The organism is bacterium, assembly GCA_016708025.1.
GTDB lineage: Bacteria > Zixibacteria > MSB-5A5 > GN15 > FEB-12 > FEB-12.
On the sequence record JADJGQ010000004.1, the window covers coordinates 115,343 to 230,685 of the forward strand.

Below are 115,343 nucleotides of genomic sequence, written 5' to 3' on the forward strand. Positions count from 1 at the left end.
GATCACGCCATCTTTGAGGGGGCGGATGGCATCGATGCCACCTGGAGTACGACCCATCATCTCTTTGGCGGCGGAGCCGATAGCGAGGACCTTGCCGGTACTCTTTTCGACAGCGACGACAGATGGTTCGTTGAGGACGATCCCCTGGTTACGGACATACACGAGGGTGTTGGCTGTCCCGAGATCGATCCCAATATCATTCGAGAGGGCGTCAAAAAATCCCACTGAGGAAATTCCTTTTTCTGCAACAGCCGTCATACAGGATGTATTCGGCCAAAAGTCTGGGTAGTTTAGTGGGAGTGAGGGGTTTAGGCAATGAAAAAAAGGTCGGGCAAGGGGATGATAGCGGGTGAATGGGGAGTAACGTGAAGCGGGGGAAGGGGTAAGGAGGGGGAGGAAGTTCAATCAGGCTTCGACTGCGCTCAGCCCGATTGAAGGAGAACGTGAGTGAACGGGCAGACGGGGACGTCTGCCGCGCAAGTGACGGGCTTCGATCCCTGAATCAAGTTTAGGAAATGCTTCGCTCGGGTCTCGTCCCCCGCCTTCGCGAGGGCATGCTTCGCTCGGGTCTCGTCTTCGCTCGGGTCTCGTCTTCGCTCGACCCGACGGGTAAGGGTGACCCGTGATCACTAGTCCTCTACACCTGTGGCGTCGCGACTTCATACCTCTCGCGATGCAACTCCACGTCAGTCACGTCGAACGCTTGCACCTGTCGCCTCGAGCGAAGACGAGAGGCGAATCCCAACCTCCATCTCCGTCATTTCAATAGCAGCATTTTTTTGGTGGCGGTGAATGACGCCGTGGTCAAACGATAATAGTAAATGCCGCTGGCGACCGGTTTACTGGCGGTGGTGGTCCCTTGCCAATGGATGCGATGAGTGCCGGCCGAGAAATCTCCTGAGTGACGGTAGACCACATTCCCCAAAACGTTGATGATCTCCAGTTTTACTTCGCTTGCGCGCGGCAGATCAAAGCTGATCACGGTCCCGGCATTAAAGGGGTTGGGGTAGTTCTGGTGGAGGGCGAAGGTAGCAGGGAGATTAGGGTCGTTGTCGTCGTCGGCATCGCTGACGATGTCAAGTAGCGAAACGACTTGGCCGCCAAGATAGTTTATAGTTTTGAGATTGGGGATACCAATGTTGCCCTGGAATCTCAGCAACGGGCCAGAAACGATACCTGGGAGTCCATCGCAATCTCCAGGTGGCATATGAATCAACAGGTATGTTACGCCACCAGTCTGATTGCTTTTCAAAACCAGGTTTGTGTCGAGCAGTGTGGCAGAAACGTTGCCATCGATAGTTAGAAGCAATGCCCCCAAAGTGTCTTCTGATACCAGGAAGAGCACCTTACTATCAAGACAGTAGAAACGAGCTGTGTCCACTCCCTGTGGGATCGGTTCGCATCGGTAGCCGCAGGCATTGCGGCGGAAGATAGCGAAGTCCTGAAGTGTACCGGGCTGGTTATCCGAGTTGATGTCGGCAGTAGCCAGTTGAGCATTCGGCATGATATCAAAGACCGAAATGCCTTCCACGAGGTAACGGGCGAAAAGTTCTTCATCGGCGATCTCGTATGAGTCTCCGTCAAGGTTGAGGTCGCCGCGGCCATCGACAGAGTCGTTACACATGAAGTCAAAGCCGCCGTTGTAGAAGTCTATGCCAGGGTAGCTTGAGATTACAGGGATGGCGCCAGGTATGCATAAACCCGATGGTACTCCGCCAAAACCAGGGAAGACCGCATACTCGGGCGGAATAGGGTTTTGGTAGTTCCAGGAATCGTACACTTGATCTTCATACAGGCGACGAACACCGGACAAATCGGAAATGATGTTATCGTCGCAGCTCTCCCAGTAGAAGCGGATGGGATGAAGAGTGCACTCAAATCTGCATTGGTCAGCTATATGGAAATTCAGAGTGAAAAGGGTGATCGGCAGGTTCTCCGGGCAAGTTGTGTCCGGGTAAAACGAACCATTGTTGATGTCAAACAACGCAATGACTCTGACTTTGTTGAAGCTGCAGGTGTCACAGATCAACGCAGTATCATTGCGATAGGTGAAGTACTCCCAGTCACAGTTCTCGAAAATCTCTCCTGCAACGACGTTGTCCAAACCAAGCGCCCGGGGATAGGCAATCAAGAAATCAAATGCACCAATGCGCAGCAATTGGCCGATCTCTGTCAAGTTGACATCGGCACTCAGGGGACCATATGGCATTACCGATTGATTCTTCTGAATCGCAACCTGGTACTTCGTTGACCCGGTCTCTAACAATAACGCGATGAGTTTGCCGCCGCGGTATTCAGCGGTTTGGATGGAGAGGATCTCGTGACCTTCGAGGCCGGTCAGGATCGTGCTGGGGAGGATATAGGCGCTGTCGGAAATTTCGCTGTAATCTAGTATAGGCGAAACAAAGATGCGGGTGACCTGGCCATCGAAATAATACTGCATTCCGACATGATCGACATGCAAGACAGGCGTAGCCTCGCCGGCGACGGTGAGGAGTAGCGCGCCCAGGGTATCGGTCGACGTCAATGTAAGAGCGCCCTGGGATAGCTCGAAGGTGGCGGTATCGAGCGGGGGGCGTACGCCCAATTCGGCTCCGGCTACGACCCGGTACATAAAGCAGAAATCTTCGACGGTGAGGGGGATGCCATCGCCATTGACATCTGTTGATAATGTCTGGCCGGCCAGGTTGATGGTGAAAACCAGATTTCCATAGATGAAGTAGCGTTGAAAGAGAACGATATCAGCAAGCTCGTTTGGGAAGCCATTAAGGTTCACGTCGCCGCGCGAATCGATTGAGTCAGCGCAGACAATTTCAAGGCCGCCGTGGTAGAAGTCGACAAAGCGTTGCGGCGAGGGGAAGAGGTTCTGAATGAACCAACAGGAATCACCAGGCAGGCCGTTGGTGCCGGGGAAGAAGGCGGTTGTTGGATCAATCGGCGAATGTGCTCCCAGAGAGTCGAAAACTCGTCCAGTCATGAAATAGTCGCAGTAGCCGCTTTCGCACTTCAATCGGTTGTCGTCGCAATCGCGCCAGAAGAAGCGGATCGGACTATAGGTACAATCAAGAGACCGATCGTTACTGACAAAGAATCTCAGAGTAAAGAGTGTTGCCGGCAGTGAGTCAGGAAAGCCGCAGGTCGGGTGGTCATCGCCATTGTTGGTTTCGGCAATACCGATGACACGAACGAGGCCGGGAGGGCAGTCGGGGCAGTTGCTATCGGCGCCATAGCGATAGGTGAAATATTCCCAGCCGCATTGTTCGTAGATGTCCCCCTCGGTGACGGATTGGAGCGCGAGGCCGGCGTTGTCAAAAGTGATCAGGAGATCGAATCCACCGAGGCCACGAGCAGGGAGGACGGAGTCGATGGTGACATCGACGTCAACATAGGCGCCCTGCAGGACCATGCGCTTTTGCGCGATGCGGACGTCGTAAGGGTGCGGTTCACCCGACCGACCTTCGCGAACAGTTTGCCGCCGCGGAGGGTGGCGATTTGAAGGGAGAGTATTTCCTGGCCTTCGAGGCCGGTCATTATCCCTCCTGGACGTATTCCGCGGAAATGCGGCTCTTCACCAGGATACGATGTTGAAGGATAGATCAAGATATTGGTGTTCTCCCCATCAAAATGAATCCCCCCAACCATCTGTGGTACAATCGGGGGGGGGGCCCCCCCCCCCCCTCTTCTTAAGCAGAGCACCTTAGTGTATCATATGACGCAAGGAAAGCCCCCCCTGTTCGCCCAGGGTCCCCCCCCCAGGATTTCTGGAAAGTGGTGTCCAATTGCATGACTGCTGAAAAGCAATCGAGGGGTAGAAGGAATGCCCATTGAGGTCAGTACAATTCCGGATATCCGGCAGAAGGGTCTGCCTCACTTGGGAGCAAGCGAAATCTGCCGTAATGAAGCTTCGAAAGGCACTCCGTTACCATTGAGATCGCCACGGCAGTCATCGATAATCGAGAAATTGACTTCGCAGGTGTCGGCACCGCAATTGTCAGTCAGGATGACGAGCGCGGTGTAGTTGCCTATAGTCTGGCCAGAGAGAAGCAGATTCCCCTGTTGGTCTATGACTGCTGAGACTCCGGAATCGGGTGGAGGGATCACTGACCAGACCGGTCGGCGGTAAATATCGGGTACGCCAAACTGCAAATTGGTCGAAAGGCCTCGACGGAATGGTTCCGCCACTCGAGGACATTCGCCGAGGATCTGCGGAGAAGTACATGGGCAAGATACCAGTATGAATTCACAATACGCGGTATCGCGGCGATTGGCAGTAGAGAAATAGGCTCCAACCTCGACTCGTCTACGGTAATTGTACAAGATCGGAATGGCGAAGCGTGTAAATTCACCAGTGATTGAATCGAGACCTCGCTTGATAACCAGCAGTCGGGAACGGGTTCGCGCTGATCCAGCAGTTGAAACTGATAGCGAATCGTGTCGCCGCAGTTCGCGGTCAGGGTGTCGGGACATTCGGCAAAGACCGGTGTCGGGCAGAGGAGGTTATCATCGGCGTTGGCGATCGAAGTGAAAGCCAGCAGCAGGCAAAGCAGGCTGAAAGTCATGCGCATATCTTCTCCCCAGAAGTTGCTTGGTGAATGGGCTAGTAATGAAATATAGCCGATTTCCTGGTCCATGCCAGCTTATTTCGATTGAGGGGCGAGGTTGAGTCGGGGGATTGTGCAGGCGGAGGGCAAAGAGGATAGGGTTGGTGGGGGATTGGGATGACTTGAAAGTGGGGGATTGCTTCGTCGCTTCGCTCCTCGCAATGACGATGTTGGGAGAGGCTCGCGGTGAAAGGACGACCGAGCGGGCAGACGGGGACGTCTGCCGCGCAAATAGAGCTCGCGGTGAAAGGACGACAGAGCGGGCAGACGGGGACGTCTGCCGCGCAAGGGAAGATGGATCCCAGCCTTCGCTGGGATGAGGCATTGCCACGCTCACAGTAAAAATGTCAGGAACGCGCTTCGCGCCTCGCCTGACGGCGAGCAAGGTTCCTGACCTACGTCGCTATCCCTGAGTTGCGGTTGAGTCCGGTTTGGGGCGCATTTTGTGGTGCGGCAAAGCGTACATCTCAGGCATCATCTCAAACATCGTGCGCGATGAATCCGACCAGAAATAATAGGCGCGGTTGTTGTGCATCAGATGCGGCGATGATGCGGCCGGGATGAAGCGCTGCAATGTCACTGGGTCGGTCAAAGGACCGCAATATGATACCGGGTCAGCCTCAAACGACTTCTTTTCATCGAAGGTCGAAAAGAGGAACGACTCATAGTTCACGACCACGCAGTGGGCGGAGTCGAGCATGGCGCTGCTGGTGCTGTCCATCAGGGATGCAACGGTCAATCCCAATTCAGTCAGATAACGCGAGGGGTCTTCAACGAAGACCTTCTGGCAGGGAGTTCAGCAAAAGCCGAGCGGTTTGCCGTTAACGAAGAGTGGCGAGAGACGTCGGTTGAGCGGGACTTTGCGAACGGGACAGCGGTCATTAATAGTGAGCTGGCCATTGGCATATTGCATGGGCGGGAAATCGAGAGTGGAGTCGGTGAACGCGGCGATGCCGATATCATCGAGGAGTTGCGGCTGTGCCTGTTGTTGCTGGCCGCATCCAAAGAGGAGTGCGACGATCGCGCTGAGCAAAAGAAGAGGGAGTGTGGTTTTTCGCCACATGCTGGGTTCCTTTGGTGTTGGTGTCGAATACGCCCGGTGATGGGGATTATACCGCGAGGGGGAGAGGGAGTTGCATAAAAAGTGGAGGGGGTATCGGTTTTGTGAAGCCCACCATAAATGGTGGGATACGGATCTCCGGGAGGATGGAGTGGCTACCTATCCAAGTGTTCGGTAAATGAGTTTTGAGTTGTGATGATTGGAGGAGGGGTTGCTTCGAAATCGCGGAGGGGGGCAGGGCGTTCTAACGAGTGTGGTGGCCGCGATTTCTCGCAATGACATTGAATGAGCACTCGGCTGGACGGTTCGCAATGACCATGAAGGGGGCGATGGAAGTCAAGCAGGTGAATGATTGAAAGGGTTGCTTCGAAATCGCGGAGGGGGGCAGGGCTCTCTAACGAGTGTGGTGGCCGCGATTTCTCGCAATGACATTGAATGAGCACTCGGCTGGACGGTTCGCAATGACCATGAAAGGGCGATCAGTTGTTGAGAGGACGGTTCGCAATGACGATGGATGCTAAGCCGGTATCTCAACCGGTCTCCTCAAAGGTCTGGCTTGACGGGCTCAACTCTTTGGGATATCTTCCGATGCAAGGAACGGTGGCTCCGGAATCCGCATATAACTTATCCGTGAGTCAGCAACCCTAACCCAGCGACACCAAGAGATACCAGCGTGGCAGATCAGCAGCGATATCCGTTTTCGGTCTCAGTCATCGTTCCGGCGATGAATGAAGAAGGGAATATCGATCAGTTCTGTGAGCAGTTTGAGGCGATGCGTCGCAAGGCGCCATTTGAGGTCGAGCTGGTTTATGTGGATGATGGCTCGAGCGACGGCACCCAACGCAAGATCATCGAAAATCAGAAGAAATATTCCTTCATCAAGCTGGGGATCCACCATCGGAATCGTGGCCTGACTGAGGCATTGCAGACCGGGTTTGCGATCGCCAAGGGAGAGGTCTTCGTATTCTATCCGGCGGACCTTCAGTATCTCCCCGAAGATATACCGGCGCTGGTAGCGCCGATCAGTAATGGCGCGGATATCTGCACCGGATGGAAACAGGGGAAATACAACAAGGCGTTTGTGTCGACAGTCTACAATTCGTTCTGCCGGTGGCTGTTTAATCTTAATGTACATGATCTTAATTCGGTGAAGGCGTTTCGCCGCGAGGTAGTCGAGTCGATCTTTCTGCGCAAAGACTGGCATCGGTATCTGGTGGTGCTGGCCGCGAATGAAGGGTATCGAGTGGTGGAGGAGAAGATCCCGCTTTACGAGCGGACCTGGGGGAAGAGTAAGTTTTCGATTTTCCGCATTCCGATCGGCGTTCTGGATATGCTGGCGGTGAAATTCCAGATCACCTTCGCGCGGAAGCCGCTTCTGTATTTCGGATTGACCGGGGCGATCCTGTTGATGGGGGCGTTTCTGGTCGGCGCATATGCGGTATATGAACGGTATGTGGTAGGGGTTGGGCAACGTCAGTGGCTATACTTGGTGATCTTACTCGCCTTTTTGGGGCTTAGCCTTTTTATGCTCGGGTTTATGTCGGAGGGGCAGGCAGCAATGAAGGAAGAACTGGGTGACCTTCGGAAAAAAACGCAGCAGATCCTCGATGAAGTGAAAGACCGCACCAAGTCTTAAACGATTCCAGCAGTCAGCTTGTATAATTCTCCAAAAGACAAATCAGTTGCCAGCGGTGGGGTGGTTGTGTATGTTTCCGCCGGACCGAGTATCCCTATGACCCATAGCATCATGCAGGAGCCGATCGATGGTTAAAAAAGCCAGGCCGGCGGGGGGGCCGCGAGCCGCCCGCGCACAGTCATTTGATTTTGAATCCTCGCGATGGTTTGTGCCGGTGATGTTTCTGGTGATGTTGATCGCGTTGGTAACGCTCTTTGGGGAGTTTATTTTCTCCGACAAAATGCTGGATAGCTCGGATACGATCCAGGCGGGGATGTTCTTCCGGTCGTTTATCGCCAATTACTTCAATGAGCACGGGTCGATCCCGGTCTGGAATCCATACATCTTTGGCGGGATGCCGTATATCGACGCGTTCCACGGCGACATTTTCTATCCGCTTTCGATCATCAAATTTTTCATGAGCACGCATCGATTCCTGGGGATAGTGCTGGTACTGCATATCTATCTGGCCGGGATATTCATGTTCCTGTGTGCGCGGCAATTTAAGCTGTCCAAGGTAGCCTCGATCTTCTCGGCGATCGGGTATATGTTTGCCATGTATTTGGTGTCGATGGTTTCGCCGGGGCATGACGGCAAGATGTATGTGACGGCGCTTTTCCCATTGGCGATGCTTTTCCTCGACCGGACGTTTGAGCGACGCCCATTTTTCAACAGCACAATACTCGGATTGATAATTGGGCTGATCATTCTGACGCCGCACGTCCAGTTGGCGTATTATTCGCTCTGGTCGATGGCGCTGTATACGGTTTTCAGGCTTGTCCTGATGTATTTCAAAGACAAAAATCTGAAGCCGATCGCGACGACCGGGTCGCTGGTGGTGTATGCGGTGGTGATCGGTGTGTTACTTTCGGCCATTCAGTTTTATCCCGGCTATCAGTATACGACAGAGTTTTCGCCGCGCGCCGATTCGAAGCGTGGGTGGGAGTGGGCGACCTCGTGGTCGATGCATGCAGAAGAGGCAGCATCGCTGGTGCTGCCGGAATTCTCCGGTACGGCAGACAAAGAGGGGAAAGCGTATTACTGGGGGAAAAACTATTTCAAGGATAATTCCGAATCGATCTGTGTATCGGTTTTCTTTCTCGGTTTGATGGGGATGTTGTTTGTCCGGCGGAAAGAGATCTACTTTTTTGCCGGGCTGGCGTTTTTCGCACTGTTGTATGCACTGGGAGGATCGACACCGGTCTTCCATCTCTTTTATTGGTTAGTGCCGCTGGTGAAGTCGTTACGCGCGCCCTCGACGATCATGTTTGTGTTCAGTTTCTCGATGGCATTGGTGGCGGGGATGACGATCCAGCATTTCATGGATACGCGTCAGGAATCGCCGGAGCGTGAGAAGAAGCTGAATTACTATCTGTGGGGTTTCCCGGCATTTTCGCTGTTGTTGGCGCTGGGATTTTCGGCGGCAGGGAAGGGGATGCTGTCTGCGTGGACCTCGATCTTCTATAGTGAGGCGGCGTCCGAGGTCGTACAAAAAGGGGTGACCAAGCTTGACTTGGCTTATGCAAACTTGCCTCAGATACAGGCGGGCGCCTGGTTTGTCTTCCTTTTCGTGACGGCGGCGGCAGTTTGTATCTGGATGTTCCGGTCCGGAAAAGCGGGAGTTGGCATTTTGGTCGCGCTGGCGTTTGTCCCGATGGTTGAAGGGATGCGTTTTAATGCGCGGTTTATTGATACGTTTGATCCGTCCACTATCTGGGCGCCTAATCCGGTGGTGCAGTATCTAAAGGATAATGCGGTCAACACGCGGGTACTTAATCTCGGGAATGCGCAGGATGATGTGCTCCCATATCACGGGATCGAGGTGGTCGCGGGGTACCACGGCAACCAACTTCGCTGGTACGATGATCTGCTGGGGGGACCGCAGTTGACGACCCTGCAAAATAACGAGCGACCGTTCAATCCACGGTTTCTGAATCTGGTCGGGATGGGGTACTATATCACTCCCGCGCAGCAGAAGATGCCGGATGGGTACTTTGGACCATTACCCGAAATCTCACGAGTGGCGACCGGCAATCAGCATGTCTGGGAGAATCCGAATGCATTCCCGCGGGCTTATCTGGTGGGGGAGTATAAAGTCCTCACCGACCGGAAAGAGATCTATCCGCAGGTGCTCACAGGAAATGAGGACCTTCGGAAGATGACCTACCTGGAGAAAGAGCCGGGGATGGCGATCTCACCGGACTTTGCGCCGGGGGATTCCGCGTGGGTGATCTATCATGGGGTAGATTCGGTGGCGGTCGGGGTCCAGACAAGCTCGAACAAGTTGTTGATCCTGACGGATGTCTGGTATGATTCGTGGCATCCGATGGTGGATGGGCAACCGGCAGAGCTACTTCGGTCATACGGGGCGTTCCGGGCGGTGGTGGTGCCCTCAGGGGCGCGGGTGGTGACGTTTAAGTATGAGTCCTCGCGGTATTCGACGGGGCGGCTGGTGACCTGGTTGACATCGCTTTACATAGTCTGTATCATAGGCTTCCACGAAACGAAACGCCGGATGAAAAAACGGGCATAGGACAGACAGGATGGCTCATACGCAACGCGCAGTGATCATATTCCCCACGTACAATGAGCGGGATAATATCGAAAAGATCGTCCATGCGGTATTGCCGATGGACCCGCGGATCCATGTGTTGATCGTGGATGACAACTCTCCCGACGGGACCGGCGAGCTGGCCGACAAGCTGGCGGCGCAGGAATCCAAGGTCAAGGTGCTTCATCGCGAGAAGAAAGAAGGGCTCGGGCGGGCCTATATTGCCGGGTTCAAGTGGGCGATCGAGCAGAAGTTCGATTTCATTTTTGAGATGGATGCCGATTTTTCGCATGGACCGGAATACATTCGCGATTTTCTGCGGGAGATCCAGAACCACGATCTGGTGATCGGGTCGCGGTATATCTCAGGAGTGAATGTGATCAACTGGCCGATGTCGCGGCTGTTGTTGTCCTACTATGCCAACGCGTATACGCGCGTGATCACGGGGTTACCGCTGCGCGACGCGACCGGCGGATTCAAATGTTTCCGTCGCGAAGTGCTGGAAGCGATCGATCTCGATGATGTCCGGTCATCGGGGTATTCGTTCCAGATAGAGATGTCGATGCGCGCCTGGAAGAAGAATTTCCGCATCAAGGAGATACCGATCATCTTTGTCGACCGGGTTGCCGGGACCTCGAAGATGTCGAAACGGATAGTGCGCGAGGCGATCTGGATGGTCTGGTTGCTTCGCATACGAGGTATGTTCGGCAAATTCAACTGAGCCGTGCAGTGTGGCAGAGTCCGACAGTCTTTCCATAATCATCGTATCCTATAATTCAGCGTTGCCGCTGATCGAGTGCCTTCGCTCGCTACCGGAGGCCGCGCCAGAGATAATTCAAGAGATCATCATAGTTGATAATGGATCAACTGACGAGATATCGACAGTCGTGGCGAAGATCTGTCCGGAAGCGAAGTTGATCAAGCTTGAGAAGAACCGTGGATTCGCGGCGGGCTGCAATGCAGGGGCTGCCAAGGCGCGGGGAACATGGCTTCTTTTTCTCAATCCGGATTGCATACTCGACCCCGGTTCTGTAAGGAGGCTCATCGCGGCAATGCGACAGTACCGGAATGTCGGGCTGGCGACTATGCGGCTGCGGAATCCGGACAGATCATTTCAGGCGAATTGCCGAAATTTTCCGACTGTGAACAATCTGCTTTTTTCGAGAGGGTCGGTGATGGGCCGGCTCGTGTGGGAGAAGTTGAGCAAAAAAGCGACAGTCTATACATTGCCGGATTATACGGATGTAACGATCGTGCCGGCCGTATCGGCAACGGCGATGGGGATCTCCAGACGGTTGTTTCAAGCACTGAAGGGGTTCGACGAGCGGTACTTCCTCTATATGGAAGATACCGATCTGTCGTACCGGGTGCATTTGCACAAGCATCAGAATATTTTCGTGCCGCAGGCAGGGGCGGTGCATGGATGGGGGAGAGGTTCGACCGGGGGGAAGATCTTTCGCGCGTGGCATCACCATCAATCAGTCTGGAAGTATTTCCTCAAGTTTCAGGCGACCGGATTTGCGCTGATCATACTGCCGGCGATCCTGATGCTCAATTTTCTGCTGGTCTGTTTGTTGCCGGATAAGCGGGGTCGTGCATGACCAGTGGGCTGGTGATCGCACTCATTGCAGTCGCGTTTGTGCTGGGGATGCTGCTGTTACCGCTGTTGATAAAGCTGGGGCACAGGTATCGCTTGCTCGATCATCCGGGAAAACATAAGCGGCATAAAACGCCGGTTCCGTTATTGGGAGGGACGGCGTTATTGGTGGCGGTTTGGGGGACTATCGGGATCGGATACCTGATCGCGCCGGACTCGCTTGCGGATCTCAATCCGCTACTTCCATATCTGTTTGGTGGGGCACTGATAGTTTATCTTACCGGCTTGATCGACGATCTCAGACCACTCTCGGCCTGGCTGAAACTTGCATCGCAGGCGGCGGCGGGGATGATCCTGTATGCGGGGGGACTGAAGATCGATCCGCTGTCTATTCCCTTTTATGGGCAGATAACGCTGGGTGAGTGGTCGATATTTCTTTCGGTCCTCTGGGTGATCGGGCTGTCCAACAGCATTAATCTTATCGATGGACTGGATGGTCTGGCGGCGGGAGTGTCATTAGTCGGTGTGATCACGGTGGCGATAGTCGGGTCGTTGTATCAGATCGGGGTGGCGCTGGTCTTTGCGTTTGCGTTGATCGGGTTTCTGCCGGCGTTCATAGTATACAACCGGTATCCGGCGAAGATATTCCTGGGAGATTCCGGGTCACTGCAGATAGGTTACTATTTTGCGGTCTTGTCATTGATGGTGCCGCTGAAATCATATACAGCGGCGGCGCTCTATTTGCCGTTGTTGGCGCTGGGGGTACCGTTGTTGGAGACGGGCATTTCGACAGTCCGGAGATTGGTGAGCGGGAAGAACGTGATGCGGGCGGACCGGAGGCATCTGTTTCACTATCTGTCGATGGCGGGAATGTCGCCGCGGACGGTGGTGTGGGTGTTCTGGCTGCTGTCGGTGGTGTTCGGCGGGTTCTCTCTGGCTATGTTCTTCTGGGACCGGCGGTTAGTCTTCACCGGACTGGTTCTTTTTATGGTTGTTATTTTCGGTGGGTTCTATATCTTTATGGCCAGCCAGTCCAGGTCCGGCCGAAATCGCCCGGGTCCGGGCCGGTGATTATTTTATGGCTACAAAACAGCAGGTAAAGATGGCAGACGGATCCTACCTAGAATTCGAACGCCCGATTCAGGAGCTCGAGAAGAAGATCTCGGATATGAAGGATTTCTCGGCAGGGGAGAATATCGAGTTGTCCGGCGAGATCGCATCGCTCGAGAAAAAACTGGAGCGTTTGCGGACAGATATCTATTCGGGGCTGACCCGCTGGCAGCGGGTGCAGATCTCCCGTCATCCAAAACGACCCTACACGCTTGACTATATCAACCTGATGTGTACCGATTTCATCGAGTTGCACGGGGACCGTCATTTCGCGGACGACAAGGCGATGGTTGGCGGCTTTGCGACGATCGATGGGATGCAGGTGGTGGTAGTCGGGCAACAGAAGGGGCGGGATACCAAGCAGAAGCTGGCGCGGAATTTTGGGATGGCTCATCCGGAAGGTTACCGGAAAGCGCGTCGTCTGTTTGCGTTAGCGACGAAATTCAATTTGCCGATCGTGATCCTGATCGATACGCCGGGAGCGTTTCCGGGGATCGGAGCCGAAGAGCGGGGGCAGGCTGAGGCGATCGCCAAGAATATCCAGAATATGTTTGAATTGAAGGTCCCGATCATCGTGGTGATCATCGGTGAGGGGGCCTCGGGTGGAGCGCTGGGGATCGGGATCGGGGACCAGGTGCTGATGTTGGAGCATTCCTGGTATTCGGTGATCTCGCCGGAGGGGTGCGCGGCGATCTTGTGGCGGGATGCCGCCAAGGCGCCGGAAGCGGCGGAAGCGTTAAAGCCGGTGGCGGAAGACCTGCTGGCGCTGGGGATCATTGACCGGATCATACCGGAACCGCCGGGTGGGGCGCATAATGACCCTGAGGAGGCGGCCAGGCTGGTCAAGGCGGAGTTAGTGACGACCCTGAAGGTCCTCAAGCAGAAGCCGGTGGCGACCCTGCTTAAAGAGCGCCTCGAAAAGTATCGCCGAATGGGCGTTTTCGAGGAGCGATAGAAAGGAATTCGATGGGATTGCCGAAGAACTTATTGGAGAAGCTGGCTTGCCCGCAGTGCAAGGGGAGACTGGGTTATCGCGAAAGCGAGAACCGTCTCGATTGTCCTGCGTGCCAGTTGAGTTATCCGGTGGTTGACGGGGTCCCTGTTCTGTTGGTAGACGAGGCGGCACGCCTCGGAAAAGGATAGAGTTGGGATGAAGCTGTCAAAGTTTTGCGATGAGAATCTGATCACGTTCAATCTCAAGTCGACCACCAAAGCGGGAGTGATCGAAGAGTTGGTTGAGCTGGCTGCCGGCTCGACTATGATCAAGAACCGTGATGAGCTGTTGAACGACGTACGAGAGCGTGAGAATCTGGTGACCACCGGAGTCGGGTATGGCGTGGCGTTTCCGCACGCGAAGACCCGGGCCGCCAAAGGGATCGTCATCGCGTTTGGTCGGAGTACCAAAGGGATCGATTTCGAGGCGATGGACCATCGGCCGGTCAACCTCTTTTTCCTGATAGCGGCTCCGGAGGATGCGGTGGGCGCGCACTTAAATGTGATGGCGCGTTTATCGTTTCTGATGAAGTCGGAAGAGAATCGTCAACGGCTGATGCAGGTAAGCTCGCCGGGAGATGTGTTGTCGCTGATCGATAATGTAGACTAAACATCCGACGGTAGGGCAGGGACGCCAAACTTTTATGACCTGGATACCCGGCCTCTTTTCGAAGGGCCGTTCTGCTCATTTTGTGGTTGTGGCGCTGGCCATTGCCCTTCTTCTCATTCCCGGTGCGGGGGTAAGCGGTTTCCTCAGTGAGGCCGCGTTAAATTCTATCTATTTCCCCTTTTTCCGTGTCAAAAGCGCAATCAATGATCTGACCAGCGTTCATGAAGAGAATCAAAAACTCCGTGAATCGCTGGTGGATGCTTCCATTCGAGTGACATTGTTGGAGGAGGCGGGTCGCGAGAATATCCGACTTCGCTCAATCCTTGGATTTGAGCCGCCGCTCGGCTACACGCTCCTTCCGGCCAAGGTGATGGCGGTGACAGGGAATCGGTTGCCGGTGGCTGCGGTGGTCAACCGTGGGGAGATGGACGGCGTGGCGCTGAATCTCCCGATCATCAACGAAGAAGGATTGCTCGGACGAGTCAGCGCGGTGACCGAAACGCACTGCACGATCCAGTTATTGACCGATCCGACCAATCGAGTGGCAGTACGCGTGGCGGAAAGCCGCGAAATGGGGATAGCCAAATTTGTACCATCGCAGGGATTGATAGTTGACAATATACCGTCGCAGGGGGATGTCAAGCAGGGGGACCTGATCCTTTCGTCAGGTTTGGGAGGGATCTATCCTCCCGGGCTGGTGGTGGGGACAGTGATCGCGGTGGAGCGTCCGAAACAGGAGCCATTCCTGATCGTGCGGCTCGCTCCGGCGGCTGATTTCAACTCGCTGGATGAACTCTTTGTCCTGAGGTCCAAAGGACGATGAAGTATATCCAGGCAGTCTTCCTGTTGGTGCTGGTGGCGTTCCACCAGACTATCCTGAGCGGCGCGACGGATATTTTGGGCGTGACGATCAATCTTCCGATCATGCTCGTTGTAGCAGTGGCGTTGCACCAATCCGAGCCCGATGCGATCTGGTTTGCGCTGGCGGTGGCGATAGTAGCCAGCGCGGTTATGCCGACCACGATGGGGTGGCAGGCGTTGGTGATGGTGGTGTTGGCGATCGGGGCATATCATGCCCGGGAGCGGCTCAATCTGGATTCACCGCTGGCGCGGCTGTCGTTGATCATTGCGGGGGTATTAGTCCACAACATTGTCTCGGTCTTTATCATCCAACCAGAAGATATCGTGTATCAAATATGGCGGTTTGCGCTGACGGGTACGTTGTACAGCGCAACGATCGCCTCGGCGTTTTACGTCTTCAGACAAAGCACTAGTTCGGGACGGCGCGGCCGTTCCAAGTAGGAAAGCAACCGGATGAATCGGCAACCTTTCTCCATGGCAGGTCGAGAGCGGATCGCGCTCGTGCTCATCTTTGGAGTATTTCTAATCATGGCCGGTCGGTTGTTCAAGTTGCAGGTGATCGACCACAACGAAATGTACGAACTGGCGGAGAGCAACCGGATCCGCGTGGTGCCGATCGAAGCGAAGCGCGGAGTAGTATATGACCGCGAAGGGCGCGTGATCATCGGCAACCGTCCATCGTATACCCTTTCAGTGGTCCCGGCCGAAGAGAAAAAGGGGAAGACGGTTCCGCATCTTTCCGAGTTGTTGGAAATGGACACGCTGAATCTGCGGAAGCGGATCCGCAAAAATCAGGCGAGCCCGTATCAGCCATCGCCGGTCTATAGAGATATCCCATTTGATATTGTCGCGGTTCTCGAAGAGCAGGGGCAGGAGTTCCCCGGTGTCAACTACACGCTCGATCGGGTACGCGAATATGGTGTTGATCTGCGGGCTGAAGCGTTTACCGGGCATGTCGGCGAGGTGTCGGAGAAGGAGCTGGAGCGTTATCCGGATGCAGGATTCCGCATGGGGAGTACGATCGGAAAAAAAGGGGTGGAGAAGCAATACGACCAGACACTTCGCGGCATAGAAGGGACTGACTTCATCGAAGTGACTGCGATGGGAGAGGTGCTTGGGCCATACAAGGGGAAGGCGCGAGTGAAGCCGGTCCCGGGCAGTGATCTGACACTGACGATCGACAACGATGTACAGTTGGCGGCGATCCGGGCGCTGGATTCATTTGCGACCAGAAAGTTCTTTGGCGCGGACGGGAAGACGGTCGATTCGTTCATCAATCGACCGGGGGCGGTGGTAGCCATAGATCCGCGCACAGGGGAGATCCTCGCCATGACGTCATCGCCGGGGTTCGACCCGAATGTTTTCTCCGGGGTGATCACCGACTCGGTTTGGAAGACGATCCAGGAGGATTCGAGCCGACCGCTCCTGAATCGGCCGCTGAACGGTTTGTATCCTCCGGGATCGACCGCCAAGCTGATCACACTTGGTGCTGGGCTTGAGACCGGGGTGATCGACGCCGGCACGACGATGGCGCGGTCCTGTATCGGTGGATATCAGTATGGAAATCGTTTTTTCAAGTGCTGGGAGAAGCGTGGGCACGGCACGACCTTCTCGGTGCATGCCGTAGAGATGTCGTGCGACGTTTATTTCTATCAGTTGGGGTTGAAAGTCGGGGTCGATCAGTTGAGTCGCTATTATGACCTGTGCGGTTTTGGGAAGCCGACGGGGATCGATCTGCCGAATGAATTTAAAGGGCTTAATCCGAACAGCAAATATTACGATAAGCGATACGGCAAAAACGGGTGGACCAAGGCACTGGTCTTGAATACCTCGATCGGCCAGGGGGAGATATTGGTGACGCCGCTACAGTTGGCGCAGTTCTATTGCGGATTGGCCAATGGCGGGAGAGTCTACCGACCGCATCTGGTGAAGAGGATCATCAAGCCAAACGGTGAAGAGGTTGTCGCGCAGCCGGAACTGTCGTTTACACTACCATTCAGCCCACAGAATCTGGCGACGCTTCGCGAGGGGTTGCGATTGGTGGTCGAGGGAGGGCGAGGGACAGCCCGCCGCCTGAAGAACCCACTGTATACGATCTGCGGCAAGACCGGCACGGCGCAAAACCCACACGGGAATGACCACGCTCTGTTTGTCGGATATGCGCCGATAGAGAATCCGGAGATCGTGGTTTGTGCGGTAGTGGAGAATGCGGGACATGGTTCCGAGATCGCCGCGCCGGTGGTAGGGCGGGTGATCGAAACTTATATGAAGAAAAAGTTAGGGTTGTTCGAGCCGCCGGTGGCCAAGGTGGATGATTCGACCAAGGTGGCGGTGCGATGATCAGCCGGATCCGCTATCGCGAGCTGGACTGGAAATTGATCGGTGCGTTTCTCGCGCTGACGTTGATCGGGATCGCGACGATCTATTCATCACAACACAATACCAACGACGTGTACCGGCAATCGTTCTATTTGCGCCAGATCGTCTGGCTGTTCATTGCGTTTGGGGCATTTCTGGCGGTGCTGCATCTGCCGCAGCGGCTGTTTGATGGTGGCGCGTACGCCATGTATATCATTGCGGTGGTCCTATTGGCGGCAGTGCTGGTGGTGGGGCATACACGGCTGGGCGCGACCAGGTGGTTTGATTTCGGACCGATAAGTTTTTCGCCATCGGATCTGGCCAAGCTGGCGATTTTGCTGACGCTGGCGCGGTTTTTCGCCTATACGCGACTACCGGTATCATCCAAGCGGCGATTGGCGATCTCGGCGATATTAGTGGCGATCCCGATGATGCTGATCCTGAAGCAGCCGGATCTGGGGAGCTCGCTGATCTTCCCGGTGATTTTGATCGCGCTCTGGTTCTGGTCGGGACTTTCTCCCTGGTATCTGCTGTTGATCATGTCGCCGTTTGTGTCGATGGTGGCGGCCTATTACTGGCTTTCATGGGCGATCTACCTGGTGGCATTGATGATCTTTCTGGCGGTGATACGTCCGGGGATCGTGCTGGCGATCTTCATCATGTTGGTAAATCTCGGATTTGGGATGGTGACCCCCTTTGTCTGGGAGAAGCTGGAAGATTACCAGAAAAATCGTATCCTGACATTCCTGAATCCGGGGCATGATCCGCGAGGGGCGGGGTATCAGATCATTCAATCAAAGATCGCGATCGGCTCGGGTGGAGTGATCGGCAAGGGGTATCTGGAGGGATCGCAGGCGCGACTGGAATTCCTGCCGGAACGTCACACAGATTTCATCTTCTCGGTATTGGGAGAGGAGTTCGGACTGCTCGGCTCGCTGGCTGTGGTGGGGCTGTTTACCTTTGCTTTTTATCGATGTTTGCGTATAGCGGTGCGATGTCGATCTCGATTTGCCTCGTTTGTAGTGGTCGGATGCACTGCGGTACTTTTCTTCCAGTTCGTGGTGAATGTCGGGATGGTACTGGGGATGATGCCGGTGACCGGCTTGCCACTGCCGTTTGTCAGCTATGGCGGAACGGCGTTGCTGGTGTCATGGGTATTTGTCGGAATGATCGTAGCATCGGAATATCATTGGTTCTAATGAAACTACTAACTGCAGTTATCATATTGTTGAGCTTGCTCGTTTCGAGCGGCTTCTGCTTTGATCTTGATTCATTGCTGGCACTGTCGGTTGGCGGTCCGGACGGACTGCGGACAGTGCAGACGATGAGTTCATTTAAGGCGACGGGGGAGATCATTCTGAATGGGCAGCGGGGGAGATTTATCGAGCTGGTCGCACCTCCCAACCGGATCTACTATTCGCTGATCTTTCCACAATTCGGGATCACCCAGGGATATGACGGGCAAGAGGCGTGGCAGTCCGATCTGAACGGGCGCGTTTCGAAAATCAGCGGGTTTGAGAAGAAGGAACTGCTCAAGACACTTTATCTTGAGAGCTATTCGCATCTGGTTCCGGGGCGGATGCCCGGGACAGCGACATACTTGAAAGACACCGTGGCGGATGGCGTGACCTATCATCTGGTTGAATATTATCCGTTCATGCAGGATACGCTGCGGGTGTTGTATGAACAGGGGAGCGGATATCGGTCGGTGCAGGTATCGTACATGGATAATATCTGTACGATGATGTCGCTCGGGTCATATGAGATAGTGCAGTCGGTACCGCTGGCCATGCGGCAGATCTCGGTGGCTATCGGCGTGCCGTTGACGATGGAGATGGTGGTTGATACGGCGCTGTTTAATGAGCCGATCGATCTGTCGGTTTTCTCACCGCCCGGACTGACTGAGTTGACGTTACCCGGTGGCGTGGATTCGATCCTGATCCCCTTTGTCCTGGAGAATGGACATATCTATGTGCAGGGGACGATCAACGGGAAAAAGCGAGTCAGGCTGATCCTTGACTCAGGAGCCTCGGCGACGATCTTCAACAGCCCGGTGGTGGCGGAGATGGAACTTCAGGTGGTGGGGAGTATGCCGGCCCGAGGAGTCGCCGGATATGTCGAGACCAAACTGGTGCGGAGTGATTCATTGACGGTGGGGGAGATCACGCTGTATGGTCAGATCGGCGGCATGGCTGACCTGTCGGTCCTTCGGGTGTCACAATCAGATACAATTCCGTTTGGCGGGATAATCGGATACGATTTTCTCTCGCGATTTCCGATCCAGATCGACTATCAGCGGAATCAGTTGGTGGTATACGATCCATCCAGATTTGTCGCGCCGAGCGGCGGGCATATCATTCCGTTCAACCTGACGATGCAGGTGCCGACGGTCGACATCGTTTTGGCGGGGGCGAAGGGGAGGTTTCTGATCGATCTGGGGAACGCGCTTGGACTTATCCTGCACAATGAGTTTGCTCAAAGAAACAAGCTGGATACGTTGCCGAGACTGGGGAGCCAGGATCGGGGGAAACTGGGCGGGATCGGTGGCGGAGTGGGGGGGGAATGGGTGGTGGTCCCGGAACTTCGTGTGGGGAGTCTGACGTTGAGTGAGATACCGGCTATTTTGTCGGCGAGTTCGGCGGGGATAACCGGATCGTACGAGATCGAGGGGAATATTGGAAACGAGCTATTGCGGAGTTACAAAGTCGTTTTTGATTACCAGCACCAGATGCTTTATCTGCTTCCGCCGGGCGAGTGAGCCGAGGCGATTTTCACCGAAAATACCATTCAGTTATCGCGACTTACGGTGTCCGACACCGGAAACCCATATTATCTTGACAGTCATGGCGTGTGGCGGTATATCAGTTATGTACTTAGCAAGGTAAGGAATCAATGAAGATAGGCGTCTTAACAGGTGGCGGAGATTGCCCCGGCTTAAACGCTGTCGTCCGGGCGATCGTACACAAAGGTGTGTACCGATATGGTTATCAATTCTGCGGCATTCGGGATGGTTGGAAAGGGCTTCTGGGAGACGGCGCGATCTCGCCGCTGACGACCCAGGATGTGGCCAATATTCTGGCGATGGGGGGGACGATCCTCAAGACCTCCCGGAGTAATCCATACCGACTTGCGGATGGACCCTCGCAGATCAAAAAAACAATGGAGAAACATCAGCTTGAAGCGCTGATCGTGATCGGCGGAGTCGACACGCTCGGGGTGGCGGCCAAATTGCACCAGGATGGTATAAAGTTGGTGGCTGTTCCAAAGACGATCGACAACAATGTCTGGGGGACCGATCGGACATTTGGATTCGATACCGCGGTCAATGTGGCGGCTGAGGCGATCGATCGTATCCGGACGACTGCCGAGGCACACAATCGTGTGTTTGTGGTTGAAGTAATGGGGCGCGACGCTGGCTGGATCGCGTTGGAATCCGGTATCGCAGGCGGTGCGACCATGATCCTGGTGCCGGAATTCCCGGTAGATCTGGAACGGGTCGTGCAGTCGATAGTGAGCCGGCATGAAAAGGGGGGAGTTTTTACCGTGATTGTCGTGGCGGAAGGGACGCGGTTGAAACGTGAAGGAGGGGAACCGTCACCGGTGGTGCTTGATTCACAAAGAGATGAGTTTGGGAATGTGCGGTTGGGCGGAATTGCCGATAAGATAACCGAGGCGATCTGCGCGCAGACCGGTTTTGATTGTCGGGCGGTCCGGCTGGGACATATCCAGCGCGGCGGATCGCCGAGCGCGTATGATCGGGTATTGGCGACACGGTATGGAATAGTAGCAGTTGAGATGATCCGGGCAGGCGAATTTGGCAAGATGGCGGCACTTCGAGGGACGAAGATAGAGACAGTCCCGCTCGCCGACGTTGCCAGGTCGACCAAAACAGTTGACCCGGATCTCTATGAAATTGCCGAGGTATTTTTTGGTTAGACTTGCATTGATCGGTTGTACGCTCCTGTTACTGATCGGAACGGCGCTTCAGGCGCAGCCCTCCGGCGCGGAAAAACCGCAGGGATTTTCGCAGAGCCACCAGGCTGGGATCCGGCTGGGGGTCTGGAGCAATTTGGGGGATATCCCTCCGAAAGGAGACAGTTCGGGCGGGGCGCGCTACGCGGCGGATATCAAGGATGCCAGTTTCTACTTTGAAGGGTATTTCGGATATCGTATCAGCAGTTCGTTTATGATCGAAGCATCGCTGGGGATAGTTAATCGCGGCGATGTGACGGTTGAGGATGAGTTCGGTGATACGTATATCGGGAGCCTGACGTTGTATCCAATACAACTTAAAGCGAAGTTTTACCCGTTTGGCGGGTCGAGCGGCAAGCTTTTTCCCTATCTGACGGCCGGTGGCGGGATCTATCATGGCCGACATGATATCCAGTATACATCCGATCCGTATGTCATCAACGGCAATTCCAAGACCTCGATCAGTTATGCGATAGGGTGCGGCGCCGATTACGTGGTCGCCGATCAGGTCGGGCTGGATTTCAATATCGGATACATGCCGATCAATTTCTCCAAAGAGTTGTTTGAAGTGAAAGATTACCAGGCGCTGACGTTTACGGTCGGCGTGAAATATCTCTTCCAATCTCCCAGGAAGTAAGCGATACGATTAAGGAGGATAGAATGAAAGTCGGTATCAATGGATTCGGGCGCATTGGACGGTTGGTCTACAAAGCCACCCGCGGAACAAATGTCGAGATCGTCGGAGTGAACGATATCACGGATGCCCCAACATTGGCGCATCTGCTGAAGTATGACTCTGTGCATGGGAGATATAACGGTGAAGTACGGGCCGAAAACGGCAATCTGGTGATCGATGGAAAAACGATCCCGGTGATGGCGGAGAAGGATCCCTCAGCGTTGCCGTGGGCAAAGCTCGGGGTGGACATTGTTCTGGAATGCACCGGCAAGTTTACGGATAAAGAAGGAGCCGCGAAGCATATTGCGGCGGGCGCCAAGAAGGTCTTGATCTCCGCACCGGCCAAGGGGCATGACGGGACATTCGTTCGCGGAGTTAACTGGGATTCGTACGACAAAAACAAACATCATGTAATCTCGATCGGCTCCTGCACGACAAACTGTCTGGCGCCGATGGTGAAGGTATTGCTGGATAATTTCGGGATCGTGCGCGGCTTGATGACGACGATCCATTCGTATACGGCGGATCAGCGGATAGTTGATTCACCGCACAAGGACCTTCGTCGCGCTCGTGCGGCGGCGGTTTCGATGGTGCCGACTACGACCGGCGCGGCCAAGGCGATCGCCGAAGTGATCCCGGCGATGAAGGGGAAGCTGGACGGTATCGCGATCCGTGTTCCCACTCCGGATTGTTCGGTGACCGATCTGGCGGTTGAGCTGGAGAAGGATACGACGAAAGAAGAGATCAACGCGGCGTTCAAGAAAGCGGCATCCGCGGGACCATTGGCCGGGTCGCTGGAGTATTGCGATGAGCCGATCGTGTCGGTCGATATCGTCGGCAACCCGCACGGCTGCGTGTTTGATTCCGGATTAACGATGTGCAACGGCCGATTGGCCAAAGTATTCGGCTGGTACGATAACGAGATGGGGTTCTCTGTCCGGATGGTCGATATGCTCGGCCGGATGATGTAAGGCAGAAGGAACGAAGCTATGAATAAAGTGTCAGTACGCGATGTCAATTTCCGGGGGCAGAAAGTGCTGCTTCGGGTTGACTTTAATGTGCCGTTCGACGAGAAACTTCGGATCACCGATGACCGTCGGATCCGCGAAGCATTGCCGACGATCAACAAGATCCTCGGCGATGGCGGACGGGTGGTCGCCTGTTCGCATCTGGGTCGTCCGGGCGGCAAGCCGGTGCCGGAGTTTTCACTTCGCCCGGTAGCGAACCATCTGGCGGAATTGCTCGGCAAACCGGTGATGTTCGCGGAAGATTGTGTTGGACCGGAAGCGGCCAACATGGTCGGCAAAATGAAAAACGGCGACCTGATGGTTCTGGAGAATCTTCGCTTCCACAAGGAAGAAGAGAAGAATGAGCCGGAGTTTGCGAAGAAGCTCGCCTCGCTTGCGGATATCTATGTCAACGACGCATTCGGGTCGGCGCACCGTGCGCATGCCTCGACTGAAGGCGTGACAAAGTACTTCAAGCAGTCGGTGGCCGGTTTCCTGATGGAGAAAGAGCTGCAGTATCTCGGCGCGGCGGTGACCAATCCGAAACGTCCGTTTGCGGCAATACTCGGCGGCGCGAAGATCTCCGGGAAGATTGATGTCATACAGCATCTGCTGGATAAGGTAGATATCCTGGTGATCGGCGGCGGGATGGTCTTTACGTTCGCCAAAGCGATGAATTACCAGGTGGGTGATTCATTGGTGGAGAAAGACAAAATCGATCTGGCGCGGGAGACGATCGCCAAGGCGCAGGCCGCCAAGGTGAAATTGCTTTTCCCGGTGGATATCGTGATCGCACAGGAGATCAGCGATACGGCAGAAACGAAAATTGTGCCGGTCGAAAGTATCCCGGATGGCTGGAAGGGGCTGGACATTGGTCCGAAGTCGATCCTGTTCTTCCAGGATGAACTGGCGAATGCCAAAACGATCGTCTGGAATGGTCCGATGGGTGTGTTTGAGCATACGCCGTTTGCGAAAGGGACGATCGCTATCGGGAAATTGCTGGCGGATCTGACGCAGTCCAAGGGGGCAGTGACGATCGTTGGCGGCGGAGACTCCGCGGCGGCGGTCGCCGAAGCCGGTCTGGATGGTTCGCTGACGCACGTTTCCACGGGCGGTGGGGCCTCGCTGGAGTTCCTGGAAGGGAAAGAGCTACCGGGAGTGGCAGCTTTGACCGACCTGGCGCAGGTGGGCGCGTACTGAGATGCGCCAAAAGATCATCTGCGGAAATTGGAAGATGAACGGCACGGTTGCGGAGACCGAGTCGTTAATTGGCGGGTTGCTATCGGGAGAATCGCGTAATCCGAAGGCGACAGCGGTAGTCTGCCCTCCATATACTTCTTTAGGTTTAGCTAGTAAACTATTGCAGGGTAGCCATATAGCGCTTGGGGCGCAAGATATGTCGGAGCATGAGAAGGGGGCGTATACGGGGGAGATCTCGGCGCAGATGCTCTTGACACTTGGGGTTACCTTTGTTATACTGGGCCACTCGGAACGGCGGCAGTACCATGCCGAGTCCGATGATTTGATCAACCGCAAAGCCAAAGCTGCGCTGGTTTCAGGACTTATCCCGATAATTTGTGTCGGAGAAACACTGGCCGAGCGTGAATCCGGTCGCACGGAACAGATCGTTGGGACGCAGGTAGATGGTGTGCTGGCCGGATTCGGTGACGCCGAGTTAGGTCGCATTGTACTGGCATATGAGCCGGTCTGGGCGATCGGGACTGGACGGACCGCGACACCTGCGATGGCGCAGGAGGTTCATCGGTTCATTCGTCAGCGGATCAGTCAGAAAAATCGAGCGGCGGCAGAGAGACTGCCGATCCTGTATGGCGGTTCGGTCAAAGGTGACAACGCCCTGGGATTGCTCGCAGAAGCGGATATAGATGGAGCCCTGGTAGGTGGCGCCTGTTTGAAGGCGGATGAATTTATCAGGATCATAAACGCAGTGTAGTTGGAGGTTCTCCGTTGTTTCCAGTATTGATCGTCATTCACGTTTTGATCTGCCTGGCCCTGATCCTGGTTGTACTGATGCAGTCCAGCAAGGGTGAAGGATTATCCGGTTCCGCTTTCGGCGGCGGGCTGTCATCGGCAGTATTTGGCGGCCGCGGTGCGGCGACCTTCCTCTCCAAGGCGACCACCGGTCTGGCAATCGCTTTTATGGTGATGTGTATTATGCTTGCCTGGATGTCCGCGCAAGATCGCGCGGCGGTGACGGGCATTCCGGCCGACGGCGGCGAATCAGCCGTGACTCGTCAGGCACAGGAAGAGATGCAGCGTCAGCAGCAGCAACAGCAGCAGCAGGGGACGACACCGAATCCGGCGGGATTACCGGCGGGTGATGGTGGCGGCACGCAGACGACTCCTCCGGCAGGTGGCGGTCAGTAGATCTTTGGATCTGACAGTTTCGCGGAAGTGGTGAAATTGGTAGACACGCTATCTTGAGGGGGTAGTGGAGAAATCCGTAGGGGTTCGAGTCCCCTCTTCCGCAGATTGATTATACAAGGCTTCGCGCAAGCGAGGCCTTTTTTTGTTGGGGGGGAGAGCTATCTGTAAGAGTTTCTGCGTACCCGTCGGAAAACAGAGCCAATTATCACATTTGGATAAAGGTCATGCAAGCTCACTTGACAGCACTGGACCCGAACCTTATCTCGCAGTAAACAATGAACCGAAACTTTAAACAAAGGGATTCCACTATGTCAAATGTTCATTTTGATTTGGCCGAAGCAAAAGAGGGTTACACCCCGACACTACAGTTCATCGCCATGGAAGGTGCTGCGGCCGCCCTAGTAGCCCAAATAGAGAAGGGCAACCTCTCTCCCCACCAGCCAGAGGACACTAAGAAGTACATCAAACTGGTAAAAGAGGCCTTGTTGGACGGAACGGGTATAGAGTAGCACTATCTTGTGGGTACACGTGATTCGAGTAGTTGAAGCGCAATCTGCCGTTTACCGCGAACGAGTCAACCATTTGTACAGCGCGTTGAAGAGCATAGAGTATCGAGGGGTTCGAGTCCCCTCTTCCGCAGATTGACAATATAAGGCTTCGCGCAAGCGAGGCCTTTTTTGTTGGGGGGAAGACCGTCGGGTCACACTTCGAATCGAGGCGGCGATATCGGTGGAAGAATGGGAGCGGGTGGCAATGGGATTCGAAGCAGGACCCGACGGAACGGCGGGAAGGATCGTTAATCGTAGTGGTCGGGAAATGAGTCTGGAATTGGGAAATGAGGGGCAGGGGTTGCTTCGAAATCGCGGAGGGGAGATCTGCGTTGTAAGAAAAGTTCGGGCCGCGATTTCTCGCAATGACAGCCAATTGGGGATTTGTGACATAAGAGCGGGTGGGTGAGTATGTGTCGGGTTTCGCGCGGGGAGAGCTCGGTTGAGAAGTACAGGCATTCAGCGCTTAACCCGACCTGCGAAGGCGTCGGAAGGAAGGATCGTCAATCCATGTGGTCGGGAAATGAGTCTGGAATTGGGAAGTGAGGGGCAGGGGTTGCTTCGAAATCGCGGAGGGGAGATCTGCGTTGTAAGAAAAGTTCGGGCCGCGATTTCTCGCAATGACAGCCAATTGGGGATTGTGACATAAGAGCGGGTGGGTGAGTATGTGTCGGGTTTCGCGCGGGAGAGCTCGGTTGAGAAGTACAGGCATTCAGCGCTTAACCCGACCTGCGAAGGCTTCGGAAGGCAGGACCGTCAATCCATGTGGTCGGGAAATGAGTCTGGAATTGGGAAGTGAAGGGCAGGGGTTGCTTCGAAATCGCGGAGGGGAGATGTGCGTTGTAACAAAAGTTCGGGCCGCGATTTCTCGCAATGACAGCCAAAAGGGCATCTGTGACAAAGTAGCGGGCGGGTGAATATGTGTCGGGTTTCGTGTGGGGAAGGTTCGGTTGAGGTGAGCGGGCATTCAGCGCTCAACCCGACCTACGAAGGCGATGGTGGGCGGGGAATTGAGGTGTTAAAGTTGACTCACAAGTTGCCCCTCAAAAGTGTTGCTTCGATTGAATCTTCCGCATATGCTATCCCTGTTCATATAGCTGAACTCTAATCAGGGGACCTCAAAATGAAATCAAGAATTCTGGTCGCGATGATGGCACTGGCGATATTCTGCTGCAGTGCCGCAGCTCAGGAAACAACCGCGGTGCCGGTGCTTTCGGCGGAGGTGCAGGTTTGTACCTCGATCGTCGAGCGGATGCCGGACGGGGCGGATTCGACATTCGCCGTGACGACAGCGCAGCTCTATTGCTGGAGCAAGATCACCGGGGCCGGCGCTGACGGTGCGACGGTGACGCATATCTGGTTGCATGACGGCAAGGAGATGTGTCAGGTTGATCTGCAGGTGAAGGCGTCGCCGTGGCGGACCTGGTCGGTGAAGAATCTCTATGGGATGGCCGGGAACTGGGAAGTACGGGTGGTGGATGCGGAGGGGAAGCCGATAGGGGCGGCAAAGTTTAAGATAGAATAAGACGGGCAGACGGGACGTCTGCCGCGCAAGTCAAACGGGGACGTCTGCCGCGCAAATGGCGGGACACAAATCAGAAGAAAGCGGCCGCTCGGGTGAGCGGCCGTTTTCTATCTATGAGAATCAGATCAATGTGCAGACTATCTCTGTACAGTCAATCACTGCACAGGCTTGATCGTCCTCATGGGCAAGCCGGCAAAGTTGGCTTTGGCGTTGCCGTCAAATAAGAGATGAGGAGCGACAGGTCGGACAAGTCCGGCGTCACTACGACCGATCCGTTTACATTGGCCTCAGGGAGGCAAAGCAGTGACGGTTTCGGCGTGATGGTCAGGTAGGAAATCAGCAAGGAGAGATCGGAGAGGTCCGGAATCTCGGCTACCGATTTGTTGACGTTGCCGGTTGTCCCGATACAGCATGATTGCGGCGTGATCTGTGAGAGGATCGGAACCAGGCCACTACTTCCGCCTGGAGCATAAAGGAGCGCGATACGGTACTTGACCGTGTCACCCTGACTGAGCGTGTCGAGACCGAATGTCATCAAGAGTGACCAGTCGGTGTTGCTGGGACCATTGGCACTGGTTGGCTGGAACATCTGCTGGTACATATCGCCCGGAATGACACCATCCCAAACATAGGTCGGGTTGTCCAGCGCGCGCATATTTCTCGGATTGCCAGCCGAGAGGAAGGCGACGCCCGCGGCGATGGTATTCGAAGGATCCTGAATCCAGATCAGTTTGTTGGTCGCGTCATAGTAGCATTGGTTTGATCCGGAGGAGGCGACATCAAAATCACCAAACACGCCGGAGCGAATAGCCAGCGGTGCGGCACAATTATTGGTGATCGCGTAGTCGGCCGTGACGTAGCCGCATCCGGCAACATCGGAAGGCTCCCATTGGTAGGTCACTTTCCCCTGTACTTTGCCGCCGTTAGAGGCGAAGCGGAGGGTGCGTGTTTGATCGGAGCCAATCGTGCCATTCATCAAGCTGTCGATAGTCGACCAAGTGGGGGTCTCATAAAAGTCCAGATACATTGAGGTATCCGCACCATTCTCATGCATGACGAGGAGAGAGAATCTGGAGATGGCATCGCTGGCGCGAACAAAATCATGTACCGATGGGCGATTATTGAGCGTGACATTCAGGCAGTTGGTGGTGATCGGTCGCTCCATGAGCGCTACTGGGAGGTAGCCGATCTGAATTGAGACCGGAACCTTGATGGTCGGAACCGATGGATTGGTGGTGGCCATCACGATGGTATCCTCGACCTGTCCGAGATTGCAGGTAGACAACGAGGTGGCATCCATTGTCGCAGTGACGACAACGGAGTCACCACTGGCCATGGTGGAGGGTCCGGAGGTCGACAGAGTCAGGAATCCCTGGGCAGAAGTGACCGAGGTCCAGTTGACATTCTCAGGGCGATAGTTGGTGATGGTGACGGTGGTGTCGACTGAGGCACCAAGCGTGACAACCATCGGGCTGACCGCGGCCGGATTGGCGGCAACCAGTCCGAAACCGACAGAGTCAAGCGCCAGCACTATGCCATCCACTTCGGCGGACGGGAACCCGTAGAGATCCTTGGCCGACTGAACGGTCATCGACGACCAGAAGTTGAGCGATGATCCTGGAGTCAGATACGTGGTGAGCGTGCGATACCAGATCTGCGCCGTCTTATCGCGACCGATGGCTGTGGAGGCAATGAAGGCTGCACGGTTCGGAATGCCGGAGTTGATATGGACGCCGCCATTGTCGGTGTCAATCGTCAGCACGACATACTCAGAGAGATGTGCCGGTTGATAGCCGAAGGGGAACCGAGCCGGGTTGGGGCCCTGGTGCGGGTCCTCGAGATTACGGAGGAATCCGGGTGAAGTGATGCGAATTTCTTCGCCCATCAGCCAGTTGGCTGTGTCAACCATGGCACCGAAAACATCGGAGAATGATTCATTCAGCGTGCCTGATTCAAAAGAATAAATCAAGTTGGCGGTATGCTCGGTGACGCCATGAGCCAGTTCGTGCGCGACAACATCGAGCGAGCCGGAGAACGGCTTGTAGGTGGTACCATCGCCATCGGCGAAGTTGACCGAGATGCCGTTCCAGAAGGCATTATTGGTATATGTGGGGTCATGGACCGAGCAGATGATCGACATACCGTTGTCATCGAGGCTGTTTCGGCCAAAGTTTGACTGGAAATAGTCGTAGGTAAGCCCGGAATAGTAATGGCCGGAGACCGCCGCACGGAGCGACGTGTTGTCATTGAAATTATTATTGTCGTTCGGGTCGGTCGTGATCGGACCAGAGCCGAGGTAGTTGTCATAGGTGATGACGACACCATCGTAATTGGTGATCGGCGCCTGGTACATCGGGCGGGAAGCATCGACCAGTTTATAGTCCGGGCCGAACTGATATGTCTGGAGCGTGCGCGTGTTGATGTTAACGTCAACGCCGGTACCGACGGCAGGGCCATCGAAATGAATGTCGTTGTATTTGAAGAGTTCGCGACCGGAGCGGGCATCGACAAAAACGCGCCAGCGAATGGCGGAGCGTTCGCCACCGGTGATGGTCACCAGCCAGGCGAGATGTGAGGTGCCGCTGCGATCGGGGTAGATCAGCAGTTCGCTGTTGGCGTTGATCGATTCTCCGACCAGGCTGTCGGCGAGGATCGCGCGCGCGGTTGCTTCCGCAGTGGCCATATCAACCGCGGGAGACGTTGCGAGCGACGGAGTGGGGATCAGTTGTCCGCCGACCAGATAGATCGACTGGTCTTCGCGGAAGTGGACGATCGTCTCTTTTCCCCAGACGCGCAGACCCTGGAAGCGCTGCTGAAAGCGAAGATGTTCCTGACCGAGCTGGTCAGTCGCCTGTCGGGTGAGCAGCAGTTCCTGCGAAGCGGAATTAAGTTTAAAGAGATCGGGGCGTGAGGAAATGAATGCAACCGCTTTTTCTTCCACGGTGGAACCGGGAACAACAAAGCGTCCCTGAGCAATTTCGGCGGTTTGCCAGGTAGGCTCGAGTGACAACATGTCAAGCCGGGTGGCGGGGATCTGCTGTTGGGCAGCCGCAGCCATGAGCGATCCGGCCAGGCAGACCACAAGAGCGATGGTGATCAACTGACGCATAATCGGGGGGTCCTCTTTTGCTGGTGCAACGGGTTGACCAGAGATTTGGTGGTATCGCTGAAAGATACGCACAATTCAATTTCTGTCAAGGATTTCCCCAGTGAACCGGACGTATTATGTCCACCTTTGCGGATGGCCGCAGACTACTTCTGGTGCGACAGCCAGGCGTCGAAATTGCGCTGCATCTGCCCGATATGCAATGGAATGTGGTTTTCGTAGATTTGCAACCATCGATCCATAGTCATTTCGCCGGATTCAGGATGCTGGATAACTCGGCTCCAATACGATTCGGGAATAGAGCGGATCATGCGATAGGACATTTCGCGAAGCCACTTAAACAGTTCGAGCGCTCCGGCGGCATCCTGCAGATCGTAGCGAAGGTCAGTGGTCCATTTGTCCTGATCATAGGCCATGATGGTTTTCCCCGGCTCTGCAATGAAGCAACGTGCACGGATGTAGCTGTTCGCCTCGGAATCGGCGAGATGAATGATGATCTCGTGGATGGACCAGCGACTCGGCGCGGGCTTGTAGTGCCACATGTCGCGAGGAAATTTCGGGAGCGCCTCAGTCAATTTTTGGTATGCCTGTCCATAGGATTCGATCAGCGCGAGTCGTTCTTCATGAGTCATATCGTCCCTTTCAATTGTTGGTTGAGCGAAGCAAATATCTGTTTGGAGCGTTCCGCTTCGATGCGGTGGTCGACCATCGGCGAAGGATAGCCCGGTGTGACGTTGTTTGACTCGTGCAATGAGTGAATCTGCGAGGGGGAGAGGAGAGCAAGCTCCGGAATCCATCGGTGTATATATACGCAGTCAGGGTCAAACTTCTTTTGCTGGAGCCAGGGATTGAAGATGCGGAAATAAGGGGCAGCATCGCAGCCGGTCGAAGCGGCCCACTGCCAGTTGCCATTGTTGACGGACGGATCGTAGTCCGAGAGTTTTTGTGCGAAGTACTTCTCTCCCCAGTGCCAGTCGAGATGCAGGTCTTTGACCAGGAAAGAGGCGACGATCATGCGGACGCGATTGTGCATGAAGCCGGTCTGGTTGAGTTGCCGCATGCCGGCATCGACGATGGGAAAGCCGGTAGTGCCGGAACACCAGCGTTCGAAAGCGCTCGTGTCAGTGGACCAGGCGAGCTGATCGTATTTGGCATGGAACGCGCCGGTGAAGATATGGGGGAAATGGAACGCGATGTGGGTGAAAAAGTCGCGCCAGTAGAGTTCGTTTATCAGAGTATGGCTTTCACCAAATCGCGAAGCAATTGACCGGTAGACGCGACGAACTGAGATAGTCCCGAATTTCAGGTGAGCGGAGAGTCCGGTGGTGGCGTTGAGCGACGGGATATCTCGGGTGGTGGCGTAATCCCTGAATGTATCGAGATGCGCGAGTTGTGAAATCGCATTGTCAGAGCCGCCATGGGTAAAGAGCGATTCATTGCGCGATGGATGAATTGGCAGATCCGTGAGGCGGACTGTTCCCGCGATATCTTCCGTGTGGAAATTGCGGGTTGAGACTGCCTGCGGTTCCGGAATGAGAATAGTACGGGCGCGTTTCGCAAACGGCGTGTAGACGGTGTAAGGTTTGCCATCATCTTTGAGGACAGCCTCGGGCTCGGTCAGGAGCGCATCGGCGTGCTGGTGAAACGCAACAGAGTGCTGGTCGCAGATTTCGTTGATCGATCTGTCGCGAGCGATACTGTAGGGAGTGTAGTCGCGATTGACGAAGACGGCGTTGATCTGATGCTGAGCGATGAGTTGGTCGATGACCGCGGCCGGTTCGCCTTCAAAGAGATAAAGCCTGCCGCCTTGTGATGTCAATTGCTTATCCAGCCATTCGAGCGACTCCAGCATAAATTGCATCGCGTTGTTGCCGCGGTACGGGTTGTTGCGGACCTGCTGAGGATCGAAGATGAAGCAGGGGATGACGAGATCAGATGACTCAAGGACGGTGCGCAGGGCGGTGTTGTCGTCGAGACGGAGGTCGCGCCGAAAGATGAATAGCGAGATGTGGTAGCGCTTGCCCATAGCGGATGATACTGGATTCAACAGCGAACGGATCGGTTCGTTCCCGTTGTAGGAGGGGCTCCGTCAAAAAAAAGTGAGGGCGTCTATCAACTGAAGGGTTTGAGCCAGTCTTTGGTCATAAACTCCCCCTGGTGGCCATCGGGGTCGAAGAAATAGAGACTCATGTCGCCTGAGGGCCAGGTATGTTCGATGACATCAACGCCGAGGTTATGGAGTTTATTGCGGAAACTGTCTATCTCCTCGCGTTCGATCTGGAAGGCGTAATGCAGATGTTTTGCGCCCTGTCCGCCAAAGAGCCCGAGCTTTCCCTTTTTCCAGAGGCCAAACGCGGTGCCATCGTTCAGTACGAAGGCAACAGCCGAGCCATCGTCCCAGCGCGAGATACGCTGATAGGGGAGGAGGGCCTGGTAGAACTTTTCGGCGATGTCGAGGTCATTGACCTCGAGATGAATTTCAAGCATTCGCATAAAGAAAAACCGGGAGCTAGCTCCCGGTCCTTAGTTCGTATGACGAGCGGCGTGAAAACCGTCCGTTCAGTTGTTGATATACTTTCCCAGGATCTGATTCATACGGGAGGTCATCTTGGAGTTTGGTAACACCTCAGTGGCACCCGCAGAGAGCGCAGCTTTCATCTGGTCCGCCATGATATGTGGCGAATAACAGACGATCGGGATTGATCTGGTGGCTCCGTAGGAGCGGAGTTTATTGATCAGCGACGGCGCCTCAATCCCATTCAGGTTGAGGTCGATTATGATAAGATCCGGCCGAAGTTCCTGCGCTTTGGTAAAAATCTCGTCTGAACGAATTGCTTTAATACCCTCGGCATCCATTCCGTCAAGGACCGACATGATCTTGGAAGTGAAGATCATATTGTTGACGGCAATCAATACCTTCTTGTTTTGCATAATTGAAATACCCCTCAGGGATCTCCTTATCTGTTGGTAGGTCTCCCACTCGACCGGTTTAATATACGACATTGTACGGGCAAATGAAAGGGTTGGACGGAAGAAAAGCGGAGTTTCGAGAGATGGGTTTGTTAAGTCGTTGCAATATAAAACTGTAATTCGGGGAAAAGATTTCCATAATGTGACAGAGTGAACGATCTGGGGTGATTTTTGGTTGATTCCTGGCGCTAAGTGTCGTTACTGGCGGTCATGAAACGAACCAAAATACTGGCGACATATGGTCCGGCGGTCAGTTCGGAGCGGTTGCTCCGTCGGATGGTCGATGAAGGCGTAAATGCTTTCCGTATAAACTGCTCTCACGGAAGCACCGAAGATTTTTCGGGAGCGGTCCGTCAAATCCGAAAAGCGACCACCAGCCAGCGCTGGCCGGTCGGAATTCTCTTTGATATCTCCGGCCCGAAACTTCGACTCGCAAGATTTGCGGGTGACCTAGCGGTCAAGGCAGGCGAACAGATCACGTTGACGGAATCGACGAGCGATCTGAAACTTCGCCAGATCGCAGTAAATCATCCCAAGATCATTGCATCGATCAGACCGGGCGAACGAGTTTTTATTGACGACGGGAATGTCGGTCTGAAAGCGGAGAAATGCGCGAATGGCAAAGTCAGCCTCAGGGTGCTGAACGCCGGAAAACTACTTCCCGGGAAAGGGATCAACCTTCCGGATTCAGTGGTGCAGATGCCGACTATCGGCGCAAAAGATAAGAAAGATCTCAAGACAGCGGTCGAGAGCGGCGCGGATTTTGTCGCGCTGTCTTTCGTACGTTCGGCGGATGATGTGCTGGTCGCGCGTAAACTCATCAAGCAGTATGGCGGAAAACAGAAGATCATCGCCAAGCTGGAGAAGCGGGAAGCGATCGAATCGCTCGAGTCAATTATGGATGTATCTGACGGAGTGATGATCGCTCGAGGGGATCTGGGGGTGGAGCTGCCGCCGGAGCGTCTGCCTAATTTGCAGAAGCGGATCGTTGAGCTGGCGAATCTGCACCGTCAGCCGGTGATAGTTGCGACGCAGATGCTGGAGTCAATGCGGTTTTCGCCGCGACCGACGCGCGCAGAGGTGAATGATGTTGCCTCGGCGGTCTTTGACCATGCGGATGCGGTGATGCTCTCTGCGGAGACGGCGACCGGGCAATACCCGCTGGAGACTGTCCGGATGATGGCGGCGGTGATCTCGGCAAGCGAGGAACGTCGGGAGGTCAACTCCGGCATGGTGGTGCGTGACCTGACGGATAGTATTGAGCCACATTTGGTTTCGCGGATGGTGGGGGCGATCTCGGACGACAGTGTGATCCGGGTGATCTTTGCCTTTACGACCTCCGGATTTACGGCGGAATTGATCGCCAATCTCTTTCCGCGTCAGACGATCGCTGCGCTCACATCCGACAAAAATGTCATGCGACAGCTCTCATTGATCCGGTCGGTTTGTCCGATATATGTACGGCAGCCCGGCTCGTTCCATTCGCTGGTGTCAACCGTGAATCAGGTCAGCCGGAAATACCAACTGGCAAGCAAAGGAGAGCATGTGATCATCACGGGAGGCGCGCCTTTCGGCAGAACGGTGCCTTCAAATCTGGTGATGATCCATGAGGTAGAATGATGCGTGCGAAAATAGGAATACTCGGACTGATGATCCTGTTGGCGGTGGCGGGAGGAGCAATCGGACAGGATGAAGCACCGGCTAAGCCGGTCAAAGCGACCAAGTCGATCGCCATCACCTTCAATGAACTTCCGGCGGCGGAAGCATTCGGCGAGATACACCCCGAAGCGATCAATTTCCTGATTCTCCAGGCGCTGAAAAAACATGAGGTGAAGGCGGCGGGATTTGTCGTGGGGGCGAATCTGGAAAATCAATACGACCTGATCGGGCAATGGCTGAATGACGGCCATGCAATCGGGAGTATGACGTACAATCATGAAGATCTGAATGACCTCGGCTATGTGAAGTTCATCGAAGAGGTGTCGATGGGGGAAGCGGAGCTGGAGACGATGCTCGAGAGTTTCGGGCAGAAGAAGCGATATTTCCGCTACCCGTATCTTCACTATGGCGCAAATAAAGAGGATAAGCGGCAGGTGAAGGGGTATCTCTCCGAGGCCGGGACAGTGGTGGCGCATGCGTCGGTGGTGCCCGATGACCATATGTACAATTTCACGCTGAATAAGATGGGGAAGGTGCTGGATTCGCTGCAGTACGTGGTGCTCAGGGATGAGTATTTCAACAGCGTGTTTGATGAGTTGGAGCGGGCCGAGATGATGGCGAATGATCTGGTGGGACACCAGGTGAAGCAGATTCTGATGCTCCAGACAAATCGATTGAACGCGATCTATCTGGATGAGCTGTTGACCGCGCTGGAAGAGGCGGGATATAAGTTCATTCCGCTCGACGCGGCGCTTCGTGACGAAGTGTACGCGCAGGCGGAGAGTTACTATGGATTGCGCGGGGTGGGGTATCTGGATATGCTGGCGCTGGAAGAAGAGTAGAAGATTTTGTTATTGAGATGTGAAAGCCCGCTTGAGAGAGCGGGCTTTTTTGTGGGGGAGCAAATGTCGGGTTTCATGCGCCGGTGGAGTATTTGGGATGAGAGATCGCAGTTGAGATGGCGCATTCAACCCGACCTACGATTCTCTCAAACGTATCAAGACAATTTTACCTAGCTGAGTCTGATGTTGAAATGTATGGGGCGGGGGTTGCTTCGAAATCGCGGAGGGGAGTTTTGTGCAGTAACAAATACTCATGCCGCGATTTCTCGCAATGACAATCTTGCGGATAGCTAAGAACAAGGGAGAAAGGGCAGACGGGGACGTCTGCTGCTCAAATGTTGGTCCGCTACTCAGAGTAATACATAAAGAGAAACCCGGCGGGCTTGCTCCACTAGTACTGCAAGACGCGCCGGGTTTTCATTTAACCCACCATAAATGATGGGGTACGGTCATAGGACCAGATCTAACACTACTTCAGATACATCATCTTCTTCGTGGCGGTGAAGGAGCCGGAAGTCAGGCGGTAATAGTACACGCCTGTCGCGATATCACTGCCATCGGAGGATTTACCATCCCAGGCAAACTGGTGGCTGCCTGAAGAGAGGTTCTCCTCATGTCGGTAGACCACCTTACCGAGGACATTGAATATCTCAAGAGAGACATCGCCACCATGCGGCAGGTCGAAGCGAATGACAGTTCCGCCATTAAACGGATTCGGGTAGTTCTGCTGCAATTCATACGAGTTGGGCAACGGACCATCCGTCAGTGCAGCATTGACCATCGTCTGGCCGATCTGCGAAGTTACCTTGCCGCCATACTTGGTCGCGGTGGCGACAGACTGAATAGTAGTCGTCGTCAGGATGCGCAGGAGCGGTCCGGCGCGGAAGAAAGTGGCGTTCGGGAAATTCTCCTTTGGCGACAGCACGACATAGGTCGAGCCATTGCGGGCAGAGGTCTGCATTGACATACCGGTCGCCAGCAATTGCGGCGTGACATTTCCGGCCAGGACGATCTGCACCGCGCCGAGCGTATCTGAGGTCGCGCAGAGCAACATACCGGCATTGATGAAGAATGACGCGACATTCGATGAGTTGGGCGGCAGTACATTGGCCGTATCCAGCGCGGACATCCGGCGATAGAGCAGGACGTAGTCCTCGATAGCGAGCGTGCTGCCATCCTGATTGATATCCGAGGCATTCCCCTGGGCGACAGGGTCAACCGTGAAGACCGACGGACCATTGGCGAAGTAACGTCCAAAGAGACGGAAGTCTTCAACTTCGAACGGTACGGCATTCATGTCAACATCGCCGGGCGTTTCCGCGACCGGTTCAGGGCAAGCGATCCCGACGCCGCCGGAGTAGAGGACGATCTTGCGAATGGGGGAATCACATCCGACCAACGGAAGACCGCCAACGCCGGGGAGAACCGCGCCGGAAGCGGGGAGTTCAACGAAAACGGAATCCTGCAATTCAAACAGTCTCTCCACGCCAAAGAGGTGATTACCTGAGGCAGAGGAGATAGAGTTGTCCGCGCAGTCTGACCAATAGAAGCGGACTGGCGCAAAGCGACAGGCCCAGCTTGAATCGGAACCAACGAGGAAGCGGAGTCTGGCCACCGTGACCGGGAGAGTCGGCGCGCCACACGAGGGGTGCAGGTCGCCATTGTTGGTTTCGGCGATACCAACGAGATGAACCTGGCCCGGTGCGTTGGTATAGGTGAAATATTCCCAGGCGCAGGAGTCATAAAGAGCGCCGGGGAGTACTTCGGCGATCGACAGCGCGGCGCTGTCGAAGCGGAAAGTCAGATCAAATCCACCGATCCCCTGTTGCTGGGAGATCGAATCCAACGAGAGGTTCAGTTCGGCGATCTGACCGGGTACGATATCACGGACGGCATTCAATGAGAGACCAAGTGAGGTAAAGATCTCTTCTTCGGGATCCTCGTCATCGTCCTCAGGCGCAACCACCGCAAAGGTAAATTTGAAATGGTTCTGCTTGTAACCATCGGAGATCTTCAACAGCACGTGAAAGAACCGGCCGGAATCTTCGGGATTCGGCAGGAAAGTCAGGTTGTAACCATTTTCGGTTTCAAGCAGTTCGACCGTACCGGACGGCTGCGGACGGACACGCTCATAGGAGACGACCGGCTGGTCGCATTCATCATGGTCATAGGTGCCGATCGGCAGCGTATAGAGCTCACCAAAGGGGATCGGAATAGTGTCACGCCGTTCGATACCATCAAGAACAACCACCGGCATCTGGTTTTTCGGGAAGAGAATAAGGCCGGTGCGTGTTTTCAGACTTGGTATGCTTTGCCAGTAAGCCTCGACCAACACCAGAGAATTGTACCATTCAACCTGGGAGCCGGCGGGCATGGACCAATAACCGCTGACAGAGTCAAGCGCGCCCGGTCCCTTGAGCTGGCGGTAGCGAATGATGCCATCGGCAGGATATTCGCCACGGCGAGACTTAGGCGGTGTCGCCTTGAAAGTAAAGCTCGCGGAGTCACAGTGGTCATAGACCAGCCTGTGCTTGCTGTCATTGAAGACCGGCGGGCACCGGTAGTCAGATCCGGCCTTTACCGACGCTGCCACAGCGATGAGTAAGCAGAATCCGACGCAGAACAAGAATCGCGAGTAATTCATACATGAACTCCTGGGAGGTAGCCATAGGGTGACGCAACAGGTCGGGAGTCCGGCAAGTCGCTACCATCCGGTATGCCAGTCTCTTCAGATAGATTCGGACCAACGGGGGCCGAACTTGACAAATTTTTCAATCTGAAACAGCGACTTGGGATGTCCCTGTTTTGGGGGCGAAGGGTCGTTGGAAATCAATAAGTTACGTCAGTCAGGCAGGGGAGAAAATGGGGGAAGTCCCCCTTATTTGAGAGCGCAAATGAGGCGTCGGGGGGGCCGATGTTAAGGTTGGTTAAAGAAGGGGGAATGGCCAATAGCGGGTTGAATCCGCCGGAAACCGAATTGGTATAATCCAGCAAACCGACCAGGATAAATAAGAACAGGAGGCTATGACGTATGCTAAACAGAAGTTGGCGGGTGACAGTGATGTCACTGATAGCGGTAGTGACGGTTGGAGTGCTTGGCGTTTTTTCGACTGGAGATGTGTTGGCCCAGAGCAAGGAGAACTCCGGGATGCAGTCGCTGCGCGCGCTGAACGAGGCGTTCATTCAGATCGCCAAAGAAGTGACTCCTTCGGTGGTGACAGTCTCGACCGAAAAAGTGGTGAAGATGCGTGGGATCGGCGGATTGAATCCAAACTTCGGAATGTTTAATGATCCCTTCGAGCAGTTTTTCAATATGCCGAAGGGGAATCAGTCGCCGCAACAGGAACAGAGACAGCAAGGATTGGGCTCAGGAGTGGTGGTATCGGAGGATGGGTATATCCTGACGAACAACCATGTTATCGCGGGAGCGGACTCGATCGTTGTCAGGTTCAGCGATGGGAAGTCACTTGCGGCGAAAGTTATCGGCGCAGATGAAAAGACGGATATCGCAGTGATCCGGGTTGAGGCAAAAGGATTGACTCCGATCAAGCAGGGGAGCAGTGATGATCTGCAGGTGGGAGAGATGGTGATGGCGATCGGGTCGCCGCTGAATCCGAATCTTGCGCATACCGTGACCCAGGGGATAGTCAGCGCGAAGGGGCGGTCCAATGTCGGGCTGGCCGACTATGAAGATTTCATTCAGACGGATGCGGCGATCAATCCGGGGAATTCCGGTGGTGCGCTGGTAAATCTGGATGGCGAGCTGGTCGGCGTTAACACGGCGATCGCGAGTCGTTCCGGCGGATTTCAGGGGATCGGGTTTGCAGTGCCGGTCAATATGGCGCTGGACATTATGAACGAACTTATCAGCAATGGGAAGGTTGTGCGCGGCTGGCTTGGAGTTGGTATTCAGGATGTGAATGAAGTGCTGGCGCGAGCGATGGGGCTGGAAGAAAACAGTGGAGTGTTGATCGGCTCGGTGGCGCCAGAGAGTCCGGCGGAAAATGCCGGAATTGCTCCGGGGGATGTGGTCATCAAAGTGAACAGCACGGAGGTGACGAATTCAGCACAACTTCGCAACCTGATCGCCCGAACAGAACCGGGGACGACAGTCACGCTCGGGCTCTTGCGAGATAGCCGGGAGAAAGCGTTGGCGGTGAAGTTGGGTGAACTTCCGGAACAGGACGAGAGCGGCGCGATACGCCGGGGCGGACCATCGAATGATCAGGAGCGAGGGCTGGATCCGGGATTTGATGTCGGACCGGTCACCCGCGAGTTTGCGCGGCAGTTCGATCTGCCGGAGAATACAGCCGGAGTGGTGGTGACTGATATTGACGAGTCGAGTGCGGCCTATCGGCAGGGAGGCTTGCGCGCGGGGGATGTGGTGAGAGAAGTGAATCGGAAACCGATAGCCTCGGTGCAGGAGTTTGAGAGTGCACTGCGGGGTCTGAAGCAAGGAAGTCCACTCCTGTTGCTGGTTTCGCGAGGCGAGCAGCAGCGGTTTGTGGCGTTTGATATCGGTTGAGGAAGTGAGAGCGAAGAGAAGAGCAGGGCCGGAAGGCCCTGTTTTTTTTGTATCAAGAGTGGTCGGTGATTGAGAAGCCCACCATAAATGGTGGGGTACGGTGGATTAATAGGGGTGGGGAGACTGGGGATTTGTGCCGCTGACAATGAGTGTCGAAACCTACACTTCGCGCACCGGCTACGCCAACAGAGGATCCGACCTACAATACTGTTACCCAAGCAACAGTGTTACAATCGGTCGGTCGTACCGTTGAAACAGCTCTCCACCCCAATAGGGTACTCCACCATATCGAGATCAGGCGTTCGCATGTCCAAACTTTGCCTCAGCTTTTTTGGCCGTTCGAAACATGAGAAAAGTGAAGATGACGCATACTATTGCGGCAATCGCTACATAAGTTGGCGACTGGAAGCTCAGGATAAACGCGCCGCACGCGACTAATGATGTAATTACGACCGTCGCACAGCCGAATATTGCCATTGCCATGCTGAACACCCTTTTCTCCGGTTGCAACTGCTCTTCGCGTTTCCTGATCATCTCGACAACCGAAGCGACATTGGATACGCCAAGCACAACTGCCCATCCAAGAAACAAGTATGCAGCGGATGTTCTTCCATGGCGGTACTCGAAAAGGGCAATGATGAGGAGCGTAAGAACAATTGCGAGCGCATAGCTCCATGCGAGTAGACTCGCGAGTGATCTATTCTTGCGCCTGCCTTGTTCTAACTGCATGAGTCGGAATGTACGAACTACATATATGACAGTGAGAACTGTGACCACAAGCGCAACCGTCAAGCAAGCCAACCCCCCAGCAGTAAGATTGGACCGCAGCAGTACTATACCAAATAGTAAGATCGCAACCTGAACAGAAAAGAGTATGGACAGGACTGCTCTGAAGCGAAGTCGCTCGTGATCGAACTGTGGCCCGTCGCCGCCACTATCAGATACGCAGTGGCGGAGCTTTGCGTAGTACCAAGCCGCTATTAACCCTAATGCACCCAACGCGCCTTGCAAAATAACCTCAGGAATCTCTTTCAATGAAGTCTGATCGGCCTGTGCGAAGAGATATGCCATACCAATTGCCATAAGGTAAGCATATGCTGCACCGGTCAGTGCCCACTTAGCCAGCACACCTGAAGTAAGCTTCTTTATCATTATCCCCTGTAACTATTAGTGGGTGCTTCCGCTATAAGTCCTGTGCGTCAAAGCCCTTGCTCGCAGGGTCTGCGGAGGTGAGGCCTGTGGAGAATTCGTGCAGATGGTGGTCATGTTACTCCCTGACCGTAAGAAACTGAAACGGAAGGGATGAGGCAAGAGAAGAAATGAGGGGATCGCGACGCCTTGCCGTCAAAGTGTCGAATTGAGATGCGAGGGAAGTGCTGGGCAAGGCTCGCGATGACGGGCTTCGGGGCGGGCAGACGGGGACATCTGAAGTGCAAGCTGTATTACAATTGTCAGTACTTCAAAGTCCGCGCCCATTAATAGAGGGAGGAGAATAGCCGAGACTCCCTCGCTGGTTTTCGCGGAAGGCGTGATCGGTCAACCAAGCGGGTAATTGCAGGAGCCATGTCCAACAGTCAACCCACGGCTAACCAGGTACTTGATGATTCCAGGTTGTCACCCCCCGGCAGAAAGGTCAGTCGGTCGACTGGAAAGCAGGATTATTTGGTCGAGAATAAGCGCAGATCACTCTCCCGACAGTCAACCAATTCGATGGCAGATACTTGATGATGCCAGACTGGCTTCGGCCCATCACCTGGCACTTGGCAATCATCCTCACCGGCTCTACCGCCACCCGGCATAGGAATCGTCATCACGAGCTTTGCTTCATCCATTTGACAAGGCAAAGCGTCGTGATCTCAGTTTCGATTCAACTGTCGCAGGGGATCGCGACGCCTTGCCGTCGGAGTGTCGGGTTGAGATGCGAGGGAAGTGAAGGGCAAGGCTCGCGATGACGGAACGCAGAGGTGGGGCGGATTGCATCAGTGACATCAAAAAGCTTGGAGGCGGAGGAGGGGGGAGTTATTCTTTCGGCCATGTCGAATGAAAGATCGATCCCAGTCCAACATCGGATGACCCCATCGCGCGCGTTGTTGTTGTTAACAATCGGCGCGGTCTGTATCAGTTTTGCCGCGATCTTCGTGAAGGGGATCGGGAGCGACCGTCTTGGCGCGACGGCAATCGGTTTCTGGCGAATGCTATTTGGGTCGGCGATCATGTTTGGATGGACGCTGATCGAGGGGAAAAGTGTGGGTTTGCCGAAACGGATCTACTTCTGGTCGGCGTTTGCCGGTTTTGCGTTTTTCTGTGATCTCTGGACCTGGCATCGGTCGATATTTATTACCGGGGCGGGGATGGCGACGATTCTCGGGAATACGCAGGTTTTTGGCAGTGCCATTCTGGGGTACTTTGCTTTCAAAGAAAAGCTCTCGCTTAAGTTCTTTCTGGCGGCGATCCTTGGATTTGTCGGGATCGTGCTTTTGATAGGCGTGGGGAGTGATGATATCCAGTTGACTGAGCATTACCTGATGGGGGTCTTTTTCGGACTGCTGACGGGGATCTGCTATGCATCGTATATCTCACTGGTGAAAAAGGCGAGTCATGAGCATGTGGAGGTAGGGACCCTTGCTTTGATGGCCTGGACCGCTTTGTTTTGCGCGATCTTCCTCGGAGTCGCGGGTCTGGTTGAAGGCGAGGCGATGTTGCCTCCGGATGCGACGAGTTGGCTGTTTTTGCTCGGCCTTGGATTGGTGCCGCAAGCGATCGGTTGGCGAGTGATATCATCTTCGTTGCCGCATATCGACGCACACCGCGCGGGGCTGGCGCTGCTGCTTCAACCGATACTGGCGACAGTTTGGGGATTTCTCTTCTTTGGGGAGATGCTCGGCCCACTGCAATTAGTGGGGGCAGTGGTGACGCTGGGGGCGATCTATTTCGGGTCGATTCGAAAGTAGCCGGTCAGTTCAACCTCTATACTCCCGCATTCTACGTTTCTACCAACCGCACAATAATCTTGCATACATGGACTCGTAATACTATCTTAGTGCGTCACTGTCGGGTGACGTGTGGAGGATCTCAAAGCAGAAATTTCCAAAGGAGCTGGTCATGAGGAGATGGGCGTGGTTGGCGATTCTGGCGCTTATGTTAGTGCCAATGATCTCTTTCTCGGCGGTAGATGTACAGCTGGGAACGACTGAGGCGTATTGGTATCCGGGGGACAACGTGAAGATCCCGATCATCATGACTAACGATGTCAAAACCCAAGCTTTCACCGCTTCGATACGTATCCTCTCCGGAACAATTGTGGTCGATTCGGTGGTCAGAAGTGGCAGACTCGGACAAGGAGACGTCCCTATAGCTGTTTGGTTACCGACTGCGTGCGATATATCTACGCCGAGTGATTCCGGAACAGTAATATTCGTAAGCAGTCCATCCATGGGGATCCCAATCGGATCCGGAGAGATAGCCAGCATCTGGATGCATGGGTATTCTCTGGGCAGCCAGTTTACATTCCAAATGGTCGATTCCTTTGCCATGGATCCGGCAGATCCTTGTTATAACCGGCATCGTTCTATGGCATCGATATTCAAGAGCAGCTATGAATTGGAGGAGGTTGAATTAGGCTTGAGTAACACGACGTTAACGTTGGTTGATGCGGCACTGGAGTTGACGACCCCAGCGACGGTCTCAGGTATGACATTGAAACCTCTGTCAATTCCGGTAGATGTATGGTCGTTGTATGAGGGGGTCACAGTCGAAGTGATCTCATTTGAGGGGCCGAATGGCCAGTCGCCATTTCCGACTGTTTCAGGTGCCGGACCATGGCAGTTGGAGTGGACTCCCGGCCTGAATGGTGCGGGTGCGTATCTGTTGACCGTTCGCGCTTCGAATCCGCAAGGGCAGCACGCCGAAAAGTCCATAGCGATTGCCATCGGCTCCAGTGTCCTGTCAGGAGATATTGACTGCAACGGCAATGTCGACTTAAGCGACCTGTCACGGATGATAAACTGGCTGCTCAATCACACGGTGCCGCCGCTCTGTCCGTAGGTCTTGAGATGATCAAGAGACAATGAAAAAGGCGGCTCAGGTGAGCCGCCTTTTCTATGAGAAACGTGTATCGACTTAACCAACCAGCACTTTTTCGAGACGTTCGACCAGATAGTCGACATCCTTCTCAGTGATGATGAGCGGCGGGGAGATACGGATCGTATGGCCGTGGCTGTCGTTCGCAAGGACATTGAGATCGAGCAGTTGACGGCAGTAGTTCATGGCGTCGCCATCGTTGACTTCGATCCCGATAAAGAGGCCGCGTCCGCGGACTTCTTTGACATGCTTGGAACGCTTGGCAACATCAAGGATCTTCTCTTTGAGGATCTTGCCGGTCGTGGCGGCCTTTTCAGAGAGCTTTTCTTCTACGAGGACATCGAGAGCGGCAACGCCAGCCACACAAGCGAGAGGGTAACCGCCGTAGGTGGAACCATCGCGACCCGGCTGGAAGACCAGATCCATCAGGTGAGAGTTTGTCACCATGACAGAAAGCGGGACTAAACCGCCGGAGATCGCTTTGCCGAGGATGACGGCATCGGGGATGACATTCTCATGCTCGAAGCAGAAGTTCTTGCCGGTACGTCCGAGGCCGACCTGGATCTCATCGAAGAGCAACAGCAGGTCGTTGGCATCGGCGATCTCGCGAAGTCCCTGGAGGAATCCCGCCGGCGGCTGATACATGCCGCCTTCGCCCTGCATCGGTTCGACCAGAATAGCGCAGGTGTTTTTGTTTACGGCCTTCTTGACGCCTTCGAGGTCGCCAAAATCAACCGTCACGAAACCGGGGGTGAGCGGGCCGAAGCCTACTTTGTATTTTTCTGAGGTAGAGAACGAAACGATGGTGATCATGCGGCCATGGAAGTTATTGCCGAAAACGATGATCTCCTGTTTGCCATCCGGGATCCCTTTAGCCATATGGCCATAGGCGCGTCCGAGCTTGATGGCAGTTTCGACGGATTCAACGCCGCCATTCTTGGCGAGGACTTTGTTCCCTTTGGCGCCAAAACGGGGGCCAAGCTGCGGGACGAGAGTCGCGCACTTTTTCAGGAAGAAGCCAAGCGGGTCGGTATAAACGACATTCGAAATAACAGAGGCATAGTGACCATTGAGAGCATCAACGAGTGCCTGGACGATCTTCGGATGATGATGGCCGGGGTTAGCGGCGGAATAGGCAGAGAGGCAGTCGAGATACTTTTTGTCATCCAGAGAGGTAAGCCAGGCGCCTTCGGCTTTGCGGACCACCATATGAAGGCGGCCGTAATGATTGGCGCCGTACGTGGTCTCCCAGTCAAAGATCTGGTCATCGGAGACGTTGGAATACGTCGTGGCTGAGCGATGCAGGGTGTCGGTTGGATTCATGGTCGTATCCTCTATGTTCTAAAGGCCTAGTAGTCGAAAGTGGGTGACTCTAACATATCAATTATCGTCATTTCCGCAAGCTGTTTCTATATGAAAAGACGTCAAAAACAGAACAATTGTTGCATTATATCTTTGTGCGGTGACTATGGTGCGTTGAAAACTGGTGTTTAGGGAAGATAGTTCGGCGAATGAAATTCGGTAGGTTGGAGGGAAGTCGTTGGGTTGGTTGAGGATGAATCGAGATATGGGCGGAAGCGGGCATAGGGTTGATTTTAGGGCGGGAATTGGATATAGTGATCCATCAATCAAGAGAGGGAGGATACTCCATGAAAAGACGAATACTGGTTTTGGGGCTGTTGATGCTGGTGGGGTGGAGTGGGATGGTGAGGGGGGAGGATACAACTGAAGTCAGACACAAGATCGCGGTGCGGTTGGCGGGGGCGTGGGATGTTGTTCAGGGTGACGATGATTACTGGTTTCATTCAGGGTTGGGTTACAACTTACAACTGATGGTTCCAATCAGTAGGAGTTTTGCGATCATTGGCAATCTGGGAAAGTCTGGGCAGAAGATGACCGACCTGCCGCGGCAATTCGGAAGTTCATTTACGACCTACGAATCTGATCTGGAATTCTCTTCATACAGATACTCAGCCGGATTGAGATACATCACTCGGAGTCTGTTCGGCTGGAAACGGACAAAGTTCTACATGGACCTTACGGCAGGCAAATTGTACTCCGAATATAGTGGAAGAGCACTTCTGGAAGATTCGACTGGCCAGCCTGGTTATGTCTTGAAACCGAATTCGCACGATCCGGATCTTCTGGTTGAGTGGGAGACGGGGCTGCAGATGCGGATAACATCAGGCATCGCGGCTGAGTTTGGTATTAGGCGATACCTTTCATTCTACAAGGCCAGTGGAAACGGCACCACTATGAACCAGGATTTTGGATTTTGCCTGGGAGTGACGGTGGGGTTTGGGAAGAAGGAGTGAGGTAAAATCGTTCGGTGATTGTGATGCCCACCATAAATGGTGGGGTACGGTAATTGTTCGATAGGCAAGTAATGGGAGACATTGTGAACAGAATGGTGAACATCAGCAAGATTCTCCTGCTGGGAGTTTTCCTGTCGACGGAGGTTTCAGCCACAGACACTATCAAGTCAGACTCCACGTCCAAGATCTGGAAGTTTGCGGTGCGCGTTGCGGGGGTATACGACGTTAAGCCGGATGAGCGGTATGAAATCTTGAGGTCTGGCTACGGATACAATATCGAGGCTCTACTTCCACTGCATAGGAACCTGGCTATTTTCGTGAACTTCGCGCGAACAGGACTTGAGACTGTCGAACTACCGAAGTGGCCCACGGATGACTTTGAATCATATGCTTCAACTCTGCAGTACTCAGCAACAAGTCAGACGCTGGGTATACGCTACACACATCTTGGCGTGTTAGGCTGGAAAAGCGTAGGTTGGCATCTTGACCTCGGACTCGGAAAGGCGGATCGAGAGTACGAAGGATACGTAGAGCTTGTTGATCGCTTCGGGCAACCAGGGTATCGGTGGAAGATCGACACGGACGATCCCGAGTTTCTGGTGGAGTGGGAGTTAGGTTTGCAGAAACGGATGTGCAGCTCGTTGGCAATCGAACTTGGTTTCAGGCGATATATGTCTTTCACCAAATCTGAACTGCCTGATGATCTGGAAGGGACCAGAATGATTCAAACTTGGGGGTTCTTGCTTGGGCTAACGGCCGGGATTCCGGCGGGAAAGTGAAAGGGGAGAGGTTGCTTCGTCCCCCGCCCGCCCCTCGTCTTCGCTCGGGGCGACGTTCGCATGCTCCTCGCAATAACTTCGAACATCTACTCACTTCAGAATGCACTAAGGGCAGACCAGGAGGTCTGCCTCTCAAATAGCAGGGACGGGTCGGGAGGTCTGCCACTCAATTCAACAGGGCATGCGGAGACGTCTGCCGCTCAGATAATCCGATGGTTAAATAGAGTTAATTGGTCCAATTTTGCTTGCGTCTCCAGAGGGCTGTTATTATTCTTCAGGCGCGCGAATTTTGCCGACTAGACGTTTTCCCTTTTTCAGCTTTCGCATCAAAATTCGTGTGATCCGGGCTTTACTCCGCGACCCTCGTTGCTATGCCTGCCAAAGATCATCCGGCCGCTGAGTGAATATTCAAATCTGCAATTGCATAGTATGAGTGCCCGACTCGGTATGGGTGGCAAGAGACCAAACAATCGGCCCCTGCACCATTCCCGGAAGGCTCAACCATTCTCACTCTGGAGGCCCGTCATGGCAACGGTAGGAACTGATACTGGAAAACAATCGGGGAGAAAAGTCAGTGTCGGCGATGTCGACACACTGCAAAAATCACTCAAGGGAAAGCTGCTTCGCCCCGGCGACCAGGGATATGACACCGCGAGGACGATCTGGAACGCGATGATCGACCGGCAGCCTGCAATTATCGTGCAGCCGATGGATGCCGGTGATGTGCAGAAGGCAGTCAACTTTGCCCGCGAACAGAACATCCTTGTCGCTATCAAGGGTGGCGGACACAATATCGCCGGCAATGCGGTATGTGACGACGGTCTTATGATCGATTTCAGTCTGATGCGCGGAGTGCGAGTAGACCCAGCGGCGAAAGTAGCCCATGTCGAAGCCGGGGCGCTGCTCTCTGATGTCGACCACGCGACCCAGGCACACGGACTGGCGGTCCCGCTTGGCATCAATTCGACGACCGGTGTCGCCGGTCTTACACTGGGTGGTGGATTTGGCTGGCTGACTCGGCAACATGGTTTGTCCATTGACAATCTGCGCGCTATGGATGTCGTCACCGCCGATGGAAAAATGGTCACCTGTAATTCTTCGCAACATGAGGACCTCTTCTGGGCGCTCTGTGGCGGAGGCGGCAATTTTGGCGTGGTCACACGCTTTGAGTTCACGCTTCATCCAGTAGGGCCGATGATCACTGCCGGCCTGGTAGTTTATCCGCTGTCCGAGGCGGCTGGTGCTCTTAAGCAGTACAACGAGTATGTTAAGACCCTACCCTTCGAGTCAAATGTCTGGGTAGTTTTGCGCAAAGCTCCGCCGCTTCCATTTCTGCCGGTCGAGGCGCATGGGACAGACGTTTTGGTTTTTCCCGTCTTTTACAATGGGAAAAAACAGGCAGGGATGAAGCAGCTTGAGCCGGTACGGCATTTTGGGAAAGCAATTGGCGAGTTTGTCGATGAAATGCCCTATGAAGATTGGCAGAAGATGTTTGACGGTCTGCTTGGCCCCGGTGCACGAAACTACTGGAAATCCCACAATTTTGGCGAGCTGAGCGACAAATTCATTCAGACGGTAATAGGCGCTACATTAGCTTTGCCCTCGGATGAGAGCGATCTGTTTCTCGGTTTCATTCAGGGCGTGTCGAATAAAAAGCCAAAATCGTCGTCGGCGTATCCGCATCGCGATTGCGGCTGGGCAATGAATGTCCATGGCCGCTGGATGACCCCACAACAGGATGAAAAGGGGATTGCGTGGGCTCGTGATGTGTATCGCGATACAGCACCATTCGCGCTGGGCGGCGTGTATGTCAATTTCCTGACCTCGGACGAAAAGGATCGTATCCGCGAAGCATATGGCGAAGGTTGGGATCGACTGGTGGAAGTAAAACGGAAATATGATCCGACGAATCTGTTCTGCATGAATCAGAATATCAACCCGAAAGGGTAGGCTCGTTCGTAGTGGAAATCAAAAGCGGGGCTCAAATGAGTCCCGCTTTTATTTTGAGTTTCCTCTGAAGTCTTACGCTTTGATCAACTTCATCCGGTCAGTGATTCTCCGGTCGAGTTCGATCACCTGCGTCTGATCGGCGCGGGTAGGCATCACCTGATCCGAGTAGAGGACCAGATGCGCTTTGCCGTCCGGTGTCAGGAATGAGCCGTTGATGCGGCCCTCGCAATTCGCCTCACGCATCATGAATTCAATCTCACTCACCAGTTCATCGAAATTCGCCAATCCGATATGGTGCCCCATATCTTCGCACAGTCTCTCGATAATGGCGCGAGTGGAGAGGCCATTCAATGGCTCGCCAATCGGCGTGGTTGCCTGACGCATGCCGGACCAGTTGGTCAGGTGACCTTCAGTTTCGAGATAGCTGGAGAGCGGGATGAAAACATCCGCGGCCATGGCGGTCTCGGTCTGGAAGAGGTCGGCGACCACGAGGAAATCAAGGTGATTGATGAGTGCATTGAATTCCGGCGACGCGGCGGGGTTCTCACCGATGATCACTGCGGCGCGGATCTTGTCCTGACGGAGTTTGCGGCTGACATTGGTGCCTGACTTCTCGAGCAGTTTCGCCATGTCGGTTCGCCAGACTTTGGAGGTCTCCGCGAGCAGTTTGCTATTGTCGATCAGTCCGCCGCCGGGGAGAAGTTTGGAATCGAAACCGGCGATTCGGCTTCCGGTGTGGTTCGCCTGACTGGACATCAGGGCGATACCGTTGCCGGGTTTGCCGATGCGCCCAAGCAGCAGCATCAGAGTAGCGAGAGCCTTGAGGTCATTTGAGGCACGTTCGACACGGCTGTCGAGATTGTACCAGGCGACGATCTTTTTGCTCGGGTCGGCCAGCAGGTCAGCCATCTTGCGGATAGAATCAATCGAGACACCGGTGATTGAAGCGACTTCGGTTAGGTCAGTCTTGGCAAGGGCCGCTATAACCTGATCGGCATTGACCGTTTTCGTTTTCAGATACTCAGAATCAATCTTGCCGCGACGGATCAGTTCACCCATCACACCATTCAGCAATGTTGTGGCGGTGCCGCGACGGGCATCTCCCCAGACAGAGGCAAATGTCGTCAGGTCGATCTGCGACGAGTTGATGACGATAGCCTGAGTGCCGTGCTTCATGCGGCGTTTCATCTGCCAACCGAGAACTGGGTTCTCGCTGGTCGGGTTGCCGCCCAGGAAGAGGTAGAGGTCGGCATTGGCGACATCGTCGTTAGTTGCGGTCGAAAGCGTCGCGCCAAACATATCATCGAGCGCATGGTAGTCGGCATCGTTCAACAACTGGTGGAACGACACGATATTATTGGTGCCAAGCGCGGCACGGGCGAACCGTCCGGCGAGGTAAAGTTCTTCGTTGGTCAGTTTTGGCGATGCTGCCACCAGGATCTCATCCGGGGAGTAATCCTCGATGACTTTCTGCAGACCTGATTCGATAGCGTCGAACGCTTCGTTCCAACTGGTCTGCACCTGTTTGCCGCCGCGTTTGATCATCGGCTTGGTGACGCGGGAGCCATCGAGATAATGCTGGTAGCCGAAGCGACCCTTCACGCAAAGTTCGCCATGGTTGGGCTCCGTTTCCGGCGATGCCCCTGCGACATAAAAGATGTCGTTGGTCTTGACCTTAAGCGTCAGATTGCAACCGACTGAGCAGTAGTTGCAGATATTCTCGACCGAATCCATCTTCCACGGGCCGGATCGACGGAATGGCATCTTCTCGACCAGTGCGCCGGTCGGGCAAACATCGATGCAGTTACCACACGAGACGCAGTTGGTTTCATGCAATGCTTTCTCCATCGCCGGCTTGACAATCGTCCGGAACCCGCGATTGACGAATCCAAGCGCGGAGACATTGAGGATCTCGGCACAGGTGTTCACGCAACGGCCACAGCGAATGCACTTGTTGGCATCGAGCTTGATGAACGGATGGCGCGTGTCGACCTTGTATTTGTTGTATTCTCCGACAAAGCGGGTCTGGTCGACGCCGTATTCGGTGCAGTAATCCTGAAGCGTGCAGGCGAGGCCAACATCGCAGCCGCACTCGGCGCAACGGAGGGACTCCTCGAAGGCATCTTTTTCGTCGTATGCGTACTCGACCTCTTCAAACGTTCGGATCCGCTTTTCGACCGGCATCTCTTTGGCATGATGACGGTGTGATTCCTGTACCTGCGGGATATCCTGGCGGGTCATCTTATGGAAATTATCCCGCTTGCTTTCGAAACGATCGGTGAACGGCTCGACGATTCCTGTGCGGATAAACTTGTCAATTGCGCGAGCGGCCATACGACCTGCGGCGATAGCGTCGATAGCATCGGCGGGACCGGTGACAACATCACCACCGGAGAAAACGCCGGGACGGTCGGTATCAAACGTCCCTTCCTTGGCGACGATGGTTTTCCACTTAGTGACTTTGACATTACCGTTCTTTGATTCGACACCGGTGAGGTCAGGTTCCTGGCCGATGGCCGAGATAACCCAATCGCAGTTGAGTGTGAAATCCGAATCTTTGACTTCAACCGGACGGCGTCGGCCCGAGGCATCCGGCTCACCCAATTCCATGCGGATACAGGTAATCGACTCCATCCGGTCGTTGGCGACATTCACTCGCACGGGAGCGGCGAGGAATTCCATTCTGATCCCCTCATGCTCGGCTGCCTCGATCTCTACCATGTTTGCCGGCATTTCGTTGCGGGTGCGACGGTAGAGAAGGATGACTTCATCGGCGCCAAGGCGAAGCGAAGTACGGGCAGCATCGATTGCGGTATTTCCACCGCCGACAACAACCACGCGCCCTTTGATCGGCGGGTTGGTCTTGAGTTCTACCTGGCGAAGGAAATCGACGCCGGTCAGGACGCCATCGACATTTTCATTCTCGACCGCCATCGGCTTGCCAACCTGCGCGCCGAGTCCGATGAATACGGATTTGAATCCTTGCTTGAAGAGGCCATCGATAGTGATATCGCGGCCCAGCATCTTATTGGTGTGGAGTTCGACGCCGAGGTCGAGAATCCAGTTGATCTCTTTGTCGAGAATTTCTTTTGGGAGACGGTATTCGGGGATACCGTAGCGAAGCATGCCACCGGGATTGGGGAGCGCTTCAAAGATAGTCGGACGGTAGCCTTCGAGCACGAGATAGTAAGCGGCGGTGAGACCGGCAGGTCCTGCACCGATAATTGCGACCGGCTGGCCGTTATCCGGTTTGGTATCCGGCTGCCACATTTGGCCGATCATATCCTGGTCGGCGGCGTAGCGCTTAAGGAAGTCAATTCCTACCGGTGCGTCTACCAGCGTGCGGCGGCAGTTGATCTCGCACTTGCGCGTGCAGACGCGACCGCAGACAGAGGGGAGTGGGTTCTTTTCTTTGATCAGCGCGACGGCTTCTTTGAATTTCCCGAGATTGATCAGCGACATGTACCCCTGGATATCAACATCGGCGGGGCAATTGAGGCGGCAGGGGCCGAAGCAGTCGGCATAGTGGTCGGAAAGCAAAAGCTCAAGACAGGTCTTGCGCGCCGCGATCACCTTGTCCGACCGGGTATGGATTTTCATTCCGTCGGACGGTTTGGTCGAGCAAGCAGGGAAGAGGCGGCTCTGGCCTTCAACTTCGACCACACAAAGGAAACATGAACCGAACGGCGGCAGTTTTGGGTCGTGGCAAAGAGTCGGGATGTTATCGATGCCGAGGTCTTTGCAGATCTGCAGAATGGTCAGGTCGGCCGGGACCGAGTGCTGTTTCCCGTTTATATTCACGGATATCATGGTCATTACTCCTTCACCACCGCGTCGAAGCGACAGACGGTGAAGCATTTGCCGCATTTGATGCAGAGATCCTGCGAGACAAAGTGCATCTGCTTCCTTTCGCCGGTGATGGCATTGGTCGGACAGGCCTTGGCGCAGACAACACAGCCGGTGCAGTTGTCATTGATCGTGTAGGTCAAGAGCGGCGCGCAGACATGGGCCGGGCATTTCTTATCGACAATGTGCGCGACATATTCATCGCGGAAATATTTCAGCGTGGTGACCACCGGATTGGGGGCGGATTGACCGAGGCCGCAGAGCGAAGCGGCCTTGATCTGGTCGGAGAGCTCGTCAAGATTGGCGAGATCATCCATCGTCCCCTTTCCTTCGCAGATACGCTCGAGAATCTCAAGCATCCGCTTGGTACCGATGCGGCAGAAAGTGCATTTGCCGCAGGATTCGGCTTGAGTGAAAGAGAGGAAGTAACGAGCAACGTCGACCATGCAGGTGGTTTCATCCATGACGATGAGACCGCCGGAGCCCATGATGGCGCCGGTCTTTGGGATATTCTGGTAGTCGATTGAGATATCGCCCATCGAAGCGGGGATACATCCACCGGAGGGCCCGCCCATCTGGACAGCCTTGAACTTTTTGTCATCGACTATGCCGCCGCAGACATCGAAGACGATCTGGTTGATGGTGATTCCCATGGGGACTTCGACCAGACCAGTGCGACGGACTTTGCCGGCCATGGCGAATACCTTTGTCCCTTTTGAATCGGCAGTACCGTAGGCGGCGAAGGCGGCGCCGGAGTTGAGAATGATCCAGGGGACGTTGGCGTAGGTTTCGACATTGTTGATGTTAGTCGGTTTCCCCCAGAGGCCGGATTGGGCCGGGAAAGGGGGACGGAAGCGGGGCATTCCGCGTCGGCCTTCAATCGAGGCGATCAGCGCGGTCTCTTCGCCGCAGACAAATGCGCCGGCGCCTTCTTTGATCTTGATATCAAACTTGAATCCGGTGCCGAGGATATTGTCACCAAGCAGACCTTTAGCTTTGCACTGACCGATAGCCTGGCGGAGACGGGCGACTGCTTTGGGATATTCGGCGCGGCAGTAGATATAGGAATCATCGGCGCCGATCGCATACGCCGCGATCATCATCCCTTCAAGGACGGCGTGTGGGTCGGATTCGAGAACGGAGCGATCCATGAATGCGCCGGGGTCGCCCTCGTCGGCATTACAAAGGATATACTTCTTGGTGCCGGGGGCGGCTTTGGTGAATTTCCATTTGAGGCCGGTCATGAAACCAGCGCCGCCTCTTCCACGGAGGCCGGACTGGAGGACTTCTTCGATAACCTGATCCTGGGTCATTGACTTGATCGCTTTTTCGATCGCCTTGTAGCCACCGGCAGCGATGTATTCATCGATTGAGCCCGGATCGATCTTACCGCAGTTGCGCAGGACGATGCGAACCTGATTTTCGAAGAATCCCTTTTCGCGTTGTTCACCGGAGACGAGCCATTCTTCGACCTGTTTGTTGCCGAGTACGTCTTCGTCGATGATGCGGCCGACACGTTCCGGGGTGACCTCGCCATAGAGGTGGCCGGTGCCGGAGCTGTTGGAGATCTCAACCAGAACTTCGCGATAACACATGCCAACGCATCCGGTCTCTTTGAGCACGAAGGCGTTCGGGTGGTCTTTGAGTTCGTCCTGTAATGCTTTAAAGACTTTTTCGCCGCCGGCAGAGATGCCGCAGGTGCCAAGTCCAACTGTGACTGTTTTCATAGTTTCACCTTACTCCGCCGCCACTTTCGCCTGATCTTTCATCTGGCGTTTGAAGTCGCGAAGGATCTTGCGGAGTTTCTGTGCGTTCAATCGTCCATAGGTCTCGCCGTCGATGGTTATCACCGGGGCAAGAGAGCAACAACCGATACAGGCGACCGAGAGGAGAGAGAACTCGCCATCGTCGCTGGTCTCTTCGTAGTTGATGCTCAGTTCGTCCTGGATGACTTCGTACACACCTTTGGCGCCATTGACATGGCAGGCGGTTCCGTTGCAGACTTTGAGGATATGCTTGCCGAGCGGTTTGGTGCGGAACTGAGCGTAGAACGTGACGACGCCGTAGATGTCCGCAGAGGGGATCCCGGTCACATGGCTGATGTAGTCGATCGCCCGTTCGGAGACGTAGCCGTAGGTATCCTGAGCGGACTGGAGCAGCGGGATCAGCGCGCCGGCATGACCATCGAACTTCCAGACATCGACATTAAACGGTTTGAATTGATTCGTCTGAGGATCAGACATGGTCATTTCCCTTATAATTTGGTCAGCTCGAGAATGTAGGCGTGCTTTAAGCGAAGCAGGCCATCGAGCATCCGGATATGTTCGTTGATGGTGGAATCGACGGCATCGAAATTTCCGCCGGTGACAACGGCGACCAGATCGCATCCGCCGCGGGTCGTGGTACAGAAGAGGACTTCGGGGATCTCGCCTAGCGCTTTGCGCATTGATTCGAGTTTAGCCGGTTCGACCTCAAGAAAGAGATAGGCGTGGGCCATGGCCGGGTCGATCGACTTGCTTTGCTCTTCATCCAGCAAAATATCGTACGCCATCATCTGATCGACACCCTGGAGACGCTTGAGCGGATCGGGGATCGCCGATGCGGGGGCGGAGAGTTTCATGACAAGATGGATATGACCATCAACAGCGCTCCATCGCTCCACCGATGTGGAGTTCTGGACAGTCTGCATGGCCGGGAGGAGCATTTCGGGGTCCGCAAAGCGGGCCAAAACATAAGAGCCCACGGTCATCGTTGTTTCCTTTCGCCCGGGAAGAATGAGAACGCTGAGGAGAATCGAGAACCGACAAAGCAGAGCAAACCGGTCATAGATCAGACTCCTCGGAGACCAGGCTGCCGGGGAGAAAGAAGTGGCTAATCGAGGCAGATTTCGTCACGTGTTCAGCGTCCCTTTGTTACTTCTGTCACATGATATTCAATAGTGACAAAGTTGTCAATAATATATCGGACTATTTCGGTTGGAATTGAATATAGTCTACGGTATGGTATGATTTTCGGAGAGTAAATCGATCCGGACATTGGGTAGCAGTATGGTGGAAAATGATGAGAATATCAATCCGGGAATTAGATTATATTCGTGTACGGATATCAGGATAAGATAGATGGTTGATGCACAAGAGATAAAGCGGTTGGCCTATCAGGTCGGGTTCGACCTTTGCGGGATCTGTTCGCCAGATCTGATACCGGAGGCGCGGGAGAGGTATTATCTCTGGCTGGAGAAGAAGTATCACGGGGAGTTGGGGTATCTGGCAAAAGATCCGCAACGTCGGTCTGATCCGCGGTTGCTGCTGGAAGGCGGCAGGTCGGTGATCATGCTGGGGCTGAATTATTACCAGCCGAATTCAGAGATTGTACCGGAAGGTTGCGGGAGGGTGTCGCGGTACGCGCGGGGGAGGGATTACCATAAGGTGATCGCGAAGAAGACGAAGGAGATGATACGGGGGATAGAGTCGGAATTAGGATCCGACGAGTCGGCACAGTTTCGGTGGTTTGTGGATTATGGGCCGATGCTGGAGCGGGCGTATGCGGAAAAAGCGGGGTTCGGGTATGTGGGGCGAAACGGGATGCTGATCAGTCGGCAGTTCGGGTCATGGCTGTTTCTTGCGGAGATAATCACAACTCTCGAATTGCTGCCGGATGATCCTAAGGCGATAAAACATGGAACGTGTGGCACCTGCAAGAAGTGCATTGATGCATGCCCGACCGGGGCGATAGTCGAAGATAGGGTGGTGGATTCGACCAAATGCATCTCGTATCTGACAATCGAGCGTCCAGTAGAGTTTGATGAGGCGTTGATACCAAAGATCGGCGACCGGATATTTGGATGTGATGTCTGCCAGGAGGTCTGCCCGCACAATTTCCAGCGACAGAAGTTGACGAAACACGATGAGTTTTTGTCCGGCGGGGTGGGGGAGTTTATCGATACGCGGAAAGTGCTGGCGATGCAGACTCGGGAAGATTTTCTGGCGATGACTTCGGGGACACCGCTGACACGGACGAAGTTGGAGGGGTTGCAGCGGAGTGCGGGGTGGGTAAGAGGGGAGGGACGGTAGGGCAGACCGGGAGGTCTGCCGCTCAAATCTGCGGATTCAATTCAATAGTTTCAAATCGGCGGGTTCAATCTCCCATCGCACAATTACACCAATGACAGTTGCATAATAGACAATGCAGTCGTATATTCAGTCACTCGCCAGCAGATACCTTTCAATCAAGAATTCGAGGACAATATGCGTACAGTCACGCGGTTCCTCTTCAGCCTGAGCGCCTGCCTGGTGCTTTCTCAAGTTGGTTGTTCCAAATCTCCCACCGATGATGATGACGAGAAGGATTCCCGGCCGCCGGATCTGATCGCTGATCTGACGGTCATTAACACCACGACTTATACGGCGACACTCCAATGGACGGCTCCGGCAGACCGGAGGGATGATAACTCGGCCGGGATGCTTCAGGAGTATGACCTTCGGGTGTCATATGATCCGCTCACAACAGCGAATTTTGCGAGTGGATATCGTATCGATTCCGTGCAGCCCTGGGCACCATCGGGGGCGATCCAACAAATAGTGATCGAGATGCTGGAGCCGGATTCGACCTACTATTTTGCCATGAAAACGCGCGATGATAAGGGGAATTGGAGCGGGATATCCAACTGCTGTCAGACGCATTGTCCGGCGATCGAAGTGGTGACTTTTGCTGATGACGCACTGGAGAATTGGGTGCGGGGGCATATCAGCAAACCGACCGGGGATATCCTGTCGACCGATGTTGATACGATGCTGTATATCGATCTGCCCTATGCGGGTGTTGTCAGTCTGAGCGGGGTCGAGTATTTTCTCTCATTGATCGGCGCCAATTTGTGGGGGAATGAGATAGTTGACCTTGCGCCCTTGGCCGGGCTTACACATATCACAGGGTTGTCTTTGGGAAGTAACCAGATCACTGATCTGACTCCGCTGGCGGGATTGCCGGGACTTCGGCAATTGCATATTTCCGAGAATCCTCTCACGAATATCGGGCCGCTGGCATCGGTGGCATCGCTCCAGCAACTTTTCCTGTGGGGATGTCCGGTCACGGATTTCACGCCGTTATACAACCTGCCGGCACTGGATGATGTACATTTTGCCTCGATGAGTCTGACTGATATCAGTTTTATGAGTCACTTGACACATCTGAGGATCTGTAAGTTGAACAGTAATAGTATTGTGTCAATCGCGCCATTGGGCGGGTTGGTGCAAATGGAGGGGTTAGATCTGATGATGAATCAGATCAGTGATATAGGGCCATTGGCATCGCTGGTGAATCTCAATACGCTGAATCTGACGTACAATTCTATCTCGGATATCCAGGGTCTGGTTGATAATAGCGGTCTGGCGAGCGGCGATTTTGTTCATCTGTCGGAGAATCCGCTTTCTGCAAACGCGCTGACGGTTCAGATACCGGCATTGGAGGGGCGCGGCGTGACGGTGACGCACTGAGCTGATACAAGAAACGCGGAGCCGGTCTGGCTCCGCGTATGAAATCGACTACGGTGAGAACGTTTAGTTGGTCTTAGCGTTCATCTTCTTCAGTTCTTCAGTGGTGCGCGCACCCCAAGCCTGGATTTCTTTGACGACGGTTGGATCGGTGTGGCTATAAACGACCACGACCGCTTCGGCAGATCTGATATCCTCCATCTTCACACCCTTCATATAGAATTCGCCGATCTTGGTGCAGTGCTGGCACATTGGGGGGAGATTGGTGGGGTTCATATTGCCGGCGACTTTCTGCATAGCGGCCTGAGCGGCGGCGAACTCATCCCACCAGTCCTTGTCAATATAGGAGATGGAAACAAGGCCGTTGTGAATCGGATGATACTCGTGGCGCATATGGTCTTTCAGGCCCGGTTGGGCGTCGACTTCTTTGCAGAAGACACAGTTGACGGGGTCCATCCAGGGTTTCTCAGCATCCTGAGCGACGATCATGGCTGCAGAGGCGACCAGGATGATCAGGGCGAGGGATAATAGCGTACGCATCAATAACTCCTTCGTTGGCTATTTGGCAATATCAGTCGGTTTTCAGTTATACGCGGGAGCGTTGTTTGACACTGAAATAGTACATGGCGGGTGCGTTTAACGCAAGTCAGGAATGTGGGTCTATCTTAGGAAGTGATGACACGGGATGGGGGAGGCGTGAGCGGTTTGATAACCTGCTCGTGGCGTGTGAGTTGCATTTGCGCGACGCGAGCAGGGGAGACGGAAAAAAGGATTTGCCCGGTAGGTATTCAATCTACATAATTCAAGCTATGGCAAAAATCGCACCCTCGATCCTCGGCGCCGATTTCTCCCGTTTGGGGGACGAGATCGCCAGTTGTGAACAGGCCGGAATTTCCATCTATCATTTGGATATCATGGATGGCCACTTTGTCCCGAATATCTCGTTTGGTCCGGGAGTGGTGAAAACGGTCGACAGACTGACCGATCATTTGCTCGATGTCCATTTGATGCTGAGCGAACCGGAGAAATATTTTGAGCCGTTCGCCAAAGCGGGGGCGGACTATATCACTTTCCATCTGGAAGTGCATCCTGACCCCACGAAATATGCCGAGCAGCTTCGGCAGTTGGGGATCAAGCCGGGGATATCGATCAATCCGGATATGCCGGTTGAGAAGGTACTGCCCTTTCTGGAGCATTTCGACCTGTTGTTGTTGATGTCGGTGTTTCCGGGGTTTGGCGGGCAGAGTTATATCGAGTCGGTGACGCCTAAGATCGCGGCGGCGCGCGACTATGTCGATCACCATCATTTGCATACGCAGATTGAGGTGGATGGGGGGATCGATCGGAACAACGCAAGGAAAGTAGTTGAGGCGGGGGCGGATCTGTTGGTGATGGGGACCGGCTTTTTCGGCGTAACAGAGCGTAAATCTTTGGTCAATGAGATAGAACGGATTCCCGCGCGACCCTCGCGCAAATAAGGAAGGACAGAGTGAAAATAGCAGCCGGGAAGATCGAACGACAATATGAGCGGATGGTTAAGCGGGGAGTGGAAGCGGCGTTGATGCCGTTGTTGATGCAACGGGAAGCATCGGTTTTTGGCGGCGATGCCGCACTCGAAAAACTGATCGGCAATCGGCTTGGGTGGGTGGATGTCGCGCTGGCCATGCGGAAGCAGGTAAAAGCGATCAGTTCATTTGGCGAAAGCGCGATCAAAAGCGGGATCGACCATGTTGTGTTGATGGGGATGGGGGGATCATCGCTTTGTCCCGAGGTATTCAACCTGATGTTCGGGACACATCCTAAGTTGACCTCGTTTCATGTGCTTGATTCAACTGATCCCAATGCAATAACTGCTGTCGCACGCGCGGTAGATCTGAAACGGACCTTATTTATTGTCGCCTCCAAATCAGGCGGGACAATAGAGACGCGCTCGCAGGAAGCTTATTTCCTGGCGCGGTTGAGAGAATTGCAGGTGAAAACGCCGGGGCGCCAGTTTGTAGCGATCACTGATCCCGGGAGCGGGCTGGAAGCATTCGCCAAGGCGAACAAGTATCGGAAGATCTTCCTCAATCCGGCGGATATCGGCGGGCGCTATTCGGCGCTCTCGCTCTTTGGATTGGTTCCGGGATTTTTCGCCGGAGTAGATCTTGGCAAGTTGCTGGATGATGCTCGCGAGATGCAGGAGATGATCGCGGAGCGCGGGGATGAATCAAATCCGGCGCTGGCACTGGGTGGATTTATGGCGGCAGGATGGAAGGAGGGGGTCGATAAGATGACGATCGTCGCCTCCAAAAAGACCGCGCCATTTGTGCCGTGGATCGAGCAGCTTGTCGCTGAGTCGACCGGCAAGAAAGGCCGCGGAGTTGTGCCGATCGAGGCGGAGCCGGTAGGCGCCGTCGATTCGTACGGCTCTGATCGGATGTATGTCTTTCTCAAGCTGGCGAGCGAAACGGCGAAGGAGCAGGTAGCGCTCAAGAGAAAGCTCCAGATGCTTCGCGCTCCGGTAGTCGAGATAACGTTGCCATCGGTCAACTCACTCGGTGGGCAGTTCCTGCTCTGGGAAGCGGCGACGGCGGCGGCGGGGTTTTTCATGGGAATCAATCCGTTTGATGAACCAAACGTGACCGAAAGCAAAGAGAATACGAAGGCGATCCTTGAAAAATACAGCAAGAGCCGGCGGTTTCCGTTGCATCGAGGAGCAGTTTCCAAGGCGCTGACATTGGTGACGCTGGGAGAAGGGAAGGGGAAAGCCGGATCGGTCGAGGAGGCGCTGTCGAAGTTTTTCGCCGGAGCCAAGCCGAATAAGTATGTGGCGATCCTCAACTATTTCAAGTCGGACCGTCGGACAGAGAGTATCCTCGCCGAAATGCGTGCGACGATACGTGACGCGACCGGATGCGCAACTTTGCGCGGATATGGGCCGAGATTTTTGCATTCGATCGGGCAATTGTATAAGGGGGGAGATGCGACCGGTATGTTCATCGTGCTGGTTCGTCGCGATTATGGGAAAGCGGTCATACCGAATCAGCCGTTTGGATTCGGGGAGTTGATCACGGCGCAGGCGATCGGTGATTCGCAGGCGCTGATCAAGAGAAAACTACCGACTGTGGTGATCGAGGTCGATGGTTCTCCGGCGGAGGGGCTGGAGCAGTTGTATCGTCATATCAAGAAGATAGTGAGCAAATGAAAGGATATAGGGAGTTGCATGTTTGATTCCTGGCGTGGGTTTGCAGAAGAAGAGCTGTCACAGGAGTGGTATCAGAAGCTGACCGAAGCGGCCCGCGAGGCGCGCGGTCAGATCATCAAGATGACGACAGTCGCGGCATCCGGACATCCGGGTGGTTCGATGTCTTCGCTTGAGTTTTACCTGATGACCTATCATATGGCAAAGGTCGATCCGAAGAAACCGTATCGGGATGATCGGGATCGAGTGATCATTTCGCACGGTCATACCTCGCCGGGGGCATATGCGGGGCTGGCATCGGCCGGTTTTTTCGACATATATCCGGCACTGCATGGATTCCGCCAAGCGGGTTCGCCGTTTGAAGGTCACGTGGAGAGAACCGTCCCAGGAGTCGAGTGGGACACGGGGAATCTGGGGCAGGGGTTGTCGGTGGCAGTGGGGAAGGCGATCTATGGAAAACTGAAAGGGATGGATTTCCGGTCGTTCTGCCTGATGGGGGATGGGGAACAACAGAAAGGACAGATCGCCGAAGCACGCCGGACAGCAGTGAAGTTTGGACTCAGCAAAGTCATAGCGATCGTTGATTACAACAGGCTCCAGATCTCGGGGGATGTTGCCAAGATCATGCCGCAGGATATCAAGGCGGGATGGGAGTCGGATGGATGGCGGGTGATCGAGGTGGACGGGCATGACCTTCGCGCTTTGTACAAAGCGATGCGGACGGCATATCACAATAGCGGCGCGCCGATCATGATCCTGGCGCACACGGTGATGGGGAAAGGGGTATCGTTTATGGAGAACGATGCCGAGTACCATGGTGCCGCACTCAAACCGGACCAGGCCCGCAAAGCGTTTATTGAACTTGGCGGGATCGTTGATGATCTCGATGATCTGCTGAATCGCCGGAAGCAGGGGCCGCCGCCACCGTTTGAGACTCCGGAGAATGTCTATCCCAAAGTGGAGACCGGTGTACCGATCCGCTACAATGCGGAAGATAAGTCGGACAATCGGGGAGCGTGGGGGAAGGCACTGGTATCGGTTGCCGAAGCGAATATGAACCGTCCCGGTTTCGTGATGGCGGTGATGGATTGTGATCTTTCAAAATCGGTCAAGACTGATGGGTTCGAAAAGAAGTGGCCATCGAACTTCTTCCAGATGGGGATCTCCGAGCACAGCACGGCGGCGACAGTCGGGGCGATCTCGACTGAGCAGGCAGTGGCGATCTGGTCGGACTTTGGGGTATTCGGGATCGCCGAGACGTACAATCAGGCAAGACTGAATGATATCAATCATGCGAATTTCAAGTTGTTCTGCACACACTCGGGAGTGAATGTGGGTGAGGATGGGAAGACCCACCAGTGCATTGATTATTTCGGGCTACTCAATTCGACATTTGGCTGGAAGGTGATCACGCCGGCTGATCCAAATCAGACGGATGCGATCGTGCGATACGTATTGACCCAGCCGGGTTCGTTCGCCGTGATCATGGGGCGTGCGGTGGTACCGACAATTCTACGCGAAGATGGCTCGCCGTACTTCGGCGAGGGATATAATTATCGGTATGGACGGATGGAAGTGATTCGCAAAGGGGAAGGCGTAGCGTTAGTTTGCTCCGGGAACATGCTGCCATATGGCATGCAGGCATGGGAGACGTTGAAAGGCGAAGGACGGCGGATATCGCTGGTGTCTGTTTCCGACTGGAGCGATCTGGATGAAGATGACCTTCGCATGCTGGCCAATCATCGGCACCTGGTCGTGTTGGAGGATCACAATGTCAAGACTGGTCTGGGGACGGCGATCGGCTCGGCGATGTTCGGGTTGGGTCTTCAGGCGCAGATGACGAAGATCGGTGTGCCGCACTATGCGAGTTCCGGCAAACCGGATGATCTGTACAAAATGCTGGGGATGGATGCGGTTTCGGTAGCGTCCAGAATCAGAGCTATAAAGATAACGACCGGGGTGAAAGTATGAGAATAGGGTTTATCGGGCTTGGCAAAATGGGTGGGAATATGGTTAAGCGGCTACGTCGCGGGGGGCATGACATAGTTGTTTACGGACGCAATCCTCAGTCAGTCAAGGAGGCAACCGCGGTTGGGGCGGTGGCGGCCAAGTCGCTTACCGACCTGGTGAGTAAACTGCGGGCGCCGCGCATCGTGTGGGTGATGGTACCGTCGGGTGAGGCAACAGAACAAGTTATCCATGACTGCGCGAAACTACTGAGTAAAGGTGATATCATTGTCGATGGCGGCAATTCAAATTATCGCGAGACCAAACGTCGCGCGGCAGAGGTCGCGGCGAAAGGGATCACCTTGCTGGATTCCGGAACCTCGGGCGGGATCTGGGGGCTGGAAAACGGCTATTGCATGATGATCGGTGGAGAGAAGAAGGGGTTTCAGAAAGCGGAGCCGATCTTTAAGACCTTGGCGCCGGCCGATGGATACATGTATTGCGGTACTTCCGGCGCGGGGCATTTTGTGAAGATGATCCATAACGGGATCGAATATGGGATGATGCAGGCGTATGCTGAAGGATTCGAGATACTGCAGGCATCGGAGTATGATCTGAAGTTGGCCGATGTGTGCCATCTCTGGAATCAGGGGTCGGTAGTGCGGTCATGGTTGCTTGAGTTGTCCGAACGGGCATTCAAGGCTGATCCCGTTTTAGGGAAGATCGAAGGTTATGTAGCGGATTCGGGTGAGGGGAGATGGACAGTGCAGGAAGCGATCGACCTGGATGTTCCGGCCGTGACATTGACTTACGCGCTGATGAATCGCTTTCGTTCGCGACAGGCAGAGTCGTTTTCATCCAAGGTGCTGGCGGCGTTGCGAGCGCAGTTTGGCGGGCATGCGGTCGTTGCCAAGGGCGCGGCGGAAGCCAAGCCAACAGCGAAGGGAAAGAAAAAGTGAGTCTTCGGACCGAGACATTTGGCAATCCATTCGCCAGTCGGTTCATGCGGGCAAAACAGGCAGACTCATTTACGTTTGTCATTTTTGGAGCGACCGGTGATCTGACTCAACGGAAACTGATCCCGGCGCTTTTCAATTTGTTCCTTGATGGTTTTCTGGGACGACCGTTTTCGGTGATCGGCTTTGCGCGGCGCGAAAAAAGCGATGCGCAGTTCCGTGCCGAGATGGGAGACGCGATCCGGAAATACTCGCGCCGTCAGGCGGAGAACCCGGACCAGCTCGAGCGGTTTCTGGACAGTCTTGGATATGTGCAGGGGACATTTGAAGTCGGGGATGGGTATGTTCGTCTCAAAAAGCGCATAGTCGAAATGTCGATGGCACAGGGATCGCCAGAGAATGTGATGTACTATCTGGCGACGCCGCCGGACGCGTTCCCGCAGATCCTGACCTCGTTGCAGGCAAACGGTCTGGTATCCGGGCATGGCGAACATGAGCCGTGGTCGCGGATAGTCATTGAAAAGCCGTTTGGTCATGATGCATCGTCGGCAGGCGAGTTGAACAAAATGGTTCACTCGGTTTTCGCGGAACGTCAGGTTTACCGGATCGACCATTATCTCGGGAAAGAGACGGTTCAGAATATTCTCGTTTTCCGGTTGGCCAACGCGATCTTTGAGCCGCTCTGGAATCGTCGGTATATAGACCATATTCAGATCTCGGTAGCGGAGTCGCTGGGGGTTGGATCGCGCGCCGGGTATTTTGACGAGGTAGGGATAATCCGCGACATGATCCAGTCGCATATCATGCAGGTCTTCACGCTGATCGCGATGGAGCCGCCGGCCTCGTTTGACGCTACGGCGATCCGCGATGAAAAGGTGAAAGTGCTCAAGGCACTCCGGCAGATATCTGATGAATCGTTGTCAGAGTATTCGGTGCGCGGGCAGTACGGGCCAGGTTCGATCGGCGGCGAGGCGGTGGCGGGGTATCGAAACGAAGACGGCGTGCCATCGAATTCGATGACCGATACGTTTGTTGCGCTGAAGTTGTATGTCGACAACTGGCGATGGTCAGGGGTGCCGTTTTATCTGCGGTCAGGGAAACGATTGCCAAAACGGGTGACCGAAGTAGGAATCGTTTTCAAAGCGCCGCCGCATCTGTTGTTCAACAGAACGGAAGGTCAGCTCGCCGATACAAATGTACTCCGGTTTCGGATACAGCCGCAGGAAGGAATCACGCTTTCATTTCAGGCTAAGATGCCGGGACAGGAAGTCCGTATTTCGCCGGTGCGAATGGATTTTATGTACGCGTCGGCTTTTGAAGCGGCGACCTCGGAGGCATACGAACGATTGATCCTTGACGCCTTGACAGGGGATTCCACCTTGTTCGCGCGTGAAGATGAAGTAGAACTATCCTGGCGGCTGGTGGACCGGATCATTGCAAGCTGGCGAGGCTCGCAACTTCAGATGTACGAAGCAGGGACCTGGGGACCGGATGCGGCCGATGCATTTTTGGCGCGTGACGGACGGGAATGGTTGAGGCTATGAGTGAAACGCCGCGCTCCGCACAGACCGTCTACGATGGCGGCCATATCGAATTAAATGCTGAGAAGATCGAGAAGCGTTTGCATGAGGTATGGCAGATGGCTTCATCGCAGTACAGTGGCGAGATGCCGCTGACAAAACTGTGTCTGTCGAATATGCTGGTGGTGACGGATGCGACCTCGCGGCCGGAAGCGGAGCGGATGGCGAATGAGATCGCCGGAGCGTATCCATCGAGGGTTTTCCTGATCGTGATCGACGAGTTGCAGGGGGCGTATTCAGCGTTTGTGCGGACCGCCTGTCAGCGGGATAAAGAAACCGGAACACTTCGCTGTTTTGAGATAGTTGAAATGCTGGCGGATATCGGGAAGATGCACTATCTGCCGGGGGCGTTGAGATCATTGTTAGTCGGGTCGGTGCCGGTAATGGCGGTCGATTTCCGGCAATTTCAGACCACGCCGGTATTTGATACGGCGATCCTTGAACTCTCAGACTATTATTATGTTAATGCAGAGGTGGTCCCAAGCGGGCCGTTGCGGCACAGGTATCTTCCGCTTCGCTGGTACTGGACGCTGACCATTCGTGAACTGCTCGGCGAGATGTTCGGGCGGTTGAATGCGAAGAACTGCCATGCGTTTCCGGTGCGCTGCGTTATTCAGTCTTCGGATAAAACGGATACTTACGGCGATCTGTTATGCGGCTGGTTGCTCGCCCGACTGAAAACCGAGAAACCAACGCAGCTGCAGAATCGAATATTGGCGGGTTATCGCGAGTATAGTCTGGTGATAGAGATGCGCGAAGATCCCGCGACTGACTGTTCGGTGCGAATCGAATTCAACGATGGGACAGCGGGGACGATCACGCGAATAGACAATCCTGCGGGAACCTATCCGGTCTACCGTGCAGAGCATGCCGGCTGGAAGCTGGAACGGGGAGCGAATGCGATGCCACTCTCGACATATGTTGTCGAGGCGATGCAGGATGCGAGCGAATTCGCAGAGTATGCATCGGTTGTCGCGGCGTTCGAGCGGATAGTCCAAAACGACAGACCGTGAGTCCGATTTTCGCAACCTTTCTGCGGGGAGAATCGTCAAAGTATGAAAATCTACGTATGAGGAGAAGACAATGCTGATAACAACGACCAATACGCTGGAAGGAAGAAAGATCGTCAAGTATCTTGGTCTGGTGACCGGTGAGGCGATCTTGGGGGCGAATATCTTCAAAGATATCTTTGCCAATATCACGGATATTGTCGGCGGGCGGTCCGGGGCGTATGAGCGCGAACTGCAGAAGGCGAAAACGATCGCGTTGCAGGAGATGCAGGCGCAGGCGGAACAGATGGGCGGGAATGCCGTGATCGCGGTAGATCTCGACTACGAGACGGTGGGGTCTGGATCGATGCTGATGGTATCGGCGGCGGGCACCGCAGTGGTAGTCGAATGACTGGAGTAATGTGATCTCGATACAGATTTATCCTGATGTCGCCGCTGTCGCCAAGGCAGCGGCGCGTTTTGTTTATGAGCAGATCAGCGCCTCGCGCGAGCGGAGGCGTTTCCTGATCGCTTTGTCCGGAGGGAGCACTCCCAAACCGGTCTACCAGTTTCTCAGCGCAAAGCCGGAGGCCGGTCCAATGATGCGGTCGAAAGTGGATTTCCTGTTTTCCGATGAACGGGCGGTGCCGCCGGAGTCGGAGCAGTCGAATTTCAATACCGCGAGGGAAGGGCTGTTCAATCCGCTCCATATCGGGAATACCAATGTCTATCGGATGCGGGGAGAGGAGAAGGATCTGGCGACAGAGGCGCGAAATTATGAGGAGCTGATTCGCCGCAAAGCGGGAGTGGGGGCGAACGAAATTCCGCGACTCGATATGATCCTGTTGGGGATGGGTCCGGACGGCCACACGGCATCGTTGTTTCCGGGCCATGATTTTGATGCCTCTGCAGGGCGACTGGTTGATGCACCGTATGTCGAATCGCTGAAGGCGTATCGGTTGACGTTTACGCTGTCATTGCTCAATGCGGCCAAGTCGGTGCTTTTTGTAGTCGCCGGGCCGGACAAGGCGGAGGCGGTGAAAAAGGTCTTGTCAGCGGAGGTTGAGGGGGATATTCTTCCGGCGAGACGGGTGGAAGCGGAGCGGACGATCTGGATGATCGACTCGGCCTCGGCCAGTCTGCTTGACCCGGCTCATGCACGAGGATCAGTACGTTTATGTTAGCAGGGTATATCAGTGGCGCATCGGTTGAACTGGCGCGCGTCAAGGAGTCCGAGGGGGGGATCAAGCTCTACAATCAGACTGTCTACAACAGCAAAGATTTCACCAGTTTCGAGCAGATACTCAATCTCTATCTCAAGAAAAGCACGACGCAAATCAAGCAGGCCTGTTTTGGAGTGGCCGGTCCGGTGATCAATGGCGAGGTGCGGACAACAAACCTTCCGTGGTTGTTGACGGCATCGACTATCGAGGATCGTTTCAAGATCGGCAAAGTCAAACTGCTTAATGATATTGTCGCGCTGGCGCATGGCCTTCCGCACGTCAAGGAAGACCGGTACTATGTTATCAATCCCGGAGTAAAGCAGAAGAATGGGAATGTCGGGTTGATCGCCGCGGGCTCTGGTCTTGGCGAAGCGATGGTGCATGTGCATGATGAGAAGTATTATCCGTATGCATCGGAGGGTGGACATGCCGATTTTGCCCCGAGCAGTCAGCGTGAGATGGAGTTGTGGGAGTACCTGTATTCCGAGTTGGGGCATGTCGAGGTTGAAGATGTGCTGAGCCTCAAGGGGCTGGAGCGGATCTACAATTTTCTCGTTGATTCGCGCGGCAAGCCGCCTTCGACCTGGTTTGAGAAGGCAGTCGATAAACCGGGAGTGTTGATTGAAAGGGCGCTCTCCGGCAAAGATCAGGACGCGATCGAAACACTGGATATCTTTGTTGATTGTTATGCCTCCGAGGCGGCGAATCTTGCGCTGAAAGGGATGACCCTGGGTGGGATGTTTATCGGCGGACTTATCGGGCCGCAGATCATCACGCTCTTGGATCAGGGGCGGTTTATGGAGCGGTTTGTCAAACGGGGGAAGATGGAGTCATTGTTGGCGCGGATGCCGGTCTCGATCATCATCGAAGAAAAGACGGCGCTGATCGGCGCCGGGACAGTGGCGCTTCGCGACAGCAAGTAGCATGAAAGACTGCATTCTCTTTCTCAACGGCAGCTATGCGCGCCGGGATATTGAATACTACCGGAAATTGTGTCGGGGGAGATATTTGGTTGCGGTGGATGGCGGGTATCGGTTTTTCAAAGCGGCGGGGATATTCCCGAACCTGCTGATCGGAGATTTTGATTCGATCCGCCGGATGCCGAGTGACCTTCCCAAGTCGACAGTCGTCGAGCGATTTCCTCCGATGAAAGACAAGACCGATGCTGAGCTGGCGCTGGACCATTGTCTCGCGCGCAAGGCAAAGCGGATAGATATCGTGCAGCCATCGTATGGCGAGCCGGATCAGATGCTGGGGAATTTCCTGTTGTTGCTAGTGGCGGCAGGGAAGCAACGGGGAGCGTATCATCCGGAGATACGCATTGTGAATCGCCGGTACGAAGTACAGTTGCTGAATGACAACAAAGTTGTTCTGAGTAATGCGGCCGGTGATCTGGTGTCGGTACTTCCGCTGTCAGGCAAAGTCAGTCTGACCACGACCGGGACCAGTTACAATGTGAGTGGGGTGGAGGTTATACGGGGGAGGTCGTTGGGGATGCGGAATCGGGTGACGGGGAGGCGGGCGGAAATTGGGGTTGCGGGGATGGCGCTGTTGGTGCGGCAATTTGGTCGAAAATAGATGGTGGCGGGGGAGTCAAGAAATAGCGCTACATGTCGATTATCTCATAGTGTGACAATTGTTTGCGTGGAGTGAGCAGAATCCATTTGGTTGCTTGACAAATGGGGTTGTGACACTATATTGGGCGGACTTGTCGGACGCCCGTCCGGCGAAGTTAGATTACTGGGAGATCGTCCAACGGTAGGACATGCGGCTCTGGACCGTAGAATCGGGGTTCGAATCCCTGTCTCCCAGCCAAAATTCCCTCAAACACAGACAGCACTATCCATATAAGCCAGACCATGTTACGGATTGCCTTGCATCGGGCCAGCCCGCGTCTTAGATTTGGACGTATCATCAAATAATCCAAACGATGGGTGTGGGACCATGCGACGTGTTGCCTTCGCATTACTGGTTTTGCTGGTTCTCTTTTCAATCGCCGAAGTGGGGAGATCGGCTAATCCAATAGCGTTCACTCAAAATATAGGGCAGTGGCCGGATAGCATTCGGTACCGTGCCGATGTGAATGGTACCGTGATGTGGTTCACCAACTCTGCAGTCTACTATCATCTGTTCGAGCAGGGAGAGGACACACTTAATCAGACCAGCAGGATGTTTCGGGCAGGATATGTGGGGAGCAATCCGGATGCGGTTATCGAACCGAGCGGAGAATTGGCGGCCAGATGCAATTACTTCCTGGGGAGTGCCCCATCCCGGTGGCGAACAGATGTTCCCAATTACTCGACTATCACGATAAGAAACCTCTACGAGGGCGTGGATGCAGTGTTTGACGGAAGGAGTGGAGGGCTTGAATATCGGCTGGAGGGGAGAGCGAGGGCCAAGGCGGAAGTACGAGTGGAATTCACCGGCGCCGAAGTATTGGAGCGAGCGGGGAATATCACCACGGTTAAGGTTGGCAAGAAGCGAATCGCATTTGATGGTCCGGTACCGATGACCGCAGAGCAGTCTGCACGCTCGGCAGTGGTCTGGAGTGAGGCGGAGGCGTGTGTCGGGGTTGCGTACAGTTCATATCTGGGTGGGGATATCTTCGACATTGGAAACGGGATCGCGGTCGATGATTCGGGGAATGTTTACGTAACGGGCTATACTTCATCATCGAATTTCCCTGTCATGGATCCGGTTCAACCGGACGTTCCCGGCTATTCGCGTGACGTGTTTGTCTCGAAAGTACGTTCTGACGGAAGCGGCCTGGTCTACAGCACCTACTTGGGAGGTAATGCTCGCGACGAGGGAGAAGATATTGCGGTTGACGGATACGGGCGTGCGGTTGTAGCCGGCACAACCATGTCGCTGGAGTTTCCGCTGGTTGGTTCGTGGCGGACCACGATCAGTCAGGAAGAGGCGTTTTTGGTCAAGTTGTCAGCGGCGGGAAACGAACTTCTGTTCAGTACACTCTGGGGTGGGATCGATCGCGATTACGGTCTGGGAGTTGGCGTCGATGATGCCAATCATATGTATCTGGCCGGGAGGACGGCATCAACCGACCTGCCGCTTCAGTCTCATTTCCAGTCAGACCAAGGGGGCTGGGATGGGTTCTTGGTCAAGTTCACATCTGACGGCACGATAATCGATTTTAGTACCTACCTCGGTGGAGCGCTGGAGGATGGGGTATTCGACATGGTGGTGATGCCAAGCGGTCGAGCAGTGCTCACCGGCTATACCTGGTCAACTGATTTCCCGACCGAAAACCCGATTCAAGGGACATTGGGGACGGGACTCGAGGATGCATTTGTTGTCAGGTTTTTGCCCGATGGCTCGGCGCTTGAATTCGGCAGTTTTCTGGGCGGCGATGCCGAGGAGTTCGCACATGGCGTGTGCGTGGATGATTCCGGCAATATGTACCTCACGGGAAGCACTCGCTCCACGGATTTCCCGGTGAAGTCGGCCTTTCAACCTGTCAGGTCAGGCCGGTACGATATTTTTGTTACCAAAATAGCTGGCGACGGAGATACGCTGATATACAGTACCCATCTTGGCGGTACGCTGGAAGATTTCGGCCGAGCGATCGCGGCCGACAATGAAGGACGGGCTACCGTCACGGGATATACGGTATCCAATGATTTTCCAATTGTGGGGTATCTGATGCGGGATCCGGGAGCATCCGGCAACGACCTCTATGTGAGTAGATTGAGTAGTTCAGGACAGGCGCTGTCATTCAGCACCTACCTGACCGGCACCAAATCGGATGTCGGCCTTGATATAGTGGCGGACAGCGGTGGAAATCTCTATCTCACGGGAGAGACCAAGTCGATTGATTTTCCGACGGTGAATCCGTTTGGGCTGAACAGCGACGGCACAACCAGCGACGCCTTCGTTACCAAGTTTTATGCCGATTTCGGGCCGGATCAGGACAATGACGGGTTGTGTGCGATCGCGGACAACTGCCCGACAGTGGCGAACCCACTTCAGGAGGATGGGGATGGCGACGGTATCGGAGACGCGTGTGATAACTGTCAGTCGCTGGTAAACGCCAGTCAAATCGATGTCGATTACGACGGTTGGGGTGACTCGTGCGATAATTGCCCAACCACAGGCAATTCTTCGCAGACGGACACTGATCTGGACAGCATAGGAGATGCCTGCGACAATTGTCCGGAGTTGGCCAATACCGATCAGGCGGACGCGGATAATGATGATATCGGCGATCTGTGTGATGTTTGTCCGCATGACGCAGGTGATGATGCGGATGGTGATTCGTTGTGCGCCGATATCGACAACTGTCCAAGCATTTTCAATCCGCTGCAGGAGGATGAGGATGTCGATGGGGCGGGGGACCCATGCGACAATTGTCCGGGGCTTACGAATGTTGGTCAGGCCGATTCAGATGCAGACGGTAAGGGAGATGCGTGCGATACGTGTCCGTTCGACAAAAACGATGATATCGACGGCGACGGACTTTGCGCCGATGTCGACAACTGCCCAAATATCCCGAGTCTTGACCAGACGGATACGGATGGCGACGGGGTGGGTGACTTGTGCGACAACTGCGACACAACTGCCAATCCGGACCAACGGGATAGTAATTCCGATGGGATAGGGGATGGGTGCTGTTGTATCGGAAATCGGGGAAATGTGAACGGCGTTGGCGGAGTAGATCTCTCGGATCTGTCGTGGTTGATCCAATCCCTCTCTATGATGTCGGTCCCCTGGTATCCGTGTCCGAATGAAGCGAATGTGAATGGGGTAGGGACTATCCCAGATTTATCGGACCTTTCTCTACTCATAGCATACTTGACGCAAATACCGCCGCCGGCAATGCCGGCCTGTCCATGATTTGGCTTGTGAAGCCCGCCATAAATGGTGGGGTACGGTGAATCAAATAATCTGGATGCCCGCCTGCGCGGCATGATGCGGTGCGGAGAGACTGAAACACTGAAATGCGCGGGCGCAAGCGAGTAAGGTTATTTTGCTAACAACGCAGTTTGGCGTTCACACAGATATCGCGCGCCGATGGGGGTGATGACGGTATCTTCTTCCAAGCCGACACAGCCGATGCCATCCAGGATGATCTCTAATTCCAGCGTAAATACATTGCTTACTTCGAGAGGGATGTTCGGCGTGTTGCCGTAACGCTCCCACTGCGGGCCGAGAATTCCGCCACCATCGTGAACATCGCGCCCCAACTGATGTCCCAGTGCATGCTGATACTCCGGGTAGCCGTTGTCGCGGAGGAGTTGGCGCGCGAGCGCATCGATCTCATGTCCCTGTTTGCCGGGGAGGGCGGCCTCGGCGGTTTTGGTGATGATCATCGCGACTGTGTCAAACGCGCGCTGAAGTTCGGCGGGCGGAGCGGATTCTCCCGGACGTCTGAAATAGACGAGGCGCTGGAGATCAGAGCAGTAGTCGTTGATCTTAATGCCGAAATCGATATGGAGAAGTTCGCCTGGTTCGATGATGGCATCGGTCGGGGCAACATGGCCGGCCGAGGTTTTGGCGCCGGCGTTAACGATAGTGGGGAAAGATGGTTCGCCGCCGGTTCTGCGAATCTCTTCGTCGATGATCGCGCCGATCTGCTTTTCACTCATGCCGACCTGAATCCGCTGATACGCCCTGGCCCAGGCTTGTGTCGCGAGCACGGCGGAGTGCTCGAGGCGGGCGACCTCTTCGGGGAGTTTTCTGGCGCGGAGTTTTCCGACAAATTCCTGCGATGAGATGATCCGGTCGCCATAGGGTGTCTCTTTGAGGTATGACTGCAGGAGGAGAAACATGCCGTGGGTGAGGCCATCGGAGACAGGGTCGTTGACCGAGTAGTTCAGGGCGAGGGTCTGGGGGTTGACCTGATTGAATATCCGTTTCATATGTTCGCGTGGACCCTGAACATATGCCTGCACCTCGGTGAAGCGGCCGGAGGCGGTGAAATCCGGAGCATCGAAGTTGCCGACCAGGGCGATAGCGTCGCCGCGACGAGTGTAGAGAAAGAGGGAGTTCCAGGCGACATTGATGCCGACGACCATGGGATGAGTGGGGTCATGGAGCATGGGGGTTTCGCGCTCGAAGAGAGCCCAGGCATCGATATTCATTTCATCGAGGAGTTTGGTGGCCTGATCGATCTTGGCTTTGATGATGTCCATATACGTTGTCCCTCGCTGTAACTTTGAAAAAGTAACCCAAATTGATGGTCGGGAGACGGAAAGTCAATACTGATCGCGAGACAGACCAATCTATCCACAGTAGCCGGGTATCATCGGAATACGTTGGGGGAATATGAGTTGCCGAGATCAATCGGGCGCCGGCTCTAGATGGGGTCGTGAAGTGTTTGATTGACAAATTGCGATTTTACCGTATACTAATAGGCTCCGGGGAACAGAGAGGGCTCTGTTCCGGTTATTCTGCGTGATTATTCCCCCAAAGCGTAATCTGTAGAAACATGTTGATGGTCTTGTGATTGAGCAAACGACGCTCAGATGAAAGGTAGTTAGAGTGACGAATATCGCCAGGATCCGCAATCTCGCGATCATAGCCCATATCGACCACGGGAAAACGACGTTGATCGATTCCGTGTTCAAAGCGACGCATGCCTTCCGGGAGAACCAGGAAGTGGCGGAGCGGTTGATGGACAACAACGTGCTGGAGCGTGAACGTGGAATCACGATCCGGGCGAAGCATTGCACGGTTACCTGGCATGACTACCTGATCAATATCATCGATACCCCCGGACATGCGGATTTTTCCGGCGAGGTTGAGCGCGTGCTCTCCATGGTTGATTCGGTGCTGTTGTTGGTGGATGCCAACGAGGGGCCGATGCCGCAGACGCGGTACGTGCTGATGCGTGCGCTTCGACTGGGCCTTCGCCCGATCGTCCTGATCAACAAAGTTGATCGTAAAGGGGCACGACCGGATTACGCACTCAACAAGACATTTGATCTTTTCATAGATTTGGGCGCCACCGACGAGCAGGCGCATTTCCCGGTGTTGTTTGGCTCCGGTCTCGACGGCTGGTTTGTGCGGGATCTGGATAAGGATGAGCATGTCGGGATGGATGCGCTGTTTGAGACGATCATTGCCGAGGTCCCGGCGCCGGCAGTGGATGAGGATGGGGATTTCCTGATGCAGGTGACCTCGCTTGACTGGTCCGACTATCTTGGCCAGATCGGGTGCGGGCGGGTGCTTCGCGGAAAGCTGAAAAAGGGGGAAGGATTCACCCGGTTTGTGACGGCGCAGAATGATGACGACGCGGAAGGGAAGGGATTTTCCGTGGTTTCGGTGTCCAAGGCGCAGTCGACGCAGATGTGGGTGACGCGCGGACAGAAGCGGGTTGATGCGGATGAGATCTCGGCCGGCGATATCGTCTGGCTGGCAGGTCCATCGGAGATCGCCATCGGGGATACGTTCTCGCAGAATGAGGATCCCGCGAATGCGCTTAAGCCGCTGGAGATCGAAGAGCCGACCTTGTCGATGTTTTTCCTGGTGAACAACGGACCATTCTCCGGCCAGGAAGGGACTGCGATCATGCTTCGGCAGCTCAAGGAGCGCCTGGAGCGTGAATTGCGTGTGAATGTCGCGCTTCGGATGGAAGATCTTGGGCGCCCGGATGGCGTCAAAGTTTCCGGCAGAGGTGAATTGCATCTGGCGATCCTGATCGAAGAGATGCGCCGTGAGGGGTTGGAGTTCTGTGTCTCGCGACCGGAGATCATCATTCATTTTGATGACAAGGGGAACAGCCTTGAGCCGATCGAGCAGTTGATCATCGATGTTCCCGAAGAATACCAGGGGATCGTGATCGAAAAACTCTCGAAAGTCAAAGGGGAGTTGACCTCGGTGGATAACGCCGGGACGAATACAGTCCGGATCGAGTTTAACATACCGACGCGTGGCCTGATCGGCTATCGGTCGGAGTTCCTGACGGATACGCGGGGGATGGGAGTGATGGCATCGCGGTTTGTCGGCTATGGTGCCTGGCGCGGTGATATCATGTCGCGCAGCCGCGGTTCGGTGGTCAGTCTGGACACCGGTATTGCGACCGCCTACGCCCTGGAAGGGTTGCAGGAGCGGACGGTGATCTTCGTGGAACCGACCGACAAGGTGTATGCGGGACAGATCGTCGGAGAGAACTCGCGCAATAAGGATCTGATCTGCAATCCGACCAAAAAGAAAGCGCTGACGAACCATCGGTCATCGACCAAGGATATCGCGGTGAAGCTGGATGTTCCTCGCAAGTTGACTCTGGAGCAGGCGATGGAGTGGATCCGCGGAGACGAGTTGGTTGAGGTGACGCCGAAATCGATCCGGATGCGGAAGGCGATCCTCGATGTCGAGGAGCGGAAGCGTGCGGAGAAAAAGCAGTCACTGATGGATGAGAACGCCGAATCGGGAGCCTCGCGCATCTCGGCCTGATATTCAGAAACACTAAGTCGTGAGCGTCTTGTCGCTTATATGGACCAGTATGGACTAAAATTATCCACTGGTCCTTTTTTATGGATTCTCGCCTAAGTCGTTGTCGTATCGTCATTTCCCTATTGACGAATTCCGTTCTCGGCGCTATCTTGCAACAAGTTCTGTAAACTCGTTCCGATTCGGGGAATCCTATGTCTCGTACGATCAATATCTTCCTGGTGACAGTATGTCTGCTGCTATTCGCAAGTAGCTTCACTCTTGCAGCAACAATCAACGTTCCGGCTGATCACGCCACAATTCAGGCGGCGGTGTTAGCGTCGGCGGATGGCGACACGGTCCTCGTAGCGCCGGGCACCTACATTGAGAATATCAATATGTCAGGACGAAGCATTTTGCTTGTGTCGTCCGGTGGAAGTGCGGTTACCACGCTTCAGGCAGTCGGGGCGGGGAGTGCGGCGATCACCTGCAACAGCGGCGAGAGTTTCAACACAATCATTCGCGGATTCACCATTGTCGGCAACAATTCGGCCCGGGGCGTCCGTTGTACCAGTACTTCACCGATCGTTGAGTATTGTGAAGTTAGGAATTGCGGCGGGGTGTCGGATGGCGCGGGATTTTACTGCACGAATTCATCGGCCAAGATCCGCTACAATGTCATCCACAGTAATGCGGCTGGAGGGACGGGGTCAGGCATATGTGTGGAAGGGAGCTCGTCGCCGGGAGTTGAGATCCATCACAATGAGATCTATAACTCGCTGGGGACAGGCGAGGCGATCGGCTGTCTGTACGTGACCGCTGTCAGTATTCATAACAACATTCTCCGCACGAACACTATCAATCACTGGGCGGCAAGCGGTGTTTACATGAATGGCGGATCGGGGCAAGAGATCATTAATAATACGATCGTCGGCAATACGCACGGCATCGTGACATTCGCCAGCCCACAACCACTGGTGCAGAATAATATTATTGTCGGGAACACGTTTGAAGCGTTGCCGAGCGGGCTAACGCAGTCCGACTACAATAACGTCTGGAACAACGGGAGCAATAATCTTCCCGGCCCGAATGGGATCAGTGCGGACCCGCTGTTTGTGGATGCGGTCAATTTCGACTACCAACTGCTGGCTGGCTCACCTTGTATTGACGCCGGAAACCCTGACGCACAATACAATGACGCCGATGGCACGCGCAATGATATGGGGGCATACTCGACGTACAATCCGACGAGTCTACCACTCGCGATAGACCTCGTGGTTGCTCCGAACAGCAATGGAGCAGTGAATTCCCTGACTCCGACATTTATCTGGAGTTATCTGGACACGGGCTTGACCACACAGTCGGAATATTGGATACAGGTGGGAGAGGATGATGATTGGTCGGTCGCAGAAACCTGGGATTCGGGGCCGGTAACATCATCGGATACTGCTGTGGTGCTGGGTTCGGCCCCTCTTCAGGACGGAGTGGGATACTGGGTGAGGGTACGCGTCAGTAACGGTTCCCAGTGGGGAGAGTGGACAGGCACCAGTTTCGCCACCCGTGTGTCCAGAGTCATTCGGGTACCGTTGCACCATGCCACTATTCAGGCGGCCATAAACGCCGCCTATGCCAGTGACACGGTGTTAGTTGCCGCGGGCATCTATACCGAGAATGTCAATTTGTCGGGGAAGGGGATCGTACTGCTCTCAGAGCAGGGGAGTGGGGTGACCACGATCCGGTCAGCGTTATCATCGTACGCGGTCATCCGGTGTATTTCGGGTGAGGGCCAGACCACGATCGTGGATGGGTTTTCGATTGATGGGAACGGATTTTCGCGGGGAGTACATATAAGCGCATCCTCGCCGATCATCCAGAATTGCGACATTTTCAACTGCGGCAATGTCAATGACGGCGGCGGAGTCTATTGTGTCGCGTCATCGGCGGCCATTCGCAACAATGTCATTCACGACAACGATGTGCCGGCGACCGGGTCGGGGATCTGTGTGCGCGATGCATCAATACCGGGAGTGGAGATCAGCGGAAACGAGATATACAATTCGATGGGATCCGGGGAAGCGATAGGTTTGCTCTACGTCACCAATGTTTATATCCATCATAACGTGATCCGCGATAATACGATCAATTTCTGGGCGGCATCGGGAGTCTATATGAATGACGCAAGCGGAGTACGCGTCATCAATAACACATTTGTGAACAATACTCGCGGGATCTATGTCTTCAGCGCGAATTCGCCAAATATCCGGAATAATATCATTGTCGGAAGCACGTATGAGGCTCTTCCGACCGGTCTGACCAATTCGGACTTCAATTGTGTATACGAAAATGGATCAAACAATGACCCGGGGCCGAATGGCATTAGTGCTGACCCGATGTTTCTGGACCCAGGGAGCCTTCAGTATGCATTGCAGCCGGGCTCGCCGTGTCTGAACGCAGGGGACCCTGATCCGCAGTACAACGATCCAGACGGTACGCGCAATGATATCGGGGCATTTTCCGGTGAACCGCACGACCCATATATCATGAATTTCGATCTGCCGGGCGAAGAGCGAAGCCATGTAATTACGGCGACTCCGCAGTTCTCCTGGTCGTTCAGTACAGCCGGGACACGCACTCAGGATTCACTGGAGATTCAGGTCGGAATCGACAACAACTGGGTACTGGCTGAGTCGTGGGAACCAGGAATTATGCCGTTCAACCAGACCTCGATCCTGTACCAGGGAAGTGCCTTAGTCAGAGGCGAGACCTACTACTTACGCATACGAATTCATGATGGTGTGGACTGGTCGGCCTGGGCGCACAGTATCTTTCGTCTGAACAGCATACCGACGGTTCCTGCGCCGCAATCGCCCCAGAATCAAGTGGTGTCAACCAATCAGCCATGGACTGTCTTCAGCCGTAGTACTGATTCCGAAAGCGACCCGCTGACGTATCATGTCGCGATCTACTCTGATTCTCTGGGCATGGCACTTGTCGATTCGGGTAGTGTCGCCGGTCCTTCCGGGGCGGGTACCTCTTCGCGCCAAGTGAGCATACCTTTGCAGGAGAACGGACACTATTGGTGGCGAGTGCGGACCACGGATGGATACGAGTACTCGGATTGGTCTCAGATGGTAGACTTTGCGGTGAATGTCGCTAATGACCCACCATATATCCCGGTTCTGGAGTCGCCACTGGCTTCGGCAGGCGATATCGCCTACTCGCTGTTGCCGCTCATGACCTGGTTACCGGGCACGGATCCTGATCCGCTGGATAATCTGACGTACAAGTTTGAGCTGTCGATCAAGTCGAATTTCTCGATCGTTTATACGCGAGATTCCCTCACGGTGAATTCGTTTGTGATGGATGATTCGCTTTCGCTCGACACTCATTACTGGTGGCGGGTGACGGTTCGGGATTATGCTGGTCTGACGGCGACTTCGGTTGCCGGGGATTTCTGGACCTGGAAACTGGGTGACTTGAACGGCAGTCGGACGGTCGACCTGACGGACCTGAGTACGATGATCGCTTATCTGACGATGGTCAACCGACCGGAGATCACTCCGCGATTGGCGGGGGACCTGAATGGTGACTGTCGGATCGATCTGAGCGACCTGAGCACCCTTATCGCCTACATGACGATCAGTGGGGTGGAGTTGCAGATCGGCTGCGAATAGCGGCAACTGCTGAGCAGAAAGAAGGCCCGCCCGGTTATGTCACCGGACGGGCCTTTTCACTGGATACAATTCTCAACAGGAGAGAATGCTATTTAGTGACCGGGCCGAGGGGGAGAATGGTCTTGTTATAGACCTCGTTCAGTATCTGTGCAATTGCCGTATAGATCGCGGATAATCCGCAGATGATTCCTTCATAGCCGGCGATCGTTTTGATCGTGGCATTTTCCGTGATATCACCCAGCGCCAGCAGCCAGAAAAGAACTACCAGCGAGCCGAATACCACCTGCAGGGCGCGGTTCAATTTGAGCGTGCCAACAAACATGCAGGCGGTGAAAAGGCCCCACATAAAGAGATAGGCGGACATCCCTTCTTTGGAGGGAGCCGTACCCCAACCCATTTTGGGCAAGACGAGCAACGCGACCAGCGTCAGCCAGAAGAGGCCGTATGAAGTGAATGCGGTCGTGCCAAATGTGTTTTTCTTCTTCCATTCCATGATACCGGCGATCACCTGGGCGATGCCGCCATAGAATATTCCCATGCCCAGGATCATCGTGTCGAGTCCAAAGAACCCGGCATTATGAAGATTGAGCAGGACAGTGGTCATGCCAAAGCCCAACAGGCCGAGGGGGGCTGGATTGGCGGTGGTGTCTTTGATCTCAAGGAGAGACGATGATGCAGCTATCCGTTCGGTGGCGCCGTCGGTCTGCTGCGCTATGTGGAGTGATGTGTCCAATTTCATGAAAGTAGGATACTAGGGAGAGGCGAATTCGGCAATACTGAATAGAGGGAAATTGCCAAATTGCTGCAAGCGATTGGGAAACAATGAGACAGGACGGTCATCTGTCCGGTCTGACGACCGCATCCGGGCCAGGAGTCAGCCGGCGGATCTCAGTTCGTATGCTTTTTCATGAGGTCATCGACCTCTTCGCGCGAGAAGCTGTTCAGTTGGATCACGCGCGCTTTGGGGCGATAGACCGGCGGGACCATCATGAGTGCTTCGTGTTTGGTATCAACCTCGACGACAATTCGAGCGGTGTGGTCACCGTCATAACATCCGTAGTCGGCGTGCGTCAGTAAATGCGAGCCGGTATCCTGAAGAACGCGTACGGCTCTGAGGCAGGCGATAGTCTCGGCCTCGTGCGGGATCTCAATGTAGAATCTGGGCATATGGGAAGTCCTCTCCTCATAGCATGTGGTGTCTGTTTGTTGGGATCGTCGACCCTCAGCCCGGTGACGTAAAATAGAGCATTATAATCCATAATACAACAGGAAAATGGTTGGTCGGTGCAAGGCAGGGGAAAAGAGCTTTTGCTTTCGCACGGCTCGACTACCTGCTATGTTTTATAGATGGCTATCGCAGAGTCACCTATTCTGGAAATTCACGATCTGACCAAGCGGTATGGTACGGTCACGGCGGTGGACCATATTTCGTTTGCCGTCAAGCAGGGGGAGATTATCGGCTTGCTTGGGCCGAATGGGGCGGGGAAATCCACCACCATCAATATGATCCTGGGGATACTGGAGCCGACCGAGGGGAGGATTCGGGTTTTTGGCAAGGAGCTGGCCAAGGAGCGGTCGGCGATATCAAACCAGGTCAATTTCGCTGCGGTGTATGCCCATGTGCCGCTAAACCTGACGGTGCGGCAGAACCTTCGCGTGTTCGCTCTGCTTTATGGCGTGAAGGAATCGCGACAGCGAGTGAATAAATTGCTCAAAGAGTTCGACCTTGAGGTGTTTGCAGATTCGAAGGCCGGGCTGTTGTCTTCCGGTGAATTGAGTCGGTTGAGCCTAGCGAAAGCGGTGGTCAATGAGCCGCGGTTGTTGCTCCTGGACGAACCGACCGCTTCGCTCGATCCGAGTATTGCCCAGATGATCCGGGAACGGATCCAGGGGTATGCACGGGAGCGGGGGACTGCGGTACTCTGGACCTCACACAACATGCGGGAGATCGAGTCGGTGTGTGATCGGGTGCTCTTCCTATCGCATGGTAAGATACTGCTGTCGGGCGATCCGCGAACAGTGGCGAAGGAGTATGGGAAAAAGGATCTGGAAGAGCTGTTTATCGCGGTGGCGCGAGAGCCGCTGTCTTTGAGGGAGGAGTGAGATGTCGGCCAGCCGCGTGTACGCCATCTTCCTCCGCCAGATGTATCTTATCGCCGGGAATCCGACCCGGCTGTCATCGGTCTTTCTCTGGTTGCTGATCGATGTAGTGCAGTGGGGATTTGTCCGGAAGTACCTGACGACATTCGGCGAAGCAACCTTCAGTTTTGTCACGGTCATACTCGGGGCGATCATTTTCTTCGAATTTTGTGCCCGAATACAGCACGGGATCATGACCAGTTTTCTGGAGGATATCTGGAGTCAGAATCTGATCAACTACTTTGCCTCGCCGCTGAAGTTGACAGAGTATCTCAGTGGGCTGGTGCTGACCAGTATCGTCACGGCGGTGGCGGGATTGTCGGCTATGGTGTTATTGGCGGGGGTTGCGTTTGGGTATGATGTGCTCGCGATGGGGATGCTGATCATGCCGTTTATGGTAATCTTGTTTCTGTTTGGTGCGGCTATGGGGGTTTTTGTATCGGGCGTGATCCTGCGATTCGGCCCGACTGCAGAATGGTTGGGGTGGCCGATCCCGTTTTTGTTGTCAGTTTTTGTGGGGGTTTACTATCCGATTGCCACGCTTCCCCAGGCGATGCAGGTCATAGCGCGGTTGATCCCGGCGAGTTATGTTTTTGAGAGTATGCGGGCGATCCTGTCGGGAGAGGCGGCCGTGGAGCGACTCTGGGTGAATTTGATCGTGGCGGGAGTGCTGGCAGTCGTTTATCTCGTCGGGGCGTACGCCTTTTTTGTGCGGATATATAAGCGGAATCTTCGGACTGGAGCGATCGCGCGGTTCAGCGCCGAGTCGCTCTGATCAGTCGAGATATTACCTGAAAAGCGGCCCCAAAAAAAGAACCTGCCAAGGAGAAATGCAGGGGGGGAGGGGGGAACTGCAATCCAGCCAAAGCAGGCTCAAATTTTTCAGCGCCAAGTGTGATGTAGGAGCAGACGGATTATCAGTCAGGTTAGACTACCTCTACCCCTTTTCAACAAATGCGAGGGTGCCACTGGGCGCCTCACGAATATCTAACAATCAAAGTCGCAGCGCAACGGTGAATTTTGGGTTACATAATGGGTACTGTGACGTACCCTATGCAAGAAACAGATAATCATTGGTCTTGATGTCGCCGTTCGTGTGCTAATGCGTTGTATAACAATATATTGGGGCGTTCTCATACGGTTCCGTCACTGTCAGTTTCTGTCAGTACGGCAATTGATGAGAGGTAAGTAGCGAGATTTGCCTCAGAATTTTGTAATCCGAGCTTGCGACGGATCACTTTTCGTTGTTTGAGGACGGTTTGAACCGAGCTATTGCGGACTCCGGCAATCTCTTTACTGCTGTACCCGCGACGGATCAGGCTGCAGATCTGGATCTCCTGGGGGGTCAGGTGGCGGAATTTCTGTTCAAGGCGACTGACCAGCGGTGAAGTGATCTCCTGCAGGCTTGAGCTGATCAGGTTCATATACTCTGCACAGCGGCCATCCACTTTCCCTTTCATATGTTCGAACAGCGGCATGACGACGCGGTCGATGTTGGCCTGGATCTGCATGGCGGCGGCCCGTCGGCTTTCGCCGATCTGGTCGAGCAGGTCCTGTTGAAAGAGGTTCTTGCGTTGCAGGGTCTCGCGTTCGATGGTGAGCTGGTCATTGGCCGCTTTAAGCTCCTGGGTTCGTTCGGCGATCTTTTTGGCGAGATCCTGCTGGGCCAGACGGAGTTGCTCCTCTGCCTCCTTATTGGCGGTGAGGTCAATATTGTGTATTTGCACCTGATTGGGTGGGATAAAGACGTAGTAGGCGCGCACGTACTTTTGCCCAGAGATCGACTTCATTTGATAGAGCATTTCGCGCTGCACGACCTCGCGGGACTCCAGACATGTCCGCAAATCGGACATGATCTCCGACTGCTCGCCATAGAGAGCGGACGCTCGCAGGCCGATAAGTTTTGCCGCGCCGCCCAGGGTCATTGAAGCGGCGGCTTCGTTATAGCTGACCAGCTTGAAATCTGTTCCTGTCTGCTCCCAGGTAAATGTTGGGAGCGGGAGAGCGAGAAACTGGAGGCGGAAACGTTCCTCGGATTGTTGGAGGGCGATCTGTGTTTCGCGCTGTTGTGTGACGTTGCGCAGCAGCGTCACAACATACTGAACCTTCTCTTCAATCACGATCGGCAGCAGTTCCACTTCAACAGTCAGTTGCTTCTTACCAAAGTGATAGAGTGACTCAGAGCGAAGCGGCTGAGCTGTGTCGAGAACGACCTGATAGTTGTCCTTGACCCGTTGGGGAAGGAAGCTAAAGACCTCGAACATTGGTCGGCCGATTAGGTCATCGACTTTCCAGTCAAATTCGGTGTTCCAGCGGCCAAGCGCCTGATTGCAGAAGACCATGCGGAAATCGCGGTCGACCACTATCACGGGCAGACTGATGGTGTTGACTGTATGGCGTAATAGCGAAAGTTCATCAGGCATGCGACATCAGCTCCAATCCCTTACAGGTGCGACTATTATCTTAAGAAAACAAGTGAGGCTGAGGGGATATCTTTTCTTCTCGTGGAGTCATCCGGCTATCTTAAAATCTATTCCAATCTAATCGCGAAATATATCTGGGACGAGATTCATCACGACGTTTACGGCATGGATGCGGCTGGCCTTTTGACCTGCCGTGTTTGTACTCTTCCATATTCAGGCGGCTTCGGCCGTAAGGAAAGGTAGAAGTGAAAACGTTAGTGACAATGCTTAGCGCGTTGCTGCTGTGCGGCACAGTGGCGTTGGCTCAGCCGGATTCGATCGTCATTCTGCATACGAATGACACCCATGCGCATCTCTTGCCGTATGGGCCCAAGGACGCTGCGGGAAATTGGCAGTGGGGCGGATTTGCCCGAGTGGCGACGGTCATGCGTACCTTCGTGCGGGGCTTCTTCGGGGACTTTATGTTCCAGGAGTATCTGAGCATTCCTGAACTGAGTTTGATGAAGGCGATGGGATATGATGCCATTGCTTTGGGGAATCATGAGTTTGACCTTTTTCCTTCGACGTTGATGTACATGCTCAGTCAGGCAGGATTGCCCGATCCGTCCATGCCTGTGTTATGCGCGAATCTGGATCTCAGCGGTGAGCCGGGAATGGGTTACTTCGTACAACCATACACGATCAGAGAGTATGGAGGAACCGGTTGGCTTGTTTGCGACGTGCAAATGGGTGGTGGCGTGGAGGGTGGTTGTACTGCGGGTTAGTTGCTGGTTGACTATTTGATAGTGGGCGGGCGCCTTACTGGGGGCGGTCGAGGTCAACGGCGGGAAATTCACCGGCGTTTGGTGGTCATATTGCCGGACGACTCTGTGTTGAAGGTGGTGAGTCGCGGATTTGACTACTACCCAATGGCGATTGACCATCTCCCGGAGGAGCCGACTATTGCCGGGGATGCTGGATGGGGATGGGCAGACCCTCGGGGGGGGGGCCGGCAGGAACGCGGGGGGGCGGCGGCCGGCGGCGGGGGGGGGGGGGTTTGTCGGCGCCGGAATTGGGGACCCGGAAAGTTCGCGTTTTGAGATGCCGGTCGTTTAGGGGGGGGAAAAACAAAGAAGGGGGGGTCCCCCGGTGGTGGGACAGCGCGGGGGGGGGATTTGAAAAGACGGGGGCCGCGGTCGCGGCTGGGGTTCCCCGCGGTGAGGCGGGGCTGAAGGCCAAATTGCCAAAAAGGTTGGCGGGGGGGGGGGGGGGGGAGGGGCCCGGAAGGAGTGCCCCTGCCTGATTGGCTGTTCAGGAAGTTAACATTCCAGCGATCTGCCAATAGAGACTGATAGAATCCATCTTGACAAAAACGAGCTTTCCGGTATACTGAGACTGTCAGGAGACAGAATTCAGATGGTAGTCCAGACTTCCTACATAGCACCGCAATCCAATCCGAACGAAGAGGCGCGATACTGCGCGTCCTATTATTACTCTCTTTACCCGGTGGTGGGCGGCATGGAAGTCTGAGCAGATCAGACCAAGACCAGAGCAGGCCCGCTACCGCAAGGAAGCGGGCCTTTTTCATGAGTGATCTTACGAAGACGAGGAACAGCAAATGATGGCCGTACGGGGTATTCGTGGAGCGGTGACGGTGGCAGCCAACAGCAAAGAGGCGATCACTTCGGCGACGCGCGAGTTGTTGAACGCAATCGTCGCGGAGAATCAGCTTGAGCCGGACGATATCGCGGGGATCATGTTCACCTCGACGCCGGACCTGACGGCGGAATTCCCGGCATATGCCGTTCGCGGGCTTCACTGGCCGACGGTGCCACTTCTCTGTGCACAGGAAATAGATGTTCCGGGCGCTATGCAATCGGTGGTGCGAGTATTACTGCTCGTGAATACCACCAGAACACCGCAAGAGATCAAACATCAATATCTGGGTGAGGCGAGGCAGTTACGCCCCGACCTGACCGAAGGAGATCCGGCATGATCATCGTAATGCGTTCGGATGCCACCGAAGAACGGCTGCAGCATGTTCTGGAACGGGTGCAGGAGTTGGGCTTTCGCCCACATCTGTCCCGTGGCGAGAAAAAGACGATCATCGGCGTGGTAGGCAATGGCAAGGTAGTCGATCCTGCCATTTTTCAGTCGTTGATCGGGGTCGAGTCAGTGGTGCCGATCCTCAAGCCATTCAAATTGTCGAGCAGGGAGTTCAAACCTGAGACCTCGGTCATTTCTATTGGCAATGTCAAAATAGGCGGGGAACAGGTAGTTGTGATGGCGGGTCCCTGCGCGGTTGAAACGCGAGACCAGATGATGGCCTCGGCAGAGGCTGTCGCCAAGGCGGGGGCGAAGATACTGCGCGGCGGGGCGTTCAAACCGAGAACGTCGCCCTACAGCTTCCAGGGACTGGGTGAGCCGGGACTGGTCATCCTGAAGGAAGTGGGTGAGCAGTTCGGGTTGCCGATCGTCACCGAGGTGGTCTCACCACAAGATGTTGCGTTAGTCGCGAGCTATGCGGATGTTCTTCAGGTGGGAGCGCGCAATATGCAGAACTTCTCGCTACTTGAGGAGTGCGGCAAAAGTCATAAGCCGGTATTGCTCAAGCGGGGGTTGATGGCGACGATCGAAGAACTGCTGATGTCGGCAGAGTATATCCTGTCCAACGGAAATCCCAATGTGCTCTTATGTGAGCGGGGGATCAGGAGTTTCGAGAAGTGGACACGCAACACGCTGGATATCTCGGCGGTGCCGATTCTCAAGCAGTTGAGCCATTTGCCGGTGATCGTCGATCCGAGCCACGCGGTCGGAAGGCGCGAATTGGTTGGGCCGGTATCCAAGGGGTCGATCGCTACTGGTGCTGACGGATTGATAATTGAAGTACACCCCGATCCGGAACGGGCGCTTTCCGATGGTGTGCAGAGTATGTATCCGGCAGATTTTGCCGAACTAATGGATGATCTGGAACATATTGCACAGGCAGTCAAGCGAACGATATGAAGAAATTTGGCGAGATGACCGGGCTGATAGTTGGTCTTGGACAGATCGGCGGTTCGATCGGGATGGAATTAGTGGGGCGACGGGTGGTCGCGCGAGTGATCGGGTTTGATGCGAATCGGGGGAGTATGTCCCGCGCCCTGGAGCGGCATGCGGTCGACCAGACCTCGGCGACTCTCAGAGCGGGTCTTGCGCAGGCCGATATGGTGATCCTCGCGACTCCGATCGACGTCACACTGCGTCTGCTTCCAACTGTGTTGGAAGTCCTCCCGAAGGGGAGTCTGTGTCTGGATGTTGCCAGCACGAAGGGGGGGATCATGCAATTGGTGCAGAAGCTGAAACCATCCGCGGGGTATGTTTCGCTTCATCCGATCGCCGGTACCGAAGGGACTGGGATCGAATCTTCACAGACCGGACTTTTTCAGGATAGGATCATAACATTCACTCAGGATAAAAGTGCATCATCGGCGCAGGTCAGGCTTGTTAAGCAGATGATACAGGCGATCGGCGGGAAGCCGTTGTTGATCGGCGCCAAGCGGCATGACCATCTACTGGCGCAGACAAGTCACCTTCCGTATGCGATCGCGACGGCGCTTGTGCAGGTGGTAGCGGAGACCGGTCGAAGCGACAAGTTGCTCCAGCGATTGGCGGGCGGGAGTTTGCAGAGCGCAACGCGTGTGGCGAAGTCATCGCCGGAGTTGACGCAGAATCTCCTGCAGAGCAATCGGGCGGAAGTGTGCGGCGCGATAGGGAGAATGGAAACGGAGCTGTCCAGATTGCGCAAGATGATCCAGTCGAACGATAGTCAAGCGCTAGCGCAGTATGTTAAATCGGCTCACAAACGGGCAATTAAAGGGAAGTAGCAGTTGGAACGTGCCTCACGAATTGGATCACTCGACATCAGCCTGATACGGCAGATCGCTGAAGCGGCGCCGGCAGGGGCGATCCCGCTAGGGATCGGTGAGCCGACCTGGGATCTTCCAGCGCCGGCCCTAAAGGTACTGCATGATTGGTCAGGGCGTGCGCCCTATGGAGCGGGGACGGGTCTACCAGAACTTCGGCAGGCAATTGCGACCTATTACGGCGTGACGGTGGACCATGTGGTTGTGACGCAGGGGTCGATCGGCGGACTTTTTTCGCTATTGCAGGCATGGGTAGGAGCCGGGGATAGGGTTCTTCTGCCTGATCCGGGTTTTGTGACCTATCCAAATCTGGTTCGGTTTGCGCAGGCGGAACCGGTCTTCTATCCGCTGAATGAAGCCAATAGATTTCGCCTGGATGTGGCTCAGGTTCTTTCGCGCCTGGATGACAAGCGAGTCAAAGCGGTGATAGTGAATCATCCCTCGAACCCGACTGGTGCAGGGTGTGATGCTGACGATCTGAAAAGACTGGCAGAGGAATGTCACGCTCGGGGGATTCTATTGATCTCGGACGAAGTTTACCGGGACCTCTATTTTGGTCATCGACCGGCGGGACTTCGCGAGCACTCGCCTCATGGTGTGGTAGTCAGTTCGGTCAGCAAAGGATGGGGAGCGCCGGGGTTGCGAGTGGGATGGATGATCGGTGACCCGGAGCTTCTGGCGCCAGCCAGGACAGTCCACAGCTATGCGACGACCTCGCCATCGTATGTGGCGCAGAAGGCGGCGCTGGCGCTGATCGAAAACAGCGAAGAGATACACCTAGCCGCGCGGAGAGAGCTACAGGCGCGGTGGGAGGCGTTACGCGAGGCCAAGCTACGGTATTTTGGGATCGCTGATCTTCCTCCAGATGGATCATTCTACCATTTCATGCCATTGCCGGACGGGGCAGAGAGTGATCCCGTTGCGTTTGCGATCAAAGTACGAGATGAGGCCGGAGTGGTTGTGATCCCGGGTCTGGCGTTTGGCGAACGAGGGAGGAGATATATGCGAGTGAGTTTCGCAGCCACGCCAGAACAGATTGACGAGGGGATCCGCCGCTTGGCACCGTACTGGCGTTGATCGTCTTCTTGCTTCACGGACTATTTCGGCGGATGGTACATCCAGACATTCGGTTCGCAATAGGTGCCGATATCCGCTTTCAGATCGATCTCAATTGGATTTAATGCTCCCGGAATAATGTACTGGCCGGATTGTAAAAAGCGCAGGCCGGTCCATTTCTCCCATGAGGCAATGCTGTTTTTGACCCAGAATGCCTTGTGGCAGACAGAGACGACCCGTGCGCCGAGCCGGGCATGAACCCGCATCCAGGCATCAAAGGGGAGTCCTTCTTCAGTTTTCCACTTGATGTAGTCATCCATCGGAATCAGCGGATAATCAGACTTTCTATTTGGCCGTACCGGAGCGACCATGTGGGGAATACCCTGTTTGGCGCCGAGTGAGCGCATCGCTTTGACTACCTCGCCGCTCGCTCCTTTGGAGCGGAGCTGGGGGCTGATGCAGATCTGCAGGGCAGACTGATAGTTCGGGGTGCGGCCAGCGCGGCGATCTTCGATCCCCTTCATGAGCACCCACTCCCAGCCTTCATCGGGAAGTTGTTCGACAGGTTTATCCCAGTAGAAGCTGATGGAATTCCCCTGCGCGACGAGGGAATCATCGCGGGTGTCAATCAGGCCGAACTGGTACTCGGGGAAATCAGAGAAGAGATACTTGAAATTAACGTCGGCTATCTCATTCTCGTACATGAAAGCCGGCCATGAGCTGCTGGTCAACTCGTGGATCTTCGGTTCAATATCGGGCCGTTCGGCCGTGGTGACGAATTTGTAGTATGATTCAAGCATAGCGGCGAAGATAGGGACGGTGAAAGAATCGGCAAGTCATTTTTCCGGGGGGAAAGTAGATTGTAGATAGATCTGGAGATTGGTGTCGAGGTTGATGATACCAAGTTTGCGTCGGATCATTTCGCGGTGTTTTTGAACCGTGGTAGGAGAGACTTTCAGCGTAAGGGCGATCTCGTTGCTGGTCAGACCGGACCTTATCAGGCGACAGATCTCCAGCTCACGAGGGGAGAGGGTAGGGAAATTCTGCTGGAGTGAGCTGATAAATGGTGAGGTGATCTCGGCCAGGTCCTTCTCCAGGATCGAGGCGAGGTGAAGAGTGCGTTTCTGAGTTGAGGTTTTCAGTTCGCGGATGGTCGGCGTAATGGCGCGTTTGATATTGGTGGCCAACTGAAGTCTGATCTGTCTGTTTTCGTCGTTCACATGTTCAAACAGCTCGCGCAGTGCCGCCACCTTGCGGCCAAGCCCCTGGCATTCCTGGTGCGCCTGATAGGCTTCATTGCGCAAACCGGAGCGGAGCCTAGCGGCCTCGAGTTCTCTTCGAACCGCAAATGGCAGGCGGTCAAGATCAGTTAGCGTGAAGCAATCGTTGGCGCCCGCGGCAACCAAGTGGCCGAATGGGAGATTGGCGATTGAAGCGGTGAATGCCATGATCGGGATGTCAAGACGGTGTTCTTCTCGCAGTCTGGCAGAAGTAGACAAGCCGACTGAATCGGAGTCCAGGTCGACGATAATCAGTTCGCAGCCGCCAGCGAGGAATGCCTCGGTCAACTGTTCTGATGTTTCAATGAACTGCACGGCCAATTCGAAGCCGGATTCTTTTAGGGAATGAGAAATGGCCGGCCAGTGAGACTGGTCAGTCGCCAAAAAAAGAACTTTTAGAGTATCTTTGCGCATCAAAATCAAGTCTTTCGCACCACGGGTAATGATAAATGATACAATCTGCGTTATCAGACCTCTTCCAAACAATTGCTCAAAAATAGACAACAAGGCCACATTCTGCAAGTAGAAAGGGATGAAGCGTTAGGGGTGAGGATTGGTCTGATTGGCTGTTAAAGACTGGCGTCGGGGAGTGGGTGTTTATATACTGGTCGGAGTTTCCGGACCCGAAAATTGGTGAATTCAGAGAGCGCATTAATGGATGTAACACGAACACCTAAGAAGATCGCGGCTGCTTTTTCGTATGCATGGCGGTTTCTGAAATCAATGGTCCACAAGGGGGAGGAGCAGCACATATTCCTGATGTCCGGGGGGCTGGCTTTTTCATTGGTATTCTGCATTATCCCCCTGGGTCTGATCGCTTTCTCCCTGTTAGGACTGGTGTTTGAAAAGACCGCGCTGGCCGCGGAGATCGGTCAGTTTATTGATCGGGCAGTCCCGCACCAGCAGTTTGCGGATTCGCTGAAATCGGTCGTATTTGCCCGAGCGGAGGAGTTCAGGGTCTACAAAGGGATGGCGGGTCTGATCGGTATGCTGGGGCTATTATTGGCCGCCAGCGGATTATTCAGCAGTATGCGAACCGTGCTGAATGCGATCTTTCACGCGTCGGGCGGCTCTCGTCTGTACAAGGAGAAATTTCGCGATCTGGGGATCGTGCTCCTGGTGCTTCTGTATTTTGTCCTCTCGATTGGGGTTGTGCCACTGATCGATGTGGCTTTAGCAATGGCCAGCAAGTTGAAGGCGCTGGAGTGGCTGGATCTTAAATTGGCACAGCGTTATCTCGTACATTTGGTGACAGTAGCTCTTATCCTGGGGGGATATGTGACGCTCTACCTGGCAGTACCACAACGACGACAGCCGATGCGGGTGGTGATGATCGCGGGACTGTCGGCGACCATTCTCTGGTTTCTGGCGAAGGAAGCGTTTGGACTTTATGTGCTTCATGCCGCCAGCCTGAAAAAGATCTATGGCGCGTATGTAGTGGCGGTGATGCTTGGACTCTGGATCTACTACACATCGCTCGTTTTCATTGTCGGGGCGATGATCGGTCAGGTCTACAAAGAGCTGAGGGAAGCGCAAAGTATCGAAGCTGATGCCAGTTGATTCCGGAAAGATGGACCTGGCCGGTGGTGCCACCGACCAGGTTGCAGAATCTATATACGCGAGAGTTTTCGATACCGATTTCGGCGATTCTCGAACAGTCCGCTCCCCAATTCCTTCATTCGCCATTCTTCGTATTCCTGGTAGTTACCTTCGAACCACCTGACATTCCCTTCCCCTTCAAAGACCAACAGATGGGTGCAGATCCGGTTGAGGAAAAAGCGATCGTGGCTGATGATCATGGCGCAGCCGGAAAAGGCGAGGATCGCTTCCTCCAGCAGGCGGAGGGTGTTGACATCGAGGTCGTTGGTAGGTTCGTCGAGAAGGATCAGGTTGCCTCCGGCTTTGAGGATCTGAGCGAGGTGGGCGCGGTTGCGTTCGCCGCCCGAAAGCGCCTGGACCGATTTCTGCTGGTCCGAGCCTTTGAATCCAAAACGGGCCAGATATTGACGAGCCGGGACGGTTCGATTGCCAAACGGAATGTCACCATCGCCACCGCAGACTGCCTGAATCACGGGGAGGTCGGTGTTGAGCGAGTCGCGCATCTGTTCAACAAACGCCAGCTTGACGGTTGGTCCGACGGCGACTGTGCCGGTGTCCGGTTTTTCATCGCCGGTGATCATTTTGAAGAGGGTCGTTTTGCCGGCACCGTTCGGGCCGATCACGCCGACAACTGCCGCTTTGGGGAGTTTGAAGCTCATCTCTTTGATCAGTAGGTTGTCGCCATACCCTTTGGAGACCTTGTCAAATTCAACTACCTGGTCGCCGAGGTGGGGCGCAGGGGCGATGGTGATAACGTGGTTTTCTTCTTTTGACGCGGCCGTCTCTTTCGCCACCAATTGTTCGTACTCAGCGAGGCGAGTACGAGACATTTCGTGGCGGTCCTTGTTGCTCATCTTGATCCAGGAGAGTTCGCGCTCGAGCATCCGCTTTCGGGGAGAATCCTGACCGGCTTCGCCAGCCAACCGCTTCAGTTTCTGTTCCAGCCAGGAGGTGTAGTTTCCTTCCCACGGTATTCCTTTGCCGCTCTCCAATTCGAGGATCCAACGGGTGATGTTATCCAGGAAATATCGATCGTGGGTCACGATGATGACAGTGCCGGGGTATTCTTTGAGCTGGGCTTCGAGCCAGTCGACCGTCTCAGCATCGAGGTGGTTGGTCGGTTCGTCGAGGAGGACGAGGTCCGGCTGTTCCAGGAGGATCTTGCAGATCGCGACGCGGCGCTTTTCACCGCCGGAGAGAGTGGCCACAGAGCGGTCGTCATCGGGAAGGCAGAGGGCATCGGCGACGCGGTTGATCTTCTGGTCGAGATTCCAGGCATCGGCGGCATCGAGCTTGTCCTGCAGTTCTCCCATGCGGGTCATCGCCTTGTCCATTTCGGCATCGGAGAGCGGTTCGGCCAGTTTGGCGGTGATGGCATCATATTCGGCCATCAGTTGCTGAATCTCACCGAACGCCATTTCGAGGTTCTGTTTGACGGTGGCGGTTTCATCGAGTCGGGGTTCCTGGGGGACGATCCCGCGCTTGTAGCCGGGAGTGATCTCGGCGGTTCCCTGGAAGTGGTCATCCATCCCCGCCATGATCTTCAGGACGGTGGATTTTCCTGAACCGTTTTCTCCGACAATGCCGATCTTCGCGCCCGGGAAGAAACTGAGGTTGATGTCTTTCAGCACCTGTTTTTGGCCATAAAACTTGTTCAGGCGCAACATCGTGAAAATGAACTTATCTGCCATACGCTCTTTCTATTTGGGTTCGTTTGGGCCGTCCATTGGATGTGGTCGGCTGTCGGGAAGGACAGGAAAAAAGTTACTGCTGTCAAGTTCTGCGTGCGGCTGTTCGGCATGCCGTATGTGTACCGTTTTCATAGCAGGAAATGGGCAGATTGTGAGACAACTGACTTGACTGGATTATCCATATTAGCTATGCTTGCGAGGATCGCCAATGTCTTGTACATACGGACCTAACTCAGTACGTGCCTCGGGAGGATCCATGCGCACATTCGCCGTTTTGCTGTTTATCACCCTGACAGTCATCATTATGTCTCCATCGAATCTGACCTTTGCCGGTGAGAAGGGGCCGGAGTTCGGCAAAGTCACCGATGCCGAGTGGCAGTTGTCATTTCCGCCCAAATACCCGGAAGCGAATGCCATAATCGTGTTCGATCGGTGCAGTCTGATGGTTGGTCCGCCCTCGGAGGGGAGCGGGATCGAAATCCGGCGGCATGTGCGGATGAAGATCCTTCGCCCGGCAGGGGCGGAAGAGATCGGCGAGGTGGAGATTCCGTATCGCGATGGAGATCGACTCAAGGATGTGAAGGCGCAGACGATCCGACCTGATGGGACGGTCACGAAAGTGGAAGGGAAGGATTTTTTCGAGAAGACGGTCGAAGACTGGAAGGTCAGGACATTCTCTTTTCCGGCGGCAGACAGCGGCTGTATAGTTGAATATACCTATCGTAATTTCAACAATCGATATTACTATCTCAAGCCGTGGGATTTTCAGACAGATATCTATACTCTGGAGTCTCGTTTTGCGCTGACGTTGTATCCGGGGTTCACTTACAGTTCCTCCTACAGCAATGTACCGGTCACCAAGCGGGACCCGGTTGTTACCGAGTCAGTTGCTCCCGGGGATATCTTCACGACGCTCAAGTGTTTTGTTTGGCGAATGGAGAATCTTCCTCCGCTGGTTGATGAACCGTACGGTGGAGTCGAGGCGGATTACCAGTCGAGCCTCAATTATCAGCTTGTTTCGTACAAGTATCCTAAGTCGGGGTACATCGAGAAATATATTGAAGGGTGGGAGGATCTGGGAGAAAAGCAGGACAAGTTTCTGCGAGACTACTATTCCAACGGAAAGGTGAAGCCGCTGCTGGAGCCGTTGATCGCGGGGATCACCGATCCGCTGGAGAAGACCCGACGGATCTACCAGTATGTGACGGCGAATTATGCGGCGAAGGCAGATCCAGTCGGTTACTGGCTGTCGCACGATAATCTCAATCAGATGCTCAAGGAGGGGTATGGGACTCCGGAAGAGAAGAATCTCATGCTGGTGCACATGCTTCGGGAGGCGGGGATCCAGAGCTGGCCGGTGGAGATCAGCACGCGCGATCATAAGCGGTTTAATCCTGAGGTGTTCCAGATCCAGCAGTTCAACCACGTTATCTGCTATGCGCAGTTGGATGACAGCAGTGGCATTTACATGGATGCCACGACCAAGTACTGTCCCTTTGGGATGCTTCCGCCGAACAGCCTGGTGGAAGGTGGGTTTCTGATCGATGGGAAGAAGTCGCAGTTGGTCAGGGTGTTTTATACCGATCGTCGGACTTACCGACTGGATGAAACATATGCTGATCGACAGTCTTGGCGCGGCGCGCTGTTCCACCACGTGCAGTATGACCGGTTATCTGGCATCCAATTTTGGACGGTTGAGTGAAGAGAAGTCCCTGGATGATTTTATCGATGACTATTTCCTTGACTATGTCGGGGAGAATCGGACGCTCGAATCCAAATCGCTGACGGCTGATTCGACCGGCCGACTGGTGATCACCTTTGTTTATACTGTGCCGGAATTTGCTAGAGAGTTGGATAACAATCTGGTGGTGAAGCCGGTGAGCTATCGGTTCCGCGAGAATCCGTTCACACGGGAGAAGCGGGTTTATCCGATCGACTTTGATTTTCCATATGTCTATCACAACGTGGTGATAATTGGCAGTAGTAGACCGATGGTGACGGCGACGCTTCCGCAGCAGGTGACCAGTGCAGCGCCGGGAATCACGTACAAGCGATTGGCGCAGTTTATCGACGGCAAGGTGCAACTGGATGCCAAGCTGACGATCACCAATGATCTGCTGGAACCGGATGCGTATCCCGAGGTGAAAAAACTGTTCGAGGATGTTGCGCACGCGTCACAGGATGAGGTGATTTTGCATATGGGAGCCCAGTGATGTCTCGCGTTGCAACCTGGCTTCTGCTTTTGATCTTCGTTTGCGGTTTTTCTGCATTCGCCGGCGAGGGGGACGAGGTCGCCCGGTTTGATTACGTTCGCTGGAAGTGCGATGTCATGGGGAGCAGTGCGACTGTCACCGTTCAATTACAGTTGACGATCCTGAATCCAGCGGGGAAAGATTTTGGCGCGGTCAGCTTGACTGAGTCAAAGTATTCCCGGGTACGGAGTGCGGAGTACCGTCTGCTCGGTCCGAATGGGAAACCGATCCAGAAATTGAAGTTGGGTGATCTGACGAAGGCGTGCGGTTTTGGCGCGGGATTCGAATTGTACACTGACATCTGTCATTATTTCGGCTCGTTTGCGTTTCCCAGCTATCCGGCAGTCATTGAGGCAACCTATACCAAAGAGTTTGACAATCTTTCCTTCATTGGGGCGCCGATTTTACAGCATAATGATGCCTCGATCACGCTGCTGGAGATGACCCTGAATTGTGATGTCCAGCACCCGCTGGCCTGGAAGCTGTATGGGCTCGATGTCGAGCCGACTGTGACGACCAACGGAAACCGGATGAACGCGGCTTGGCGGTTTGAGAATCTCCCGCCTGATCCGGAGATCAATCGGCTTCCGCTGGAAGAGAAGGGGAAGCCGTACATTGCGTTTGCTGATGAGACGTTCGAGCTGGAGGGGTACAAAGTAGAGGGGAGAACCTGGAAGAATCTTGGGGTCTGGTACAATAAACTTGCCGCGAAGCAGTACTTACCCGAAGGAACCAGTGTTGCCGCGACAGCGGGGACGATGGAGGATGCTCGACGGATCTACCGGGAGTTGATCAAATCGACGCGATATGTGGCGGTTGAGGTTGGGCTTTCCGGTTGGCAGCCGCTTCCGGCGCAGGGAGTGGCCAGCAAAGGGTATGGCGACTGTAAGGGTCTCTCGACACTGCTGGTGTCGCGTTTGCGCGCCGCGGGGATCACGGCCTATCCGGTGTTGGTCCGAACTACCAGTCTGGGATTGATCGATCCGGAGTTCGTCACCGATGGGTTCAATCATTTGATCACTTGTGCGGTGGTGGGGTCTGATACGCTGTGGCTGGACCCGACCTGTTCGGAGTGTCTGCCGGGGGATCTTCCGTCAATGGACGAAAACACGCTGGCGTTGCTGGTGAATGACAGTGGCGGAGTATTAGTACGATTGCCGCAATCAACTTCGGCGGAGAATGTCCTCACCCGCGCGGTGCAGATGGTGATCGATGATTCTACGTTCGTGCATCTGAAGGTCAAGGCGACTGCGATCGGGAACATGAGTCACTCGTTGCGGAATTTTCTCAAGCATGCCCAACGAGATCAGTTGGCGGATTTCACACACGACTACCTGATGAGCGGAGACCGTCGATTCAAGGTTCTCAGCCAGAAGCATGCGGGAGTCGACACGCTTGATATCCCTGTATCGATCATGGGGGAACTTGAGGGGACACGCAAACTCGACCGGATCAAACAGACGGCCTATGTGAATCCGTTTGTGGTGGTGAGCCGGGACAAGCTGGATGATATTCGACTCAGTGGGCGGACACTTCCGCTCAGTCTCGCTTATCCGTATTCAGTCTATGATTCGGTGAATATAGGCGGTTCTATTCTGGCGCAGTGTGACTCGGTAGTCCTTCCGCCGCAGGACTCCTGTCAGTTTACGGGAGGGAAGATGGTGGTGTCTTACGCCATGACCGACCAGGGGCCGGTCGCGATTGCCCGCCAGGAATATACGCAGGCGGTGGTTCAGCCGGAACATTTTCCCGAGCTACAGACCTTTATAACATCCTATCGAAAGCTCCTTGATCGTCCGATCAAACTGCACCTGAAGTCGGCGACCAACAGGTAGCCTCGACTTTAACAGAAATTAACTCCCGTCTTTGGAATTGGTCGGCTATGTTGCGAGTGAGTTCAGTAAGAACTTACCGATCAACTGGCAAATTACCGTGGAGCAGATATGCGTATTGTGCATGGGATAATGGTATCAGTCGCCCTCGTCCTGATCTCTATCAGCAACAGCAAGGGAGAGGATTCTACCGGCCGGACGGAGTTGGCGAAAACGGTGACAGGTGGCAGGGTGCTGGCGTATATCGATGCGTTTAATTCAGGGGATACCGCGGATATGCGGCAGTTTTTTGAGCAGCATATCAGCGAGCAGGGGAAAGCCAATCGGCCTGTGGCAGTCCGTGTCGAGCGCTATCAGGGGATGGTGGGCCAGATCCGGACAATCAATCTGCAGCGAGTTGAGTCTGTCTCTGAAGAGGTTTCGGTGGTTTATGCAACCAATGGGCGAGGGGAGTGGATGCAGTTGCAGTTTGAATTTGAAGCAGAGCCGCCGCACTTTCTGGCGGGATTGGGAATCGAATTAATGGAAGAGCCACCCTCTGCAGAGCCTTCGACACCACTGACTCGCGCAGAGGCAGTCGCCGCTATCGATAAGCTGGTCGATTCATTGGCTCGTGAGGATAGCTTTTCGGGGAATCTGCTGTTGGGATTCGATGGTAACGTGGTTCTGACCAAGTCGGTGGGGATGGCGGACCGTTCGCTGGGCGTGCCGAACAAGCTGTCGACCAAATTCAATCTTGGGTCAATCAATAAGATATTCACTAAGATAGCGATAGCTCAGCTAGTGCAGGGGGAGAAGATCAGCCTGGAGGCACCGTTCGGCAAGTACCTGATCGACTATCCAAACCGTGATGTGGCTTCGCGGGTGACAGTGAGACAGCTTCTCGATATGACCTCGGGGATCGGCGACTTTTTTGGGTCGGCCTTTGAGAATAGCCCAAAAGATCGGTTCAGGAGCAACAGCGACTACATCCCGTTGTTTGCTTCGGATCCGCTCTGGTTTGAACCGGGGACAGACCGTCGTTACTCCAACGGGAGTTATGTCCTGCTTGGAGCGATTGTTGAGGCTGTCAGCGGAACCTCATACTACCAATACGTTAGAGATCATATTTATGCGCCAGCCGGAATGACCAACAGCGACTCGTATGCCCTCGATGAGATCGTATCGGATCTGGCCAGGGGGTATACGCGGGGGGAGAATCCTGAGGATGACCGGCTTCGCCCGAACATCTATACCCTTCCGGCCAGGGGAAGTGCGGCGGGTGGCGGGTATGCGACTGTCGATGATCTGTTCAGGTTTCATCAGGCGCTTGCCGCGGGGAAGTTACTGGATGCCGGGCACACTGCCTGGATATTGACTGGCGAGCCGCCGTCTCAGCAGGCAAAAGAGGTCACCCTGCCATTGTCTCAAGGGGGGCTAGGGATAGCGGGTGGATCGCCGGGGGTGAATGCGGCGGTGGAGTCGGATCTGGCCGCGGGGTATACATTGGTGGTCCTTTCTAATCTTGATCCTCCGAGCGCGGAGCAGTTGGCGGGCAAAGTCCGGCGGTTGCTCCAGCGGGTCCGTCGGTAAGCCAAGAACTAAGTAGCGGAGCGGTTTGTCCCGTCCTATCTTGCGGCTTCCGCGAGAGCGAAAAGTACGGAAACAATTATGTAAGTGCTTACGTAAACTGAGCAGAGACGCCCGGGGAGGCGTCGCCGCCAAAGGACGGGGTAACGATGGACCTCATCAAGGAACTGGGACCACTGGCACTGGGGAGCCGGCTTCGCCGGCTCAGCGAACGACTGATGCGCGATATCACGCGCGTGTACGATGCCCAGCAGGTGGAGTTTGAGCCGCGCTGGTTTGCTGTCACCTACCTGTTGAACAAGGAAGGGGCGATGAATGTCACGGCGATCGCACGGGCGCTCGGGCTGACCCATCCGGCGATCAACCAGATCGCGGATGCGATGGTCAAGCGGGGACTGCTGGTCGGGCACAAAGGGAAGTCGGATGAGCGGCAGCGGATGCTCAGCCTCACTCCTAAGGCCCGGGAGACAGTCAAGCGATTGACCCCGGTCTGGGAGGAGATCGAGGCAGCGAATCGCGAGTTGTTGCGGTCGGCCGGCAAGGATCTCCTGACAATGGTCACCCTGATCGAGAAGGATCTTGATCGCACAGATATGTATCAGCGGGTGATGACTCGATTGCAGGACCGTCGGCTTGCGGCAATCGAGGTGGTTGAATACAAGCCGGCCTTCAAGAAGCACTTTAAGTCTATCAATGTCGAGTGGCTGAGGAAGTACTTTGAGGTTGAGCCGGCGGACGAGGTGTTGTTGAACGATCCGGTCGGGAAGATCATTAACAAGGGAGGGATGGTCTTTTTCGCTCGGCTGGACGGTGAGGTTGTCGGAACCTGCGCGTTAATCAAGCGGGGGCCGCGCGAGTATGAGCTTGGCAAGATGGGAGTGGTGCCGAAAGCCCAAGGGCAACAAGTGGGCCGGTGTTTGCTGACGGTGGCGATCAACTACGCCAAGCAGAACGGGGCAGAGGCGGTCTACCTGCACACGAGTCCGAAGTTGGCGGCGGCCACCAGTCTTTACCTGTCGGAAGGGTTTGTGGAGGTACCGTTTGACCAGGCGGCCCACGAGCATCACCGACCATCGATCAAAATGAGGTTAGAATTTCGCTCGCCTAAAAGGCGAAAAAGGTAAGAGAGAGGAGCGGACAACTATGAAAACGTACGTAATTCGCGCAATGATCCTGGCGATTCTGGTGGTGGGGAGTTGCATCGCCTTCGTGCCGAACGGAAGCGCACAGACAGTGGTGGCGGGAGGGCAGGATGAGCCGATCGCCGATGCGCGCAAAGCAGAGATCATCGACAGCGTCTCGGCGCTGGTAAACCGGGCGTACGTTTTTCCCGAAGTGGCCAAAAAGATGGAGACCGCCATTCGCAAGAAGCTGAAATCCGGCGGATACCGTGAATTCGCCACGGCGGTGCCATTCCTGACTGCCTTGCACAAGGATCTTCGCGATGTCTGTAAGGACGGACACTTTGGAGTGAGGTACGACCCGAATCCACGTCCGGCGGGAGATTCGATCTCGCCAGAAATGGAAAAGGAGTACTTAGAATCCGAACGTCGGGCGAACTACGGCTTTGAGAAGATGGAGATTCTCACCGGGAATATTGGCTATTTCAAACTGATGGGCTTTACGCCGACCGATATAGCCGGACCAACCGCCATTGCGGCGATGGGATTCCTGCAGAATTGCGATGCCCTGATTATTGACCTTCGCGAAAATGGCGGCGGTGATCCGACCATGATCCAGTTGATCTCGAGTTATTTCTTTGATCAGGTGGTTCATCTCAACAGCTTTGAGGAGCGTGGTAATGATACGCTCAAGCAGTTCTGGACCAGCCTCGGCGTGGTCGGCAAAAAGCTGACGGGTATCCCGATCTACGTACTGACCAGCAACTACACCTTCTCGGCGGCAGAGGAGTTCAGCTACAATCTGAAGAATCTGAAGCGTGCAACCATTGTCGGTGAGACGACCGGCGGAGGGGCGCATCCGGTGAATGAGTATGCGTTCCCTAATCTCAAGGTGTCGATGCGAGTGCCGTATGCGCGAGCGATCAATCCGGTAACCGGCACCAACTGGGAGGGAGTCGGAGTAAAACCGGATATTGATGTACCGGCAGAGAAAGCGCTGGTCGCGGCGCAATTGGATGCCTTCAGGAAAATGCAGGAAACGACCGGCAATCCGGATCGAAAGCGGGAATATGCCTGGATCGCGACCCGACTGGATGCTGAGTTAAATCCGCCGACTGTGACGGAAAGCGATCTTTCTCCGTGCGCCGGGCTGTACGGACCTCGCACCATTACCTTTGAGGGGGGTGAGCTCCATTCGCAAAGAGAGGGGGGGCCGAAGTTTCCGCTGGTGGCGATGACACGTGATCTGTTTCGTATTGGAGGCGCCGGTCCCGATCGGATGCGATTGAAATTCCAGCGAGACAGCTCCGGTACGGTGACTGGAGCGGTGGCAATCTTTCTGGATGGCCGGGAAGAGAACTTCCCGCGAAAGTCGGCGAACTGAACGGATTTTTCGCTTCACATATAATGTAGGCAAAGAGAGCTGTCCGAGGGGGACAGCTCTCTTTGTATGATTGCCGCTTTACGAACTGTTCAGAATCGTGCATTTTTCCTGTATCTGAACTGACATTTCTCCGTACTGAGAGGAAACGTTCACAAGCAGGACCCTCACACATGCAATTAGAGATCACAAATCTCTCCAAGCAGTACAAGGGGGGAGTCTGGGGATTACGCGATTTTTCCCTGTCACTCCGTCCCGGTATTCTCGGACTTCTTGGCCCGAATGGGGCGGGGAAGTCGACCTTGATGCGCATTCTCGCGACAGTGACCAAACCGACAGAGGGGAAAGTCACCTGGAATGGGACAGATATTGGGCGCGAACCAAATCTGTTGCGCGAGCAGCTCGGCTATCTGCCGCAGGATTTTGGGGTTTATCCGCATCTTTCCGCGCAGGAATTTCTTGAGTATCTGGCGGCAGCCAAAGGGCTTCATGGTGCGACTGCCAAGCGACGGATCGAGGAGTTGCTGTTGCTGGTTAATTTGCAGGATGCGCGCAAACGGCAGGTGGGCGGATTTTCCGGGGGGATGCGCCAGCGCGTTGGTATTGCGGCGGCTTTGCTGAATGATCCCAAGCTATTGATCGTGGATGAACCGACGGCGGGATTGGATCCGGAGGAGCGAGTTCGATTCCGCAATCTGCTTAGCGATTTTTCCGGCGAACGAATAGTCATTCTCTCGACTCATATCGTTTCTGATGTTGAGTCGATCGCGACCGGGATCACGCTTATCCAGAAGGGGAAGCTGCTGGTATCGGCGCCTCCCGATGAGCTGCTCTCGCGCGCGGAGGGGAAAGTATGGGAACTGAATATTGCGTCGGACGATCTGCCGTCACTCAGGCAGAAACACCTCGTCACGGCAGTTGTACGGCGAAGTGATGGATTGCGAGTGCGGATAGTGTCTGATTCAGCGCCAAACGGCGGCGCGCAGGCCGTTACTCCATCGCTTGAAGATATCTACCTCTGGTATATGGCGTACGAACGAGAGCGGGCTGTCGCATGAACAAGATGGCGGTGCTCTATCATATTGCGCGGGCCGATTTTCTCGAGCGGATCCGTCGTCCCAGCTTTTTCGTTGTCCTGGTGCTCAGTCTGTATGTTGGCTATTTGTTCGTACCGGAGGCGGATGCCGGGTATCTGACGGTGGGGATCGGGGATATGCGGGGTATCTACAATTCCGCCTGGATCGGCATCACCTACTCGCTCATGTGCTCGACCTTTCTTTCCGTCATAGGTTTCTATCTCATCAAAAACTCTGTCGCGCGCGACAGAGATACCCGCGTCGCTCAATTGCTTGCCAGTACCAGACTCACGGGGTTTGAGTATCTGCTGGGGAAAACGCTGAGCAATTTCAGCCTGCTTGGCGCGGTCGTGGCGACTTTGATGGTGACTGCGATCGCCACGCAGTTGATCCGGGCCGAGGATACCACCATACATCTGGGGCAGATTGTCACGCCGACACTGGTCATGGCGCTACCCCTTTTATTGGTGATCTCAGCACTGGCGGTGTTGTTTGAAGTTACTCCGCTGTTGCGAGGGGCGCTGGGGAATGTTGCCTACTTTTTTCTCTGGAACCTGATGCTGGTGTTATCGCTGGTGACCAACGAGACAGAGGGTCACGCGATGCGCGGAGCAAACGATCTACCGGGGCTTACCAGGATATTTGAACAGTTGTGCCGGAAGGTGGCGGAAGAGACCGGCCAGACTTTTGAGAGGGCGTCGGTCGGGATTCAGCTCATCGCCGATGCTGAGCGGCCGACTACTTTCCTCTGGAATGGAATGCAATGGACGCCGGGGATGGTTTTTGAGCGCTTGATCTGGGTGGCTTTCGCGGTCGGCATTGTTCTGATTGCTGTACCGATCTTTCGCCGGTTCGAGTCACTCTCGATCGCTCCGACAGTCGACAAAAAGAAACAGAACGGCGATGCGGAAGGGATTGTGGCGATACCATCATCCAGCGAGAATCGGACATTGACACCGATCAGAGAACGGCTCCATGTCGGCCTCGTGCCGATGTTGCGTGTAGAACTGTGGCTGGCATTACGCGGAGCCAATCGGTGGTGGTATCTCGGGATGGGAGTACTGGTCCTGGTATGTCTGGTGACTCCGCTGGAGGTTGCTCGCAAGTTTATTTTCCCGATTGCCTGGATCTGGCCGATGGCGATCTGGTCATCCATGGGGACGCGTGAGAAAAAGCATGCGGTTGAACAAGTGATGTTTACCAACCCGCATTTCCTGAAGTGTCAATTTCCCGCAATGTGGCTCAGTGGGCTTTTGGTAACGGCAGTCGCAGGGAGCGGGATGGCGATCCGATTTTTGATCGCCGGAGAAATGAATAGTCTATTTGCATGGGGTGTCGGGCTGTTTTTTATCCCGACGTTTGCCCTGGCGGCGGGAGTCTGGACCGGGAGAGCGTTGCTCTTTGAAGCGATCTACGTGGCACTCTGGTATATCGGGCCAATGAACCAAGTGCCGTTTCTGGACTTCATGGGAGCGACTTCCTCAGTCACTCCGGCGATAAGTATTGCCTTTGCGATAGTGACCGGGATCATGCTGTCGGCAGCCTGGATAGGCCGCCGACAACAGATGAGTTTGTAAGCTTAGCGAGTTTTGAGGGCCTGGACAATGCGCAGGCGTGATGCGCGTACTGCCGGGAGGAAGCCGCCTATAATGCCCATGATGATCGAGAAGATCAGCGAATTGATCGCTATTTCCGGGGACATGCGGAAGGAAAAGGCCAGTTCCGCAAAGGTATCAAAGTTGGTGGTCGAGATCTCGACGAATTGAAGAGAGGTCGCCAGGAGAATTCCAATAACTCCTCCCACGATCGCGATAAAAAGCGACTCAAAGAGAAATGCGCCGAGGACCGAGGCACGTGAGAATCCGAGGGCGCGCAGTGTACCGATCTCGACCGTACGGTTGGCGACCGAAGCGTACATTGTGATCATCGCTCCCACAATGGCGCCGAATGAGAAAATGACAGAAATCGCCACCCCCAACATATTGATGAATCCGCTGAAGGCCGCCGACTGCTTGTGGTAGTACTCTCTTTCCGGCAGAACATCAACCTGAAGGCGTGGATCCGCTTCCAGTCGCTTCTTGATATCCGCAAACGAATGTGCGGGGTCGACTGCAAAGGTGAGCGAAGAGTAGATAGGTCGTTCGAAAGCGGCCATAAACTGGTCAACGTCACCACAAATCTCTGATTCAAAGCCTGAGCCGCCAGCTTCAAACAGTCCTACCACAGTCCAGTCCCGCTGACCGAAACGGACTGTCTCGCCGAGTCCACACCCGACAAAATTCCCGGCGACTTTGACACCGGCGATGATCTCGGAAGTGCCGGGTTGAAACATGCGTCCCTGAGTGATCTTGACATGAGGACGGACCTTGAATGAACCATCGCTGATGCCGCGAACCGGGACGTTGGATTCTTCGCCGTTGGTCCGCTTGGGCAGACTGATGAGTAAGAGGACCTCGTTGGCAAACATCGGCTGACCACCGGCATCGCGCATGATCCCCTGATCGGTCTTGATAATGTCGGCCGCTTCACGACCCACCAGGGAGACCAATTCGGTATTGGCGGCTTTACGGACAACGATTGCATTCTGGCTCGACCCGGTGGCCACGAGAGTCTGTTCCAGGCCGTTCGTGAGCATCAAGACGGCACAGAAAACAAATACGACCAGCGCGATACCGCTGAGGGTCAGGATAGAAGTCAACTTGCGAGCGAAGCTGTTCTTGTATGAATAGTTCAATAGTTTTGGCATAGCAGTAACTCCTAATCCACCACCCGCAGACCATCAACGATGGAGGTCCGCAGTGCTTTCATGGCCGGGAAGATGGCGGCCAGGATTCCCACGATGAGAGCCGATCCACCGGCGAGAATGAAGGTCAGTGCCGGCATCGGGAAGGCGCTGAAGTATAACGCCATGGCCACTTTCATCAGGCCGACGATGGGGAAGGTGAGGGCGATCCCGAGTGCGCCTCCCAGACATGCAATCAAAAATGACTCGCCAAAAATCAGTCCCACTATATGGCCGTTGCCGAATCCGAGCGTCTTAAGAACGGCGTACTCACCGATCCGTTCGCGGGCGGTCATGGCCATAGTGTTCGCCAACACGAGCAGGACGATCCCGATGACCATGATCGAGACGATCTGCATGCCGACGATGATTGAGCCGGACATCTCGACAAAACTGAGAGCGAATGCTTCCTCGGTCTGTGTCTTGGTTTCCGCGGCTGAGTTGTCGAACATGGCGTCAATCTCGTTAGAAATGGCGGTGGCGCGGGACGGATCATCGATCTGTATCATAAACCAGCCGACCTGGCCGGCGCGTGGCGGCATCTCCTGACGCATCCGTTCATCGACATAGGCATAGTGAAAGATGAACGAGCTTTCATCGGTATTCTCTTTGGCACCCGTGTAGATGCCGCGGATCACAAAGTCCCAATCGCCGGGATAAATATCGCCGATGATGCGGACCGGGTCGCCGACCTTAAAGCCAAAACGATCGGCGAGTCGTCGTCCGACAATGACGGCATTGCGCTCTTTGAGGAAGGTTTCTTTCTGGTCCGGCGGGATCAGAAATTCCGGATACATTTTGAGGTAAGGTTCTGCCTCGACCGCGAATTTGGGGAAGAAGTTCGCAGGATCGACATAAATGCCGCCAAACCACTGCGCGTGGGCGACAGACTGTACGCCCGGGACGGCGGCGATCTTCGATTGATAGGAGATCGGCAGGGTGAAAATGATGGAAACATCGTTGTTGGCCACCAGCCGATTGGGGGAGGAGGCCGATGCCTGGCTGTACCAGGCCTCGATCGCCGTACGGATGACCGCAAAGGCCATGACGGCGATCGCCATGCCAATGATTGTCAAAGCCGTGCGGAGCTTGTGACGTCCGGCATTGCGGATGGTTAACTTGAAGATATTCACTTTGCCCCGTTCCCGTTGACCAGCTCACCTTTGTCCAGGTGACGGGTGATGTGCGCCTTTTCTGCCGCCCGGGGATCGTGAGTGACCATCACAATGGTCTTCTTGTACTGTTTGTTAAGCTGCGACAACAGCTCCATGATATCTTCGGCGGACTTTTTGTCGAGGTCGCCGGTAGGCTCATCGGCCAGGATAACGTTTGGATCGGTCACCAGGGCACGGGCGATAGCTACGCGCTGTTCCTGTCCACCGGAGAGCTGATTCGGGTAGTGCCGCATCCGGTCACCCAAGCCAACGATACTCAGGGCGGTTTCGACCTGTTTCTTTCGCTCAGCCTTGTTCAGTTTGGTCAGCATCAGGGGAAGCTCAACATTTTCGAAGGCGGTGAGCACAGGGATAAGGTTGTAGAACTGGAAGATGAATCCGATGTTTCTCTGGCGCCAGCGGGCAAGTTCAGCGTCACTCAGTCCGGAGATCTGGGATTCAGCTACAGTCACATTTCCCTGGGTAGGGCGGTCGATCCCTGCCAGCAAATTGAGCAGAGTGGTTTTGCCGGAGCCTGATGGCCCCATGAGGGCGACGAATTCTCCTTCGGGGATGGAGAAGGAGATTGACCGAAGTACCGGTATCTCGATCGTGTCGCGCCAGTACGACTTAAAGACATTTTCGACTTTGACCATCGCTTGTGACATATCTACAATCCTTACCTAAGATGATATTTCTATCTTTTGCCCGGAGCTCATTTTCCCCGGAGGAGTGAGAACGACGCGGTCACCGTTCGCTAAGCCGGAGATGACCTCTACCATGCGACCAAGTTCGCGACCCGTCTCAACAGGCACCATGGTGACCAATTCGCCATCAATGCGAAAGACAACCGACTGACCATCCCGATCGGTGATTGCGTCCTTGGGGACCGCTAATATCCGGGCGGTGGTCGATGCGGCCGCGGCGGTATCGAGGAAGAAATTAACCCGGGCAGACATTTCCGGTAACACTTTATCATCGATCTGAGTGAAAGTGACTTTGGTCAGCACGGTGGCGCGTGATCGGTCCGCGGTCGGGACTATCTTTTTTACTTTGGCGGCATAGCGAACAGTCGGATACGCATCGAGAATGATCTCAGCCGGTTGCCCGACCTGTACTCGATTGATGTTTGATTCAGAGACATCCGCCTCGACCTCGAGAGAGTTCATGTCCGCAAGGGTAACGACGGATCCCTTTGAGGATGCCGACGATGCAAACGGAGCGACGATCTCGCCAACCTCGGCGTTTTTGGTCAGGATGGTCCCGGCGAACGGGGCACGAATATAGGTATTCTCGAGATTGACGGAGGCGGTGGTGACGGATGCTTCAGCCCCGGCGACCGCGGCAAGCGCCGCCATGTAGTTTGATTCAGCGGTCTCGACTTCGGCGGTGGTCACTGCGCCGGATTCTTTCAGTCCTGTGTAGCGACGGTAGGTCCGACCGGCGTTGAGAGAATCTACTTTAGCTTGTTCGAGTTGTGCCTTGGCCACCTGCAGGTTAGCACGGATGTCCTCATTGTCGAGGATTGCGATAACCTCTCCCGATTTCACGACATCCCCTTCTTCAAAGTCGAGCCTGACCAGTCTCCCGGTTCCTTTTGAGGCGACTTCGGCTTTGCGCTGGGCGACCACATAGCCGGTGGCGACGAGGCTCGCGGCGGCATCCGATCCGGAGATCATGCTGGCCGTTCCCACTTTCACCTGGGTCCCCGGAGTGACCGACTCTTTGAAGATGAAGTAGCCGACGATAATTGCGGCCAAGAGAAGAACCAGTCCGATCCAGGTCCAGGCCTTACTGCGAGGACGGTCATCAAAACGCTTTTCTTTGGATATGCGCAGGGCAGACAGGTCTGGTCGTGGCGTATTCTCTTCCATGTACTCTTTTCCCGGGTTTTGTTGGGTATTACGGTCTATAACGAACGCCGAAACGCGAGGTTTCGCACGAATTATCACATTCAGCAAATTACCGCATTGCGGTTAGGACCGCAAGTCTTGCTCGGTTCCCCACATGATCCTAACAATTTAAAGGGGAGAAGGCCGTGCTACCAGATGCCGAGGATATCCTTGGCATAATCTGAGCACATTTCTTTGGGGTCCCAGGGCGGGTCCCAGACCAAGACGACTTCGACCTTGGTGACGCCATCCATCTGCTCAACCTCGCGATGAACCATCGCCAGCAACATCTCGCCATATGGGCAGGCAGGAGTGGTGAGGGTCATCTTGACTTTGACGACTCCGTCATCTTCCGGGACAACATCGTATATCAAACCCAGGTCAACGATCCCGATCCGGATCTCCGGGTCATGAATCGGCTTGAGGACCTCAATGATCTGTTCTTTGGAAGGTACCGGCATTATTTCGTCTCGTGGTCATCTTCGGTGGTGATGGTGGTATTGGTGATCTCGTGTTTGCCGTCCTCGTAGTTCTTCATCCCTTCAATAAGGGTGACCCAGGCAAGCAGGGCACACTTGATGCGAACCGGGAACTGGCGAACGCCCTTGAGGGCATCGATATCCCCCAGGTCATCCGGGATCTGCACTTCTTCGCCTTTGAGCATTTTCCGGACGATCTCGGCGATCCGTCGGACCTCATCGAATGAGCGTCCCTTGACGGTCTCAGCGAGCATTGAGCCGGAGGCTACCGAAATGGCGCAGCCGTGGCAATTCACATGTACATCTTTGACCACGCCATGGTCCATCTCAACGTCGAGAGATATCTCATCGCCACAGGAGGGGTTCTGGCCGTGGGTGGTGATATCCGCATGGGGAAGGGGTTTCTTCCCGCGCGGGGAACGATAGTGATCGAGAATTATCTCGCGATACATGTCGTCAAGCGATGGTGTCATACGCCGAAATACTTTCTCATTTCAACCAGGGCATCGTAGAGGGCGTCGATGTCGGCCTCGGTATTGTAAATGTAGAATGACGCGCGAGCGGTGGCCACCTTGCCCAGTGTCCTCATCAATGGCTGGGCGCAATGGTGTCCGGCTCGAATGGCGATCCCGCGGGAATCAAGAAAGGTGCTGATGTCGTGCGGGTGAATGCTGGGATCGGTAAAGGAGACCGCGCCGCCGCGGGTGGCGGACTCCTGCGGTCCCTGTATCTCTATCCCCTTGAGGGAGGTGAGTCTATCGATGGCGTACTTGGTCAGCATAATTTCGTGCGTGCGGATCTCTTCCATACCGAGCGACTCAAGATAGGTCAGCGCGGCATCAAAGGCGATCACGTCGGCGATATTCGGCGTGCCGGCCTCGAACTTCCAGGGGAGTTCATTAAAAGTGACCCGATCGAATGAAACCTCGCGGATCATCTCGCCGCCAAAGTTGAAGGGGGGCATCGCCTGCAGGACTGAACGTCTTCCCCAGAGTACGCCAACGCCGGTTGGCCCGAGCATCTTGTGAGCGGAGAAAGAGTAGAAGTCAATGCCGTACTCCGCCGGCCGGATAGTCATATGCGGAGCGGCCTGAGCGCCGTCGACCACTACGGTCGCTCCAACCGATTTTGCTTTTGCGGCGATCTGCTGAACCGGATTGATCGTTCCCAACACGTTAGAGACATGGGGGAAAGCGACCAGCTTGGTTTTGGAAGTAATGATCGTGTCGATATCGGAGAGGTCGAGGTGACCGCAGACCGTGATCGGGATCTTCTTGATGATGGCGTTCTTGCGTTTCGCCAGCATCACCCACGGCACGAAATTGGCGTGGTGCTCCATTTCGGTGATGACGATCTCATCGCCCGCCTTGATATTCTGTTCACCCCATGAGTAGGCGATCAGGTTAAGCGCCTCGGTGGTCCCTTTGGTGAAGATCACTTCTTCGGTTGGGACATCGCCAATAAACCGCGCTACATGAGCGCGCGATTCCTCGAATGCTTCGGTTGAACGCTCCGCAAGGGTATGGAGACCCCGGTGAATGTTCGAGTTCATTTTGCGGTAATAGTCGATCAGCGCATTGATCACCGCGCGGGGCTTCTGCGTGGTGGCCGCGTTGTCGAGATAGATCAGTCGGTGGCTGTTGACCCGTTCCTCGAGGATCGGGAAATCCGCCTTGATCCGTTCTATGTCCAGTCCGACCGGGGCGGAAGAGACCTCGATCGATCGGTGCGGTCTGTCAGAACTCATAGTCTATATGTCCTGGTTCCTTTGAGTGCTTAGTCAAGGAACACAAAAATATCGTTGTCTTCAACCTTTACCTGCAGAGTTTCGATCGGGACGAGCGCCGGCGGAGCGGTAACCTCGCCGGTATGCAGGTGGAATCGGGCGCCGTGGCGGGTACACATGATCTCCTCGCCGCGAATCCTTCCGGTATGGATCGGCTCGCCGTCGTGGGTACACTCGTCATTTACCGCATAAAACCCTTCGGCGGTATGGGCGACAATGAACCGATTGTAGCCGATCTCAAAAGCCTTTAATTTTCCTGCAGGAATGTCATCGACAGAGGCCACCCGGACGAAAGCACCCATGTCAGATGACCTCCAACCGTTCGGCGGCGTATTTCGCGATTCGCTCCTGAAGGTCGGCCGGGACCAGTTTCAGCGTGGGCGCGATGAAGCCTGTCACCACCATGCGAACCGCGTCGGGGTGGTGGATCCCACGGCTCTTGAGGTAAAAGAGGTCCATCGGGTCGATCGGTCCAACCGTTGCGCCGTGAGTACAGGTTACTTCTTCGTTGAGGATCTCCAGTTCGGGGATCGACTCCGCCCGCGTATTCGGGTTGAGAAGCAGGTTCCGGTTTTCCTGGTACGCTTCGCACACCTGGGCATTGTGATCGATCCGGATCAAGCCGGTATACGCAGAGAGCGCACGGTCACGGAGCACAACCTTGAAATCGATATTCGATTTGGTTTTGCCGACCGCGTGGTGGTGCAACGTGTGATTGTCAAAATGCTGTCTGGCCGCGCCGAACAGAACTCCATACATGTTCGATTCTGCACCGGGGCCGTTCATAATGACACCGAAATTCTGTTTAGTGACTGCCGCGCCGAAAACGAGCGCGATTGTCAGCATATTCGCACCCTGGGCCGCGCTGGCGCGGTGAGTCAGGTAGGAATGCGTTCCTTCCGCCTGGCGTTGCAGGCTGACGTAGCGGACGCGGCTGTCTTGCAAGCCAAAGATCTCGACTGCACCATTGGAATGTGCAACACCGCTCGTGGCATCGGGAGCGCCACCGCCGTATTCATCGATAAGGGTCAATTCAGCATTTTTGCCGACGACCACCAGAAGTCGGGGATATTGCGCAGAGTTGGCCAGGCCAGCCTCGCGCAAGAGGTGCATCGGCTGTTCGACCGACTTGCCATCCGGTACGTAGATGAAGATACCATCATTCCAGAGGGCGCCATTGAGCGCCTCGAATTTGCCGGTTTTGGCGCCGATCAATTTGTAGAGATACTGCGAGACGATCTCATGGTGTGATTCAACCGCTTCAGAAAGCGGCTTGACCACCACACCCTGTTTTGTCAAGGCATCGGTGCCAAAGACTTCGACGCGTCGTCCACCCAGATCAGTCACCAGGCAGGAGATATGACCCTCGGCCAGATGCTGTTTTTCCAGGCGTTCAATGGCATCGTATGAGTCAGTGAATGCCGTATCAGCTATGGCGTCGCGATCGACCACGAACTTGGCCGGGTCGGTGTAGCGCCAGAGATGCAGCCCGCGCGGGGGCAGGGGGGTGGCATTAAAGTTCTCACGGGCGAAATGGCGCAATTCGCGAAGCCATTTCGGGCCGCGCTCCAGTTCCGGAGCAAATTCAGGTATCGTATATCCAGTCTCAGTCATTTCCATTATCCGACCGAACCTTCCATTTCAAGCTGAATCAGTCGATTCAGTTCAACTGCGTACTCCAGAGGGAGTTCTTTGGTGAACGGCTCCATGAAGCCGTTGACGATCAACAGGCGTGCTTCATCCTCGGTCAGCCCACGGCTGGTGAGGTAGAAGAGTTGCTCTTCAGCCACTTTCGACACGCGGGCCTCATGCTCCACCCGCACCTTGTCGGCATCGATCTCCATGGTCGGATAGGTATCCGAGCGGGCGTCACGACCGATGAGCAACGCATCGCATTCAACCGAGATCTTCGAGTTGATGGCGTTTTTGTGAACTTTGGCCAGACCACGATACGAAGCGCGGCCATTATCCTTGGAGATTGATTTCGAGGTAATGCGTGACGAGGTATTCGGCGCGGCATGGATAACCTTGGCGCCAGCATCCTGATGCTGATCGACTCCGGCAAACGCGACCGAGAGAACCTCGCCGCGGGCGCCTTCACCGAGCAGATTGATGCAGGGGTATTTCATGGTCAGGCGCGAGCCGAGATTACCGTCGACCCATTCGACGGTCGCATTCGCGTAGGCGTTCGCCCGTTTGGTCACCAGATTGTAGATGTTGCGCGACCAGTTCTGGATGGTGGTATATCGAATGTACGATCCCTCCATCGCGATCAGTTCAACCACCGCGGAGTGCAGCGAGTCGGTCGAATAGACCGGAGCGGTGCAACCCTCGATGTAATGGACGCGGGAGCCTTTGTCGGCGATAATGAGTGTGCGCTCGAACTGTCCCATGTTCTCCGCATTGATGCGGAAATAAGCCTGGAGCGGGACTTTGACATCGACGCCCGGCGGGACATAAATGAATGAACCACCCGACCAGACGGCCGTATTGAGGGCGGCGAATTTATTATCGGTGGACGGGATCACCGAAGCGAAATACTTCTGCACGATCTCGGGGAACTGGCGAAGACCGGAATCCATATCGAGAAAGAGGATCCCCTGCTTGGTCAGTTCTTCCTTCATCGAGTGGTAAACCACTTCTGATTCATACTGAGCGGAGACGCCGCCAAGGAAGCTCTTTTCGGCTTCGGGGATACCGAGGCGGTCAAAGGTCTTCTTGATATAATCCGGGACATCATCCCAGCTTTTCTGCTGGTTTTCGATCGGCTTCATGAAGTAGTAGATATTCTCGAAATCGATCTCGCCGAGCAGTTTGGTGTTGCCCCATTTCGGCATCGGCTTGGCATAAAAGATGTCGAGCGCCTCGTGGCGGATATCATTCATCCACTTCGGCTCTTTCTTCATGCGCGAGATCATC

Annotated in this window: 96 protein-coding genes and 2 tRNA genes (2 of these 98 running past the window's edge); 62 read left to right on the plus strand and 36 right to left on the minus strand. The window is 54.7% G+C overall.

The window, feature by feature from the left end:
- The 6 genes from IPH75_13905 to IPH75_13930 all read right to left on the minus strand — a co-directional run.
- Nucleotides 1–258 carry the beginning of a rod shape-determining protein gene (locus IPH75_13905; GenBank protein MBK7143164.1) on the minus strand. It extends 804 nt beyond the left edge of the window, so the window shows 258 of its 1,062 coding nt (coding positions 1–258); its start codon is at nt 256–258; its stop codon lies off the left edge, out of view.
- Nucleotides 259–757: 499 nt separating this feature from the next.
- A complete protein-coding gene (locus IPH75_13910; GenBank protein MBK7143165.1) occupies nt 758–3,406 on the minus strand; it encodes a T9SS type A sorting domain-containing protein in 2,649 nt (882 codons plus the stop codon).
- A 461-nt stretch (nt 3,407–3,867) separates the two neighbouring features.
- Nucleotides 3,868–4,101: a hypothetical protein gene (locus IPH75_13915; GenBank protein MBK7143166.1), complete on the minus strand. Its 234-nt coding sequence runs from the start codon at nt 4,099–4,101 to the stop codon at nt 3,868–3,870.
- Nucleotides 4,098–4,631 (minus strand): hypothetical protein, encoded by a 534-nt coding sequence (locus IPH75_13920; protein ID MBK7143167.1) that lies wholly within the window; start codon nt 4,629–4,631, stop codon nt 4,098–4,100. The genes IPH75_13915 and IPH75_13920 overlap by 4 nt, the downstream gene beginning before the upstream one ends.
- A 373-nt stretch (nt 4,632–5,004) precedes the next feature.
- Nucleotides 5,005–5,340 carry a hypothetical protein gene (locus tag IPH75_13925; GenBank protein ID MBK7143168.1) on the minus strand — a complete coding sequence of 112 codons (336 nt, stop codon included), beginning with the start codon at nt 5,338–5,340 and terminating at the stop codon, nt 5,005–5,007.
- Nucleotides 5,341–5,397: 57 nt separating this feature from the next.
- The gene (locus tag IPH75_13930) at nt 5,398–5,664 is read right to left on the minus strand and encodes a hypothetical protein (protein ID MBK7143169.1); all 267 of its coding nucleotides are present in this window, start codon (nt 5,662–5,664) and stop codon (nt 5,398–5,400) included.
- Nucleotides 5,665–6,334: 670 nt separating this feature from the next.
- Here IPH75_13930 and IPH75_13935 point away from each other — a divergent pair.
- The 22 genes from IPH75_13935 to IPH75_14040 all read left to right on the plus strand — a co-directional run bounded on the left by IPH75_13935 (nt 6,335) and on the right by IPH75_14040 (nt 27,529).
- On the plus strand, nt 6,335–7,297 hold the full coding sequence (locus IPH75_13935; GenBank protein ID MBK7143170.1) for a glycosyltransferase family 2 protein: 963 nt from the start codon (nt 6,335–6,337) through the stop codon (nt 7,295–7,297).
- Nucleotides 7,298–7,424: 127 nt separating this feature from the next.
- Nucleotides 7,425–9,869, plus strand: coding sequence for a hypothetical protein (locus IPH75_13940; GenBank protein MBK7143171.1), 2,445 nt, complete (start codon nt 7,425–7,427; stop codon nt 9,867–9,869).
- Between the two features lie 10 nt (nt 9,870–9,879).
- Nucleotides 9,880–10,608, plus strand: a complete 729-nt coding sequence (locus IPH75_13945) for a polyprenol monophosphomannose synthase (GenBank protein MBK7143172.1) — start codon at nt 9,880–9,882, stop codon at nt 10,606–10,608.
- Between the two features lie 10 nt (nt 10,609–10,618).
- Nucleotides 10,619–11,488 carry a glycosyltransferase family 2 protein gene (locus IPH75_13950; GenBank protein ID MBK7143173.1) on the plus strand — a complete coding sequence of 290 codons (870 nt, stop codon included), beginning with the start codon at nt 10,619–10,621 and terminating at the stop codon, nt 11,486–11,488.
- The gene (locus IPH75_13955; protein MBK7143174.1) at nt 11,485–12,555 is read left to right on the plus strand and encodes an undecaprenyl/decaprenyl-phosphate alpha-N-acetylglucosaminyl 1-phosphate transferase; all 1,071 of its coding nucleotides are present in this window, start codon (nt 11,485–11,487) and stop codon (nt 12,553–12,555) included. The genes IPH75_13950 and IPH75_13955 overlap by 4 nt, the downstream gene beginning before the upstream one ends.
- Before the next feature lie 31 nt (nt 12,556–12,586).
- A complete protein-coding gene (locus IPH75_13960; protein MBK7143175.1) occupies nt 12,587–13,549 on the plus strand; it encodes an acetyl-CoA carboxylase carboxyltransferase subunit alpha in 963 nt (320 codons plus the stop codon).
- Nucleotides 13,550–13,560: 11 nt separating this feature from the next.
- A complete protein-coding gene (locus IPH75_13965) occupies nt 13,561–13,737 on the plus strand; it encodes a Trm112 family protein (GenBank protein MBK7143176.1) in 177 nt (58 codons plus the stop codon).
- 7 nt (nt 13,738–13,744) lie between these two features.
- Nucleotides 13,745–14,197: a PTS sugar transporter subunit IIA gene (locus tag IPH75_13970; GenBank protein ID MBK7143177.1), complete on the plus strand. Its 453-nt coding sequence runs from the start codon at nt 13,745–13,747 to the stop codon at nt 14,195–14,197.
- Nucleotides 14,198–14,231: 34 nt separating this feature from the next.
- On the plus strand, nt 14,232–15,020 hold the full coding sequence (gene mreC / locus IPH75_13975) for a rod shape-determining protein MreC (protein ID MBK7143178.1): 789 nt from the start codon (nt 14,232–14,234) through the stop codon (nt 15,018–15,020).
- A complete protein-coding gene (locus IPH75_13980) occupies nt 15,017–15,499 on the plus strand; it encodes a hypothetical protein (protein ID MBK7143179.1) in 483 nt (160 codons plus the stop codon). The genes mreC and IPH75_13980 overlap by 4 nt, the downstream gene beginning before the upstream one ends.
- Before the next feature lie 12 nt (nt 15,500–15,511).
- Nucleotides 15,512–17,398 carry a penicillin-binding protein 2 gene (gene mrdA / locus IPH75_13985; protein ID MBK7143180.1) on the plus strand — a complete coding sequence of 629 codons (1,887 nt, stop codon included), beginning with the start codon at nt 15,512–15,514 and terminating at the stop codon, nt 17,396–17,398.
- A complete protein-coding gene (gene rodA, locus IPH75_13990) occupies nt 17,395–18,615 on the plus strand; it encodes a rod shape-determining protein RodA (protein ID MBK7143181.1) in 1,221 nt (406 codons plus the stop codon). The genes mrdA and rodA overlap by 4 nt, the downstream gene beginning before the upstream one ends.
- Complete coding sequence (locus IPH75_13995) at nt 18,615–20,174, plus strand: clan AA aspartic protease (GenBank protein ID MBK7143182.1); 1,560 nt, start codon at nt 18,615–18,617, stop codon at nt 20,172–20,174. The genes rodA and IPH75_13995 overlap by 1 nt, the downstream gene beginning before the upstream one ends.
- A gap of 134 nt (nt 20,175–20,308) precedes the next feature.
- Nucleotides 20,309–21,352 (plus strand): 6-phosphofructokinase, encoded by a 1,044-nt coding sequence (locus tag IPH75_14000; GenBank protein ID MBK7143183.1) that lies wholly within the window; start codon nt 20,309–20,311, stop codon nt 21,350–21,352.
- A complete protein-coding gene (locus IPH75_14005; GenBank protein ID MBK7143184.1) occupies nt 21,345–22,025 on the plus strand; it encodes an outer membrane beta-barrel protein in 681 nt (226 codons plus the stop codon). The genes IPH75_14000 and IPH75_14005 overlap by 8 nt, the downstream gene beginning before the upstream one ends.
- Before the next feature lie 23 nt (nt 22,026–22,048).
- Entirely contained in the window at nt 22,049–23,035 is a 987-nt protein-coding gene (gene gap / locus IPH75_14010) for a type I glyceraldehyde-3-phosphate dehydrogenase (GenBank protein ID MBK7143185.1), read from the plus strand.
- A gap of 18 nt (nt 23,036–23,053) precedes the next feature.
- Nucleotides 23,054–24,271, plus strand: a complete 1,218-nt coding sequence (locus IPH75_14015) for a phosphoglycerate kinase (GenBank protein MBK7143186.1) — start codon at nt 23,054–23,056, stop codon at nt 24,269–24,271.
- A 1-nt stretch (nt 24,272) separates the two neighbouring features.
- Nucleotides 24,273–25,022 (plus strand): triose-phosphate isomerase, encoded by a 750-nt coding sequence (locus IPH75_14020; protein ID MBK7143187.1) that lies wholly within the window; start codon nt 24,273–24,275, stop codon nt 25,020–25,022.
- Nucleotides 25,023–25,036: 14 nt separating this feature from the next.
- Nucleotides 25,037–25,456 (plus strand): preprotein translocase subunit SecG, encoded by a 420-nt coding sequence (gene secG, locus IPH75_14025; protein MBK7143188.1) that lies wholly within the window; start codon nt 25,037–25,039, stop codon nt 25,454–25,456.
- A gap of 21 nt (nt 25,457–25,477) precedes the next feature.
- Nucleotides 25,478–25,559: transfer RNA gene (locus tag IPH75_14030), tRNA-Leu, on the plus strand.
- A gap of 205 nt (nt 25,560–25,764) precedes the next feature.
- The gene (locus IPH75_14035; protein MBK7143189.1) at nt 25,765–25,965 is read left to right on the plus strand and encodes a hypothetical protein; all 201 of its coding nucleotides are present in this window, start codon (nt 25,765–25,767) and stop codon (nt 25,963–25,965) included.
- 1,162 nt (nt 25,966–27,127) lie between these two features.
- On the plus strand, nt 27,128–27,529 hold the full coding sequence (locus IPH75_14040; GenBank protein ID MBK7143190.1) for a DUF2914 domain-containing protein: 402 nt from the start codon (nt 27,128–27,130) through the stop codon (nt 27,527–27,529).
- A gap of 178 nt (nt 27,530–27,707) precedes the next feature.
- On the opposite strand, the gene IPH75_14045 is transcribed toward IPH75_14040, so the two are convergent.
- The 5 genes from IPH75_14045 to IPH75_14065 form a co-directional block, all read right to left on the minus strand.
- Nucleotides 27,708–30,638 carry a peptidase M4 family protein gene (locus IPH75_14045; protein MBK7143191.1) on the minus strand — a complete coding sequence of 977 codons (2,931 nt, stop codon included), beginning with the start codon at nt 30,636–30,638 and terminating at the stop codon, nt 27,708–27,710.
- Nucleotides 30,639–30,781: 143 nt separating this feature from the next.
- Entirely contained in the window at nt 30,782–31,267 is a 486-nt protein-coding gene (locus tag IPH75_14050; GenBank protein MBK7143192.1) for a DinB family protein, read from the minus strand.
- On the minus strand, nt 31,264–32,661 hold the full coding sequence (locus tag IPH75_14055; GenBank protein ID MBK7143193.1) for a deoxyribodipyrimidine photo-lyase: 1,398 nt from the start codon (nt 32,659–32,661) through the stop codon (nt 31,264–31,266). The genes IPH75_14050 and IPH75_14055 overlap by 4 nt, the downstream gene beginning before the upstream one ends.
- An 86-nt stretch (nt 32,662–32,747) precedes the next feature.
- Nucleotides 32,748–33,122, minus strand: coding sequence for a hypothetical protein (locus IPH75_14060; GenBank protein ID MBK7143194.1), 375 nt, complete (start codon nt 33,120–33,122; stop codon nt 32,748–32,750).
- 72 nt (nt 33,123–33,194) lie between these two features.
- Entirely contained in the window at nt 33,195–33,566 is a 372-nt protein-coding gene (locus IPH75_14065) for a response regulator (protein ID MBK7143195.1), read from the minus strand.
- Nucleotides 33,567–33,815: 249 nt separating this feature from the next.
- On the opposite strand from IPH75_14065, the gene pyk reads away from it, so the two are divergent.
- Nucleotides 33,816–35,225 (plus strand): pyruvate kinase, encoded by a 1,410-nt coding sequence (gene pyk / locus IPH75_14070; protein MBK7143196.1) that lies wholly within the window; start codon nt 33,816–33,818, stop codon nt 35,223–35,225.
- A complete protein-coding gene (locus IPH75_14075; protein ID MBK7143197.1) occupies nt 35,222–36,106 on the plus strand; it encodes a polysaccharide deacetylase family protein in 885 nt (294 codons plus the stop codon). The genes pyk and IPH75_14075 overlap by 4 nt, the downstream gene beginning before the upstream one ends.
- A gap of 469 nt (nt 36,107–36,575) precedes the next feature.
- Here IPH75_14075 and IPH75_14080 read toward each other — a convergent pair whose 3' ends face one another.
- Nucleotides 36,576–38,750, minus strand: coding sequence for a T9SS type A sorting domain-containing protein (locus tag IPH75_14080; GenBank protein ID MBK7143198.1), 2,175 nt, complete (start codon nt 38,748–38,750; stop codon nt 36,576–36,578).
- Between the two features lie 387 nt (nt 38,751–39,137).
- On the opposite strand from IPH75_14080, the gene IPH75_14085 reads away from it, so the two are divergent.
- The gene (locus tag IPH75_14085) at nt 39,138–40,631 is read left to right on the plus strand and encodes a DegQ family serine endoprotease (GenBank protein ID MBK7143199.1); all 1,494 of its coding nucleotides are present in this window, start codon (nt 39,138–39,140) and stop codon (nt 40,629–40,631) included.
- A gap of 294 nt (nt 40,632–40,925) precedes the next feature.
- Here the strand turns inward: IPH75_14085 and IPH75_14090 are convergent, their stop codons facing one another.
- On the minus strand, nt 40,926–41,783 hold the full coding sequence (locus IPH75_14090) for a hypothetical protein (protein ID MBK7143200.1): 858 nt from the start codon (nt 41,781–41,783) through the stop codon (nt 40,926–40,928).
- Between the two features lie 881 nt (nt 41,784–42,664).
- Here IPH75_14090 and IPH75_14095 point away from each other — a divergent pair.
- Together IPH75_14095 and IPH75_14100 are read left to right on the plus strand one after the other, a co-directional pair.
- Nucleotides 42,665–43,582 carry a DMT family transporter gene (locus tag IPH75_14095; GenBank protein ID MBK7143201.1) on the plus strand — a complete coding sequence of 306 codons (918 nt, stop codon included), beginning with the start codon at nt 42,665–42,667 and terminating at the stop codon, nt 43,580–43,582.
- Nucleotides 43,583–43,733: 151 nt separating this feature from the next.
- Entirely contained in the window at nt 43,734–44,675 is a 942-nt protein-coding gene (locus tag IPH75_14100) for a hypothetical protein (protein ID MBK7143202.1), read from the plus strand.
- 75 nt (nt 44,676–44,750) lie between these two features.
- On the opposite strand, the gene IPH75_14105 is transcribed toward IPH75_14100, so the two are convergent.
- Nucleotides 44,751–46,034 carry an aspartate aminotransferase family protein gene (locus IPH75_14105; protein ID MBK7143203.1) on the minus strand — a complete coding sequence of 428 codons (1,284 nt, stop codon included), beginning with the start codon at nt 46,032–46,034 and terminating at the stop codon, nt 44,751–44,753.
- 326 nt (nt 46,035–46,360) lie between these two features.
- Between IPH75_14105 and IPH75_14110 the strand changes: the two genes are divergently transcribed.
- The 3 genes from IPH75_14110 to IPH75_14120 all read left to right on the plus strand — a co-directional run bounded on the left by IPH75_14110 (nt 46,361) and on the right by IPH75_14120 (nt 49,755).
- Nucleotides 46,361–47,026, plus strand: a complete 666-nt coding sequence (locus IPH75_14110) for a hypothetical protein (protein ID MBK7143204.1) — start codon at nt 46,361–46,363, stop codon at nt 47,024–47,026.
- 83 nt (nt 47,027–47,109) lie between these two features.
- Nucleotides 47,110–47,805 (plus strand): hypothetical protein, encoded by a 696-nt coding sequence (locus tag IPH75_14115; GenBank protein ID MBK7143205.1) that lies wholly within the window; start codon nt 47,110–47,112, stop codon nt 47,803–47,805.
- A 525-nt stretch (nt 47,806–48,330) separates the two neighbouring features.
- Nucleotides 48,331–49,755, plus strand: coding sequence for an FAD-binding oxidoreductase (locus IPH75_14120; GenBank protein ID MBK7143206.1), 1,425 nt, complete (start codon nt 48,331–48,333; stop codon nt 49,753–49,755).
- 72 nt (nt 49,756–49,827) lie between these two features.
- On the opposite strand, the gene IPH75_14125 is transcribed toward IPH75_14120, so the two are convergent.
- Genes IPH75_14125 through IPH75_14140 form a run of 4 tightly spaced genes read right to left on the minus strand, consistent with a single transcriptional unit; the run spans nt 49,828 to nt 56,350 of the window.
- Entirely contained in the window at nt 49,828–53,571 is a 3,744-nt protein-coding gene (locus tag IPH75_14125) for a molybdopterin-dependent oxidoreductase (GenBank protein MBK7143207.1), read from the minus strand.
- A complete protein-coding gene (locus IPH75_14130; GenBank protein ID MBK7143208.1) occupies nt 53,571–55,328 on the minus strand; it encodes a 4Fe-4S binding protein in 1,758 nt (585 codons plus the stop codon). The genes IPH75_14125 and IPH75_14130 overlap by 1 nt, the downstream gene beginning before the upstream one ends.
- 9 nt (nt 55,329–55,337) lie before the next feature.
- On the minus strand, nt 55,338–55,844 hold the full coding sequence (gene nuoE / locus IPH75_14135) for an NADH-quinone oxidoreductase subunit NuoE (protein MBK7143209.1): 507 nt from the start codon (nt 55,842–55,844) through the stop codon (nt 55,338–55,340).
- A gap of 11 nt (nt 55,845–55,855) precedes the next feature.
- Nucleotides 55,856–56,350 (minus strand): Lrp/AsnC ligand binding domain-containing protein, encoded by a 495-nt coding sequence (locus IPH75_14140; GenBank protein MBK7143210.1) that lies wholly within the window; start codon nt 56,348–56,350, stop codon nt 55,856–55,858.
- 370 nt (nt 56,351–56,720) lie between these two features.
- On the opposite strand from IPH75_14140, the gene queG reads away from it, so the two are divergent.
- The gene (queG, locus tag IPH75_14145) at nt 56,721–57,671 is read left to right on the plus strand and encodes a tRNA epoxyqueuosine(34) reductase QueG (GenBank protein ID MBK7143211.1); all 951 of its coding nucleotides are present in this window, start codon (nt 56,721–56,723) and stop codon (nt 57,669–57,671) included.
- A gap of 174 nt (nt 57,672–57,845) precedes the next feature.
- Nucleotides 57,846–59,090 carry a leucine-rich repeat domain-containing protein gene (locus IPH75_14150; GenBank protein MBK7143212.1) on the plus strand — a complete coding sequence of 415 codons (1,245 nt, stop codon included), beginning with the start codon at nt 57,846–57,848 and terminating at the stop codon, nt 59,088–59,090.
- Nucleotides 59,091–59,153: 63 nt separating this feature from the next.
- Here IPH75_14150 and IPH75_14155 read toward each other — a convergent pair whose 3' ends face one another.
- Nucleotides 59,154–59,627: a hypothetical protein gene (locus tag IPH75_14155; protein MBK7143213.1), complete on the minus strand. Its 474-nt coding sequence runs from the start codon at nt 59,625–59,627 to the stop codon at nt 59,154–59,156.
- 269 nt (nt 59,628–59,896) lie between these two features.
- Between IPH75_14155 and rpe the strand changes: the two genes are divergently transcribed.
- The 12 genes from rpe (at nt 59,897) to IPH75_14215 (ending at nt 73,817) form a co-directional block, all read left to right on the plus strand.
- Entirely contained in the window at nt 59,897–60,565 is a 669-nt protein-coding gene (gene rpe / locus IPH75_14160) for a ribulose-phosphate 3-epimerase (GenBank protein MBK7143214.1), read from the plus strand.
- Nucleotides 60,566–60,576: 11 nt separating this feature from the next.
- Complete coding sequence (locus tag IPH75_14165; GenBank protein MBK7143215.1) at nt 60,577–62,274, plus strand: glucose-6-phosphate isomerase; 1,698 nt, start codon at nt 60,577–60,579, stop codon at nt 62,272–62,274.
- A gap of 18 nt (nt 62,275–62,292) precedes the next feature.
- Nucleotides 62,293–64,242: a transketolase gene (locus IPH75_14170; protein MBK7143216.1), complete on the plus strand. Its 1,950-nt coding sequence runs from the start codon at nt 62,293–62,295 to the stop codon at nt 64,240–64,242.
- On the plus strand, nt 64,239–65,177 hold the full coding sequence (gnd, locus tag IPH75_14175; protein ID MBK7143217.1) for a decarboxylating 6-phosphogluconate dehydrogenase: 939 nt from the start codon (nt 64,239–64,241) through the stop codon (nt 65,175–65,177). Before IPH75_14170 ends, gnd begins: the two co-directional genes overlap by 4 nt.
- 44 nt (nt 65,178–65,221) lie before the next feature.
- Nucleotides 65,222–66,718, plus strand: coding sequence for a glucose-6-phosphate dehydrogenase (zwf, locus tag IPH75_14180; protein ID MBK7143218.1), 1,497 nt, complete (start codon nt 65,222–65,224; stop codon nt 66,716–66,718).
- Nucleotides 66,715–67,767, plus strand: coding sequence for a hypothetical protein (locus IPH75_14185; protein MBK7143219.1), 1,053 nt, complete (start codon nt 66,715–66,717; stop codon nt 67,765–67,767). Before zwf ends, IPH75_14185 begins: the two co-directional genes overlap by 4 nt.
- A gap of 70 nt (nt 67,768–67,837) precedes the next feature.
- The gene (locus IPH75_14190; GenBank protein ID MBK7143220.1) at nt 67,838–68,155 is read left to right on the plus strand and encodes a heavy metal-binding domain-containing protein; all 318 of its coding nucleotides are present in this window, start codon (nt 67,838–67,840) and stop codon (nt 68,153–68,155) included.
- Between the two features lie 10 nt (nt 68,156–68,165).
- The gene (pgl, locus tag IPH75_14195; GenBank protein MBK7143221.1) at nt 68,166–68,927 is read left to right on the plus strand and encodes a 6-phosphogluconolactonase; all 762 of its coding nucleotides are present in this window, start codon (nt 68,166–68,168) and stop codon (nt 68,925–68,927) included.
- Complete coding sequence (gene glk / locus IPH75_14200; protein ID MBK7143222.1) at nt 68,921–69,889, plus strand: glucokinase; 969 nt, start codon at nt 68,921–68,923, stop codon at nt 69,887–69,889. Before pgl ends, glk begins: the two co-directional genes overlap by 7 nt.
- Before the next feature lies 1 nt (nt 69,890).
- Nucleotides 69,891–70,544 carry a thiamine diphosphokinase gene (locus tag IPH75_14205; protein ID MBK7143223.1) on the plus strand — a complete coding sequence of 218 codons (654 nt, stop codon included), beginning with the start codon at nt 69,891–69,893 and terminating at the stop codon, nt 70,542–70,544.
- A 163-nt stretch (nt 70,545–70,707) separates the two neighbouring features.
- Nucleotides 70,708–70,781, plus strand: a tRNA-Gln gene (locus IPH75_14210).
- Nucleotides 70,782–70,910: 129 nt separating this feature from the next.
- The gene (locus tag IPH75_14215) at nt 70,911–73,817 is read left to right on the plus strand and encodes an SBBP repeat-containing protein (GenBank protein MBK7143224.1); all 2,907 of its coding nucleotides are present in this window, start codon (nt 70,911–70,913) and stop codon (nt 73,815–73,817) included.
- A 128-nt stretch (nt 73,818–73,945) separates the two neighbouring features.
- Here the strand turns inward: IPH75_14215 and IPH75_14220 are convergent, their stop codons facing one another.
- Nucleotides 73,946–75,115 (minus strand): aminopeptidase P family protein, encoded by a 1,170-nt coding sequence (locus IPH75_14220; protein MBK7143225.1) that lies wholly within the window; start codon nt 75,113–75,115, stop codon nt 73,946–73,948.
- A 349-nt stretch (nt 75,116–75,464) separates the two neighbouring features.
- On the opposite strand from IPH75_14220, the gene typA reads away from it, so the two are divergent.
- Complete coding sequence (typA, locus tag IPH75_14225) at nt 75,465–77,378, plus strand: translational GTPase TypA (protein ID MBK7143226.1); 1,914 nt, start codon at nt 75,465–75,467, stop codon at nt 77,376–77,378.
- A gap of 191 nt (nt 77,379–77,569) precedes the next feature.
- Complete coding sequence (locus tag IPH75_14230) at nt 77,570–81,028, plus strand: right-handed parallel beta-helix repeat-containing protein (GenBank protein ID MBK7143227.1); 3,459 nt, start codon at nt 77,570–77,572, stop codon at nt 81,026–81,028.
- Between the two features lie 88 nt (nt 81,029–81,116).
- On the opposite strand, the gene IPH75_14235 is transcribed toward IPH75_14230, so the two are convergent.
- On the minus strand, nt 81,117–81,767 hold the full coding sequence (locus tag IPH75_14235) for an acetate uptake transporter (GenBank protein MBK7143228.1): 651 nt from the start codon (nt 81,765–81,767) through the stop codon (nt 81,117–81,119).
- A gap of 149 nt (nt 81,768–81,916) precedes the next feature.
- Nucleotides 81,917–82,195 carry a hypothetical protein gene (locus IPH75_14240; GenBank protein ID MBK7143229.1) on the minus strand — a complete coding sequence of 93 codons (279 nt, stop codon included), beginning with the start codon at nt 82,193–82,195 and terminating at the stop codon, nt 81,917–81,919.
- Between the two features lie 180 nt (nt 82,196–82,375).
- Between IPH75_14240 and IPH75_14245 the strand changes: the two genes are divergently transcribed.
- Together IPH75_14245 and IPH75_14250 are read left to right on the plus strand one after the other, a co-directional pair.
- Complete coding sequence (locus tag IPH75_14245) at nt 82,376–83,131, plus strand: ABC transporter ATP-binding protein (GenBank protein ID MBK7143230.1); 756 nt, start codon at nt 82,376–82,378, stop codon at nt 83,129–83,131.
- 1 nt (nt 83,132) lies between these two features.
- Nucleotides 83,133–83,942 carry an ABC transporter permease gene (locus IPH75_14250; protein ID MBK7143231.1) on the plus strand — a complete coding sequence of 270 codons (810 nt, stop codon included), beginning with the start codon at nt 83,133–83,135 and terminating at the stop codon, nt 83,940–83,942.
- A gap of 358 nt (nt 83,943–84,300) precedes the next feature.
- Here the strand turns inward: IPH75_14250 and IPH75_14255 are convergent, their stop codons facing one another.
- Complete coding sequence (locus IPH75_14255) at nt 84,301–85,590, minus strand: PAS domain-containing protein (protein MBK7143232.1); 1,290 nt, start codon at nt 85,588–85,590, stop codon at nt 84,301–84,303.
- 245 nt (nt 85,591–85,835) lie between these two features.
- Between IPH75_14255 and IPH75_14260 the strand changes: the two genes are divergently transcribed.
- The 5 genes from IPH75_14260 (at nt 85,836) to IPH75_14280 (ending at nt 90,551) form a co-directional block, all read left to right on the plus strand.
- A complete protein-coding gene (locus IPH75_14260) occupies nt 85,836–86,354 on the plus strand; it encodes a hypothetical protein (GenBank protein ID MBK7143233.1) in 519 nt (172 codons plus the stop codon).
- 836 nt (nt 86,355–87,190) lie between these two features.
- Nucleotides 87,191–87,565, plus strand: coding sequence for a chorismate mutase (aroH, locus tag IPH75_14265; GenBank protein MBK7143234.1), 375 nt, complete (start codon nt 87,191–87,193; stop codon nt 87,563–87,565).
- Nucleotides 87,562–88,575, plus strand: a complete 1,014-nt coding sequence (gene aroF, locus IPH75_14270) for a 3-deoxy-7-phosphoheptulonate synthase (protein MBK7143235.1) — start codon at nt 87,562–87,564, stop codon at nt 88,573–88,575. The genes aroH and aroF overlap by 4 nt, the downstream gene beginning before the upstream one ends.
- Complete coding sequence (locus IPH75_14275) at nt 88,572–89,435, plus strand: prephenate dehydrogenase/arogenate dehydrogenase family protein (protein ID MBK7143236.1); 864 nt, start codon at nt 88,572–88,574, stop codon at nt 89,433–89,435. The genes aroF and IPH75_14275 overlap by 4 nt, the downstream gene beginning before the upstream one ends.
- A 3-nt stretch (nt 89,436–89,438) precedes the next feature.
- Nucleotides 89,439–90,551: a pyridoxal phosphate-dependent aminotransferase gene (locus tag IPH75_14280; GenBank protein MBK7143237.1), complete on the plus strand. Its 1,113-nt coding sequence runs from the start codon at nt 89,439–89,441 to the stop codon at nt 90,549–90,551.
- Between the two features lie 20 nt (nt 90,552–90,571).
- Here the strand turns inward: IPH75_14280 and IPH75_14285 are convergent, their stop codons facing one another.
- Both IPH75_14285 and IPH75_14290 read right to left on the minus strand, forming a co-directional pair.
- Nucleotides 90,572–91,330 carry a GNAT family N-acetyltransferase gene (locus tag IPH75_14285; protein ID MBK7143238.1) on the minus strand — a complete coding sequence of 253 codons (759 nt, stop codon included), beginning with the start codon at nt 91,328–91,330 and terminating at the stop codon, nt 90,572–90,574.
- A 36-nt stretch (nt 91,331–91,366) separates the two neighbouring features.
- A complete protein-coding gene (locus IPH75_14290) occupies nt 91,367–92,224 on the minus strand; it encodes a hypothetical protein (protein MBK7143239.1) in 858 nt (285 codons plus the stop codon).
- 240 nt (nt 92,225–92,464) lie between these two features.
- Here IPH75_14290 and IPH75_14295 point away from each other — a divergent pair, with 240 nt between their 5' ends.
- The gene (locus IPH75_14295) at nt 92,465–93,370 is read left to right on the plus strand and encodes a YihY/virulence factor BrkB family protein (GenBank protein MBK7143240.1); all 906 of its coding nucleotides are present in this window, start codon (nt 92,465–92,467) and stop codon (nt 93,368–93,370) included.
- Nucleotides 93,371–93,420: 50 nt separating this feature from the next.
- Here the strand turns inward: IPH75_14295 and ettA are convergent, their stop codons facing one another.
- Entirely contained in the window at nt 93,421–95,100 is a 1,680-nt protein-coding gene (ettA, locus tag IPH75_14300) for an energy-dependent translational throttle protein EttA (GenBank protein ID MBK7143241.1), read from the minus strand.
- 256 nt (nt 95,101–95,356) lie between these two features.
- On the opposite strand from ettA, the gene IPH75_14305 reads away from it, so the two are divergent.
- The 8 genes from IPH75_14305 (at nt 95,357) to IPH75_14340 (ending at nt 105,908) form a co-directional block, all read left to right on the plus strand.
- Complete coding sequence (locus IPH75_14305) at nt 95,357–96,802, plus strand: DUF3857 domain-containing protein (GenBank protein MBK7143242.1); 1,446 nt, start codon at nt 95,357–95,359, stop codon at nt 96,800–96,802.
- Nucleotides 96,762–97,313, plus strand: coding sequence for a hypothetical protein (locus IPH75_14310; protein MBK7143243.1), 552 nt, complete (start codon nt 96,762–96,764; stop codon nt 97,311–97,313). Before IPH75_14305 ends, IPH75_14310 begins: the two co-directional genes overlap by 41 nt.
- A complete protein-coding gene (locus IPH75_14315) occupies nt 97,313–99,187 on the plus strand; it encodes a DUF3857 domain-containing protein (GenBank protein ID MBK7143244.1) in 1,875 nt (624 codons plus the stop codon). Before IPH75_14310 ends, IPH75_14315 begins: the two co-directional genes overlap by 1 nt.
- Nucleotides 99,188–99,295: 108 nt before the next feature.
- Nucleotides 99,296–100,756, plus strand: a complete 1,461-nt coding sequence (locus IPH75_14320; protein MBK7143245.1) for a beta-lactamase family protein — start codon at nt 99,296–99,298, stop codon at nt 100,754–100,756.
- Between the two features lie 146 nt (nt 100,757–100,902).
- The gene (locus tag IPH75_14325; protein ID MBK7143246.1) at nt 100,903–101,877 is read left to right on the plus strand and encodes a MarR family transcriptional regulator/GNAT family N-acetyltransferase; all 975 of its coding nucleotides are present in this window, start codon (nt 100,903–100,905) and stop codon (nt 101,875–101,877) included.
- A 19-nt stretch (nt 101,878–101,896) separates the two neighbouring features.
- On the plus strand, nt 101,897–103,258 hold the full coding sequence (locus IPH75_14330) for a S41 family peptidase (protein ID MBK7143247.1): 1,362 nt from the start codon (nt 101,897–101,899) through the stop codon (nt 103,256–103,258).
- Between the two features lie 170 nt (nt 103,259–103,428).
- Nucleotides 103,429–104,313 carry an ABC transporter ATP-binding protein gene (locus IPH75_14335; GenBank protein ID MBK7143248.1) on the plus strand — a complete coding sequence of 295 codons (885 nt, stop codon included), beginning with the start codon at nt 103,429–103,431 and terminating at the stop codon, nt 104,311–104,313.
- A complete protein-coding gene (locus IPH75_14340) occupies nt 104,310–105,908 on the plus strand; it encodes a hypothetical protein (protein ID MBK7143249.1) in 1,599 nt (532 codons plus the stop codon). The genes IPH75_14335 and IPH75_14340 overlap by 4 nt, the downstream gene beginning before the upstream one ends.
- A gap of 2 nt (nt 105,909–105,910) precedes the next feature.
- Here IPH75_14340 and IPH75_14345 read toward each other — a convergent pair whose 3' ends face one another.
- The 10 genes from IPH75_14345 to sufB all read right to left on the minus strand — a co-directional run.
- The gene (locus IPH75_14345; protein MBK7143250.1) at nt 105,911–107,077 is read right to left on the minus strand and encodes an ABC transporter permease; all 1,167 of its coding nucleotides are present in this window, start codon (nt 107,075–107,077) and stop codon (nt 105,911–105,913) included.
- 11 nt (nt 107,078–107,088) lie between these two features.
- Nucleotides 107,089–108,246, minus strand: coding sequence for an ABC transporter permease (locus IPH75_14350; protein MBK7143251.1), 1,158 nt, complete (start codon nt 108,244–108,246; stop codon nt 107,089–107,091).
- The gene (locus IPH75_14355) at nt 108,243–108,935 is read right to left on the minus strand and encodes an ABC transporter ATP-binding protein (protein MBK7143252.1); all 693 of its coding nucleotides are present in this window, start codon (nt 108,933–108,935) and stop codon (nt 108,243–108,245) included. Before IPH75_14355 ends, IPH75_14350 begins: the two co-directional genes overlap by 4 nt.
- A 15-nt stretch (nt 108,936–108,950) precedes the next feature.
- Nucleotides 108,951–110,141, minus strand: coding sequence for an efflux RND transporter periplasmic adaptor subunit (locus IPH75_14360; protein ID MBK7143253.1), 1,191 nt, complete (start codon nt 110,139–110,141; stop codon nt 108,951–108,953).
- A gap of 167 nt (nt 110,142–110,308) precedes the next feature.
- The gene (locus IPH75_14365; GenBank protein MBK7143254.1) at nt 110,309–110,620 is read right to left on the minus strand and encodes a DUF59 domain-containing protein; all 312 of its coding nucleotides are present in this window, start codon (nt 110,618–110,620) and stop codon (nt 110,309–110,311) included.
- Nucleotides 110,620–111,111, minus strand: a complete 492-nt coding sequence (locus tag IPH75_14370) for an SUF system NifU family Fe-S cluster assembly protein (GenBank protein ID MBK7143255.1) — start codon at nt 111,109–111,111, stop codon at nt 110,620–110,622. The genes IPH75_14365 and IPH75_14370 overlap by 1 nt, the downstream gene beginning before the upstream one ends.
- Nucleotides 111,108–112,331, minus strand: a complete 1,224-nt coding sequence (locus IPH75_14375) for a cysteine desulfurase (GenBank protein MBK7143256.1) — start codon at nt 112,329–112,331, stop codon at nt 111,108–111,110. The genes IPH75_14370 and IPH75_14375 overlap by 4 nt, the downstream gene beginning before the upstream one ends.
- An 83-nt stretch (nt 112,332–112,414) precedes the next feature.
- Nucleotides 112,415–112,726: a Rieske 2Fe-2S domain-containing protein gene (locus IPH75_14380; GenBank protein MBK7143257.1), complete on the minus strand. Its 312-nt coding sequence runs from the start codon at nt 112,724–112,726 to the stop codon at nt 112,415–112,417.
- Nucleotide 112,727: 1 nt separating this feature from the next.
- The gene (gene sufD / locus IPH75_14385; GenBank protein MBK7143258.1) at nt 112,728–114,038 is read right to left on the minus strand and encodes a Fe-S cluster assembly protein SufD; all 1,311 of its coding nucleotides are present in this window, start codon (nt 114,036–114,038) and stop codon (nt 112,728–112,730) included.
- Between the two features lie 5 nt (nt 114,039–114,043).
- Nucleotides 114,044–115,343: the 3' portion of a Fe-S cluster assembly protein SufB gene (gene sufB / locus IPH75_14390; GenBank protein ID MBK7143259.1), read on the minus strand. It continues 137 nt past the right edge of the window; 1,300 of the gene's 1,437 nt are visible here — the last part of the coding sequence; its start codon lies off the right edge, out of view; its stop codon occupies nt 114,044–114,046.

Coding starts and splice junctions, on each gene's coding strand:
- IPH75_13910 (MBK7143165.1), bottom strand. CDS start 3,406: ATGGTCCTGCAGGGCGCCTATGTTGACGTCGATGTCACCATCGACTCC.
- IPH75_13920 (MBK7143167.1), bottom strand. CDS start 4,631: ATGGACCAGGAAATCGGCTATATTTCATTACTAGCCCATTCACCAAGC.
- IPH75_13930 (MBK7143169.1), bottom strand. CDS start 5,664: ATGTGGCGAAAAACCACACTCCCTCTTCTTTTGCTCAGCGCGATCGTC.
- IPH75_13940 (MBK7143171.1), top strand. CDS start 7,425: ATGGTTAAAAAAGCCAGGCCGGCGGGGGGGCCGCGAGCCGCCCGCGCA.
- IPH75_13945 (MBK7143172.1), top strand. CDS start 9,880: ATGGCTCATACGCAACGCGCAGTGATCATATTCCCCACGTACAATGAG.
- IPH75_13955 (MBK7143174.1), top strand. CDS start 11,485: ATGACCAGTGGGCTGGTGATCGCACTCATTGCAGTCGCGTTTGTGCTG.
- IPH75_13960 (MBK7143175.1), top strand. CDS start 12,587: ATGGCAGACGGATCCTACCTAGAATTCGAACGCCCGATTCAGGAGCTC.
- IPH75_13965 (MBK7143176.1), top strand. CDS start 13,561: ATGGGATTGCCGAAGAACTTATTGGAGAAGCTGGCTTGCCCGCAGTGC.
- IPH75_13970 (MBK7143177.1), top strand. CDS start 13,745: ATGAAGCTGTCAAAGTTTTGCGATGAGAATCTGATCACGTTCAATCTC.
- mreC (MBK7143178.1), top strand. CDS start 14,232: ATGACCTGGATACCCGGCCTCTTTTCGAAGGGCCGTTCTGCTCATTTT.
- IPH75_13980 (MBK7143179.1), top strand. CDS start 15,017: ATGAAGTATATCCAGGCAGTCTTCCTGTTGGTGCTGGTGGCGTTCCAC.
- mrdA (MBK7143180.1), top strand. CDS start 15,512: ATGAATCGGCAACCTTTCTCCATGGCAGGTCGAGAGCGGATCGCGCTC.
- rodA (MBK7143181.1), top strand. CDS start 17,395: ATGATCAGCCGGATCCGCTATCGCGAGCTGGACTGGAAATTGATCGGT.
- IPH75_13995 (MBK7143182.1), top strand. CDS start 18,615: ATGAAACTACTAACTGCAGTTATCATATTGTTGAGCTTGCTCGTTTCG.
- IPH75_14000 (MBK7143183.1), top strand. CDS start 20,309: ATGAAGATAGGCGTCTTAACAGGTGGCGGAGATTGCCCCGGCTTAAAC.
- gap (MBK7143185.1), top strand. CDS start 22,049: ATGAAAGTCGGTATCAATGGATTCGGGCGCATTGGACGGTTGGTCTAC.
- IPH75_14015 (MBK7143186.1), top strand. CDS start 23,054: ATGAATAAAGTGTCAGTACGCGATGTCAATTTCCGGGGGCAGAAAGTG.
- IPH75_14020 (MBK7143187.1), top strand. CDS start 24,273: ATGCGCCAAAAGATCATCTGCGGAAATTGGAAGATGAACGGCACGGTT.
- IPH75_14035 (MBK7143189.1), top strand. CDS start 25,765: ATGTCAAATGTTCATTTTGATTTGGCCGAAGCAAAAGAGGGTTACACC.
- IPH75_14040 (MBK7143190.1), top strand. CDS start 27,128: ATGAAATCAAGAATTCTGGTCGCGATGATGGCACTGGCGATATTCTGC.
- IPH75_14045 (MBK7143191.1), bottom strand. CDS start 30,638: ATGCGTCAGTTGATCACCATCGCTCTTGTGGTCTGCCTGGCCGGATCG.
- IPH75_14050 (MBK7143192.1), bottom strand. CDS start 31,267: ATGACTCATGAAGAACGACTCGCGCTGATCGAATCCTATGGACAGGCA.
- IPH75_14055 (MBK7143193.1), bottom strand. CDS start 32,661: ATGGGCAAGCGCTACCACATCTCGCTATTCATCTTTCGGCGCGACCTC.
- IPH75_14060 (MBK7143194.1), bottom strand. CDS start 33,122: ATGCTTGAAATTCATCTCGAGGTCAATGACCTCGACATCGCCGAAAAG.
- IPH75_14065 (MBK7143195.1), bottom strand. CDS start 33,566: ATGCAAAACAAGAAGGTATTGATTGCCGTCAACAATATGATCTTCACT.
- pyk (MBK7143196.1), top strand. CDS start 33,816: ATGAAACGAACCAAAATACTGGCGACATATGGTCCGGCGGTCAGTTCG.
- IPH75_14075 (MBK7143197.1), top strand. CDS start 35,222: ATGATGCGTGCGAAAATAGGAATACTCGGACTGATGATCCTGTTGGCG.
- IPH75_14080 (MBK7143198.1), bottom strand. CDS start 38,750: ATGAATTACTCGCGATTCTTGTTCTGCGTCGGATTCTGCTTACTCATC.
- IPH75_14085 (MBK7143199.1), top strand. CDS start 39,138: ATGCTAAACAGAAGTTGGCGGGTGACAGTGATGTCACTGATAGCGGTA.
- IPH75_14090 (MBK7143200.1), bottom strand. CDS start 41,783: ATGATAAAGAAGCTTACTTCAGGTGTGCTGGCTAAGTGGGCACTGACC.
- IPH75_14095 (MBK7143201.1), top strand. CDS start 42,665: ATGTCGAATGAAAGATCGATCCCAGTCCAACATCGGATGACCCCATCG.
- IPH75_14100 (MBK7143202.1), top strand. CDS start 43,734: ATGAGGAGATGGGCGTGGTTGGCGATTCTGGCGCTTATGTTAGTGCCA.
- IPH75_14105 (MBK7143203.1), bottom strand. CDS start 46,034: ATGAATCCAACCGACACCCTGCATCGCTCAGCCACGACGTATTCCAAC.
- IPH75_14110 (MBK7143204.1), top strand. CDS start 46,361: ATGAAAAGACGAATACTGGTTTTGGGGCTGTTGATGCTGGTGGGGTGG.
- IPH75_14120 (MBK7143206.1), top strand. CDS start 48,331: ATGGCAACGGTAGGAACTGATACTGGAAAACAATCGGGGAGAAAAGTC.
- IPH75_14125 (MBK7143207.1), bottom strand. CDS start 53,571: ATGACCATGATATCCGTGAATATAAACGGGAAACAGCACTCGGTCCCG.
- IPH75_14130 (MBK7143208.1), bottom strand. CDS start 55,328: ATGAAAACAGTCACAGTTGGACTTGGCACCTGCGGCATCTCTGCCGGC.
- nuoE (MBK7143209.1), bottom strand. CDS start 55,844: ATGTCTGATCCTCAGACGAATCAATTCAAACCGTTTAATGTCGATGTC.
- IPH75_14140 (MBK7143210.1), bottom strand. CDS start 56,350: ATGACCGTGGGCTCTTATGTTTTGGCCCGCTTTGCGGACCCCGAAATG.
- queG (MBK7143211.1), top strand. CDS start 56,721: ATGGTTGATGCACAAGAGATAAAGCGGTTGGCCTATCAGGTCGGGTTC.
- IPH75_14150 (MBK7143212.1), top strand. CDS start 57,846: ATGCGTACAGTCACGCGGTTCCTCTTCAGCCTGAGCGCCTGCCTGGTG.
- IPH75_14155 (MBK7143213.1), bottom strand. CDS start 59,627: ATGCGTACGCTATTATCCCTCGCCCTGATCATCCTGGTCGCCTCTGCA.
- rpe (MBK7143214.1), top strand. CDS start 59,897: ATGGCAAAAATCGCACCCTCGATCCTCGGCGCCGATTTCTCCCGTTTG.
- IPH75_14170 (MBK7143216.1), top strand. CDS start 62,293: ATGTTTGATTCCTGGCGTGGGTTTGCAGAAGAAGAGCTGTCACAGGAG.
- gnd (MBK7143217.1), top strand. CDS start 64,239: ATGAGAATAGGGTTTATCGGGCTTGGCAAAATGGGTGGGAATATGGTT.
- zwf (MBK7143218.1), top strand. CDS start 65,222: ATGCGGGCAAAACAGGCAGACTCATTTACGTTTGTCATTTTTGGAGCG.
- IPH75_14185 (MBK7143219.1), top strand. CDS start 66,715: ATGAGTGAAACGCCGCGCTCCGCACAGACCGTCTACGATGGCGGCCAT.
- IPH75_14190 (MBK7143220.1), top strand. CDS start 67,838: ATGCTGATAACAACGACCAATACGCTGGAAGGAAGAAAGATCGTCAAG.
- glk (MBK7143222.1), top strand. CDS start 68,921: ATGTTAGCAGGGTATATCAGTGGCGCATCGGTTGAACTGGCGCGCGTC.
- IPH75_14205 (MBK7143223.1), top strand. CDS start 69,891: ATGAAAGACTGCATTCTCTTTCTCAACGGCAGCTATGCGCGCCGGGAT.
- IPH75_14215 (MBK7143224.1), top strand. CDS start 70,911: ATGCGACGTGTTGCCTTCGCATTACTGGTTTTGCTGGTTCTCTTTTCA.
- IPH75_14220 (MBK7143225.1), bottom strand. CDS start 75,115: ATGGACATCATCAAAGCCAAGATCGATCAGGCCACCAAACTCCTCGAT.
- IPH75_14230 (MBK7143227.1), top strand. CDS start 77,570: ATGTCTCGTACGATCAATATCTTCCTGGTGACAGTATGTCTGCTGCTA.
- IPH75_14235 (MBK7143228.1), bottom strand. CDS start 81,767: ATGAAATTGGACACATCACTCCACATAGCGCAGCAGACCGACGGCGCC.
- IPH75_14240 (MBK7143229.1), bottom strand. CDS start 82,195: ATGCCCAGATTCTACATTGAGATCCCGCACGAGGCCGAGACTATCGCC.
- IPH75_14245 (MBK7143230.1), top strand. CDS start 82,376: ATGGCTATCGCAGAGTCACCTATTCTGGAAATTCACGATCTGACCAAG.
- IPH75_14250 (MBK7143231.1), top strand. CDS start 83,133: ATGTCGGCCAGCCGCGTGTACGCCATCTTCCTCCGCCAGATGTATCTT.
- IPH75_14255 (MBK7143232.1), bottom strand. CDS start 85,590: ATGCCTGATGAACTTTCGCTATTACGCCATACAGTCAACACCATCAGT.
- aroH (MBK7143234.1), top strand. CDS start 87,191: ATGGCCGTACGGGGTATTCGTGGAGCGGTGACGGTGGCAGCCAACAGC.
- aroF (MBK7143235.1), top strand. CDS start 87,562: ATGATCATCGTAATGCGTTCGGATGCCACCGAAGAACGGCTGCAGCAT.
- IPH75_14275 (MBK7143236.1), top strand. CDS start 88,572: ATGAAGAAATTTGGCGAGATGACCGGGCTGATAGTTGGTCTTGGACAG.
- IPH75_14285 (MBK7143238.1), bottom strand. CDS start 91,330: ATGCTTGAATCATACTACAAATTCGTCACCACGGCCGAACGGCCCGAT.
- IPH75_14290 (MBK7143239.1), bottom strand. CDS start 92,224: ATGCGCAAAGATACTCTAAAAGTTCTTTTTTTGGCGACTGACCAGTCT.
- IPH75_14295 (MBK7143240.1), top strand. CDS start 92,465: ATGGATGTAACACGAACACCTAAGAAGATCGCGGCTGCTTTTTCGTAT.
- ettA (MBK7143241.1), bottom strand. CDS start 95,100: ATGGCAGATAAGTTCATTTTCACGATGTTGCGCCTGAACAAGTTTTAT.
- IPH75_14305 (MBK7143242.1), top strand. CDS start 95,357: ATGCGCACATTCGCCGTTTTGCTGTTTATCACCCTGACAGTCATCATT.
- IPH75_14310 (MBK7143243.1), top strand. CDS start 96,762: ATGACCGGTTATCTGGCATCCAATTTTGGACGGTTGAGTGAAGAGAAG.
- IPH75_14315 (MBK7143244.1), top strand. CDS start 97,313: ATGTCTCGCGTTGCAACCTGGCTTCTGCTTTTGATCTTCGTTTGCGGT.
- IPH75_14320 (MBK7143245.1), top strand. CDS start 99,296: ATGCGTATTGTGCATGGGATAATGGTATCAGTCGCCCTCGTCCTGATC.
- IPH75_14325 (MBK7143246.1), top strand. CDS start 100,903: ATGGACCTCATCAAGGAACTGGGACCACTGGCACTGGGGAGCCGGCTT.
- IPH75_14330 (MBK7143247.1), top strand. CDS start 101,897: ATGAAAACGTACGTAATTCGCGCAATGATCCTGGCGATTCTGGTGGTG.
- IPH75_14335 (MBK7143248.1), top strand. CDS start 103,429: ATGCAATTAGAGATCACAAATCTCTCCAAGCAGTACAAGGGGGGAGTC.
- IPH75_14340 (MBK7143249.1), top strand. CDS start 104,310: ATGAACAAGATGGCGGTGCTCTATCATATTGCGCGGGCCGATTTTCTC.
- IPH75_14345 (MBK7143250.1), bottom strand. CDS start 107,077: ATGCCAAAACTATTGAACTATTCATACAAGAACAGCTTCGCTCGCAAG.
- IPH75_14355 (MBK7143252.1), bottom strand. CDS start 108,935: ATGTCACAAGCGATGGTCAAAGTCGAAAATGTCTTTAAGTCGTACTGG.
- IPH75_14360 (MBK7143253.1), bottom strand. CDS start 110,141: ATGGAAGAGAATACGCCACGACCAGACCTGTCTGCCCTGCGCATATCC.
- IPH75_14365 (MBK7143254.1), bottom strand. CDS start 110,620: ATGCCGGTACCTTCCAAAGAACAGATCATTGAGGTCCTCAAGCCGATT.
- IPH75_14370 (MBK7143255.1), bottom strand. CDS start 111,111: ATGACACCATCGCTTGACGACATGTATCGCGAGATAATTCTCGATCAC.
- IPH75_14380 (MBK7143257.1), bottom strand. CDS start 112,726: ATGGGTGCTTTCGTCCGGGTGGCCTCTGTCGATGACATTCCTGCAGGA.
- sufD (MBK7143258.1), bottom strand. CDS start 114,038: ATGACTGAGACTGGATATACGATACCTGAATTTGCTCCGGAACTGGAG.